The 110,373-nt window shown below is 66.2% G+C and carries 107 protein-coding genes, 4 tRNA genes and 1 pseudogene (1 of these 112 cut by a window edge); 62 read left to right on the forward strand and 50 right to left on the reverse strand.

Going from position 1 to position 110,373, the window contains the following annotated elements:
• The first annotated feature begins 187 nt into the window (after positions 1-187).
• Positions 188-742 (forward strand): EF-hand domain-containing protein, encoded by a 555-nt coding sequence (locus ACZ1I2_RS21605; protein ID WP_465175895.1) that lies wholly within the window; start codon positions 188-190, stop codon positions 740-742.
• A 13-nt stretch (positions 743-755) separates the two neighbouring features.
• Here ACZ1I2_RS21605 and ACZ1I2_RS21610 read toward each other — a convergent pair whose 3' ends face one another.
• Positions 756-2,531, reverse strand: coding sequence for an adenylate/guanylate cyclase domain-containing protein (locus tag ACZ1I2_RS21610; protein WP_465175894.1), 1,776 nt, complete (start codon positions 2,529-2,531; stop codon positions 756-758).
• 290 nt (positions 2,532-2,821) lie between these two features.
• On the opposite strand from ACZ1I2_RS21610, the gene ACZ1I2_RS21615 reads away from it, so the two are divergent.
• Genes ACZ1I2_RS21615 through ACZ1I2_RS21625 form a run of 3 tightly spaced genes read left to right on the forward strand, consistent with a single transcriptional unit; the run spans position 2,822 to position 5,292 of the window.
• Entirely contained in the window at positions 2,822-3,544 is a 723-nt protein-coding gene (locus tag ACZ1I2_RS21615) for an HAD hydrolase-like protein (RefSeq protein WP_465172130.1), read from the forward strand.
• On the forward strand, positions 3,544-4,347 hold the full coding sequence (locus tag ACZ1I2_RS21620; protein ID WP_465175893.1) for a nucleotidyltransferase domain-containing protein: 804 nt from the start codon (positions 3,544-3,546) through the stop codon (positions 4,345-4,347). Before ACZ1I2_RS21615 ends, ACZ1I2_RS21620 begins: the two co-directional genes overlap by 1 nt.
• A gap of 39 nt (positions 4,348-4,386) precedes the next feature.
• Complete coding sequence (locus ACZ1I2_RS21625; protein ID WP_465175892.1) at positions 4,387-5,292, forward strand: bifunctional helix-turn-helix transcriptional regulator/GNAT family N-acetyltransferase; 906 nt, start codon at positions 4,387-4,389, stop codon at positions 5,290-5,292.
• Positions 5,293-5,434: 142 nt separating this feature from the next.
• Here ACZ1I2_RS21625 and ACZ1I2_RS21630 read toward each other — a convergent pair whose 3' ends face one another.
• Positions 5,435-6,127 (reverse strand): hypothetical protein, encoded by a 693-nt coding sequence (locus tag ACZ1I2_RS21630; RefSeq protein WP_465175891.1) that lies wholly within the window; start codon positions 6,125-6,127, stop codon positions 5,435-5,437.
• Positions 6,128-6,200: 73 nt separating this feature from the next.
• Between ACZ1I2_RS21630 and tgt the strand changes: the two genes are divergently transcribed.
• On the forward strand, positions 6,201-7,340 hold the full coding sequence (gene tgt, locus ACZ1I2_RS21635; RefSeq protein WP_465175890.1) for a tRNA guanosine(34) transglycosylase Tgt: 1,140 nt from the start codon (positions 6,201-6,203) through the stop codon (positions 7,338-7,340).
• Position 7,341: 1 nt separating this feature from the next.
• Positions 7,342-7,542, forward strand: coding sequence for a hypothetical protein (locus tag ACZ1I2_RS21640; RefSeq protein WP_465175889.1), 201 nt, complete (start codon positions 7,342-7,344; stop codon positions 7,540-7,542).
• Positions 7,543-7,558: 16 nt separating this feature from the next.
• Here ACZ1I2_RS21640 and ACZ1I2_RS21645 read toward each other — a convergent pair whose 3' ends face one another.
• The 4 genes from ACZ1I2_RS21645 to ACZ1I2_RS21660 form a co-directional block, all read right to left on the reverse strand.
• Positions 7,559-8,380, reverse strand: coding sequence for a TIGR04222 domain-containing membrane protein (locus ACZ1I2_RS21645; protein WP_465175888.1), 822 nt, complete (start codon positions 8,378-8,380; stop codon positions 7,559-7,561).
• A gap of 13 nt (positions 8,381-8,393) precedes the next feature.
• Positions 8,394-8,969 (reverse strand): glycine-rich domain-containing protein, encoded by a 576-nt coding sequence (locus ACZ1I2_RS21650; protein WP_465175887.1) that lies wholly within the window; start codon positions 8,967-8,969, stop codon positions 8,394-8,396.
• Positions 8,970-9,068: 99 nt separating this feature from the next.
• Complete coding sequence (locus tag ACZ1I2_RS21655) at positions 9,069-9,896, reverse strand: alpha/beta fold hydrolase (RefSeq protein ID WP_465175886.1); 828 nt, start codon at positions 9,894-9,896, stop codon at positions 9,069-9,071.
• Between the two features lie 47 nt (positions 9,897-9,943).
• Complete coding sequence (locus tag ACZ1I2_RS21660) at positions 9,944-10,642, reverse strand: pirin family protein (RefSeq protein ID WP_465175885.1); 699 nt, start codon at positions 10,640-10,642, stop codon at positions 9,944-9,946.
• Positions 10,643-10,745: 103 nt separating this feature from the next.
• Here ACZ1I2_RS21660 and ACZ1I2_RS21665 point away from each other — a divergent pair, with 103 nt between their 5' ends.
• The gene (locus ACZ1I2_RS21665; protein WP_465175884.1) at positions 10,746-11,663 is read left to right on the forward strand and encodes a LysR family transcriptional regulator; all 918 of its coding nucleotides are present in this window, start codon (positions 10,746-10,748) and stop codon (positions 11,661-11,663) included.
• A gap of 53 nt (positions 11,664-11,716) precedes the next feature.
• Here the strand turns inward: ACZ1I2_RS21665 and ACZ1I2_RS21670 are convergent, their stop codons facing one another.
• Complete coding sequence (locus tag ACZ1I2_RS21670) at positions 11,717-14,665, reverse strand: TonB-dependent receptor domain-containing protein (RefSeq protein WP_465175883.1); 2,949 nt, start codon at positions 14,663-14,665, stop codon at positions 11,717-11,719.
• Between the two features lie 433 nt (positions 14,666-15,098).
• Between ACZ1I2_RS21670 and ACZ1I2_RS21675 the strand changes: the two genes are divergently transcribed.
• Positions 15,099-15,521: a hypothetical protein gene (locus ACZ1I2_RS21675; RefSeq protein WP_465175882.1), complete on the forward strand. Its 423-nt coding sequence runs from the start codon at positions 15,099-15,101 to the stop codon at positions 15,519-15,521.
• Between the two features lie 100 nt (positions 15,522-15,621).
• Entirely contained in the window at positions 15,622-16,110 is a 489-nt protein-coding gene (locus tag ACZ1I2_RS21680; RefSeq protein ID WP_465175881.1) for an EF-hand domain-containing protein, read from the forward strand.
• On the opposite strand, the gene ACZ1I2_RS21685 is transcribed toward ACZ1I2_RS21680, so the two are convergent.
• The gene (locus ACZ1I2_RS21685) at positions 16,107-16,913 is read right to left on the reverse strand and encodes a hypothetical protein (RefSeq protein WP_465175880.1); all 807 of its coding nucleotides are present in this window, start codon (positions 16,911-16,913) and stop codon (positions 16,107-16,109) included. The genes ACZ1I2_RS21680 and ACZ1I2_RS21685 overlap by 4 nt on opposite strands.
• Positions 16,914-17,086: 173 nt before the next feature.
• On the opposite strand from ACZ1I2_RS21685, the gene ACZ1I2_RS21690 reads away from it, so the two are divergent.
• Together ACZ1I2_RS21690 and ACZ1I2_RS21695 are read left to right on the forward strand one after the other, a co-directional pair.
• Positions 17,087-19,918 (forward strand): M16 family metallopeptidase, encoded by a 2,832-nt coding sequence (locus ACZ1I2_RS21690; protein WP_465175879.1) that lies wholly within the window; start codon positions 17,087-17,089, stop codon positions 19,916-19,918.
• A 185-nt stretch (positions 19,919-20,103) separates the two neighbouring features.
• A complete protein-coding gene (locus ACZ1I2_RS21695) occupies positions 20,104-21,252 on the forward strand; it encodes a Yip1 family protein (protein ID WP_465172115.1) in 1,149 nt (382 codons plus the stop codon).
• A 206-nt stretch (positions 21,253-21,458) separates the two neighbouring features.
• On the opposite strand, the gene ACZ1I2_RS21700 is transcribed toward ACZ1I2_RS21695, so the two are convergent.
• On the reverse strand, positions 21,459-22,451 hold the full coding sequence (locus ACZ1I2_RS21700) for a cupin domain-containing protein (RefSeq protein WP_465175878.1): 993 nt from the start codon (positions 22,449-22,451) through the stop codon (positions 21,459-21,461).
• A gap of 302 nt (positions 22,452-22,753) precedes the next feature.
• On the opposite strand from ACZ1I2_RS21700, the gene ACZ1I2_RS21705 reads away from it, so the two are divergent.
• Genes ACZ1I2_RS21705 through ACZ1I2_RS21715 form a run of 3 tightly spaced genes read left to right on the forward strand, consistent with a single transcriptional unit; the run spans position 22,754 to position 25,682 of the window.
• Positions 22,754-23,650 carry a fatty acid desaturase gene (locus ACZ1I2_RS21705; protein ID WP_465175877.1) on the forward strand — a complete coding sequence of 299 codons (897 nt, stop codon included), beginning with the start codon at positions 22,754-22,756 and terminating at the stop codon, positions 23,648-23,650.
• Positions 23,647-24,456: a phosphate/phosphite/phosphonate ABC transporter substrate-binding protein gene (locus ACZ1I2_RS21710; RefSeq protein WP_465175876.1), complete on the forward strand. Its 810-nt coding sequence runs from the start codon at positions 23,647-23,649 to the stop codon at positions 24,454-24,456. The genes ACZ1I2_RS21705 and ACZ1I2_RS21710 overlap by 4 nt, the downstream gene beginning before the upstream one ends.
• 20 nt (positions 24,457-24,476) lie before the next feature.
• Positions 24,477-25,682 carry a dipeptidase gene (locus ACZ1I2_RS21715; protein ID WP_465175875.1) on the forward strand — a complete coding sequence of 402 codons (1,206 nt, stop codon included), beginning with the start codon at positions 24,477-24,479 and terminating at the stop codon, positions 25,680-25,682.
• A gap of 47 nt (positions 25,683-25,729) precedes the next feature.
• On the opposite strand, the gene ACZ1I2_RS21720 is transcribed toward ACZ1I2_RS21715, so the two are convergent.
• From ACZ1I2_RS21720 to ACZ1I2_RS21740, 5 genes are all read right to left on the reverse strand, one after another.
• The gene (locus ACZ1I2_RS21720) at positions 25,730-26,404 is read right to left on the reverse strand and encodes a transposase (protein ID WP_465175874.1); all 675 of its coding nucleotides are present in this window, start codon (positions 26,402-26,404) and stop codon (positions 25,730-25,732) included.
• A gap of 289 nt (positions 26,405-26,693) precedes the next feature.
• A tRNA-OTHER gene (locus ACZ1I2_RS21725) sits at positions 26,694-26,765 on the reverse strand.
• 198 nt (positions 26,766-26,963) lie between these two features.
• Positions 26,964-27,040 (reverse strand) — tRNA-Pro (locus tag ACZ1I2_RS21730).
• Positions 27,041-27,487: 447 nt separating this feature from the next.
• Complete coding sequence (locus ACZ1I2_RS21735) at positions 27,488-28,159, reverse strand: hypothetical protein (protein WP_465175873.1); 672 nt, start codon at positions 28,157-28,159, stop codon at positions 27,488-27,490.
• 75 nt (positions 28,160-28,234) lie between these two features.
• The gene (locus tag ACZ1I2_RS21740; RefSeq protein WP_465175872.1) at positions 28,235-28,546 is read right to left on the reverse strand and encodes a putative quinol monooxygenase; all 312 of its coding nucleotides are present in this window, start codon (positions 28,544-28,546) and stop codon (positions 28,235-28,237) included.
• Between the two features lie 156 nt (positions 28,547-28,702).
• On the opposite strand from ACZ1I2_RS21740, the gene yajC reads away from it, so the two are divergent.
• From yajC to ACZ1I2_RS21765, 5 genes are read left to right on the forward strand one after another with little or no spacing between them, the layout of a single operon-like run.
• Positions 28,703-29,029, forward strand: coding sequence for a preprotein translocase subunit YajC (yajC, locus tag ACZ1I2_RS21745; protein ID WP_465172104.1), 327 nt, complete (start codon positions 28,703-28,705; stop codon positions 29,027-29,029).
• A 4-nt stretch (positions 29,030-29,033) separates the two neighbouring features.
• On the forward strand, positions 29,034-30,617 hold the full coding sequence (secD, locus tag ACZ1I2_RS21750; protein WP_465175871.1) for a protein translocase subunit SecD: 1,584 nt from the start codon (positions 29,034-29,036) through the stop codon (positions 30,615-30,617).
• A 12-nt stretch (positions 30,618-30,629) separates the two neighbouring features.
• Complete coding sequence (gene secF / locus ACZ1I2_RS21755) at positions 30,630-31,595, forward strand: protein translocase subunit SecF (RefSeq protein ID WP_465172102.1); 966 nt, start codon at positions 30,630-30,632, stop codon at positions 31,593-31,595.
• Between the two features lie 21 nt (positions 31,596-31,616).
• A complete protein-coding gene (locus tag ACZ1I2_RS21760) occupies positions 31,617-31,988 on the forward strand; it encodes an MTH938/NDUFAF3 family protein (RefSeq protein ID WP_465175870.1) in 372 nt (123 codons plus the stop codon).
• A 57-nt stretch (positions 31,989-32,045) separates the two neighbouring features.
• A complete protein-coding gene (locus ACZ1I2_RS21765) occupies positions 32,046-33,233 on the forward strand; it encodes a DUF3089 domain-containing protein (RefSeq protein WP_465175869.1) in 1,188 nt (395 codons plus the stop codon).
• Here ACZ1I2_RS21765 and ACZ1I2_RS21770 read toward each other — a convergent pair whose 3' ends face one another.
• The gene (locus tag ACZ1I2_RS21770) at positions 33,234-34,058 is read right to left on the reverse strand and encodes a class I mannose-6-phosphate isomerase (protein WP_465175868.1); all 825 of its coding nucleotides are present in this window, start codon (positions 34,056-34,058) and stop codon (positions 33,234-33,236) included.
• Positions 34,059-34,171: 113 nt separating this feature from the next.
• On the opposite strand from ACZ1I2_RS21770, the gene ACZ1I2_RS21775 reads away from it, so the two are divergent.
• Together ACZ1I2_RS21775 and recN are read left to right on the forward strand one after the other, a co-directional pair.
• The gene (locus ACZ1I2_RS21775; protein ID WP_465172098.1) at positions 34,172-34,987 is read left to right on the forward strand and encodes an outer membrane protein assembly factor BamD; all 816 of its coding nucleotides are present in this window, start codon (positions 34,172-34,174) and stop codon (positions 34,985-34,987) included.
• Positions 34,988-35,005: 18 nt separating this feature from the next.
• Positions 35,006-36,670: a DNA repair protein RecN gene (recN, locus tag ACZ1I2_RS21780; RefSeq protein WP_465175867.1), complete on the forward strand. Its 1,665-nt coding sequence runs from the start codon at positions 35,006-35,008 to the stop codon at positions 36,668-36,670.
• A 6-nt stretch (positions 36,671-36,676) separates the two neighbouring features.
• Here the strand turns inward: recN and ACZ1I2_RS21785 are convergent, their stop codons facing one another.
• Positions 36,677-36,988 carry a hypothetical protein gene (locus tag ACZ1I2_RS21785; RefSeq protein WP_465175866.1) on the reverse strand — a complete coding sequence of 104 codons (312 nt, stop codon included), beginning with the start codon at positions 36,986-36,988 and terminating at the stop codon, positions 36,677-36,679.
• 348 nt (positions 36,989-37,336) lie between these two features.
• Between ACZ1I2_RS21785 and ACZ1I2_RS21790 the strand changes: the two genes are divergently transcribed.
• From ACZ1I2_RS21790 to ACZ1I2_RS21805, 4 genes are all read left to right on the forward strand, one after another.
• Positions 37,337-37,543, forward strand: coding sequence for a cold-shock protein (locus ACZ1I2_RS21790; protein ID WP_034159288.1), 207 nt, complete (start codon positions 37,337-37,339; stop codon positions 37,541-37,543).
• On the forward strand, positions 37,544-37,816 hold the full coding sequence (locus ACZ1I2_RS21795) for a hypothetical protein (protein ID WP_465172095.1): 273 nt from the start codon (positions 37,544-37,546) through the stop codon (positions 37,814-37,816).
• A gap of 178 nt (positions 37,817-37,994) precedes the next feature.
• Positions 37,995-40,091, forward strand: a complete 2,097-nt coding sequence (gene ligA / locus ACZ1I2_RS21800) for an NAD-dependent DNA ligase LigA (RefSeq protein ID WP_465175865.1) — start codon at positions 37,995-37,997, stop codon at positions 40,089-40,091.
• A gap of 149 nt (positions 40,092-40,240) precedes the next feature.
• Positions 40,241-42,895 carry a TonB-dependent receptor gene (locus tag ACZ1I2_RS21805; protein ID WP_465172093.1) on the forward strand — a complete coding sequence of 885 codons (2,655 nt, stop codon included), beginning with the start codon at positions 40,241-40,243 and terminating at the stop codon, positions 42,893-42,895.
• 96 nt (positions 42,896-42,991) lie between these two features.
• Here the strand turns inward: ACZ1I2_RS21805 and ACZ1I2_RS21810 are convergent, their stop codons facing one another.
• Positions 42,992-43,582, reverse strand: a complete 591-nt coding sequence (locus ACZ1I2_RS21810) for an HD domain-containing protein (RefSeq protein ID WP_465172092.1) — start codon at positions 43,580-43,582, stop codon at positions 42,992-42,994.
• A 286-nt stretch (positions 43,583-43,868) separates the two neighbouring features.
• Here ACZ1I2_RS21810 and ACZ1I2_RS21815 point away from each other — a divergent pair, with 286 nt between their 5' ends.
• From ACZ1I2_RS21815 to ACZ1I2_RS21830, 4 genes are read left to right on the forward strand one after another with little or no spacing between them, the layout of a single operon-like run.
• Entirely contained in the window at positions 43,869-44,975 is a 1,107-nt protein-coding gene (locus ACZ1I2_RS21815) for a sensor histidine kinase (protein ID WP_465172091.1), read from the forward strand.
• Positions 44,972-45,772, forward strand: a complete 801-nt coding sequence (locus tag ACZ1I2_RS21820) for a LytR/AlgR family response regulator transcription factor (RefSeq protein WP_465172090.1) — start codon at positions 44,972-44,974, stop codon at positions 45,770-45,772. Before ACZ1I2_RS21815 ends, ACZ1I2_RS21820 begins: the two co-directional genes overlap by 4 nt.
• 50 nt (positions 45,773-45,822) lie before the next feature.
• Complete coding sequence (locus ACZ1I2_RS21825; RefSeq protein WP_465175864.1) at positions 45,823-46,653, forward strand: class I SAM-dependent methyltransferase; 831 nt, start codon at positions 45,823-45,825, stop codon at positions 46,651-46,653.
• A gap of 27 nt (positions 46,654-46,680) precedes the next feature.
• Positions 46,681-47,508, forward strand: a complete 828-nt coding sequence (locus ACZ1I2_RS21830) for an isocitrate lyase/PEP mutase family protein (RefSeq protein WP_465175863.1) — start codon at positions 46,681-46,683, stop codon at positions 47,506-47,508.
• Here the strand turns inward: ACZ1I2_RS21830 and ACZ1I2_RS21835 are convergent.
• The 3 genes from ACZ1I2_RS21835 to ACZ1I2_RS21845 form a co-directional block, all read right to left on the reverse strand.
• On the reverse strand, positions 47,441-47,710 hold the full coding sequence (locus ACZ1I2_RS21835) for a DUF3297 family protein (protein WP_465175862.1): 270 nt from the start codon (positions 47,708-47,710) through the stop codon (positions 47,441-47,443). The two genes, ACZ1I2_RS21830 and ACZ1I2_RS21835, sit on opposite strands and share 68 nt — an antisense overlap.
• Positions 47,711-47,810: 100 nt before the next feature.
• Positions 47,811-48,185 (reverse strand): hypothetical protein, encoded by a 375-nt coding sequence (locus tag ACZ1I2_RS21840; protein WP_465175861.1) that lies wholly within the window; start codon positions 48,183-48,185, stop codon positions 47,811-47,813.
• A 134-nt stretch (positions 48,186-48,319) separates the two neighbouring features.
• Positions 48,320-48,799 carry a DUF805 domain-containing protein gene (locus ACZ1I2_RS21845; RefSeq protein WP_465175860.1) on the reverse strand — a complete coding sequence of 160 codons (480 nt, stop codon included), beginning with the start codon at positions 48,797-48,799 and terminating at the stop codon, positions 48,320-48,322.
• An 81-nt stretch (positions 48,800-48,880) separates the two neighbouring features.
• Here ACZ1I2_RS21845 and ACZ1I2_RS21850 point away from each other — a divergent pair, with 81 nt between their 5' ends.
• A complete protein-coding gene (locus tag ACZ1I2_RS21850) occupies positions 48,881-49,279 on the forward strand; it encodes an EVE domain-containing protein (RefSeq protein WP_465175859.1) in 399 nt (132 codons plus the stop codon).
• An 11-nt stretch (positions 49,280-49,290) separates the two neighbouring features.
• Here ACZ1I2_RS21850 and ACZ1I2_RS21855 read toward each other — a convergent pair whose 3' ends face one another.
• The 3 genes from ACZ1I2_RS21855 to typA form a co-directional block, all read right to left on the reverse strand.
• A complete protein-coding gene (locus ACZ1I2_RS21855) occupies positions 49,291-49,680 on the reverse strand; it encodes a PIN domain-containing protein (RefSeq protein ID WP_465181530.1) in 390 nt (129 codons plus the stop codon).
• 20 nt (positions 49,681-49,700) lie between these two features.
• Positions 49,701-49,946: a hypothetical protein gene (locus ACZ1I2_RS21860; RefSeq protein ID WP_465172082.1), complete on the reverse strand. Its 246-nt coding sequence runs from the start codon at positions 49,944-49,946 to the stop codon at positions 49,701-49,703.
• An 81-nt stretch (positions 49,947-50,027) separates the two neighbouring features.
• Positions 50,028-51,866, reverse strand: coding sequence for a translational GTPase TypA (gene typA, locus ACZ1I2_RS21865; RefSeq protein WP_465175857.1), 1,839 nt, complete (start codon positions 51,864-51,866; stop codon positions 50,028-50,030).
• A gap of 74 nt (positions 51,867-51,940) precedes the next feature.
• Between typA and ACZ1I2_RS21870 the strand changes: the two genes are divergently transcribed.
• Positions 51,941-52,147 carry a hypothetical protein gene (locus ACZ1I2_RS21870; protein WP_465172080.1) on the forward strand — a complete coding sequence of 69 codons (207 nt, stop codon included), beginning with the start codon at positions 51,941-51,943 and terminating at the stop codon, positions 52,145-52,147.
• Between the two features lie 51 nt (positions 52,148-52,198).
• On the opposite strand, the gene ACZ1I2_RS21875 is transcribed toward ACZ1I2_RS21870, so the two are convergent.
• The gene (locus tag ACZ1I2_RS21875; RefSeq protein ID WP_465175856.1) at positions 52,199-53,434 is read right to left on the reverse strand and encodes a glycoside hydrolase family 27 protein; all 1,236 of its coding nucleotides are present in this window, start codon (positions 53,432-53,434) and stop codon (positions 52,199-52,201) included.
• A gap of 164 nt (positions 53,435-53,598) precedes the next feature.
• Between ACZ1I2_RS21875 and ACZ1I2_RS21880 the strand changes: the two genes are divergently transcribed.
• Together ACZ1I2_RS21880 and ACZ1I2_RS21885 are read left to right on the forward strand one after the other, a co-directional pair.
• Positions 53,599-54,798, forward strand: a complete 1,200-nt coding sequence (locus tag ACZ1I2_RS21880) for a toxic anion resistance protein (RefSeq protein WP_465172078.1) — start codon at positions 53,599-53,601, stop codon at positions 54,796-54,798.
• Complete coding sequence (locus tag ACZ1I2_RS21885) at positions 54,795-55,496, forward strand: hypothetical protein (RefSeq protein ID WP_465172077.1); 702 nt, start codon at positions 54,795-54,797, stop codon at positions 55,494-55,496. Before ACZ1I2_RS21880 ends, ACZ1I2_RS21885 begins: the two co-directional genes overlap by 4 nt.
• Before the next feature lie 15 nt (positions 55,497-55,511).
• On the opposite strand, the gene ACZ1I2_RS21890 is transcribed toward ACZ1I2_RS21885, so the two are convergent.
• The 4 genes from ACZ1I2_RS21890 to ACZ1I2_RS21905 all read right to left on the reverse strand — a co-directional run bounded on the left by ACZ1I2_RS21890 (position 55,512) and on the right by ACZ1I2_RS21905 (position 61,003).
• Positions 55,512-56,783, reverse strand: a complete 1,272-nt coding sequence (locus tag ACZ1I2_RS21890; RefSeq protein ID WP_465175855.1) for an aminotransferase class V-fold PLP-dependent enzyme — start codon at positions 56,781-56,783, stop codon at positions 55,512-55,514.
• Positions 56,783-59,158: a TonB-dependent receptor plug domain-containing protein gene (locus ACZ1I2_RS21895; RefSeq protein WP_465175854.1), complete on the reverse strand. Its 2,376-nt coding sequence runs from the start codon at positions 59,156-59,158 to the stop codon at positions 56,783-56,785. Before ACZ1I2_RS21895 ends, ACZ1I2_RS21890 begins: the two co-directional genes overlap by 1 nt.
• A 173-nt stretch (positions 59,159-59,331) precedes the next feature.
• Complete coding sequence (locus ACZ1I2_RS21900) at positions 59,332-59,865, reverse strand: group III truncated hemoglobin (protein WP_465181531.1); 534 nt, start codon at positions 59,863-59,865, stop codon at positions 59,332-59,334.
• Positions 59,866-59,911: 46 nt separating this feature from the next.
• Positions 59,912-61,003 (reverse strand): glycoside hydrolase family 43 protein, encoded by a 1,092-nt coding sequence (locus ACZ1I2_RS21905; protein ID WP_465172073.1) that lies wholly within the window; start codon positions 61,001-61,003, stop codon positions 59,912-59,914.
• A gap of 137 nt (positions 61,004-61,140) precedes the next feature.
• Here ACZ1I2_RS21905 and ACZ1I2_RS21910 point away from each other — a divergent pair, with 137 nt between their 5' ends.
• Complete coding sequence (locus tag ACZ1I2_RS21910; protein ID WP_465175852.1) at positions 61,141-62,247, forward strand: DNA alkylation repair protein; 1,107 nt, start codon at positions 61,141-61,143, stop codon at positions 62,245-62,247.
• 6 nt (positions 62,248-62,253) lie between these two features.
• Positions 62,254-62,514 (forward strand): hypothetical protein, encoded by a 261-nt coding sequence (locus tag ACZ1I2_RS21915; RefSeq protein WP_465172071.1) that lies wholly within the window; start codon positions 62,254-62,256, stop codon positions 62,512-62,514.
• Positions 62,515-62,570: 56 nt separating this feature from the next.
• Here ACZ1I2_RS21915 and ACZ1I2_RS21920 read toward each other — a convergent pair whose 3' ends face one another.
• From ACZ1I2_RS21920 to ACZ1I2_RS21935, 4 genes are read right to left on the reverse strand one after another with little or no spacing between them, the layout of a single operon-like run.
• Positions 62,571-63,365, reverse strand: a complete 795-nt coding sequence (locus ACZ1I2_RS21920; RefSeq protein ID WP_465172070.1) for a 3'(2'),5'-bisphosphate nucleotidase CysQ — start codon at positions 63,363-63,365, stop codon at positions 62,571-62,573.
• Positions 63,358-64,704, reverse strand: a complete 1,347-nt coding sequence (locus ACZ1I2_RS21925) for a TldD/PmbA family protein (protein WP_465172069.1) — start codon at positions 64,702-64,704, stop codon at positions 63,358-63,360. The genes ACZ1I2_RS21920 and ACZ1I2_RS21925 overlap by 8 nt, the downstream gene beginning before the upstream one ends.
• A gap of 31 nt (positions 64,705-64,735) precedes the next feature.
• Positions 64,736-65,680: a 4-hydroxybenzoate octaprenyltransferase gene (gene ubiA, locus ACZ1I2_RS21930; RefSeq protein ID WP_465175851.1), complete on the reverse strand. Its 945-nt coding sequence runs from the start codon at positions 65,678-65,680 to the stop codon at positions 64,736-64,738.
• 40 nt (positions 65,681-65,720) lie between these two features.
• The gene (locus ACZ1I2_RS21935; RefSeq protein WP_465175850.1) at positions 65,721-66,140 is read right to left on the reverse strand and encodes a hypothetical protein; all 420 of its coding nucleotides are present in this window, start codon (positions 66,138-66,140) and stop codon (positions 65,721-65,723) included.
• Between the two features lie 102 nt (positions 66,141-66,242).
• On the opposite strand from ACZ1I2_RS21935, the gene ACZ1I2_RS21940 reads away from it, so the two are divergent.
• The 7 genes from ACZ1I2_RS21940 to mtnA all read left to right on the forward strand — a co-directional run bounded on the left by ACZ1I2_RS21940 (position 66,243) and on the right by mtnA (position 71,379).
• Positions 66,243-66,992 (forward strand): 16S rRNA (uracil(1498)-N(3))-methyltransferase, encoded by a 750-nt coding sequence (locus ACZ1I2_RS21940; RefSeq protein WP_465177101.1) that lies wholly within the window; start codon positions 66,243-66,245, stop codon positions 66,990-66,992.
• Positions 66,993-67,024: 32 nt separating this feature from the next.
• A complete protein-coding gene (locus tag ACZ1I2_RS21945; RefSeq protein WP_465175849.1) occupies positions 67,025-68,398 on the forward strand; it encodes a glutamate--cysteine ligase in 1,374 nt (457 codons plus the stop codon).
• A gap of 43 nt (positions 68,399-68,441) precedes the next feature.
• Positions 68,442-68,515: transfer RNA gene (locus ACZ1I2_RS21950), tRNA-Gly, on the forward strand.
• Between the two features lie 37 nt (positions 68,516-68,552).
• The gene (gene mtnB / locus ACZ1I2_RS21955; RefSeq protein ID WP_465175848.1) at positions 68,553-69,170 is read left to right on the forward strand and encodes a methylthioribulose 1-phosphate dehydratase; all 618 of its coding nucleotides are present in this window, start codon (positions 68,553-68,555) and stop codon (positions 69,168-69,170) included.
• Entirely contained in the window at positions 69,167-69,709 is a 543-nt protein-coding gene (locus tag ACZ1I2_RS21960) for a 1,2-dihydroxy-3-keto-5-methylthiopentene dioxygenase (protein ID WP_465175847.1), read from the forward strand. Before mtnB ends, ACZ1I2_RS21960 begins: the two co-directional genes overlap by 4 nt.
• The gene (gene mtnC, locus ACZ1I2_RS21965) at positions 69,710-70,345 is read left to right on the forward strand and encodes an acireductone synthase (protein WP_465175846.1); all 636 of its coding nucleotides are present in this window, start codon (positions 69,710-69,712) and stop codon (positions 70,343-70,345) included. It begins immediately after the preceding gene.
• Positions 70,342-71,379 (forward strand): S-methyl-5-thioribose-1-phosphate isomerase, encoded by a 1,038-nt coding sequence (gene mtnA / locus ACZ1I2_RS21970; protein ID WP_465172061.1) that lies wholly within the window; start codon positions 70,342-70,344, stop codon positions 71,377-71,379. The genes mtnC and mtnA overlap by 4 nt, the downstream gene beginning before the upstream one ends.
• Before the next feature lie 136 nt (positions 71,380-71,515).
• On the opposite strand, the gene ACZ1I2_RS21975 is transcribed toward mtnA, so the two are convergent.
• Positions 71,516-72,658 carry an aminotransferase gene (locus tag ACZ1I2_RS21975; protein ID WP_465175845.1) on the reverse strand — a complete coding sequence of 381 codons (1,143 nt, stop codon included), beginning with the start codon at positions 72,656-72,658 and terminating at the stop codon, positions 71,516-71,518.
• A 160-nt stretch (positions 72,659-72,818) separates the two neighbouring features.
• Here ACZ1I2_RS21975 and ACZ1I2_RS21980 point away from each other — a divergent pair, with 160 nt between their 5' ends.
• The 5 genes from ACZ1I2_RS21980 to ACZ1I2_RS22000 all read left to right on the forward strand — a co-directional run bounded on the left by ACZ1I2_RS21980 (position 72,819) and on the right by ACZ1I2_RS22000 (position 75,795).
• On the forward strand, positions 72,819-73,748 hold the full coding sequence (locus tag ACZ1I2_RS21980; protein WP_465175844.1) for an HPr kinase/phosphorylase: 930 nt from the start codon (positions 72,819-72,821) through the stop codon (positions 73,746-73,748).
• The gene (locus ACZ1I2_RS21985) at positions 73,745-74,653 is read left to right on the forward strand and encodes a sulfotransferase domain-containing protein (RefSeq protein WP_465175843.1); all 909 of its coding nucleotides are present in this window, start codon (positions 73,745-73,747) and stop codon (positions 74,651-74,653) included. Before ACZ1I2_RS21980 ends, ACZ1I2_RS21985 begins: the two co-directional genes overlap by 4 nt.
• Positions 74,650-74,913: a PqqD family protein gene (locus tag ACZ1I2_RS21990; RefSeq protein WP_465175842.1), complete on the forward strand. Its 264-nt coding sequence runs from the start codon at positions 74,650-74,652 to the stop codon at positions 74,911-74,913. Before ACZ1I2_RS21985 ends, ACZ1I2_RS21990 begins: the two co-directional genes overlap by 4 nt.
• Positions 74,885-75,361: a lasso peptide biosynthesis B2 protein gene (locus ACZ1I2_RS21995; RefSeq protein WP_465175841.1), complete on the forward strand. Its 477-nt coding sequence runs from the start codon at positions 74,885-74,887 to the stop codon at positions 75,359-75,361. The genes ACZ1I2_RS21990 and ACZ1I2_RS21995 overlap by 29 nt, the downstream gene beginning before the upstream one ends.
• 131 nt (positions 75,362-75,492) lie before the next feature.
• Positions 75,493-75,795, forward strand: a complete 303-nt coding sequence (locus tag ACZ1I2_RS22000; RefSeq protein ID WP_465172055.1) for a DUF6916 family protein — start codon at positions 75,493-75,495, stop codon at positions 75,793-75,795.
• Positions 75,796-75,828: 33 nt separating this feature from the next.
• Here ACZ1I2_RS22000 and ACZ1I2_RS22005 read toward each other — a convergent pair whose 3' ends face one another.
• Genes ACZ1I2_RS22005 through ACZ1I2_RS22020 form a run of 4 tightly spaced genes read right to left on the reverse strand, consistent with a single transcriptional unit; the run spans position 75,829 to position 78,037 of the window.
• Entirely contained in the window at positions 75,829-76,362 is a 534-nt protein-coding gene (locus ACZ1I2_RS22005) for a GNAT family N-acetyltransferase (RefSeq protein ID WP_465175840.1), read from the reverse strand.
• 13 nt (positions 76,363-76,375) lie between these two features.
• Positions 76,376-76,924 carry a phage tail protein gene (locus tag ACZ1I2_RS22010; protein WP_465175839.1) on the reverse strand — a complete coding sequence of 183 codons (549 nt, stop codon included), beginning with the start codon at positions 76,922-76,924 and terminating at the stop codon, positions 76,376-76,378.
• A gap of 14 nt (positions 76,925-76,938) precedes the next feature.
• Positions 76,939-77,475 (reverse strand): phage tail protein, encoded by a 537-nt coding sequence (locus tag ACZ1I2_RS22015; protein ID WP_465175838.1) that lies wholly within the window; start codon positions 77,473-77,475, stop codon positions 76,939-76,941.
• 37 nt (positions 77,476-77,512) lie between these two features.
• Positions 77,513-78,037, reverse strand: coding sequence for a phage tail protein (locus ACZ1I2_RS22020; RefSeq protein WP_465172051.1), 525 nt, complete (start codon positions 78,035-78,037; stop codon positions 77,513-77,515).
• Between the two features lie 335 nt (positions 78,038-78,372).
• Here ACZ1I2_RS22020 and ACZ1I2_RS22025 point away from each other — a divergent pair, with 335 nt between their 5' ends.
• On the forward strand, positions 78,373-78,552 hold the full coding sequence (locus tag ACZ1I2_RS22025; RefSeq protein ID WP_465172050.1) for a hypothetical protein: 180 nt from the start codon (positions 78,373-78,375) through the stop codon (positions 78,550-78,552).
• Between the two features lie 48 nt (positions 78,553-78,600).
• Here the strand turns inward: ACZ1I2_RS22025 and ACZ1I2_RS22030 are convergent, their stop codons facing one another.
• Together ACZ1I2_RS22030 and ACZ1I2_RS22035 are read right to left on the reverse strand one after the other, a co-directional pair.
• Positions 78,601-80,508, reverse strand: a complete 1,908-nt coding sequence (locus ACZ1I2_RS22030) for an asparagine synthase-related protein (RefSeq protein WP_465172049.1) — start codon at positions 80,506-80,508, stop codon at positions 78,601-78,603.
• Positions 80,505-81,716: a hypothetical protein gene (locus ACZ1I2_RS22035; RefSeq protein WP_465172048.1), complete on the reverse strand. Its 1,212-nt coding sequence runs from the start codon at positions 81,714-81,716 to the stop codon at positions 80,505-80,507. The genes ACZ1I2_RS22030 and ACZ1I2_RS22035 overlap by 4 nt, the downstream gene beginning before the upstream one ends.
• Positions 81,717-81,819: 103 nt before the next feature.
• Between ACZ1I2_RS22035 and ACZ1I2_RS22040 the strand changes: the two genes are divergently transcribed.
• Positions 81,820-82,410: an aspartyl/asparaginyl beta-hydroxylase domain-containing protein gene (locus ACZ1I2_RS22040; protein WP_465172047.1), complete on the forward strand. Its 591-nt coding sequence runs from the start codon at positions 81,820-81,822 to the stop codon at positions 82,408-82,410.
• A gap of 11 nt (positions 82,411-82,421) precedes the next feature.
• Here the strand turns inward: ACZ1I2_RS22040 and ACZ1I2_RS22045 are convergent, their stop codons facing one another.
• The 5 genes and pseudogenes from ACZ1I2_RS22045 to ACZ1I2_RS22065 all read right to left on the reverse strand — a co-directional run bounded on the left by ACZ1I2_RS22045 (position 82,422) and on the right by ACZ1I2_RS22065 (position 89,142).
• Positions 82,422-84,431, reverse strand: a complete 2,010-nt coding sequence (locus ACZ1I2_RS22045) for an MGH1-like glycoside hydrolase domain-containing protein (protein WP_465175837.1) — start codon at positions 84,429-84,431, stop codon at positions 82,422-82,424.
• Positions 84,432-84,487: 56 nt separating this feature from the next.
• Positions 84,488-85,516: pseudogene (locus ACZ1I2_RS22050) on the reverse strand (glycoside hydrolase family 43 protein); the annotation flags it as partial.
• A gap of 19 nt (positions 85,517-85,535) precedes the next feature.
• Entirely contained in the window at positions 85,536-85,745 is a 210-nt protein-coding gene (locus ACZ1I2_RS22055) for a hypothetical protein (protein WP_465175836.1), read from the reverse strand.
• A complete protein-coding gene (locus ACZ1I2_RS22060; RefSeq protein WP_465175835.1) occupies positions 85,742-86,542 on the reverse strand; it encodes an arabinan endo-1,5-alpha-L-arabinosidase in 801 nt (266 codons plus the stop codon). Before ACZ1I2_RS22060 ends, ACZ1I2_RS22055 begins: the two co-directional genes overlap by 4 nt.
• Positions 86,543-86,544: 2 nt before the next feature.
• The gene (locus tag ACZ1I2_RS22065) at positions 86,545-89,142 is read right to left on the reverse strand and encodes a TonB-dependent receptor (protein ID WP_465175834.1); all 2,598 of its coding nucleotides are present in this window, start codon (positions 89,140-89,142) and stop codon (positions 86,545-86,547) included.
• On the opposite strand from ACZ1I2_RS22065, the gene ACZ1I2_RS22070 reads away from it, so the two are divergent.
• Positions 89,141-89,374 (forward strand): hypothetical protein, encoded by a 234-nt coding sequence (locus ACZ1I2_RS22070; RefSeq protein WP_465175833.1) that lies wholly within the window; start codon positions 89,141-89,143, stop codon positions 89,372-89,374. The genes ACZ1I2_RS22065 and ACZ1I2_RS22070 overlap by 2 nt on opposite strands.
• Positions 89,375-89,838: 464 nt before the next feature.
• On the opposite strand, the gene ACZ1I2_RS22075 is transcribed toward ACZ1I2_RS22070, so the two are convergent.
• A tRNA-Tyr gene (locus ACZ1I2_RS22075) sits at positions 89,839-89,924 on the reverse strand.
• A 144-nt stretch (positions 89,925-90,068) separates the two neighbouring features.
• On the opposite strand from ACZ1I2_RS22075, the gene ACZ1I2_RS22080 reads away from it, so the two are divergent.
• Genes ACZ1I2_RS22080 through ACZ1I2_RS22090 form a run of 3 tightly spaced genes read left to right on the forward strand, consistent with a single transcriptional unit; the run spans position 90,069 to position 93,234 of the window.
• A complete protein-coding gene (locus ACZ1I2_RS22080) occupies positions 90,069-91,679 on the forward strand; it encodes a M20/M25/M40 family metallo-hydrolase (RefSeq protein WP_465175832.1) in 1,611 nt (536 codons plus the stop codon).
• Positions 91,679-92,425 carry a 23S rRNA (guanosine(2251)-2'-O)-methyltransferase RlmB gene (gene rlmB / locus ACZ1I2_RS22085; protein ID WP_465172041.1) on the forward strand — a complete coding sequence of 249 codons (747 nt, stop codon included), beginning with the start codon at positions 91,679-91,681 and terminating at the stop codon, positions 92,423-92,425. Before ACZ1I2_RS22080 ends, rlmB begins: the two co-directional genes overlap by 1 nt.
• Positions 92,426-92,457: 32 nt before the next feature.
• Positions 92,458-93,234, forward strand: a complete 777-nt coding sequence (locus ACZ1I2_RS22090; protein WP_465175831.1) for a hypothetical protein — start codon at positions 92,458-92,460, stop codon at positions 93,232-93,234.
• A gap of 120 nt (positions 93,235-93,354) precedes the next feature.
• Here the strand turns inward: ACZ1I2_RS22090 and ACZ1I2_RS22095 are convergent, their stop codons facing one another.
• Positions 93,355-93,672: a 2Fe-2S iron-sulfur cluster-binding protein gene (locus ACZ1I2_RS22095; RefSeq protein WP_465172039.1), complete on the reverse strand. Its 318-nt coding sequence runs from the start codon at positions 93,670-93,672 to the stop codon at positions 93,355-93,357.
• A gap of 66 nt (positions 93,673-93,738) precedes the next feature.
• Here ACZ1I2_RS22095 and ACZ1I2_RS22100 point away from each other — a divergent pair, with 66 nt between their 5' ends.
• On the forward strand, positions 93,739-94,362 hold the full coding sequence (locus ACZ1I2_RS22100) for a DNA-3-methyladenine glycosylase family protein (protein WP_465175830.1): 624 nt from the start codon (positions 93,739-93,741) through the stop codon (positions 94,360-94,362).
• A 293-nt stretch (positions 94,363-94,655) separates the two neighbouring features.
• Here the strand turns inward: ACZ1I2_RS22100 and ACZ1I2_RS22105 are convergent, their stop codons facing one another.
• The gene (locus tag ACZ1I2_RS22105) at positions 94,656-95,072 is read right to left on the reverse strand and encodes a DUF2147 domain-containing protein (protein WP_465172037.1); all 417 of its coding nucleotides are present in this window, start codon (positions 95,070-95,072) and stop codon (positions 94,656-94,658) included.
• A 131-nt stretch (positions 95,073-95,203) separates the two neighbouring features.
• Between ACZ1I2_RS22105 and ACZ1I2_RS22110 the strand changes: the two genes are divergently transcribed.
• The 3 genes from ACZ1I2_RS22110 to ACZ1I2_RS22120 all read left to right on the forward strand — a co-directional run bounded on the left by ACZ1I2_RS22110 (position 95,204) and on the right by ACZ1I2_RS22120 (position 97,836).
• Positions 95,204-95,554 carry a hypothetical protein gene (locus tag ACZ1I2_RS22110; RefSeq protein WP_465172036.1) on the forward strand — a complete coding sequence of 117 codons (351 nt, stop codon included), beginning with the start codon at positions 95,204-95,206 and terminating at the stop codon, positions 95,552-95,554.
• Entirely contained in the window at positions 95,551-96,420 is an 870-nt protein-coding gene (locus tag ACZ1I2_RS22115) for an S-methyl-5'-thioadenosine phosphorylase (protein ID WP_465175829.1), read from the forward strand. Before ACZ1I2_RS22110 ends, ACZ1I2_RS22115 begins: the two co-directional genes overlap by 4 nt.
• A gap of 105 nt (positions 96,421-96,525) precedes the next feature.
• Positions 96,526-97,836: an Nramp family divalent metal transporter gene (locus tag ACZ1I2_RS22120; RefSeq protein WP_465181532.1), complete on the forward strand. Its 1,311-nt coding sequence runs from the start codon at positions 96,526-96,528 to the stop codon at positions 97,834-97,836.
• A 118-nt stretch (positions 97,837-97,954) separates the two neighbouring features.
• Here ACZ1I2_RS22120 and ACZ1I2_RS22125 read toward each other — a convergent pair whose 3' ends face one another.
• Positions 97,955-98,794, reverse strand: a complete 840-nt coding sequence (locus ACZ1I2_RS22125) for an HpcH/HpaI aldolase/citrate lyase family protein (RefSeq protein WP_465175827.1) — start codon at positions 98,792-98,794, stop codon at positions 97,955-97,957.
• Positions 98,795-98,933: 139 nt separating this feature from the next.
• Between ACZ1I2_RS22125 and ACZ1I2_RS22130 the strand changes: the two genes are divergently transcribed.
• Positions 98,934-100,628 carry an ATP-binding cassette domain-containing protein gene (locus tag ACZ1I2_RS22130; protein WP_465175826.1) on the forward strand — a complete coding sequence of 565 codons (1,695 nt, stop codon included), beginning with the start codon at positions 98,934-98,936 and terminating at the stop codon, positions 100,626-100,628.
• On the opposite strand, the gene ACZ1I2_RS22135 is transcribed toward ACZ1I2_RS22130, so the two are convergent.
• Together ACZ1I2_RS22135 and ACZ1I2_RS22140 are read right to left on the reverse strand one after the other, a co-directional pair.
• On the reverse strand, positions 100,625-101,452 hold the full coding sequence (locus tag ACZ1I2_RS22135) for an arylamine N-acetyltransferase family protein (protein WP_465177100.1): 828 nt from the start codon (positions 101,450-101,452) through the stop codon (positions 100,625-100,627). The genes ACZ1I2_RS22130 and ACZ1I2_RS22135 overlap by 4 nt on opposite strands.
• A gap of 49 nt (positions 101,453-101,501) precedes the next feature.
• The gene (locus tag ACZ1I2_RS22140; RefSeq protein ID WP_465175825.1) at positions 101,502-103,838 is read right to left on the reverse strand and encodes a GH92 family glycosyl hydrolase; all 2,337 of its coding nucleotides are present in this window, start codon (positions 103,836-103,838) and stop codon (positions 101,502-101,504) included.
• Between the two features lie 201 nt (positions 103,839-104,039).
• Between ACZ1I2_RS22140 and ACZ1I2_RS22145 the strand changes: the two genes are divergently transcribed.
• From ACZ1I2_RS22145 to ACZ1I2_RS22160, 4 genes are all read left to right on the forward strand, one after another.
• Positions 104,040-105,062: a LacI family DNA-binding transcriptional regulator gene (locus tag ACZ1I2_RS22145; RefSeq protein ID WP_465172030.1), complete on the forward strand. Its 1,023-nt coding sequence runs from the start codon at positions 104,040-104,042 to the stop codon at positions 105,060-105,062.
• Between the two features lie 129 nt (positions 105,063-105,191).
• A complete protein-coding gene (locus tag ACZ1I2_RS22150) occupies positions 105,192-107,708 on the forward strand; it encodes a glycoside hydrolase family 3 protein (RefSeq protein ID WP_465175824.1) in 2,517 nt (838 codons plus the stop codon).
• Positions 107,705-108,997, forward strand: a complete 1,293-nt coding sequence (locus tag ACZ1I2_RS22155) for an MFS transporter (RefSeq protein WP_465172028.1) — start codon at positions 107,705-107,707, stop codon at positions 108,995-108,997. Before ACZ1I2_RS22150 ends, ACZ1I2_RS22155 begins: the two co-directional genes overlap by 4 nt.
• A 63-nt stretch (positions 108,998-109,060) precedes the next feature.
• Positions 109,061-110,373, forward strand: partial view of a pyridoxal phosphate-dependent decarboxylase family protein gene (locus tag ACZ1I2_RS22160; RefSeq protein WP_465172027.1) — the 5' portion only. 97 nt of this gene lie beyond the right edge of the window; only the first 1,313 of its 1,410 coding nucleotides appear in the window; it begins with the start codon at positions 109,061-109,063; its stop codon lies beyond the right edge, outside the window.

Consider the following 110,373-nt stretch of genomic DNA (forward strand, 5'->3'; position numbering starts at 1 on the left):
CCGTAAAATATATCATGCAATAACAGTTGTTTAACTACATTCGCCTTCGCGACCATGTCGATTCAACGCAGCGCACTCCGTCCTGAACCGCCACCATGCACACTGCCCATCGCACGACAACCTATCCCCCGCCGCCGGATTCCGGCTATCGGATTCCGCAACTCCGATGAGCGAGCGTGCCGGTCCCGTGAAAACCCCTTCCACAATCCCTCTGTCGATCCTTGCCGGCGCGCTCCTGGCCCTGTTCGCCGCGGCGCCGGCCGCCGCGCAGGTCACCCAGCAAAGGGTGCCGATCACGCTCCCGTCCGGCGGCGGCCCGCCGATCGGTTCGTCGACCGGCCAGCCACCCGCCACGATCGTCGCCGAGCCCGTCGCGCTGATGATCGCCGCCTGCGATGCCAATGGCGACGCGAAGGTGACGCGGACCGAGCTCGACGCGTGCGTGAAGCGCAGCTTCGCCGCGGTGGACACCGGCAATGCCGGATCGATCGGCTATATCGGCTATAGCGACTGGGCGCTGCTGTGGCTCGGCGATCGCAACGCGCTGCCGAGCCCCTTCACCATCGACACCGATGGCGACAACCGCATCACCCTGGCCGAGCTGGAGGCGCAGTTCGTCACGCTGTTCGCACGCTTCGACACCGACAAGGACGGCGTGCTCACCCGCGCCGAGCTGCTGACGATCAAGGCCATGGCGATCGGCGACCGCCCGGACCCACGCGGCAAGAAACCGAAGGGATAAGCTCGGGCGCGCGTCACTTGCCGGCGGTCACCCAGATCCCGGCCCAGTCCCTCCCGGGTGGCGTTTCGCGAAAGAGACGGACGCGTTGTTCGAACAACGATGACGGCGCGTCGCCGGGTGCGATCCGCCGGCACGCGGCGAAGCGGTCCGCCGCCACCGCCCAGTCGCCCGCGCGATAGGCCGCCAGCCCCGCCTCGAACAGGTCGCGCAGCTCCAGCAGACAAGGCTCGGTCCGGCCGGTTTCGCCCAGCACTTCGAAGATCCGTATTGCCTCGCTCTTGCCGACCGCGGCCATGATATCGATCTCGCGCACCTCGATATGCGCGCGCACCCGGTCGATCGTCGTCTCGTCGGCGAGGATGGTCGTGCCGTAGATCTTGTTCGCGCCTTCGAGGCGCGACGCGATATTGACGGGGTCGCCCATGATCGTGAACGACTTGGACCGGGACGACCCGATGCTGCCGACCACGACATCGCCCGTCGCCAGGCCGATGCGGATGTTCACCTCGGGCGCCCCTCGCCGCAGGCCGAGCAGTTCGGGCAGTTCCGCCTGCAACGCGGTCACCTGGCGCCGCTGAGCGAGCGCGGCACGGCAGGCGGCCAGCACAGGATCGCCCTGCGTGAAGGGTTCGCCCCAATAGGCCATCACGGCATCGCCGATATATTTGTCAATCACGCCCTGATTCTCGTGGATCGGCTCGGACGCCAGCGAGAGATAGCGGTTGACCAGCTTGACCAGCGAGGTCGGCGTCAAGGTCTCGGAGATCGCGCTGAACCCCTGAAGGTCGGAGAAGAACACGGTCATGTTCCGCCGCTCGCCCGCTTCGAGCACGGCGCGGTCGTCGCCGAGCAGCCGGTCGACCACGCGCGGATCCATGTAGTTGCCGAAGGTCTGCCGCATCGTCACCTTGCTGCGCAGCTCGCCGACCATGTCCGAAAAGGCGTTGGTCAGCTGCCCGATCTCGTCGCCCCCGGTCACCGGCAGGGTCACGTCGAGATTGCCGCGCCGCACCTCATGCGTGCCGCGGATCAGGCGGTGGACCCTTCCCACCATGTGGCGGGTGAACAGGAAGGACAGCAGGGATCCCGCGAGGAAGGCGATGATCGCCAGGATCAGATTCTCCTTCGATGCCAGCAGCGATCGGGACATGGTCCTGCCCTCGCCCGCTTCGCCCGCAGCGGCCAGCGTGCCGGTCTCGCGGGTCAGGCGCTCCATCGCGCCGATCAGAGCGATTTCCTGTTGCTGCGTATGCCGCTCGAGCAGATCGATCTGGTCGCGCGGGATGCCGGGCGCCGGGGTCAGCAGGGCCTTTACCGAGGCCTGATAGCGTTGATGCTCGCGCTTCACCGCCTGCAGTTCCAGATCCAGCCGGCCCAGCGCCACGGCGATATCGGTGCGCGTCGTCCGGGTTTCATAGGCGGCGATGTGCCGCGCAAGCGTGGCGATGCTCGCACCGACATGATCGGACAGCGCGGCGAAGCGGCTCGCCTGCTCCTTGGCGCGCACCGGATCGTTGATCTGCGGGCCGCCATAACGCAGCGCCCGTTCGACCGAGAGCGCTTCCGCCGACGCGTTCTGCGCGAGATCGTTCAATTCATGGTCGAGCGGCTCGACCACGTCGGTGAGAAGGTGGGTCTCGTCGCTGGCCAGGCTGACCTGGACGAAGGAATAGACCGCCGCCGCCAGCATCAGCAGGAGCAGGGTCACGCTCAAGCCGATATATTTCTGCCCCATGGAGAGGCCGTGCCTCGTCGAAACGGCCTCGTCCGGGCCGGCTTTCTCGGCCATCCTTCGCTCCCCTGGCCCTGGACACCCGTTCCGACGGGGCCGGCGAACAGTATCAGGCGGGAGACCGGGCCGTGCAATGAATATGGTTGGGATATGGTGGGATAATCGCTCCTTCTCCCTGGAGGATCGATTCACCTAAAACCGTGCAACGGCTATCGCCACGCGGTTCGATTGCGCTATCGCTTGTGCGCCCATGGCACCGCCACCCTGCTGACCCGTGAAAAAGGCCTCCGAGATGCGCATGCCGATCCTCACCGCTGCTGCGCTTGCCCCCAGGCCAAGGCAGTAGCGTGAACTACTGCTCCACTCCGGACGGCCACAAAGGCATCACGGCAAGCGCGGAATCGCGCCGCTATCGCCTGGTGATCTTCGATTTCGACGGCACGCTCGCGGACAGCGGAGACTGGTTCCTGTCGATGTCCGACCAGCTGGCGCAACGCTTCAGCTTCCGCCGGGTCACCCCCGAGGAAGTCGAGATGCTGCGCGGCCGCACCAGCCGCGAAGTGATTCGCTATCTCGGCATCCCACGCTGGAAACTGCCCGGGATCGGCCGCTATCTCCATGCGCGGCTTGCCGAACAGACCGACAAGATCGCGCTGTTCGACGGCGTCGAGCCGCTGCTCCGCGACCTGGCCGGGGCGGGGTTCAAGATCGCGCTCGTCACCTCGAATTCCGAGCCGAACGCGCGTGCCATCCTCGGCCCGGCGAACGTCGCGCGGATCAACTGGTTCGAATGCGGGGCCTCGCTTTTCGGCAAGGCCCCGCGTTATCGCAGGGTGCTGCGCCGCGCTTATGTCGAGCCCTATGAGGCGATCGCGATCGGCGACGAAACCCGCGACATTTCCGCCGCGCGCAAGGCCGGGGTCACCGCCGGCGCGGTGCTATGGGGCTATGCCCACCGCGAGGCGCTGGTGAACGCCGCGCCAGACCTGTTCTTCGAGCATCCCGACGAAGTGTCCCGACTGCTGCTCGGCGGCGCCTGTGCGAGCGGCAGCGAGCAGCGGCAGGCCTGATGCGGTCGATTCCCGGTGATTTCGACGCGGCGACCGTCGCGGCGATCGATGGTCGGCTCGAGGCGATCGTGCGCGACGAGCGGGTCTCGATGCCGCTCGCGATCGAAAGCGGCAGCCGCGCGTGGGGCTTCGCCTCGCCCGACAGCGATTATGACTGCCGCTTCCTGTTTGTCCGGCGCCGCCAGGATTATCTGACGCTCTGGCCGCAGCGCGACGTGATCGAGACGCCGCTCGACGGGCTGCTCGACGTCAATGGATGGGATATCGCCAAGGCGCTGCGGCTGATCGTCAAGGGCAATGCCGTCGCGATCGAATGGCTGCGCTCACCGATCGTCTATCGCGGTGATCCCGCCTTCCGCGATGCCCTGCTCGCCTTTGCCGACGCGCATGCGCCGCTGCTGCTGGTCCGGCGTCACTATCTCCATCTCGGCCTGCAGCAATGGAAGCGCGCGAGCGACGGGGACGGAATCGCGATCAAGCGGCTCTTCTACATCCTGCGCCCGGCCGCGGTGCTGCGCTGGATGCGCCATCATCCCGACGCCACGCCGCCGATGCATTTCCCGACCCTGACCGCCGAATGCGAACCGCCGGCGCAGGTCCGGACGATCATCGCCGATCTCATCGCACGCAAGGCGGAAACGCGCGAGCTCGGCCTGGCACCGATGCCCGCCGAGATCGAAGCGTTCGTCGAGGCCGAATATGCCATCGCCGAAGCGGCGCCGAAGGGCGTGATCGACATGGGATCCCAGGCAGCGGCGGACATGATTTTCTACGAGATGCTGGAGCGCTTCGCACCTCCGTGATTACTTGACATCGTCAAGTATCAGTCGCATCAAGGGGACATGGACTCGACCATTCCCGCGCTGCGCGCGTTCAACCGCTTCTATACCAAATTCTCCGGCGCGCTGGATCAGCGCTTCCTCGGCAGCGCCCTGTCGCTCGCCGAAGGGCGGCTGCTCTACGAGATCGCGACCCGCGACCAGCCCGTGGCGACCGACCTGCAGGAGGTTATCGGGCTCGACGCCGGCTATGCCAGCCGGATGCTGCGCAAGTTCGAGGCGAGCGGCTGGATCGAGCGCGGCCGCGGCGAGGACGCCCGGCGCCGCCCGATCTCGCTGACCGCAGCCGGGCGCGAGATGTTCGCCGATCTCGACACGCGCCAGCGCGAGGTGCTGGAACACCGCATCGCGCCGCTGGCCGAGGCGGACCGGCGCGTGCTCGTCACCGCGCTCGACACGGCGCGCGGACTGCTCGGCACCAGCGAGGCGGCGGGCTATGATGTCCGCACCTTCCGTGCCGGCGACATGGGCATGATCACCGCGCGCCAGGCGATCCTTTATGACGAAAGCCATGGCTGGGGCGCCCCGATGGAGGCGCTACTGGGAGACGTGACCTCGGCCTTTCTCCGCGACTATCAGCCCGACCGCGAGCAATGCTGGGTCGCCGAAAGCGGCGGCGTGATGGCCGGCTCGATCTTCGTGGTCGATGTCGGCGACGGCGTGGCCCAGCTTCGCCTGCTCTATGTCGAGCCCTGGGCGCGCGGCATGGGCATCGGCGGCGACCTGGTCGGCCGCTGCGTCACCTTCGCGCGCGACGCAGGCTACAAGACCTTGCGGTTATGGACGCACAGCGTGCTGCTGAGCGCGCGGCGCATCTATGCCGGCGCCGGGTTCCAGATCGTGAAGACCGAGGTGCATCACAGCTTCGGCAAACCCGAGCAGGGCGAGATCTGGGAGCTGGCGCTTTAGACATCTACCTTCCCCGGAGATGTCTGCCTTCCCCGGCGAAGGCCGGGGTCCAGTTGGAAAGGCTGAAGTTAGGACGCGCAACGCCAGCCAAAAAACCTTCCGCCACTGGACCCCGGCCTTCGCCGGGGAAGGCAGAAGGAATTCAGCCGATATGCACCGCCAGCCAAACCGTCGGCGCGCCCTTGGCGGTATAGGTCACCCAATGCCGCTGCCCGCCCGCGATCGTCAGGTGATCGCCGGGCTTCAGCGTCACCGCCACCGAATCCTCGATCCTGATCCCGGCCTCGCCCTGCAACAGCATGACCCATTCGTCCTCTTCCTGCACCATCGGCTCGTCCTCGGGCGTCGCCTGACCGTTCGACACGATCCGCTCGATGCGTACGCCCGGACGGTCGAGCAGCTCGGTAAAGGCCTCGGCACGCTTGGCGGCAGGCAGCTTCGCGAACAGGTTGGCGACCGCGACCTTGAATTTCGGCTTGGGTTTTGCCTTTGGTGCCGGCTTCGGTTTGGGGGCGGCCTTGGGTTGTGGCTCAGGCTCAGGCTCAGGCTCAGGCTCAGGCTCGGGCTCAGGCGGCGGCGCCACCTTCTTCCGCGCCTTTATCGACCCCGCCGAACTCTTCCATGTCGCCCGCTCCACGTCGCGCAGATAGGCCTCGACCTCCTCCGCGCTCGCCTCCAGCCCCTTGTCGCCGATCCCCAGCATCGGCTTGTCCGCCGCATCGACCAGCCCAAAGCGCCCGAAATCGCCGCCCGGCTTGCGCCTGCGCGACGTCTTCAGCTTCAGCCCGCGATGCCGCGCCATCTCGCGCAGCTTTTCCGTCCGTTCGTCGGCCATGACGCGCCAACGTCTAGGCCGGCGAAGCGATGCGTGTCGACAGGCGCCGACTTCCGCCGCTAGAGGGCAGGCCATGTCCCCCCGTTTCGACTTCACCATCCACGCCACCGACGGCAAGGCCCGCACCGGCGAGATCGCGATGCGCCGCGGCACGATCCGCACCCCCGCCTTCATGCCGGTCGGCACCGCCGCGACGGTCAAGGCGGTGAAGCCGGCCGACGTCCGCGCCGCCGGCGCCGACATCATCCTCGGCAACACCTATCACCTCATGCTCCGCCCCGGCGCCGAGCGCGTCGCGCGGCTCGGCGGGCTGCACGGCTTCATGGGCTGGGACCGCCCGATCCTCACCGACAGCGGCGGCTATCAGGTGATGAGCCTCAGCGACCTGACCACCCGGTCCGAGGACGGCGTCACCTTCAAGAGCCATCTCGACGGCACCCGCCACACCCTCTCGCCCGAACGCTCGATCGAGATCCAGCGGCTGCTCGGCTCCGACATCGTCATGGCGTTCGACGAGCTGGTACCGACTACCTCGACCAAAGACGTGCAGGCCGCCGCCATGGCCCGCTCGATGCGCTGGGCGAAGCGCAGTCGCGACGCCTTCGACGGCGGCGGCGCGCACGCCGAGGGCGCGGCGATCTTCGGCATCCAGCAAGGCGCGCTCGACGAGCAGTTGCGCGGCGAGAGTGCGCAGGCGCTGACCGATATCGGCTTCGACGGCTATGCGGTCGGCGGCCTCGCGGTCGGCGAGGGGCAGGCGGCGATGTTCGGCTGCCTCGATTTCGCACCGGGCCAGCTCCCCGCCGACAAGCCGCGCTATCTGATGGGCGTGGGCAAGCCCGACGACATCGTCGGCGCGGTCGAGCGCGGCATCGACATGTTCGACTGCGTCCTGCCTACGCGCTCCGGCCGCACCGGCCAGGCCTTCACCCGCACCGGCCCGATCAACATCCGCAACGCGAAGTTCGCCGAGGACACCGGTCCGCTCGATCCCGCCTGCCCCTGCCCGGTCTGCAACACCTGGAGCCGCGCCTATCTCCATCACCTAGTGCGCGCGGGGGAGATTCTCGGCGCGATGCTGATGACCGAGCATAATCTGTGGTTTTATCAGGTCTTGATGGCCGATCTTCGCGGCGCGATAGCGGACGGGCGGATCACGGCCTTTGCCGATGCGTTCAGACGGGACTATGCTGGCCCGCCCAAGGGAGAGTGACTTGGCTACCGACGACCAGGACGACACCAACGAGATTCTCGCCGAGACCCGCGCCGCCAAGGAGCAGCGCGAAGCCGCGGCAGCGACCGGCGACGCCGCCAAGGCGAAGCGCTGGCCGCTGACGACGATCGGCCTCGGCATCGGCTCCGCCGCCGTCGTCGCCGCCCTGCTCTACGCCAACAGGTCGCGCCAGAAGCGCTGACCCGTGCGGCCGGCGGTCACCCGCCGCAACCGCCGCACCCGCCACCGCCGCACCCTCCGCCGCCGCCATCGCTCGAGCCACCGCCGCTGTCGCCCGAGCTTGCGGTGCGTAGCGTGTGATAGTCGCCCAGGCCCGATCCGATCAGCACGCTGGTCCCGAACAGCGCCACCGCACGGTCGGTCTCGTCAGCGGTCGGCGCGCGCCGCAGCCGTTCGGCATCGTCCCGGGCCCGGTTCAGCACCGCATGCCCGCCCCGGGTCCGTCGATCGACCGCGACCCAGCGGATCACCGCGAAGACCGCGGTCAGGATCAGCAGCAAGGTCAGATACCCCACCGGCCGGTCGCGTTCGACCCCGACCAGCAGCTTGATGCTGCCGAAGACCAGCAGCAGCAGATAGGGCAGTGTCTGCCAGAAGCGCATCTGCAGGGTCAGCCCGTCGTCCATCATCAGGCCCGCCGCGACCAGCTTGCTCCGCACCGGCTGCGCATAGGGTTTCAGCGCCATCTCGATCACCGGCCAGCGCACCTCGCCGGGGATCGCCAGCACGCTGCGGTCGGCGGGCGTGTCGCCCCCGCTGCGCCCCGCGACATGGAAACTCTTCTTGCCGATCAGGACGAGCGCCCGCGCCGCCAGCAGTCGGGTCACCACCGCATCGGCGAAACGGGTCGCACCGCCCGCGAGATAAGCGAGCTGCCGCGTATCGGTGACGCGGGCCGACCGCCCGTCGGGGCGGAGCCAGCGCGGAATGACGAAGCCCGCGACGATCACCGTCGCGAACAGGATCATGTAGAGTTGGAGGAACGGTTCGGCAGTCAGGTCGAAAGGTCCGAGAGACATCATCAATGCTCCTCTACCGTGACACCACAGACGCAAGGACCGCCGCTGCCAGCAGGATCGTGAAAAGGAACAGCAGCGCCGTGCGCCTGGGGATGATGAAGGCGTCGCGCGGGTGGACCCGGCGCGCCCTGGGATCGTCGATCAGCCGCCGCGCCCCGCCCGGCCAGATATCGGCCGGCGGTGCCTCGCCGAAGACGCGTTCGTAGCGCTTCAGCGTTTCGGCATATTGATCGAAGAAGCGGCCCCGCTCGCCCGCGCCGCCCGCGGTCGGGCCATGATGCAGCGGGCGGCCGAGAATCTCGGGGCAGAAGCGCTCCCAATAATCCCGGCTATAGGTCAGGTGCAGGTGCCAGGCCTGGTCGACCGCGTCGGAGGGTGTCACCTCCGTCTCGCCGGTGACCGCCAGGAAGCAGAATTTCTTGTACTCCCCGATCACGCGCCCGGCATAAGCGAGGCTCCAGCCATTCTCGCGCGCCAGCCGCGCCGCGAAGGAGAGCGCCGCATCCTCGGGGCCGATGCTATAGGGGAAAAGCGAGGCCCAGACCGGGTGATCCGGGCAGGTCGTGGGCAGACGATTCGTCTCGCTCATCTAAAATCCTACTAACATGGTAGGCGTTAGGATTCAATGACCGAGTATTGATGACAACAAGGCGCGCGGCGGGGCTTTCGCTCCGCCGCGCGCCATTGTTCAGCCCTGGATGAAAGCGAGCAGGTCGGCGTTGATCACGTCGGCATGTGTGGTCGGCATGCCGTGCGGATAGCCCGGATAGGATTTCAGCACCGCATTCTTGACGATCCCGGCGGACACCTTGCCGGTCGTCGGGAACGGCACGACCTGATCGTCTTCGCCGTGCAGCACCAGGGTAGGCACCGCGATCGCCTTCAGATCCTCGGTGAAGTCGGTCTCGGAGAAGGCGGCGATGCCGGCATAATGTGCCAACGCGCTGCCCATCATACCCTGCCGCCACCAATTGTTGCGGACTGCTTCCTTGATCTCCGCGCCGTCACGGTTGTAGCCGAAAAAGGGCAAGGTGAAGTCGTAGAAGAACTGCGCCCGGTTGGTGGCGGTCTGGTCGCGGACCATGTCGAACACTTCCATCGGCACACCGTCCGGGTTGCTCGCCGTCTTCACCATGATCGGCGCGACCGCGCTGACCAGCACTGCCTTGGCGACCCGGCCGGGCTTGGCTCGGGCAACATAGCGCGCCACTTCGCCGCCGCCGGTCGAATGGCCGATATGGATCGCATTCTTCAGGTCGAGCGCGTCGGTCAGTTCGATCACGTCGGCGACATAGGCGTCCATGTCGTGGCCGGTGGCCGCCTGGGAGGAACGGCCATGGCCGCGGCGGTCATGGGCAATGACGCGGTACCCCTTGGCGAGGAAGAACATCATCTGCCCGTCCCAATCGTCCGAGCTGAGCGGCCAGCCGTGGTGGAACATGATCGGCTGGGCGTCCTTGGGGCCCCAATCCTTGTAGAAGATCTCGGTGCCGTCCTGGGTGGTGATGGTGTTCATGGTCATTCTCCCTTGCTGAGGTCAGTGGTCGTGGTTGGTGGGCAGGTTCAGGCAGCGTCGACGAGGACGATTTCGGCATCCTCGATCGCGGTGACGCGCAGGCTGGTCTCGTCGCTGATCGCGGCGCCGTCGCGGGCATCGATGCGCACGCCGTTGATCTCGACCGCGCCCTTGGCGGGCACGAGATAGGCATGGTGCCCGGCACCAAGCTCATAGTCCGCGGTCTCGCCGGCCTTCAGCGTCGCGCCGAGGATGCGGGCGTCGGTGCGGATCGGCAGGGCGTCGCCATCGCCCTCGAAACCGCTCGCCAGCGTGACGAACCCGCCCGAACGGTCGCCCTTGGGGAAAGGCTTGGCACCCCAGGACGGTGCGGCGCCGCGGGTCTTCGGCTCGATCCAGATCTGGAAGATCCGGGTGGTGCCGGGCTCGCGATTATATTCCGAGTGGCGGACGCCCGACCCGGCGCTCATCACCTGCACGTCGCCCGCTTCGGTGCGGCCGATATTGCCCAGGCTGTCCTGGTGGGTGATCGCCCCGTCGCGGACATAGGTGATGATTTCCATGTCGGCGTGCGGGTGCGGCGGAAAGCCCGTGCCCGGCGCGATCGTGTCGTCGTTCCACACCCGGATCGGGCCCCAGCCCATGCGGGCGGGATCATAATAGCCGGCGAACGAGAAATGATGCTTGGCATCGAGCCAGCCGTGATTGGCACCGCCGAGGCTGGCAAAGGGGCGACGATCGATCATGGTATATCTCCTTGTAAAAGCGGTGGGTTGCTTCGTTGGGGACAAAATGGCGTCAAAGCCGACTTGACGAAATAGAAACGTTGGCATCTTATCATTGCCGAAAATGACACGTCGCCTGCCCGACCTCGAAGCCTGGGCGATCTTCGCCAAGGTCGCCGAACTCGGCTCCTTCGCGCGCGCCGCGCAGGAGCTCGGTCTGTCCAATCCTACGGTGTCCAAGGCGATCGGCCGGCTGGAGGCGCGGCTCGGCATCTCCCTGCTGGCGCGCACCTCGCGACGCCTGTCGCTCACCGAGGGCGGGCGCAGCTCGCTCGAACGCGCGATGCGGATCCTGCGCGAAGGCGAGGCGCTGGAGGACGAAGCGGCCGAGCAACTCGCGATCCCGCGCGGCCGCGTGCGCATCAGCGCCCCGCTTTCCTTCGGCATCGGCTATATGGCGGCCACCCTGCCCGACTTCCTTCAGGCCTATCCGGACGTGATCCTGGATTTCGCGCTCAGCGACCGGCAGGTCGATCTGGTCGCCGAGGGTTTCGACCTGGCGCTGCGTATCGCGCGCCTCGGGGACTCGTCCCTGCTCGCGCGGCGCCTCTGCACCGTTCGGCTACTCCTTGTCGCGTCGCCGGCCTATCTCGACGCGCGGGGCCGCCCGACGCATCCCGCGCAGCTGCGCGACCACCGCGCCCTTGCCTATACCGGCGGTGCGACCCCCGGCTCCTGGCGCTTCGCCCATCCGCAATTCGGCGAGGAGGTCGTCCAGCCGCCGGTCGCGATGTGGACCGACAATGCCGACATGCTCGGCCCGGCGCTGGTCGCCGGCCAGGGCATCGCGATCCAGCCCGAATTCCTCGTCTGGCGCGAGCTCGGCGAAGGCACGCTCGAAATCGCGATGCCCGACTGGACGCCGCCGCCGCTGGCGCTCCACCTGATCATGCCGCCCTCACCGCTGCGGCCGCTGCGCGTGCAGGCCGTGATCGATCATCTTGCAGCGGCGCTGGCCCATGCCCCCTGGGCCTGCGACTGACACAAAGAGGGGCGGCTCCTCGCGGAGCCACCCCCTTCAGGCAAACGAACCGATCAGAAGGAGAAGTTCGCCCCCGCCTTGAAGGTCCGCCCGATCAGGCCGGCATAATGCCAGCTGGTCAGGAAGTTCGGCGCGCTGGCATAGGCGCCGGGTGCGATCGGTGCCCGGGCGTTGAACAGATTGCCGACGTCGACGAACAGGGTGAACTTGTCGTTGACGCGCGCCTGCGCATTCAGGTTCGTGTTGATGAAGCTGTGGATATAGCAGAATTGCGCACCCTTTGCCGTGTCGCCGGTGGCATACTGGTTGTTGAGCGTGCAATCGTCGCCCACGCGTTCGTCATTGGCGATCGATTTGATCCGGCCGACATAATAGGCCGTCGCGGTCAGCGAGAAATTGCCGACCTCCAGCGTGTTCTGCCAGTTGCCGCGCCATTTCGGCGTGCCGTTGCCCGACGAGAGCTCGTACGGCCCTAGCGTCCCGGCGAATTTCTGGACGCCGGTCGCCGTGTGCAGATCATATTGCAGCACGTCGGTCACTTCGAGCCGGCTGGTGAAGCGGATGCCGTCGCTGATCGGGATCCTGGCGGTGGCCGAGAAATCGATGCCCGAGGTGATCGCATAATTGGCGTTCACGAACGGCGCATTGATGATCAGCACGCGCGGCAGCGCGTTGGGGAACAGCGGATCGGGCGCGTCGACGACGTTGACGGAATAGCCCGGCCCGACCGCTGCGACCGCGGCGATCGCCTCGGCCAGGGTCGACTTGCTGTAATAGGCGTTGCGCGCATCGCCGGTGGCCGGACCGGCGACGATCAGGTTCGATTTCTTCACGTTGTAATAATCGACCGTGAAGCTCAGCCAGGACACTGGCTGGAAGATCCCGCCCGCGGTGAAGCTGCGCGAGGTCTCGGGCTCGAGATTGGGATTGCCCACCAGGCCCGAGCCGAGCTGATAGGCCTGGGCATAGGGGTTGGTGTTGCCCTGGACCCCGCCATGCACCGCCAGGAACGATGCCGGCGGCGTGAAGGTGGAGAAGCCGGCAAACTGGCTGAGCGGGTTGCTTTCGGCGAAGGTCGGGGCGCGGAAACCCTGCGAATAGGTGCCGCGGATCGCCAGTTCCTTGATCGGCGTGAACTTGAAGCCGACCTTGGGCGAAAAGTGGCTGAACCCTTCCGAATAATGGTCGTACCGGCCCGAGGCGGTGAGATCGAGGATGTCGAGCACCGGCGCGTCGATTTCGAAATAGCCGGCCGAGACGGTGTGCTTGCCGAACGCCGACGAGGTGGTCAGCGTATAGGTGTCGAGCCGCGCATTCTGGTTGTTGTTGGTCAGCGTCTCGCGCCGGACTTGGCCGCCGATCGCGAGCTGCAGCGCACCGCCCGGCAGTTCGAGCAGCGACTTGGTGATCGACGCGTCGAGCGACACCATCGACGAAGTCGAGGGCGTGGTGACGTTGGGCGAGACGAAGCTGCGGGTCGCCGCGCTGTTCAGCGAGGGGTCGACGAAATTATACGCACCGGTGTTGATCGCATTGAGCAGGTTCGGGATGTTGATGAAGCCATATTGCGTGATGCTCAGATTGTCCTTCGCGCCGACCGCGTCGACGCGCCAGTCCCACCCGCCTTCGAAGCTGCCGCGCAGGCCGGCTGCGCCGCGGATCACCTCGTTGCTGCGGTCGCTGCCCGCCTTGATGTCGCCGAACAGATAATAGATGCGCGCCGCGCCGTTCGCCGGATCATTGGCAAAGGCGGCCGCATAGGGGTTGTTCGGGTTGAGGCGGCGGTCGGCGGCGGTCGCGCAATTGGTGCCCGTGCCGCAGACATAGACCGGCAGCACGATGCCCGGATTGCTCGAGGCGAGCGCGGGGGCCCCGCCGAACGGCTGCGTGGCGCGCAGCGCGCGCGGTGCGTTCAGGATGCTGACGAAGTCATGCGAATAGCTGCCGGTGATATAGGCTTCGATATTGTCGCTCAGCCTTATGCTCAGCCGGCCGTTGAACGCATAGCGTTCCTGCAATGGCTGGAGCTGGAAATATTCGTCGACCAGGTCGTGCTTGCAGCCCGTACCGCGGGCCGCGCCCGTCGCGACGGTATAGCTGCCGCGCGCGCAGTTGAGGTTCAGCGAGGTATAGTTGCTATAGGCCGACCCGTTGGGTTGCAGGCCGCTCGCGAACAGCGCCGTGCCGCCCGCCAGCGGATTGTTCAGGTCGGTCTGGTTGGTGCGCACCACCACGGCGTTCGGTGTCGCGGTGGTCAGCGTGCTGTCGGCGGTGTTGTTGTCGAGGCCACCGATCGAGCTCAGGTCGGTCGTGTTGTACGGGAAACCGCGGCTATGGTTGGTCACCCGGCCGTCGCGCTGATATTCGCCGTTGACGTAGAAATTCCAGCCCTTCTCGGCATAGTCGCCATAGCCGATCGAGAGGTCGGCGCGCTGATGCCCCGCATCGCCTTCCTGCGCCACGCCGGCCGCGACGCTGCCGGAGATGCCGGTGAACTGCTTCTTCAGGATCAGGTTGACCACGCCGCCGATCGCGTCGGCACCGTAGGTCGAGGACGCGCCGTCCTTCAGCACTTCGACCCGCTCGATCAGGCTGAACGGGATCGAGTTGAGGTCGACATAGGCATTGTGCCCATCGTCGTTGATCGGGAAGTTGGTCGACCGCAGGCCGTCGATCAGCACCAGGGTCGAGGACACGCCGAGACCGCGCAGCGAGACCGCGGCGCCGCCGGCCGAGAAGCCGCTCTGGAAACCGGTGCCGATCGAGCCGGCGCTGTCGGCCGAGACCGATCGGATCGCGTCGTTGACGGTGGTGATGCCGGCCTTTTCCAGATTGTCGGCGGTCAGCACGGTGACGGGCGACGGCGTTTCGGTGTCGGTGCGGCGGAACAGCGATCCGGTCACCACGATATCGGGCGCGTCCGCTGCCTCGGCCGACTGGTCGGCGGTGTCGGCAGGCGCAGTCTGCGCAAAGGCCGGCGCCGCCGCCACGGCGATGAGCATAGCAATAGGAGCCGCGCCTGCCCGCAAGCGCGAAAGAGTATTTACTGACATTGGAACAGATTCCCCGAGTTACGCACTTTAGACGTGCAGCCTGTTCGGGGGTGCTATTACACGCCCCGGATGATAATAGGCTGTAACTTGCGGTAACTTTTGTAAAGTGTCCGGGCTGCCCGATTCCATCTTGTGTTGCAGGGTTGCAATACTGATGCGAAATATGGCCGCCGTAGATTTACAAGCCATTTGGGCAGTCCATCGCGGCGCGACGCCGATCGAGGGGCGTTTCCCCAAGAGCGGGAGCGTCACGGCAGACGATTGCCAATCCCCACCGCGTTCAATTTGCCGTCATAGATTTTTCGCAAGCGCGACGCCGCGCCACCACGCGCGCCGGCACGCTCTCGCTTGCGTCGCGGCCATCGCGCCCTACCATCGCGCCATGCAGCAGCTCGCCCCCGCCTATCTCTCGACGCTCGCCACGCAGATCGGCGCGCTGAGCGCGTTTCTCGGCGGGTTCGCCGCGACCTATCTCGCAACCTTCCTCACCGCCGGACAGCGCACCCGTCCCGCGGCAGCGGCGATTGTTGGAGCGGCGGTTTCCGCGGTGGGCTTCATCGTCGCCGTGGTCGGCTCGACCATGTTGATCGCGGCGCTTCATCCCGACGCGCCTGCGCACGCCGCGCACCTGGCCGGCACGGCACAGGTTGGCATGACGCTGAGTTTCATGCTGGCGCTGCTGGCGTTGTTGTTCAGCCTGGGCGCCAGTGGCTGGACCCGGTCTCGCGCGATGGGCTGGACGACAAGTGTCGCCGCGGGCGTCGCCACCCTGATCGTCATCTCTTTCCTCGTGCAGACCGGCTGATTTCCCGGCGCGTTCACGCTGCGGATAGCTTGCCGCGCCTATCGCGTGCCCGAAAATGCCCGTGCGCCGGTCCCACCGGCGCGCCTGTGAAAGGAGTATCATGCGCCCCATCGCTCTCGCCGGAACAGCCGCGCTCGCCGCCATCGCCCTTGCACCGCCGCTTGGCGCCCAGGGGAAGACGACCGGCCCCGTGACGCGCGCGCAGGTCGAGGCACAGGTCAAGGAGGTGTTCGACCGCGCCGATACCGACAAGGACAATTTCATGAGCCGCGCGGAGTTCGGCAAGCGCATGGGCGCGGTGCTGAACCGCACGCCACCAGGCACCCCAGGCGCGCCGACACGGGAAGAGGCGCAGAAGATGCTGAACGCCGCGGCCGCCGCCTTCAACGCGGTCGACGTCAACCATGACGGCAGGCTCAGCCGCAAGGAGGCCGGCGCCCGCGCCCTGGCGGCGTTCGACGGCATGGACACCAATCACGACGGCATCGTGACCCTCGCCGAGAAGCGCGCGGCCAACGACAAGGCAGTGCAGATCGGCCCGAATGGTCCGGGCGCTCCGGCAAGCGCGCGCGCTATTCCGGGTCGTTAAAGCCTCGTCCTGCCGCCGGACAGAGGAAGGGTTCGGGGCTGCGGATCGGGCTCAGGCCGTTCGGGGACGGCCTGGCGATCGGTACTTCCCATCATGCGGGTGATCGTGAAAAGCGCTCGTTGCGGTGTGGCGACGAAGGTGAATTCGGCGCCCTTGATCGCCCCTGCCCCACGCCCGGTTGCATCCATCGGAAAGACGAAATCGTCGCGCTGGAGGCCATGGGTGGAAATGGTTTCCTCACGCACCCGGACCTTGTCCCCGTCGGTACCGAGAAAAAGGAGACGTTCCGCGGGATTTCCATCCGACTCGATCCCACCGACCTCGGACGTCACGGTAGGATCCGTATCCTTTACCCGGCGCGTCCAGATGGTGGTGAAGCCGTTGTGAATCGAGTTATCGACGAACCATTCGCGTTCCCCGGACTTGCTGACTCGCAAACCGACCGTATCACCGGGCGCGATCACTGAACCCAGCAGACCGTGCGACGCGGTGAAAGCATTGTCCCTGGGCGTAAAATAGGTCCAGCGCCCATCCGCGCTCCTGCCCGCGCTCACCAGCACGACACTGTCAATCGAAAAGGCGAAGGGGAAGCCCATCGAGCCTTTCATGCTGCTTTTGAAAGGTCGGGAGAGTCGCAACGCCATCACCGGCACCACCCCGACCTCGACATAAAAAGCTTCGCCCGGGGTGACCGCAGTGATGGACCCGACGGTAGACGAAACGAGGCGACCCGACTGCGGCGCGCCCAGCGCCGATGAGGCTGGTGCCATCGCCAGCACCGTCGCCAAGATGATGATGCGCATGTCCCCCTCCGTTCCTCCCCCTTATGCATCGCACCCCGCAACGAGCGTTTCAATAGATCGGACACAGCTTGTGCCCCTGCCGCCGCGCGCCCGCGCGGTGTCTCACGCAATTGACACAGCTCGACCCCGCAGCGACACCTTGCGGCAATCCTTCCGCCTTACCGGAGTCGTTCATGCGTCTTTATCGTGCCGCCCTTCTGCTCGGCGCCGCCCTGCTCCCGCTTTCGGTACAGGCCCAAAAGGCGCCCGCGCCGGCCGCGGCGGTGAAGCCGATCGACTTCACCGAACGCACTCTCGCCAATGGCCTGAAGGTCTATGCGATCCGCGATACCGGCACCTCCAACGTCTCGGTGCAGGTCTGGTACGATGTCGGGTCGAAGGACGATCCCGCCGGCCGGTCGGGCTTCGCGCACATGTTCGAGCATCTGATGTTCAAGGCGACACGCAACCTCGTCTCGGAGCAGATGGACCGGCTGACCGAGGATGTCGGCGGCTACAACAACGCCTCCACCAATGACGACTATACCAATTATTACGAGGTGGTGCCGGCCAACCATCTGCAGCGGCTGCTGTTCGCCGAGGCCGACCGCATGGCGAGCCTGGTGGTCGAGCCCAAGAGCTTCGCCTCGGAGCGCGACGTGGTGAAGGAGGAACTGCGGCTGCGCACCCTCGCCCAGCCCTATGGCAAGCTCTTCTCGATCTATTTCCCGGAAATCTCCTACACGACGCACCCCTATGCCCGGCCGGGCATCGGCAGCCTGGAAAATCTGGAAAGCGCGACGATCGACGATGTCCGCGCCTTCCATGCGACCTATTACCGGCCCGACAATGCCATTCTCGTCGTCTCCGGCAATTTCGATGCGAAGCAGCTCGATGCCTGGGTCGACCAGTATTTCGCGGGCATCAAGAAGCCGGATCGCCCGATCCCGCGCGTGACGGTGACCGAGCCGGAGCGGACCAGCGCCACGCATGTCACCGTCTATGAACAGAACACGCCGCTGCCCGCGGTGATGATCAGCTATCCGGTGCCGCCCGACAACAATGCCGACATGCCGGCGCTGACCGTGCTGAACGCCGTGCTGTCGCAGGGCGAAAGCTCGCGGCTGTACGAAACGCTCGTCTATCGCGACCAGCTCGCCCAGAGCGCCGAGACCTATCTCGACACCAAGCAGGGTCCCGGCAACCTCGCCGTGTTCGCGATCCTCGCCGGCGGCAAGACCGCCGATGCCGGCGAAGCCGCGCTGCGCCGCGAAGTGGCGCGGCTGCGCGATGCGCCGGTCACCCCCGCCGAGCTGTCCGAAGCGAAGAACGAGATCCTGACCGGCGTGCTCCGCGGCCGCGAGACGGCGGAAGGCAAGGCCTCGGCGCTGGCCGCGTCGGTGATCATCAACGGCGATCCGCGCGCGTCCGACCGCCAGATCGCCGAGATCGCCCAGGTGACGGCCGCCGACCTCCAGCGCGTCGCGAAGAAATATCTGCGCGACGAACGCTCGGCCGCGATCCATTATCTTCCGGCCGAGAGCGCGCCAGCGGGCGCCAAGGGCGATGCGGTGACGGTCGCCTCGACGGTCCAGGTCGCGCCCCTGGTCGCGCCCGCCAATGTTGCGATCGTGACGCCCGCCCCGGATGGCCAGCGCCTGGCGCCGCCCGTGGCGGGCACCCCGATCGCCGCCGCCATCCCCTCGCCGCAGGAGATCAGGCTCGCCAACGGGCTGCGCGTGCTGGTGGTCGAAAAGCATGATCTGCCGCTGATCACCGCCACGCTGGTCGCGCCCGGCGGCGGCGCGGCCGACCCGGCCGACCGCGCCGGCGTCGGCGACCTGACCGCCGATCTGCTGACCAAGGGCACCAGGACTCGCTCCGCCACGCAGATCGCCGCGCAGATCGAGGCGCTCGGCGGATCGATCGGCAGCGATGCGAGCTGGGACGGCTCCTCGATCACGGTCACGGTGAAATCGGACCAGGCCGCGCCCGCGCTGACCATCCTCGCCGATGTCGCGCGGAACCCCGCCTTCGCCGACGAGGAGATCGAGCGGGCCCGCGCCCAGGCGATCGACGGCGTCACCGTCACGCTCAAGGATCCAGCCCAGCTTGCCAGCCTCGTCGCGAGCCGTGCGGTGTACGGCAACCAGGCCTATGGCCATGTCCTGTCCGGGACGCCCGACTCGCTCAAGGCGATCAAGGCCGCCGATATCCGCGCAGCCTATGGCGCGACATGGCAACCCGGCCAGACGACCCTGATCCTGGTCGGGGACATCAGCCCGGCTGCCGCCAGGGCCCTGGCGGAGAAGAACTTTGCCGGCTGGAAGTCCGGCGCTGCCCGGGCCGCCGCCGCACCCGGCGCGCCGCCATCGCCCCAGCCGCGCGTGATCGTGGTCGACATGCCCGGCGCCGGCCAGGCCGGCGTGGTCGTCGCGCGCCCCGGCATCGCGCGGCGCGACCCGGCCTTTTATCCGGCGAGCGTCGCCAACACCGTGCTTGGCGGCGGCTTCTCGTCGCGGCTCAACCAGGAGATCCGGATCAAGCGCGGCCTCGCTTATGGCGCGGGCAGTTCCCTGTCGGCGCGACGCATGCCGGGCTCGATCTCGGCGCGGACTCAGACCAAGAATCCGACCGCGCCCGAAACCGTCGCGATCATGGTCGCCGAGATGAAGCGCCTCGGCACCGAGCCGGTGCCCGCGAACGAGCTCGAGCCGCGCAAGGCAACGCTGATCGGTGATTTCGGCCGCGGCGTGGAGACGACCGACGGCATCGCCGATGTGCTGGGCGACTATGTCGTGCAGGAGGTGCCGCTGAGCGAGCTCAAGGCCTTCACCACGAAAGTCTCGGCAGTCGATCCCGCGGCGGTGCAGGCCGCGGCCGCCACGCTGCTCGATCCGGGCAAGGCGAGCATCGTCGTGGTAGGGGATTCGAAGGATTTCATCGAGGCACTCAGGAAGGACTATCCAAACCTCGAGCTGATCCCGGCCAGCGCCCTCAAACTGGACAGTGCTGCCCTGAAATAACGCCGCCGCATCTCTGCAATGCTCGACGGCCCCGATCCATGCTATGGCCGGATCGGGGCGAAACCGCCGCGCATGTCGCCTTGATCCTATCCTTCGGGACGCCCCGGGCTAGGGTCGCGCAAAGGGGGGAGAGCAACAGGGAGCAGGCAATGGCCACGCAAATTCCAGGCGACCAACCCACAAACATGGTGGAACGGATCAAGCGACTGCTGACCGCACCCGCGCAGGAATGGCCGCGGATCGACGCGGAACCGATGACGATCAAGGGCATCTATACGGGGTGGGTCGTGCCGCTGGCCGCAATCGGCCCGGTTGCCGGGCTGATCGGCACGCTCGTCTTCGGCTACAGCTTTCTCGGCGTCACCTATCGCCCGCCGATCGGAGCCGCGATCGGGACCGCGCTGATCGGCTATGTCATGGCGCTGATCGGCGTCTATCTCCTGTCGCTGATCATCAACGCGCTGGCGCCCAGCTTCGATGGCACCCGGAACCCGGTATCGGCCTTCAAGGTCGCCGCCTTCACCGGGACCGCGGGCTGGCTGGCCGGCATCTTCCAGATCATCCCGTCGCTTGCCTGGCTCAGCCTGCTCGGGCTGTACGGCCTCTATCTGCTCTGGGTCGGCCTGCCGATCCTGATGAAGGTGCCCGAGGGCAAGGCGACGGCCTATATCGTGGTGACGATGCTCGTCGCGATCATCCTGTTCCTGGTCTGCGGCGCGGTCGCGGCGCAGGTCGGTTCCTCACTGGCGCGGCCGATGATCAGCGCCGCCACCGATAGCGGTACGGTCGGCGGATCGCTGAACCTGCCGGGGGTGGGCAAGGTCGATCTCGACAAGGCCAACGCCGCCGTCGCCAACATGAAGGCGGCGACCGAGAAGATGCAGAACGGGACGGCGACGCCGATCCCCGCCGCCACGCTTCAGGCGATGCTGCCGGCGTCGATCGGCGGCTTCACGCGCGGCGATGTGGAATCGCAGAGCGGCGGCGTCGGCGGGATCACCGGCAGCCATGCCGAGGGGCGCTACAGCTCGGGCGATCAGAGCTTCAGCCTGTCGGTCACCGACATGGGCGCCGCCGGCGCGCTCGCTTCGCTGGGCGGCGCGATGAACATGCAGTCGAGCAAGCAGACCGCGACCGGTTATGAGAAGACCGAGATGGTCGGCGGCGCGATGGTGTCCGAGAAATGGAACACTGAATCGAACCATGGCAGCTATGGCACGATGGTCGCGAGCCGCTTCATGGTCTCGGCCGACGGCAATGCGCCGAGCATCGATACGCTGAAACAGGCCGTGGCCTCGGTCGATACGGGAAAGCTCGCCGCCCTGGCGCGCTGAGGCGCCGACATTCCTGACGACCATTCCAGCAGTCCCGTCATGCCGGACTTGTTCCGGCATCCATCGGCCCGCAGGAATGGAGGCTGGTTGCCATGCGGCGCGCGGCCCCGGAGCGAGTCCGCGGTGACGACTGGTGGTGACGTGCCCTCAAAAGAAACCCCGCCCGCTCTCGCGGGCGGGGTGTCCGATAGGATGAATCGACGCCCTTATTGCCGGCCCATCGATTCCGGCGTGTAATTGTGCAGGCCGCGCGGGAACGGGTTGATCGCGACGCGGGTCGCCATCTCGCCGACCGTGCCGCCCCAGCTGGCGCGGTGCCAGCGGCCGACCTCGGCGGTCACCACATCGCCGGGCGACGCGGTGAACACGGGAATGCCCTGGATCTGATAATCGATCTTGCCTTCCATCACGAACCAGAACTCGGAATAGTCGGTATGGAAATGGCCGAGATTGCTCGGCGGCGGCGTGGGCGTGCCCTTGCCGCGGATGTTGTTCACGAACATGTGGTCGCTGGCGATGAACGCGCCCGCGCGGGCACCCCCGGCGACGACATCCTTGTAATAGTCGAGATAGGGCTTGTTGGGCCCGTCATAGACGCCGTCGCCGCCCGACAGGATCGTCTTGGTATAGGTGATGCCCTTCACATCGGCCGGCTTGTCCGGCGTGCTCTCGACCGGATAGATCGGGATGTCGCCCGCCTGATGCACCTCGAGCCAGAGGCCGGGTTCGCTGCCGACCGTCTCGAGCGAATAGGGCAGGCGCAGCGGAATGTTGATCTCGAAGCCCTTGGAGGCGACGAACGGCTCCTGGCCCTTGATGTTGACGCGCACCTGGCCGCTCCACACGATCATCGCGACGCGGTTGTCGGCCGACAGCACCGGAGTCGTCTTGCCGCCCGGCGCGAGCTGATGCCAGTCGGCCATCAGGTCCTTGTTGCGCACGATCGGCTGCGACCAGGTCGCCTGGCCCTTGTGCAGCGCGAGCACGTCGGAGAGCTTCCACCACGGCTTGTTCGGCGCGACATAGGCCTGGACCGGGGTCTTTTTGGGCACCCAGCCGAAGATCGGCGGCGGCGGCGCGGGGCGGGCGCCCGGAGGCGGACCGCCCTGGGGCCCTGCGGTTTGGGCGAAAGCCTGATGCGCCAGCATCGCTGCGGCCCCCATCATCCCGGCACTCATCATGGTCGTCAGAACACGCATCCTCATCTCCCTCCAAAAGGACCGGCGCGCGCCGCCGGATATTCTTCTCTCCGCCGCCCCCTGGCTTTTGCCATGTCGGAGCGTGGAGTCGGCGCAGACCTATATCAAATATATGATATAGGAAAAGTGTTTTACGGGGCCGGTCCAGCCGCGACGGCCGCCAGGCGTGGTGCGCGCGCGTTCATCCCGGAAAAGCAAAACTTCGCCGCACCCAATTCCTCCCTGCGTTGAATATCCCATCAAATTGATGGAGATTTGCCGGGACCTTGGGAAAGGCCCCGCACCGCATGATTTTGTCTCGCATGCCGTTCATCACCCCGACCGTTCGACCTATCGGCTGGCCGACCATCGCCGTCGCTTTGGCGGTCTATGGCGGCTGGATCGCCGCGACGCTCTGGCACGCCTCGATCCCCGCGCCGCTGCTCGTGCTGATCGGCGGGTGGCTGCTCGCCTGGCACGGATCGCTGCAGCATGAGACGATCCATGGCCACCCGACCGGCATCCGCTGGATCGACGGCGCGATCGGCTTCGTACCGCTGTCGCTATGGCTTCCCTATCGGCTCTATCGCAGCAGCCATATCGCCCATCACGCCAGCCCGGCGATCACCGATCCGCGCGAGGACCCCGAATCCCGCTATGTCGCCCGGCGCGGCGGGATCGACTGGGTCGCCGCCAGGCTCCAGTCGACGCTGCCCGGCCACCTGCTGCTCGGCCCGCCGATCGCGATCGCCAAATTCGCGCGCGAGGAAGTCCGTCGCGCCCGGTCGGCGCCGTTGCGGGTCCTGCGCGACTGGGTGCCCCATCTGCTGGCGGTCGCGCTGCTGCTGGTCTGGCTCGACCATGTCGGTCTGGGCATCGGCCGCTACGTGCTGTGCTTCGTCTATCCCGGCATGGCGCTCACCAATCTGCGCTCCTATGCCGAGCACCGCGCCGATCTCGCCACCAGCGGGCGCGCCGCGACGGTCGAGCGGGGCGGCCCGCTGGCCCTGCTGTTCCTCAACAACAACCTCCATGCCGCGCATCACGACCGCCCCGGCCTGCCCTGGTACCGGCTGCCGGCGCATCACCGCGCGCACCGCGCCCGCCTGATCGGCGACGGCACGGTGCGCTATGCCGGCTATGGCGAGATCGTCCGGCGCTTCTCGCGCGACGCGCATGACGTGCAGCTTCACCCCCATCATGGCGATCAGCGGGCATGAGGACCGGCATCGCCTCGCTCGGCATGTACGATCATGGCCGCCAGCGGGCGGCGAACGACCGGCTCTGGGCGGAACTCGCGCGCATCCTGCGCGACCGCGGCATCCCGGGCGTGCCCGACCGGCTCGATCGCACGCGCTCGGTCCAGGATAGCTGGCATGATCCCGACCTGCTGTTCGGGCAGATCTGCGGCTTCCCACTGGTGACTGACGACTCGCTCGCCCTGCGCGTGCTGGCGCTGCCGGTCTATGATGCGCCGGGCTGTAGCGACGCCCTGCACCATAGCCTGCTCGTGACTCGCCAGGGCGATGCGACGACGCTCGACGCCTATCGCGATCGCCGGGCCGCGATCAACGATCGTCACTCCAACACCGGCCTGAACCTGTTCCGCGCCGCCATCGCGCCGCTTGCCACCGATGGCCGCTTCTTCGCCGAGGTTCGCGAGTCCGGGGCGCACCGCCAGAGCCTCAGCGCGATCGTCATGGGGGAGGCCGATATCGCCGCGATCGACGCGGTCAGCTTCGCGGCGATCGCGCGCGCCGAGCCCGAGCTGACCGAATCCCTCCAGACCATCGGCACCACCGCCAGTTCGGCCACGCCCCCGTTCGTGACCTCGCGCAACACCGGCATCGAGACCGTCGCCGCGCTGCGCATCGCGCTGGCGCATGTCGCCGCCGATCCCGGCCTCGCCGACACCCGCGCCGCGCTGTTCCTGGCGGATATCGTCCCCGGCGGCGTCGACCGGTTCGCCCCGCTTCGCACGCTCGAAAGCGACGCCGCCGCCGCCGGCTACCCCGAATTGCGCTAACTCAAGCAAAGGAATTGACCATGCGGTTCATGATATCGGCGCCCATCGCCCTGGTTGCCGCCCTGCTCGCCACCACCCCGCTCGCGGCGCAGAGTATCGTGTTCGATCCCCATATCGATCTTCCCAAATCGGCGGTGACGCCGGGCTGGTCGGGCCTGTCCGATCCGGGTTCGCAATTCGATCTGGTCCGTGCCCGCAAGGGCGGACTGACCACCGCGGCCATCGCGCTGTTCGTGCCGCAGGGCGCCCGCGATCCCGCCACCCTCGCGGAAGCGCAAAAAGCCTTTGTCGTCCGCGACGCGGCGATCCACGCCATCGCCGATCTTAATCCCACCCTTGCCGGCTTCGCGCGCAGCCCGGCCGATGTCCGCCGCATCGTCGCGAGCGGCAAGGTCGCGGTGGTCGAGAGCCTGTTGAACGCCTGGCCGCTCGGCGACGACCTGAACGCGTTCGACCGCTGGCACGCGCGGGGCGTCAGCATCCTCGGCTTCGTCCATGCCGGGCACAATCAGTTCGCCGATTCCTCGCGCCCCGCGCTGCAGCTGGGCGACCGGCCCGCCGAACATCAGGGCCTGTCGCCGCTCGGTCGCCAGGCGGTGAAGCGCCTCAACGATCTCGGCGTGCTGATCGACGTCTCGCAATTGTCGGATCAGGCGTTCGACCAGGTGCTGGCGCTCAGCCGCGCGCCCGTCATCGCCACCCATAGCGACGTCCGCGCCCTGGTCGACACGACACGCAACCTGAGCGACGCGCAGCTCGACGCGCTGAAGGCGAAGGGCGGCGTGATCGGCATCAATGCGTTCAGCGCCTATCTGCGCGCGCGGAGCCCGGCCACCCTGAAGGCGGTCGCTGCCCTTCAGGCCGAATTCGGCCTGTCCCCGGCCGGCGGCACGCGCCTCTCGCCCGATCGCCAGGCCGACTATGACCGGCGCTACCACGACATTGTCGGCAAGGAGCCGGTCGCGACGGTGTCGAACCTGGTCGATGCGGTCGACTATGCCGTGAAGCGGATCGGCATCGACCATGTCGCGCTCTCGTCCGACTTCAACCATGGCGGCGGCGTCACCGGCTGGGCGGATGTCGGCGAAACCGCCAACGTCACGGCCGAGCTGAAACGCCGCGGCTATGCGCCGGAACAGATCGACAAGCTGTGGGGCGGCAACGTCCTCAGGGTCTGGCAGGCCGCGATCGACGCGCGCGACGCCGCCTACCGGCCGGGTGGCTGATCCGGATCAGTCGCTGCGATCAATTACGGTGACACGTGCAATAACCCCTAAACTCCATCTCCACCCTTCGCTACGGGCCCACGCTTGCGCGGCGCGAGAGTCATGCCAGTACGGGCCTCCATATCGGCGAGCCACGCCTTCGACCCAACCGGACGGCCGACACTTTCCGCGCGGCGCAGAGCTGCATAGCTCAGCGCCTCGTCGAACTCCTCACCCAGTAAAGCGGCGAAATCACCCACGCGATCGAGCCCCGGCACCACATCGACGAAGCGGTCGCTCGCGCCGGCGATGTGCGCTGCCGTGCTGGACCATCGCCAGTCCTCCGGCCGCTCGACCAAGCGCGCCCGGACCGGATTGAGCGCGACATAGCGCAACGCCCCGACCAGATGCGCTTCGTCCATCGCGACCGAACTGAACCGCCCCTGCCACAAATGCCCCGTCACCCGCATCCGCGCATTGATATAGCCGGTATAGTGGCGGTGGACGTGGCGAAAGGTACGGCGCAGTCCGTCCTCATCACCCGGCACGGCGATGATGTGCACGTGATTGGGCATCAGGCAATAGCCCCAGATCGCTACCTGCGATCGCCCCGCCGCTTCGGACAGAAGATCGAGGTAGAGTTCATAATCGCCATCCTCGAAGAACACCGGCTCGCGACGGTTTCCCCGCTGCGTCACATGATGCGGAAGGCCAGGAAGCACGATGCGGGGAAGTCGGGCCATTTGCCGAGGCTAGCAAACCGCTTGGTAGAGTAAAGGGATTGTTGCACGTGTCACCGTAATTACTCGTACTGCCCTCAGCGCCTTGGACAAGAGAATGGAGCAACTCAGTGACGCGCCAGAGCGGATAGCGAAAGTCCGCATGCTCCGTGGTGCCTTGAAAGCCAATATAGTGTGAAGGCCCCGCGCTGAGAGCAGCCATCGGACAGCGGCGACACGTACAACAACCCTTTACTGCTTGTGGCAGGTTACTTGTGGGGTCGTCGCACCGCATGAATATTCGATACTGAGTCGCAGCGAGTGGGACTTGAACCGCACATACTCCCAGCGAAGCTGGCGCACTCTCCAGTTGTGCTACCGCTGCGACAAACTCACTAGCTCGTCGAACGGCAGGCAACCACGACTTTCATGCATGGTGCAGCGTTTCGCGCCATCGGATGCGCTGCATTTCTGTAAGGGAGGCGATTCCCCGGCACTTCTTACGCCGCGGTTGCATGGCAAGCGCACAAGATACGGGCACCTCCCGATGCCCGCGCAACAATCGAAAAGGTGTGAAAAATCTTGGTCGGGGCGACAGGATTCGAACCTGCGACCCCCACACCCCCAGTGTGATGCGCTACCAGGCTGCGCTACGCCCCGACCGAGGGTGGGGCACATATGCGGGTGACGCGCCGGATGCAAGCGCGGAAGCCGCCCCGGTAATCGCACGTGGAAATCGCCCTGCCGGCCGCGGATCGATTCAACCCGCGCGAAGATCGTGCCACAGCGCGGGTGGCGGGTGCAGTCTGCATGTCCGCCTGCTGTTTCTCATGACCGCGACCCTGTTGGACGATGTCCGGTCCCCGCCCCGAAGAAGATTCTCGCTGTTATCGGAGGACCCGGTCCCTGTTATGCGCGGCCCGTTCGCTGTTATGCAGGAACAGGGGTAATCCCACCAATATACTGATATATAAAGATAATATATCCAACAAAGCGGGAGAAAAACAGGGAAAGAAAATATCTTCCCTGTTCCTTCGCTGTTATCGCTCGATAACAGCGAAGGGTCGCCGGCCACGCTGTTGGACGAAACGGCGCGGCGCGAGCGCGCTAGTCCCTGATCTGCCCCAGCGGCAGCAGGCGCTTGGCCAGCGCCTTGACCAGGCGGACGTCGCCGCCCTTGAGCGCGTTGACCATTTCGACCGCGCGGCGCTGCATCATCCGGTCGAGCAGCGTGGGGGTCGTGCCGCGCGTGGCGGCCTCGGCCAGCACCGCGCCGCGCGCATCGGCCGGATCGATCGACAGCCGCAGCAGCGCGGCGAGTCCGGTGAACAGCGCCCGATCCCCGCCCAGCGCGACGGCGCGGTCGGTCGCCTCATAGCCCGTCGCCTTGCGCGCGCCGAGCACGGCGCGGGCGGTCAGCCCGCCCAGCGCCTCGACCGCGTCGATATGCCAGCCGCCCAATGCTGCCTGCGCCTCGGGGTCGCGCGGGTTGCGGGCGACCAGCGCCTCGAACTGCGCGCGCGACGCCAGGGCGTCGCTCCGGCTCTTGGTCAGCTTGGCGCGGTATCCGATCGCCATCGCCCGGGTAAGCAGCGCGTCGCCGTCCCCCGGCGCCCGGGCCAGGATCGCATTGGCATCGTCCACCACGGCGGCGAGTTGCGCCAGGACAGCCGCCTTGTCGCGCACGGTGAAGACGGTCTGGGTCAGCGCATCGCGCGCCGGGGCGGAGGTCGCCGCGGCGGGCGCGAGCAGGAGAAGGGCGATCGCGGCTTTCAACATGGTCCCGTTGGTAAGCTGCCGCCGGAACGACCGGCAAGCCCGATTCGGCTCGTTCGCCCCCTCAGTCCCCCAATGTCATTCCCCAATCAGCGTCTTCCAGAACTGGCCGTCCCAGGCCTTCACGCTGATCTCCCTGATGTCGAAGCCGCCCAGGCTCTTGCCGAACGCCTTCTGGTGATCCGCGACGCCATGCGCGGCGATCGCTTCGGCCGAGGCCCAGCGTTCGGAGATGCGGATCAGGTCGGGGTCGCCAGCATCGTACGCGAAATTGTAGAATTCGCAGCCGTCCTCGGCACTGGTCGTCGCCATATGCTCGACGAGCAGCGCGCGAAGCTTCTCGCCTTCCCCGCTGCCGGTCCGGATATGTCCCAATACGATGATGGTCATGGCGCCGCCCTCCCTTTGTGCCGTCAATGCCGGGCCCGCCCGCGCGGGCAACCCATGTTGCGTGACCACCGGACAAGTGATAGCGCGCGGCGCTTATAGAGTGGGTCTTTTCCCTTTCGATACCCCAGCCATTTCGGCCAAGCCATTCAGGATGCCATGTTCGCAACCCCAGCCTATGCCGCCACCGGCGCCGCCTCGAGCGGCGGTTCCTTCCTGGTGCTCATTCCGTACCTGCTGCTCATCCCGGTCTTCTATTTCCTGGTGCTGCGCCCGCAGCAGCAAAAGGCCAAGGCGCACCGCGCCACGCTGGACGCAGTGAAGAAGAATGATTCGGTCGTGACCGCGGGCGGCTTGGTCGGCAAGGTGACCAAGGTCGACGAGCGTTTCGTCGAGGTCGAGATCGCGCCCACCGTCAAGGTGCGCGTGGTCAAGGCGATGCTGGCGGAGGTCACTCCGTTCGGTACCAAGCCGGCGAACGACTGATCCGATGCTTGATTTCCCGCGCTGGAAGGTCACCTCGATCCTGGTGCTGCTCGCCGCGCTGATGGCGCTGGCGATCCCCAGCTTCGTCCCGGAAAACTATACGAAGAGCTGGATGCCCCGGATCAACCTGGGCCTCGATCTCGCCGGCGGCAGTCATTTGTTGCTGGAGGCGGATACCGACGCGTTCCTCGCATCGCGGCTCGACAATATGAGCCAGCAGATCTCGAGCACGCTCAAGCGAAGCCCGCGCATCGAGATCGGCGACATCTCGTCGAAGGACGGCAAGCTCAGCTTCTTCGTCCGCGACGTCACCCAGATCGACGCCGCACGCGAACGCCTGTTGCCGCTCGCCGGCAGCGGCGCCGGCTTCACCGGCCAGCGCGTCTGGGACATCAGCGTGGTCGACGGGACCCGCTTCGTGGTCACGCCGAGCAAGGCGGGCAGCGATCAGGCCATCAACCAGGCGATGGACGACACGACGGAGAATATCCGCCGCCGTATCGACTCGCTCGGCACCAAGGAGCCGACGATCGTCCGCCAGGGCGGCAACCGTATCCTGGTCCAGGTGCCCGGCCTGCAGAATCCGCAGCAGCTGAAGGACCTGATCGGCAAGACCGCCAAGCTCGAATTCAAGATGGTCGACGATTCGGTCGGCAACGGGCCGATCACCAAGGATACCGTGGCGCCGATCGGCAGCCAGGTCCTCCCCTATCCCGAAGGCGGCGGCTACATCGTCGTGAAGCGCCAGGTGATCCTGACCGGCGGACAATTGACCGAGGCCAGCCAGGGCTTCGACCAGCAGAGCAATGCGCCGATCGTCAACTTCAAGTTCAACAGCGAAGGCGGCAACAAGTTCGCGCGGATCACGCAGCAATTCACCGGGCAGCGCTTCGCGGTGGTGGTCGACGACAATGTGATTTCCGCGCCGCGGATCAACACGCCGATCCTCGGCGGCAGCGGCTATATCGAAGGCAGTTTCACCGTCGCCTCGGCGAACGAACTGGCGATCGCGCTGAAATCCGGTCAGCTCGCGGTGGGCGTGAAGGTCGTCGAGGAACGCACCGTCGGCCCCGATCTCGGCAAGGAATCGATCCATGCCGGCATCCTGGCATCGGCGATCGCCGCCGCCGCCGTGATCATCTTCATGTTCGTGACCTATGGCCGCTTCGGCGCCTATGCCAACCTCGCGGTCATCATCAACGTGTTCGTGATCCTCGGCGTCATGGCGGTGTTCGGCAGCACCTTGACCCTGCCCGGCATCGCCGGCTTCGTGCTCACGATCGGCACGGCGGTCGACGCCAACGTGCTGATCAACGAGCGTATCCGCGAAGAGCGGCGGCGCGGCCGCACCGTCATCCAGGCGGTCGAGCTCGGCTACAAGGAAGCCAGCCGCACCATCTTCGAGGCGAACATGACGCACGCCATTTCGGGCGTCATCATGCTGGCTTTGGGGTCCGGGCCGGTGAAGGGTTTCGCCGTCGTGCTGCTGATCGGCATCTGCACCTCGGTGTTCACCGCCGTCACCTTCACCCGCATGCTCGTCGTGCTCTGGGTCCGCCGCACGCGCCCCAGCGACATCCACATCTGATCGGGCAGCATCATGCGTCTCCTCAAACTCGTCCCCGACAACACCAACCTCCCCTTCGTCTCGCTGCGCGCCTGGGCGTTCGGCCTGACGATCGCGCTGTCACTCGCCTCGATCGCGCTGGTCTTCGTCAACAAGCTCAATTTCGGCGTCGATTTCATCGGCGGCCTGATGATCGAGGAGAAGTTCCAGACGGACCCGAACCTCGACAAGCTGCGCTCGACGATCGAGCGGCTGCAGGTCGGCGAGGTCCGTCTCCAGCCGATCGGCGACAACAAGACCATCTCGATCCGCGTGCCCCTGCCCAAGAGCGATGATCCGGGCGCGACCAACGCCGTCGTCCAGCAGGTCCAGGCCGCGGTGGTCAAGGACTTCCCCGATGCCCGCTTCTCGCGCCAGGATACGGTCAGCGGCAAGGTATCGGACGAATTGCTGTGGAAGGGCGGCCTGGCCGTCGCCCTCGCCATCCTCGGCATCGGCCTGTTCGCGATCTTCCGCTTCGAATGGCAGTTCGGCGTTTCGACCGTGGTCGCGATCGTCCACGATCTGCTGATGACCCTGGGCTTCTTCGCGCTCACCCAGTTCGAGGTCGACCTGAACATCGTCGCCGCCGTGCTCACCATCATCGGCTATTCGATCAACGACAAGATCGTCATCGACGACCGCATCCGCGAGAATATGCGCCGCTATCGCAAGATGGACATGCCGCACATCATCGATCTGTCGGTCAACGAGACGCTGCCGCGCACGGTGATGACCTCGGTCACCATCCTGCTCGCGCTGTTCGCGATGCTGATCTTCGGCGGCCATGTGCTGCGCGGCTTCACCGCGGCGATGATCCTCGGCATCTTCGTCGGCACCTATTCGTCGATCTATGTCTCGTCCTCGCTGCTCATCTCGCTCGGCCTGCGCGCCGAGCCGAAGGCGGACGATACGCCAGGGTCGAAGCCGGAACGGGTCGCCTACAAGGACATGCCCTGACGTCTGTCGGGGGTACCCGTCATGCGCATGGATAAGGGCCAGCAGACCGACGGGCCGATCATCTCGGCCTTTTCGAGCGGCGGCTTCAAGGTCGATGACGGCGTCTATCGCGCGCTGCTGATCTCGCCGGTGCGCGCCGATGGCTGGGCGCCGCCGCCGCTGGCGGCGTTGCGCGCGGACGATGTCGCGCCGTTGCTCGCGCTCGATCCCTTCCCCGAATTCCTGCTGCTCGGCACCGGCCCGGCGCTGGTGCGCCCGCCGCTCGCCTTCGTCCGCGCGATCGAGGCACGCGGGCTCGGCATCGAGGCGATGGACAGCCGCGCCGCGGCCCGCGCCTGGGCGGTGCTGCGCGGCGAAGGCCGATGGATCGCGGGCGCGCTCTACCCGCTTTGACCGCCGCGGGGCGTCAGGATATCATGCCCCAAGCTTGAAGCTGGGGGGAGAGATCGCATGAAGCTGCTTGCCGGACTGGCGCTGCTCGCCATATCTTTGTTCACCGTCACCGCCGCCGCGCAGACGGCGCCCGCGCCACCCCCCGCCCCCGCACCGGATTATACCCAGGACTCGGCATGGCTCTGCCGGCCGGGCCGCGCCGATGCGTGCGCGGTCAATCAGGACGTCACCGTCATCCAGGCCAATGGCAAGAGGAAGATCGAGAAGTTCAAGCCGGCGCCCGCGCCGCAGTTCGACTGTTTCTACGTCTACCCGACCGTCTCCAACGATGCGACGCCCAACAGCGACATGACGCCGGGGCCGGAGGAACTCGCCGTGGCGGCGGCACAGGCGGCACGCTTCGCGTCGGAATGCCGGGTGTTCGCGCCGCTCTATCGCCAGGTCACGCTGACGGCGCTGCGCGCCTTCATCACCGGCCAGCCCGTGACGATGGACCGCGACATGCCGGTCAGCGACGTGACGGCGGCGTGGAACGACTATCTGGCCCGCGACAACAAGGGCCGCGGCGTGGTGCTGATCGGCCACAGCCAGGGCTCGCTCGTGCTGAAGACGCTGATCGCCAGGACGATCGAGACGTCTCCGGTCCGCCGCAACATCATCTCGGCGATGCTGCTCGGCGCCAATGTCGCGGTGCCGCCGGGCAAGGATGTCGGTGGCGACTTCAAGCGGCTGCCTTTGTGCCGCAAGGACGACCAGTTCAACTGCGTGATCAGCTACGCCAGCTTCCGCGCCGACTCGCCGCCGCCGGCGAACAGCCGTTTCGGCAAGGTGCCCGATGCCGGCATGGTCGCCGCCTGCACCAACCCTGCCGCGCTCGGCGGCGGCAAGGTGGTGACCGACGCGATCCTCGGCACCAAGGGAGCCGGCACCGGCAGCGCGCCGATGGGCCCATGGACCAACGACAACCTGCCGGTCACCACGGCGTTCGTGAAAGTGCCGGACCTGATCTCGGCCGAATGCGTGTCGAAGGACGGGTTCGACTATCTCGCCGTCACGGTGAACGCCAACCCGGCCGACCCGCGCACCGACACGATCGTCGGCGACGTCTCGGTCGGCGGGGTCATCCTGAAGGACTGGGGCCTGCACCTGATCGACATGCCGGTGGAGATGGGCAATCTCGTCGACCTCGCCGACCGCCAGGCAGCGGCGTGGCGGGGCACGCCCTACAAGCCCAGGCGGCGCTGATCAGAGGCGCTTGTCGCCGGGATAGGCGAACAGCAGGTCGCTGCCCGGCGACGCCGCGATCTCGCAGCGTCCCGCGAAGATCAGGCATTCGCCGGCCTTCCACGCCACGCCGTCAGCCACGCCCTCGCCGGCGATCGGCACGAACCAGCCCGTCACGCCGTCAGGCAGGGTCACCACGCGGTGGCCGGCGGGCCAGCGTTCGAGGACGAATTTCGGTCCTTCGGCCAGGATGATGCGGTCGTCCGGCGCCGGCGCCGGCGCAGGCAGCGGCACGAAGGGCACCGGATCGGAGACCGCGACGCCCGCATCCAGATGGAGCTCCCGATCGCTGCCATAATCATAGAGGCGATAGGTCAGATCGACATTCTGCTGGACTTCGATCAGCGTGATGCCGGCGCCGATGGCATGAACGGTGCCGGCCTCGGAATAGATGAAGTCCCCCGCCTTGACCGGTTTCCAGTCGAGCAGATGCTCGATCGAGCCGTCGAGCGAGGCAGCGCGAAGCGCGTCCTTCGTCATCGGCGCCCTGGTGCCGAGCGCGATCGTCGCGTCGGGCTCGGCCGCGAGGATCACCCAGGCTTCGTCCTTGCCGCGCGGATAGCCCGCCGCGCGCGCCGATGCGTCGTCCGGATGGACCTGGACCGACAGCTTCTGGCTGGTGAAGAGATACTTGATCAGCAGCTCGGGCTCGCCGGCATGCGGCGTCTGGAACCACACTTCACCGATCGGGTCGGCGCCCGGCGCGGGATCGGGAAAGCCCGGCCACAGGTCGTGCCGCCCCCATGGTTTCTCAACGCGCTTGGTGGCGAGCAAAGTGGCGGTCATGCATGTCCCCTGGGAATGATGTTCGATAGCACCAACGTATCTCGCTCGCCATCCGATCCCGCCGCGCGAAAAACGTTGTTCGGGCGGGAGGGCTTGGGCTAAGGATCGCTGTGATGCGTATCCCCCTGTCCCGCTCGATCGCGCTTGCGCTTGTTGCCGCTTCGGCGTTCACCGTTTCCGGCTGTGCCGGCAAAGGCGCGAAAAGCGACATTCCTTATGTCGCCCGCGATGTGGGCACGCTCTACACGACGGGCAAGAACCGCCTCGACCGCAAGCAGTACAAGCTTGCCGCGGCGCTGTTCGACGAAGTCGAGCGCCAGCATCCCTATTCGATCTGGGCGCGCCGCGCGCAGCTGATGAGCGCCTTCTCCTATTATCTCGACCGTGACTACACCAACTCGATCCAGTCGGCGCAGCGCTTCATCTCGGTCCATCCGGGCAACCGCGATGCGCCCTATGCCTATTACCTGATCGCGCTCGGCTATTACGAGCAGATCAGCGATGTGACCCGCGACCAGAAGATCACCCAGCAGGCACTCGATTCGCTCGGCGAACTGACCCGGCGCTATCCCAACAGCCGCTATGCCGCCGATGCGCGGCTGAAGATCGATCTCGTGCGCGACCATCTCGCCGGCAAGGAGATGGAGATCGGCCGCTTCTACGAGACGCGCGGCCAGTGGCTGTCGGCGACGATGCGCTTCCGCCGCGTGGTCGACGATTACCAGACGACGACTCATGTGCCCGAGGCGCTGATGCGGCTGACCGAAACCTATCTCGCGCTCGGGGTGCCCGAGGAAGCGCAGAAGGCAGCGGCCGTGCTCGGCGCCAACTATCCGGGTACCGACTGGTATCAGCGCGCCTACAAGCTGATGCAGGAACATCCGGTGAAGGCAGCCTCCGCCGCCGTGCCGGCCAAGACGGGCGCCTGACGCGGCGCTTATGCCGCAATGCTGACATCCCTGTCGATCCGCGACGTCGTGCTGATCGAGGCGTTGGACCTCGATTTCGGCGACGGCCTGGGCGTGCTGACCGGTGAGACCGGCGCGGGCAAGTCGATCCTGCTCGATGCCCTGGGCCTTGCGCTCGGCGCACGCGGAGAGAGCGGACTGGTGCGGCAGGGCGCGTCCCAGGCCGTGGTCAGCGCGAGCTTCGACACGCCGCATGCCGATGGCCCGATCGCCTCGCTGCTCGCCCAGAACGGCCTCGACATCGACCCGGGCGAACCGCTGATCATCCGCCGCATCGTCAAGTCCGATGGCGGCAGCCGCGCGTTCGTCAACGACCAGCCCGCCTCTGCCGGGTTGCTCCGCGAACTGGCGGTGCATCTGGTCGAGATCCACGGCCAGCATGACGATCGCGGCCTGCTCAACCCGCGCGGGCATCGCGCGCTGCTCGATGCATTCGGGCGGATCGACCCCGGCCCCGCCGCCCGCGCGCACCGCGCCTGGCGCGAGGCGGAGGACGCGCTGGCGGTGGCCCGGGCAGAGCTCGACACCGTCGCACGCGACCAGGAATGGCTCGAACATGCGGTGGCCGAACTGACCGGGTTCGAGCCCGAGCCCGGCGAGGAAGAGATCCTCGCGACCCGACGCGCCGGCATGCAACGCGGCGAGAAGATCGCAGGCGACCTGCAGGCGATCGCCGACCTGCTCGAAGGATCGGAGGGCGGGCTTGCCCGGCTGCGCCAGGCGGCGCGGGTGCTCGAGCGGGTGTCCGGGGATCATGACGCGCTGGGCGAAGCGCTGGCGGCGATCGACCGCGCGCTGGTCGAGGGCGGGCTCGCGCAGGAGAAAGTCGATGAGGCAGCCGAAGCGCTCGCCTTCGACCCATCGCAGCTCGAAGCCGACGAAACCCGGCTGTTCGAGCTGCGCGCGCTGGCCCGCAAGCACCGGGTACAGCCCGACGACCTCGCCGCGCTCGCCGCCGACCTGGCCGGCAAGCTGGAGCGGATCGAAAGCGGCGGCGCGGGGATTGCGGCACTGGAGCGTGTCGTCACCGAGGCCGCGCGCGCCTATGAGGCGGAGGCTGACGCCATCACCGCTGCCCGCACCGAGGCCGCCGCCCGGCTCAATGCCGCGGTCAAGGGCGAACTGGCGCCGCTCAAGCTCGATGCCGCACGCTTCCGTACCATGGTCGCGCCGCTCGGCAACGATCAGTGGAGCGCCTCGGGCAAGGACCGGGTCGAGTTCGAGATCTCGACCAATCCGGGTGCGCCGTTCGGCGCATTGGCCAAGATCGCCAGCGGCGGCGAGCTGTCGCGCTTCATCCTCGCCCTCAAGGTCGCATTGGCCGAGCAGGGCAGCGCCGCGACGATGATCTTCGACGAGATCGACCGCGGCGTCGGCGGCGCGGTGGCGAGCGCGATCGGCGAGCGGCTCGCCCGGCTCGCAGCGAACACCCAGTTGCTGGTGGTGACTCACAGCCCGCAGGTCGCGGCGCGCGGGCGCCATCACCTCCTGATCGCCAAGAGCCATGACGGCTTGGTCACCCGCACCGGGGTGGTGCAACTCGACGACAGCGCCCGGCGCGAGGAGATCGCCCGGATGCTGTCGGGCGCGACGATCACCGACGAAGCGCGGGCCCAGGCCGAACGATTGCTGGAGGCCGCCTGACCCCGCTCAGAACGGGAATTTCAGCGTCACCATGATGCGCTTGTCGGGCTTGCCGTCGGGGCCCTGAGTCCCTTGCGCATAGATGTTGCCCTGGCCTCCCCCGATCCGGAAGCCGGTGCCGGGCCCTCCGACGGGATCATAGCGATGGCTGAGCGGACGCAGGCGGAACTGTTCCTGCGGCTCGGGGCGGCCGCAGACGACGATGTCGCCGTCCTCTTCGGCGCGTTCGGGGCAGCGGGTCGGATTGCGGCGCGGGGCGGGCGGGTCCGCAACGGGGCCAGCGGCGGCCTGGAGCATCGCCAATAGTGCCGCGATCATGGCTGCCCCTTCAACCGAGAGGCCGAACAACATCATGATAAAAGGGCCGGAACATGGCCGCTTCATTACGATGCGACTTTTCCGCAAAGCTGTGCTATAGCGCTGTCATCTCGCGATTCCGCCCACAAGCATCGCGTGACTGAGAGACCTTCGCGCTCCCGCTTGCCAAGCCGTTGGATCGCTCTTCTGGTTCTCTCTCCAATCTCCATTCGCACCGCTTCCGTGTTCACGGAGTAGCGCGCTCGTCCTCGGATGCGCCGGCCGGGGCCGGACGGTGCTCCGCTCTCTCTTCTCGGCCCCAAACCGGTGCAAGGCGATGCCACCACCGGGCTACCCAAGGAAATACTTATGCCGATCGGCACCGTAAAATTCTTCAACGCCGACAAGGGCTATGGCTTCATCGCGCCGGAAGGCGGCGGGAACGACGCCTTTGTGCACATCAGCGCCGTTGAAGCGGCCGGCATGCGCACGCTCGATAAGGAGCAGCGCGTGTCGTACGAGCTCGAGCAGGACCGTCGCGGCAAGATGTCCGCGGTCAACCTCGCCAGCGCGTAAGTGACGGGCGGGCGCCGGCCATGGCCGGCGCCCCTTCCCGCCTCCCCCGACCTGCGGAGAAGTCATACGAATACCACCGCCCTGTTCTATCGCGATCGTGCCCGTCAGGCGGAAGCCGATGCGAATGCCGCAACCCTGGACAATGTCCGCTCGCGCTGGCTGCGTGCCGCAAAAGCCTGGGACGAGATGGCCAGCCGTGCCGAGAAGACGGCCGAGCGCCGCTCCGTCAACGAAGAAGCCAAGATGGTCGCGGAGATGATGGAGGACGATTGATCGTCCCCTCCAACAGCGACTCGCATTACCGCCGTTGCCGGCGTCTTATTTTCTTCCTCCGTTAAGGTGGATTTCGGGGCCGGAATCAGGCACCCTTTCAGTGGCGACCTGGCCCGGTGCCGCCGCCACACCGATGCGGATCGTTGAATCGCCCTGCCGCCTCCGCTAGCGCTTGGCCATGAGCACGACCCCGTCCGCCCCGCTCCCCGACACCGACGAGGACGCCGCTGCCGAGCTGAAACGGCTCGCCGGTGAGATCGCCCATCACAACAGGCTCTATCATACCGACGACGCGCCGGAGATTTCGGACGCCGATTATGACGCGCTGGTCCGGCGCAACAATGCGATCGAGGCGGCCTTTCCCGGCCTGATCCGCACCGATTCGCCCAATGCCCAGATCGGCGCCGCCCCATCCAGCCATCTCGCCAAGGTGGCGCATGCCAGGCCGATGATGAGCCTGGACAATGGCTTTGCCGATGAGGACGCGACCGAATTCGTCGCGCGTGTGCGGCGGTTCCTGAGCCTGGCGGAAGACACGCCCGTAGCGCTCACCGCCGAGCCCAAGATCGACGGCCTGTCCTGCTCGCTGCGCTATGAGCGCGGCAGGCTGGTGCAGGCGCTGACCCGCGGGGACGGACAGGTCGGCGAGGACGTGACCGCGAATGTGCGCACCATCGACGACATTCCGGACAAGCTGCGTGGCGACGCGCCCGACATTTTCGAGATCCGCGGCGAGGTCTATATGGCCAAGGCGGATTTCACGGCGCTCAACGCGCGGCTGCTCGCCGAGGCCGAGGCGGCGGGCGACGCCAGCAGGGCGCGCCAGTTCGCCAACCCCCGCAATGCTGCAGCGGGATCGCTGCGGCAAAAGGATGCCATTGTCACCGCGAGCCGCCCCTTGCGCTTCCTTGCCCATGGCTGGGGCGAAGTGTCGGCGGTACCCGGCGAGACGCAATATGACGTGATCCGGGCGATCGAGGCCTGGGGCCTCCCGGTCAGCGACATGTTCGTGCGGGTTGAGGGCATCACCGAAGCGCTGGCGCAATATCGCAAGATCGAGGCGGCGCGCGCCGATCTGCCGTTCGATATCGACGGCGTGGTCTACAAGATCGACCGGCTCGACTGGCAGGCACGGCTGGGCGCGGTCGGCAGGGCGCCGCGCTGGGCATTGGCGCACAAATTCCCCGCCGAGCGTGCCCAGACCACGCTGGAGCGGATCGACATCCAGGTCGGTCGCACCGGCAAGCTGACCCCGGTGGCACGGCTGACGCCGGTCACGGTGGGCGGCGTGGTCGTGACCAACGCGACGCTGCACAACGAGCATGAGATCGCGCGGCTGAACGTATGGCCGGGCGACCGCGTGGTGCTGCAGCGCGCCGGCGACGTGATCCCGCAGATCGTCGAGAATCTGTCGCGCGACGAGAGCCGGGGCAGCTGGCCGTTTCCGACGCTATGCCCCGAATGCCAGTCCGACGCCGTGCGCGAGGAAGGCGAAGTCGATGTGCGCTGCACCGGCGGGCTGATCTGCCCGGCGCAGCGCGTCGAGCGACTGCGGCATTTCGCGAGCCGGGGTGCGCTGGATATCGAAGGGCTCGGCGCGACCAGCATCGAATCCTTCTTCCATGACGGCCTGCTCCATGCGCCCGCCGATATTTTCCGACTGAAGGACAAGCGTGAGGAACTGATCGGGCGCGAGCGCTGGGCGGAGACATCGGTCGACAATCTGCTGGCGGCGATCGAGGCGAAGCGCAGCCCTGACCCCGCGCGCTTCCTGTTCGGGCTGGGCATCCGCCATGTCGGTAGCGTCACCGCGCGCGACCTGGTCAAGGCGTTCGGCACGGTGGAAACCGTTGCTGATGTCGCGACCCGCGCGGCGTCCGATGAAGAGGCGCGCGCCGAACTGACCGCGGTGGAGGGAATCGGTCCGGTCGTCGCCGAGGCGCTGGTCGACTTCTTCGCCGAAGAGCATAACCGCGAGGCTTGGGCCGATCTGCTGAGCGAAGTCAGCCCCGCCGCCTATGTCTCCAATGTCCGCGCGTCCGAAGTGAGCGGCATGACATTGGTCTTCACGGGATCGCTGGAGACGCTGAGCCGGGACGAGGCAAAGGCCCAGGCCGAGGCTTTGGGCGCCCGGGTATCCGGCTCCGTCTCGGCCAAAACGGACCTTGTCATCGCCGGTCCGGGTGCGGGATCGAAGCTGAAAAAGGCGGCCGAACACGGGGTTAGGGTGATCGACGAAGCAGCCTGGGGTGAGATCGTCACCGCCGCCAAGTGATGCCTTTTTGCAACGCAGCATGACCGAATGCTGCACCCCCACTTGAAGAATCCCCCGTGTCATTTATCCGAAATATTCGAGTCGCATGGGGCCAGCGACGGCGAAACCGCCGAGCGATTCTTGCGACTGACGCCTCAAAGGGGAAAATCATGCGAAATAAACTTTTTATGGGCGTTGCGTTCGCAGCGCTGATGCTGCCGGGCGCCGCGTTCGCTCAATCCGCCGGTACGGTGGATTTCGAGGGTGGTGACATCGTCGTCACCGGCGCCCGCACCGACCGTGGCGTCGCCGGCGTGCAGATTCCCGATACGAGCAAGGCCAAGGGCGTCCTGACGCAGGAATTCATCAGCAAGCAGACCCCGGGCAACACGATCCTCGATACGATCAACCAGCTCCCGGGCGTCAGCTTCCAGAACAACGATCCGTTCGGCTCCGCCGGCGGCACCCTGACGATCCGCGGCTTCGATGCGAGCCGTATCTCGCTGACGTTCGACGGCGTTCCGCTGAACGACACCGGCAACTACGCGCTGTATGCGAACCAGCAGCTCGACCCCGAGCTGATCGACCAGGTCAATGTCAGCTTCGGCTCGACGGATGTCGACAGCCCCACGGCGGCCGCTTCGGGTTCCACCGTCAACTATCGCACGATCATGCCCACCGACGAGTTCGGTGCGCGCCTGCAGGGCTCGGTTGGCGACTATAATTTCTTCCGCGTCTTCGGCCTGGTCAACACGGGCGAATTCACCTCTTTCGGCACCAAGGCCTGGCTCTCCGCCAGCCACGCCGAGAACAATGTGGTGTTCAACAATTTCGGGCGGATCGACAAGGCGCAGTATAACGGCCGCGTCTATCAGCCGATCGGCAGCAATGGCGATTTCATCTCGGTCGCGGCGAACTACAACGTCAACCGCAACAACTTCTTCGGTTCGGCCCCGCTGCGGCTCGATTCGAACGTCTACACCTCCTCCATCGTAGGCGGCGTTCCGACACTGGTCCCCGGCGCGGTCCGCACCCCGGGCACCGGCTCGAGCAATCGCTTCCCGATCAGCCGCGACGAACTGCCGTACAATGTTCCGCGCTGCCAGGTCGATACGCCTCAGGCGGGTGTCCAGGACGCCACCAATACCTGCGGCACGACGTTCGACGAGCGCTACAATCCGTCGAACACCGGCAATATCCGCGTCAGCTCGCGCTTCACCCTCACGCCTGGCCTCGTCCTCACGGTCGAGCCGAGCTTCCAGTATGTGAAGGCCAATGGCGGCGGCACCGTGACCGGGCGTGAAGGCGTTCGCACGATCGGTGGCGTTTCCTACCAGGGCTTTGTCGGCGGCAATTATTATCTCGGCCGCGATCTCAATGGCGACGGGGACGTCCTCGACACCTGCACCCCGGCCGGCGCATCGTGCAGCGGCTTCACGGGCGTGACTTTCCTTGCGCCGAGCCAGACCGTCACGCATCGGTACGGCCTGATCTCGTCGCTGCGCTACGAGATCAACGACGATCACTCGGTCCGTATCAGCTATTCGCACGATTATGGCCGCCATCGTCAGACCGGCGAGCTTGCGCCGCTCCAGCAGAACGGCTTCCCGACAGACGTCTTCCCGATCAACAGCCCGGTCCGAAGCGCCAATGGCCGCATCGTCGAAAAGCGCGATCGCCTGTCGTTCGCGATCCTCGACCAGGTCGCCGGCGAATATCGCGGCACCTTCGGCATGCTGACGGTCAATGTCGGCGTCCGCGCACCGTTCTTCAAGCGCAACCTCAACAACTTCTGCTTTACCACTGCAGCGAACGGCAATGTCGACTGCCTTGGCCGCGGCAACAGCGCGGACAATGCGACCTACGCGACCGCCAATCCCGGGTTCGCGGCGCCGCAGAAGCGCACCTACACCTATAACCGCGTGCTGCCGAACGTCGGCGCGACCGTTAAGTTCGCCGATCACTTCACCGCTTATATCAATTATTCGAAGGGCTTGCAGGTTCCCGGCACGGACAACCTGTATCAGAGCTTCTTCTATGCGCTGAGCAATCCCGCAGCGCATCCGACGCCGGAGACCAGCGACAATTTCGACGCCGGCGTCCGTTACACGTCGAGCAAGATCCAGGCGACGATCAGCCCCTGGTTCACGCGGTTCACCAATCGCCTGGCGAGCGCGTTTGACGTGCTCACCGACCAGACGATCTATCGCAACCTCGGTCGCGTGGACAAATACGGCATCGACGGCAGCTTCGCCTATCGTCCGATCCCGGAAGTCTCGCTGTACGCCTTCGGTTCGTACCTGAAGTCGGAAATCAAGAACAACGTGGTGATCGGCGAATGCACGGTCGTCACCGCGGCCTGCACCGCGATCGGTAACCCGATCTACGCCCTGACCCAGGGCAAGCGTGAGTCCGGTGCGCCGGTCTACACCTTCGGCGGCCGCATCCAGGGCAATCTGGGACCGGTCGAACTGGGCGTACAGGCGAAGCGGACCGGTTCGCGTTACCTGAACGACCAGAATCTGCCGAACCTCCAGTGCACGGCCTCGCTCGTCAACCAGGCGTGCCCGACGGCAACGGCGGTGGCTTATCAGGTCTATCCCGCCAAGACCCCGGCCTACACCCAGGTCGACCTGCAGGGTCGCCTGTCGATGGGCTGGGCCGGCCTCAACGACAAGACCTTCGTGCAGGTCAACGTGCAGAACCTGTTCAACACCTATTATGTCGGCGGCTTCACCGGCGGTTCGACGGTGCAGTACAATGTTCCGTTCGTTCAGATCGGCAGCCCGCGCGCTTTCATCCTGACGCTGAACACTCAGTTCTGATCGTCACGGGCTTCTAAAAAATCGGCCGCCGTCCCAATCGGGACGGCGGCCTTTTTTTGTCCGAAGATAGTCGTCGGAGCGATACGGCCGGCCGCGTCAGGCGACGTCGGTTGCCACCGCATAGACCGAGTTGATCGGCCGCGAGAACACGCGCCCGACCATCGGCTCGAAGAAGCTCAGCGGTGCGCTTTCATAGGCCGGGTCGAAGGCCGACTGATCGTATTTCTCGCAGAATTCGGCGCAGGCCTCGAAATGCGCATGGCCGCGGTAATTCTCGCGCAGATCCCGGTCCATCCCGAGATAGTGGAAGAAATAATAGCCCTGGAACACGCCGTGCGTGTTGGCGATCCAGTGCAGCTCCTCCGACACGAAGGGCCGGAGCATCGCCGCGCCGATCTCCGGATGGTTGAAGGTGCCGAGCGTGTCGCCGATGTCGTGGAGCAGCGCCATCACGACATAGGCCTCGTCCCGGCCGTCCTGGTGCGCGCGGGTCGCGGTCTGGCGCGAATGTTCGAGCCGGTCGACCGGGAAGCCGCCGAAATCGCCGTCGAGCAGCTTGAGATGGGTGAGCACGCGAGCCGGCAAGTCACGCGCATAATCACGGAAATGGCCGCCGATGATGTTCCAGTCCTGCTGGGTGCCCCCGCTCATCGCGGTGAATTGCGCGCGGTCCTGATGCTGGTTCATGCTTCTCTCTCTCCTTCGAGCTGAAGGGTTATTCGCATCCCGTTCGCACCTCCCTCCCTTCTCCCCCTGTGGGAGAAGGTGGCCCGAAGGGCCGGATGAGGGGGAGTGAGGTTCGGAACCGCAACGGCGCGTGTCCCCCTCACCCTTCCCATCGCTTCGCGATGGGCCCCTTCCCTCTCCCACAAGGGGAGAGGGAGAAGAATGCGTCGCGATATCCTATCCGACAGCCTCGCGGCACCCTACTCCACTTTGCGCATCGGTCCCAGTCGGGTTAAGACCCCCGCCCATGCCGTTGTTCACCAAGCCCGCGATCTTCTCGCGGCCCTTTTTCGAAGACAAGAGCCGTGCCTTCTGGCGGCTCCAGGCGGCGGGCTGGACCGGCTATCTGATCCTGCGCAGCGTCTCCAGCATCTCCAACGGGCTCGACCTGACCGCGACCCTGCTGGTCATCGTCGAATCGATCGTCGGCTATTGCATCACGCTGCTGCTCTCGACGCTCTACCATTATTACCGGCACCAGCCGCGCATCGCGGCGGTGATCCTGACGATCCTGACCCTGGGCGCGGCGACCGTGTTGTACGCGGTGCTCGACGCCTTTTCCTTCTCGTTCATCAAGATGGCCAATCCGGGCCTGAATTTCAGCCTGGTGCTGGGCACCGTGTTCCTGAACTTCACCGTGCTGGCCGGCTGGTCCGCGCTCTATTTCGGGATCAATTTCTACCTGATCGTCGAGGAGCAGATCGACCAGCTCGAGGCACTGGGCAATCAGGCGAGCTCGGCGCAGCTGGCGATGCTGCGCTATCAGCTCAACCCGCATTTCCTGTTCAACACGCTCAATTCGATCTCGACCCTGGTGCTGCTCAAGCAGACCGAACGCGCCAATGCGATGCTGAGCCGTCTGTCGTCCTTCCTGCGCTACACCCTGGCCAACGAGCCGACCGCGCATGTGACGATCGCGCAGGAGGTGGAGACGCTGAAGCTGTATCTCGAGATCGAGAAGATGCGCTTCGAGGACCGGCTGCGCCCGAATTTCGATGTGGATCCACGCGTCGCCAAGGCGCGTTTACCCTCTTTGCTGCTGCAGCCGCTGGTCGAAAATGCGATCAAATATGCCGTCACCCCCAAGGAGGAAGGCGCCGAAATCGCGGTCACGGCGCGGCTCGCCGGGGATCGGGTGCAGATCGCCGTATCCGACACCGGGCCGGGCTTGAATGAAATGAAAGCACGTCCAAGCCTTTCAACCGGGGTTGGGCTCGCCAATATAAGGGAGCGGCTTGCTCAAGCTTATGGGCCTGACCACCGCTTCGAGACCCGCTCCATCCCCGGCGGCGGTTTCGGGGTCGAGATCGAGATTCCGTTCCAGCTTCAGGAACCGGTTAGAGAGGTAGCATGACGATCCGTACGATATTGGTGGACGACGAACCCCTGGCGATCCAGGGGCTCGAACTTCGCCTCCAGGCGCACGAGGATGTCGAGATCATCGACAAATGCCAGAATGGCCGCGAAGCCATTCGCAGCATCAAGACTCACAAGCCCGACCTCGTCTTCCTCGACATCCAGATGCCCGGTTTCGACGGCTTCTCGGTCGTCCAGGGCCTGATGGAGGTCGAACCCCCTTTGTTCGTGTTCGTCACCGCCTATTCGGACCATGCGCTGAAGGCGTTCGAGGCCCAGGCGGTCGATTATCTGATGAAGCCGGTCGAGGAATCGCGCCTGGCCGACACGCTCGACCGGGTGCGCCAGCGCCTCGCCGAGAAGCGCGGCATCGAGGAAGTCGACCGGCTGAAGGAAGTGCTGGCCGAAGTGGCGCCGGAATCGGTCGAGAACCTGGCCGATGGCGGCGAACAGGTCTCGGCCAATCGCTTCGAGAAGCTGATCAACATCAAGGACCGCGGGCAGATTTTCCGCGTCGATGTCGACACGATCGAACGGATCGACGCGGCCGGCGATTACATGTGCATCTATACCGGCGATAATACGCTGATCCTGCGCGAGACGATGAAGGACCTGGAGAAACGGCTCGACCCGCGCCGCTTCCAGCGCGTGCACCGCTCCACCATCGTCAACCTCGATCTGGTGAAGGAAGTGAAGCCGCATACCAATGGCGAATGCTTCCTGGTGCTCGGATCGGGCGCGCAGGTGAAGGTGTCGCGTTCCTATCGTGACGTGGTCGCGCGCTTCGTGCATTGATTCCGCGGGGCCGCGCCGTCGCGCGGTAACGACGCGGGGGACGTGGCGGGATGGCGACAGCGGAAGAGCTTGGCGCGGAGATCAGGCGACTGGGGCCGTGGCATCACAATGTCGAGATCGCGCCGGGGGTGTGGACCGGGGATCCGGCCTTTCAGCCCGAACCCGATCCGGTGATCGGTACGCCCACGCTGCTTGATCCCTATCGCGGTTTCGCCAGGGCGGTCGGGCATCTTTTTCCCGACGGGCTGGCGGGCCGGTCCTTTCTCGACTGCGCCTGCAACGCCGGCGGCTTTCTCTTCGCCGCGCGGCGGCTCGGTGCCGGGCGCTGCTTCGGTTTCGACGTGCGCGAACACTGGATCAGGCAGGCGCGGTTCCTGGCCGAGCATCTGCCGAGCGAGGATATCGATACGGGCACATGCAGCCTCGAGGATCTGCCGCAGATCGGCCTGAAGCCGTTCGACGTGACCTTGTTCAGCGGCATCCTCTATCACCTGCCCGATCCGGTGGCGGGGCTGAAGATCGCGGCCGACCTGACCAGGGAGCTGATCATCGTCAACACCGCGACCTTGCCGGGCAAGCGCGAGGGGTTCGTGCTCAATCCCGAAAGCCGTACGCTGGTGATGTCGGGGGTCGACCGGCTGGCCTGGTATCCGACCAGCGACAAGGTGATCCGCGAGATGCTGGCATGGTGTGGTTTCCCGCATGCCCGGCTGCGGTTCGATCGCGTGACGGAGGGTGGCCGGCACCGGGTCGAGCTATGGGCGGCGCGGGACCTATCCGCGTTCGCGCATTTCGACGCCACTCATCCCAAGGGCGAGCCGGCGGAGCCGAGGCTCGGGCCGCTTGACCGATTGACCCACCGCCTGCGCCGCCGCAAATAGGGCCAAACAGAACCGGGTCGAGGCGTGATGGAAAAATTCAGGGCTTTCGCGGCGTTGCACGTGCCGGGCAATCCGGTGATCCTCTACAATGCCTGGGACGCGGGCAGCGCGCGCGCCGTGGCGAGCGCGGGGGCGAAGGCGATCGCGACCGGCAGTTGGTCAGTCGCCGCGGCGCAGGCTTATGGCGACGGCGAAGGACTGCCGCTGGAGATCGCGCTGGCAGGCGCGACGCGGATCGCCGGCGCGGTCGACCTGCCGGTATCGATCGATTTCGAGGGCGGCTATGCCATCGCACCCAAGGACATCGCGGCCAACGCGACACGGCTCGCGGCGACCGGCGCGATCGGATGCAATTTCGAGGACCAGGTGGTGGGCGGCGAAGGGCTGCACCCGAGCGACGTCCAGGTCGCACGGATCGCGGCGATGCGGGGCGCGACGGGCGTGCCCTTCTTCATCAACGCGCGCACCGACATCTTCCTGCAGAACGGGCCCGACACGCATGACGACGCGAAGGTCGACGCGGCGATTGAACGCGGCCTGGCCTATGCGGCGGCGGGCGCCAGCGGCTTTTTCGTGCCCGGGTTGGTCGACCTGGACCTGCTGGGCAGGATCTGTCGCGACGTACCGTTGCCGGTCAATTTCATGGCGTTCCCGGGCGCGCCCGGCGCGCGCGAGGTCGCTGCTGTCGGCGTTTCGCGGATCAGTCATGGGCCGAACCCCTATCGCACCGCGATGGCCGCGCTGACCGCGGCCGCGCAGGCGGCGTTCGACTGGAACCAGGCGGAGGTTATTCCTCCGGCTCGTCCGCGGCGCCGGGGGCTGGATTCTCGAACCAGGCCTCGACAGGTCCGCTGAGCTTCAGGGTCAGCGGCTGGCCGTGGCGATCGACCTTCTTGCCGAGGGCGACGCGGATCCAGCCTTCGGAGATCGAATATTCCTCCACGTCGCGGCGTTCCGCGCCCTTGAAGCGGATGCCGATCCCGCGGGAGAGCTTCTCCTCGTCGAAAAAGGGGCTGCGCGGGTTGGAGGACAGGCGGTCTGGCGGTGTGTCGGTCATGGGGCGGGCTCATGACGCAAAATCGCGCGCGATGCCAGAGCATGGATACGAAAACGGCGCGGAGCGAGTCCGCGCCGTCTCGTTCAGCCGAGGGTCGCGATCAGTTGCAGACGCGGACCCGGACGCTGCGGCCATAATAGCGGTCGTAGCGGCGCTCGACCCAGCAGCGGTTATAGTTCTGACGGTAGCGATAGGCGTAATAGCCGTCGTTCGGATAATAGCCGTGGCTGCGATAATAGCCGTCGTCATAATAGGGATCATAGCCGCGCTGGCGGTAATAACGGTCGCGGTCATTGCTGCTCGACGCAATGGCGGCGCCGATCGCGAGGCCGGCAATGCCGGCGACGATCGCGGTGCCGGTGCCGTCGTCACGGTGGTAGCGGCGATAGCGCTGCGCGTCCGCCGGCAGCGCCGTGGTCAGCGCCGTCGCGGCGAGCGCCACGCCGAGGCCGGCCTTCTTCACTAGAATGTTCATCTCAACCTCCTCTACTCAGCAAGCCCGTTTCCGCATCGGGGGTATAACGCGGAAGCCGTGCAGCTTGTTGCAACCTTGTGGCAGGGTCGGTCTGAACCCGTGCGGAATGGGGTGTTTAGCGAGGGTTCAGCGGATCAGTCGCCGAGCGTGGGGCGCTGGACGACACGCGCCGCATCGACCGGCGCATCGCGCCAGTCCTGGCGGTGGACGGTGTCGCGGCGCTTGGGATCGGGGCCGAAGCGGTTGGCGCCGGACGTGCCGTCGAAACACATCAGGGCGATCAGCGGGAACTGGCCGAACGGCACCGCGCCGAGCAGGATCCACCAGCCCGTCCGGTCCTGATCGTGCAGCCGCCGCACCTGGACCGCGAGGAAGGGAATCACCAGCGCGAGGAACGCCGCCAGGCCGATGATCTGCACCATATCGCCGGCGCCGCCCTGGAGCGTGAAGGGTGCGTCGAGCAGCTTCTGCGCGTCGCCGCCGAGCATCACGAAGACCACCCCGACCGGCAGGAGGAGCAGCCACTGCAACAGGACGAACAGCCAATATTCCTTGCGCTGCGACCGGCCGCGGAAATCGGCATAGCGGCGCAGCGGCAGCAGCATATCGTCCATGGTTGCGCTTCCCCTCTCCGGCCATGGACGTTGAAACGCCTGTCGGCCAAAGTAAAGTTGGGTTCATCCAAGGAGGCGATGATGGCGTACTGGCTGCTAAAATCCGAACCGGAAAGCTATAGCTGGGACGACCTGATCCGCGAGGGCACGACGGAATGGACCGGGGTGCGCAATCCGGCGGCGGCGCTTCACCTGAAGGCGATGGCGGTGGGCGATCGCGGGCTCTTCTATCATAGCGGCAAGGAAAAGGCGGCCGTCGGCGTAATGGAGATCGCCCGCACCGCGCAGCAGGACGGCGACGAACCGCGCTGGGTGTCGGTTGCGGTCAAGCCGGTCGAGGCGCTGGCCAAACCCGTCACCCTGGCGGCGATGAAGGCCGAGCCGAAGCTCGCGGGCATGGAGATGCTGCGCCAGTCGCGATTGTCGGTCAGCCCCGTCAGCGACGCCCAATGGGCGGTACTGACGGGGATGGGCGCCTGATCCCGACCTGGTCAATCCTTCCAGGGATCGATCAGCGCCAGTTCGGTGACGATGAAATCGGAGCCGTTGCGGGTCGCAAGCGCGCAGCCATGCTCGCTTGCGATGGCTGCGATCTGCGCGTCCGGGACCGACATCGGCCGGCCGTTTCGCCGCGCCTTGCCGAGGATATCGCCATAGACCAGCGCCGTCGTCATGGCGAAGGCGTGGCTGCGCCCCGCGAAATGGAAACGCCACTCCGCAATCTGTTCGGCGAGACGCGCCTTGCGCGAACCGTCGTTGAGCCTGGCGACGCCATACGCCAGTTCGCCGATCGCAACCGATGCCAGGACACACTCGGATTCGTTCAGCAGAAACCATCGCTCGACGGCAGGATCGGGGTTAGCCTTCATCAATTCCGACATCACATTCGTGTCGAGAAGGATCAAAGCGTGATGCCCTCATGCGGCACGCGATTCTCCGCGATCAGCGCATCGAGATCCGCGTCCTCCACCGCCAGGCTCTTCAAACGCTTGAGGAAGGCGGCTGCGCTGGGTTCCGGATGGCGCCGGGCATATTCCAGCAGCGCATCCTCGACGATCGCATGAATTGGCCGCCGCTCCTGCCGCGAGAGCTTATGCGCCAGATCGCGCGCCCGCGCGGAGCGAACCGAAAGCTGCGGTGCGTTCATGATGGCGCGATAGCATTTTGATGGCATGATGGCAACGCACCGGGGTGCGCTGCCCTTCCGCTCTTCGCGTTCGCGTCAGGCTCAGGCGGCCTGCTTGGCGCGCGATGCCTTTTTCCGCTCGTGCGGATCGAGGTAGCGCTTGCGCAGGCGGATCGACTTTGGCGTCACCTCGACCATTTCGTCGTCGTCGATATAGGCGATGGCCTGTTCCAGCGTCATCTTCTTCGGCGGGGTGAGGCGGATCGCGTCGTCCTTGCCGCCCGAGGCGCGGAAGTTGGTGAGCTGCTTCGCCTTCATCGGATTGACTTCGAGGTCATCGTTCTTGGCGTTCTCGCCGACGATCATGCCCTCGTACAGCGCCTCGCCATGCCCGACGAACAGGATGCCGCGCTCCTCGAGCGGGCCGAGCGCATAGCTGTTGGCCTCGCCCGAACCGTTCGAGATCAGCACGCCGTTCTTGCGGCCTTCGATCTGGCCCTTGTGCGGACCGTATTTCTCGAACAGCCGGTTCATGATGCCGGTGCCGCGCGTGTCCGACAGGAACTCGCCATGATAGCCGATCATGCCGCGCGACGGCGCGGAGAAGGTGATGCGGGTCTTGCCGCCGCCCGAGGGACGCATGTCGGTCATCTCGGCCTTGCGCAGGTTCATCTTCTCGACGACCGTGCCCGAATATTCCTCGTCGACGTCGATGATCACGGTCTCGTACGGCTCGGTCCGGCCGCCATTCTCGTCCTCGCCGAACAGCACGCGCGGGCGGCTGATGCCGAGCTCGAACCCTTCGCGGCGCATCGTCTCGATCAGCACGCCGAGCTGAAGCTCGCCGCGACCGGCGACTTCATAGCTGTCGCGATCGGCGGCTTCGGTCACCTTGACCGCGACGTTCGATTCGGCCTCGCGGAACAGGCGGTCGCGGATCATGCGCGACGTCACCTTGGTGCCTTCGCGGCCGGCCATCGGCGAATCGTTCACCGCGAAACGCATCGACAGGGTCGGCGGATCGATCGGCTGGGCATGGAGCGGCTCGCTGACCGAGATGTCGGCGATGGTGTCGGACACGGTCGCGACGGTCAGGCCGGCGAGCGAGATGATGTCGCCTGCCTTGGCCTCTTCGGCCGGCACGCGCTCGAGCCCGCGGAAGGTCATTATCTTCGACGCGCGGCCGGCCTCGACGATCTTGCCGTCATTGTTCAGCGCGTGGATCGGCTGGTTGAGCTTCACCGTGCCGGAATTGACGCGGCCGGTGAGGATGCGGCCGAGGAAATTGTCGCGGTCGAGCAGCGTCACCAGGAAGGTGAAGGGCGCATCGACATCGACCTCCGGTGCCGGGATATGGCTGACGATCGTCTCGAACATCGGGGTCAGCGTGCCCTCGCGCGCATTCTCGTCGGTCGAGGCATAGCCGTTGCGGCCCGAGGCGTAGAGCACCGGGAAATCGAGCTGCTCGTCGGTCGCCTCGAGCGACACGAACAGGTCGAACACTTCGTCGAGCACTTCCTGGATGCGCGCGTCGCTGCGGTCGACCTTGTTGACCACGACGATTGGCCGAAGGCCAAGAGCAAGGGCTTTTCCGGTGACGAACTTGGTCTGCGGCATCGCGCCTTCGGCCGAATCGACCAGCAGGATCACGCCGTCGACCATCGAGAGGATGCGCTCCACCTCGCCGCCGAAATCGGCGTGGCCGGGCGTGTCGACGATGTTGATGCGGGTCGCGACGCCGGCGCCGTCGATCCATTCGATCGAGGTCGGCTTGGCGAGGATGGTGATGCCGCGCTCTTTTTCGAGGTCGTTCGAATCCATCGCGCGCTCTTCGACGCGCTGGTTGTCGCGGAAGGTGCCGGACTGGCGGAAGAGCTGGTCGACCAGGGTTGTCTTGCCGTGATCGACATGGGCGATGATCGCCACGTTGCGGAGGCTCATTGGGTCACTCGATATTTTGCAGGGAAAAGGTTGCGGGGGCCGATAGCGCAATTGCTGCGTCGCGGAAAGGGTGGATGTCACAGGAAGCGGCAGAGGCCGATTCCGGCCCGCGCGCCGCCCATGCCGAAACCGGCCTCATTCCGTCGCGCCATAGCGCGCAGGGCAGCGGGCTGAATGGGTGGAACCGACCTTCGCGGTCGGCTCGGCGCGCTGATCCGGTTCTCGATACCGAGGGCAATGACATCGGCGCGATGCAATATGTGACGGTACCGCATACCTGAGCGCCCCACCCGTTACCTTCCCCGGCCTCCGCCGGGGACGCGCAAGTGGGGTCAGGGCAGCAGCCGCACCATCACCACGCCGTGCGGCTCGACCGTCGCGGAGAAACTGCCGGCCATGCGCCCGAGCGATTTGTGGGCCCACAGGTCGCGCACTTCCGCCTTCAGGCCGAGCGGATAGCCGAGTTCGGTCCAGTCGGCCCTGATCCTTGCTGGCGTCGCCCCGCGGTTGAACAGGATCACCGCGCGGCCGCCATCCGCCAGGGGCCTCGCCCAGACCTCGGTATCGCCGTCGTCGCGAACGCGATGCCCCTGGATGCCGAGCGGATCCTGGTCGATCGCGATCACATCCTTGTTGAGCAGGATCGCGCTGGTCGCCGAGTTCATCGCGGCGATGTCGTTGCCCGCCATCAGCGGCGCGGCCATCAGCGCCCAGAGGCTGAAATGGCTGCGATATTCGGTATCGGTCATGCCGCCATTGCCGATCTCCAGCATATCGGGATCGTTCCAGTGGCCGGGCCCCGCAAAGGGCCAGAGCGGCTCGTTGCGGTCGATGATGTCGAGCAGGCTGTGCGTCCACCAATGTTGCTTGTCCTCACCGGAGAAGCGGTCGCCGATATCACCGGTCGTGCGCCACAGATTGCCGATCTTCGCGCCCCATCGCCACGGATCGTTCTGGCCCCATTCGCAGATGCTGAGCACGATCTCCCGGCCGCTCGCCTTCAGCGCGTCGGCCATCAGCGCATAGGCTTCCTCGGCGTTGCGCGTGCCGGTGGAGCACCAGTCGTACTTCAGATAGTCGACGCCCCAGCGCGCATAGGTCAGCGCATCCTGATATTCATGGCCCTGGCTGCCCGGCCGGCCGCCGCAGGTCTTCATGCCGGCGTCGGAATAGATGCCGAACTTCAGCCCCCTGGCATGGACGTAATCGGCGAGCGGCCTGATGCCCGAGGGGAATTTGACCGGATCGGCGGTGATGAATCCGTCCTTGTCGCGCGCGCCGTGCCAGCAATCGTCGATCACGACATAATGATAGCCGGCATCGCGCATGCCGCTCGACACCATCGCGTCGACGACCGCGCGGACGGTCTTTTCGCTGATGTCGCAGCCGAACTTGTTCCAGCTGTTCCAGCCCATCGGCGGGGTCCGGGCGAGGCCGTTGGCGACCCGCGCCGGATCGCGCGAGGGTGGGATACGGTTGGGATCGATCGTTTCCTGTGCGCTCGCCGCCGTGGCGAGCATCAGCACCATGACAAATGCAGCCGCCATCCGGCGCAGCCCGTGCAGCATCGACTTCTCCCCTGTCTAACGTTGGTCATTTGACGTCGCGGAGATCGCTTGCGCAACATTTTTCCGCTATCCTGCCGATACGTGACAAGTGTTATAGTTGAATGATACACTTGAAGCGCGTTCGAATCGCCGTCATCTAGGGCGGCGACTGCGTGGAGAGAGTGATGGCGACCCAGACTGACACCGCGACCACCGATCTGGTCCTTACCCCGCCCGATCCCGTGCCCGTGGTCGCGCCGGAAAAGGCCGTCGGCCTCGTGCCGGTGGACGATTCGAAGCGCAGCCAGCTGCAGCAGCGGGTCGAGACCTTCGTCGAGGATCTGGTCGCGCAGGACGTGAACTCGCCCGAATTCGGCAAGCGCGTCGATGCGATCAGCGCGATGGGCCAGAAGGAGATTCGCGAGGCGGCCGGTCAGTCGAACCGCTTCCTCGACCGGCCGGTCAAGGCGATGAACCAGGAATCGGGCGTGGGCGCCGACCTGGCCGAACTGCGCCGCACGATCGAGGACCTCGATCCGGGCAAGCAGGGCAATCTGCTTGCGCCGAAGAAGCTGTTCGGGGTCATCCCGTTCGGCAACAAGATGCGCAATTATTTCGACGGCTATAAGAGCTCGCAGACTCACATCGCCTCGATCCTGAAGAGCCTGGGCAGCGGCAAGGACGAGCTGCTGATGGACAATGCGGCGATCGACGTCGAACGCGCGAACCTGTGGAACGCGATGGGGCGGCTCGAGCAGATGATCGTGCTGTCCAAGACGATGGACGAGAAGCTGGAGGACAAGGCCAACGAGCTCGACCATACCGATCCGGCCAAGGCCAAGGCGATCCGCGAGAGCGCGCTTTTCTATGTGCGCCAGCGCACCCAGGACCTGCTGACCCAGATGGCGGTGACGGTGCAGGGCTATCTCGCGCTCGACCTGGTCAAGAAGAACAATGTCGAGCTGGTGAAGGGCGTCGACCGCGCCTCCACCACCACGGTTTCCGCGCTGCGCACCGCAGTGACGGTGGCGCAGGCGCTGACCAACCAGAAGCTGGTGCTGGAGCAGATCACCGCGCTCAACACCACGACTGCCAACATCATCGATTCGACCGGCAAGCTGCTCAAGAGCCAGACCGCGACGATCCATGAGCAGGCGGCGAGTGCGACCATCCCGATCGAGACGCTGCAGCGTGCCTTCCAGAACATCTATGACACGATGGACGCGATCGACACCTTCAAGCTGAAGGCGCTCGATTCGATGAAGACCACGGTCAATGTGCTGGGCAACGAGGTCGAGAAGTCGAAGGGCTATATCGCCCGGGCCGAGGGCGCGGCGCAGAATTCGGGCAGCGGGGGCGAAACCTTCAAGCTGGAAGCCTTATGACCGATGTCGATCGCCAGATCGCCAGATCGACGCAGTTCCTCAACGAACGGCGCGAACAAGCGCTGCTGCAGCGCAAGCGGCGGCGGCGCGGCACCGGCCTGGCCAAGCGCGCCGGGCTGATCGTCACCGCCGACCTGGCGATCATCGTCGCGACGATCATCTTCGGCTGGTTCTCGCCGATCGGCATGGGCGGGGCGCTGCTGGTCTTCGCCGCGCTGATCCTGGTGACGTTCCTGATCGCCTTCGTCTCGCTGGAGGCGCCGGTGGCGCCCGAGAAGCTGGTCGAAGTGCCGCTGAAGGCGCTGCCGCTCAAGACCGAGCAGTGGCTCGAGCAGCAGCGCCCGGCCCTGCCCGCCCCGGCCCAGACCCTGGTCGACGGGATCGGGGTGCAACTCGACACGCTCGCGCCGCAGCTTGCCGCGCTGGACGAGCGTGAGCCTGCGGCGGCGGAGATCCGCAAGCTGGTCGGCGAGCAGCTGCCCGAGCTGATTCGCGACTATGCCAAGGTGCCGCAGCCGCTGCGCGGCGTCGAGCGCAATGGCAAGACCCCCGATACGCAACTGGCCGAAGGGCTGAAGGTGATCGAGCAGGAGATCGGCCAGATGTCGGCGCAGCTGGCCGAGGGCGATCTCAACCTGCTGGCAACGCGCGGGCGCTTCCTGGAGATCAAGTACCGGGACGATGGGCTGGAGTCGTAATAGCCGACGGGCGGGTCACCCGTCCCGGGCGGCCGCCACGACGCCGGGCAGCGCCCCGGCAAGGCGATCCACTTCTTCCATACTGGTGAACAGCGCCGGCGTGACGCGCACGCACGCCCCGGCGGCGATCCCGTCGCGGTGAACCGTGAAGATGCGGTGCCGTTCGAGCAGATGCCGCGCGATGCGCATATTGCCCGCCGTGTCGGTCACGCCCTTGACTCGAAAGGAAGTGATCGCCCCGTGCAGCGCGGGATCGTCGGGCGTCAGGACCTCGATGCCTGGCACGGTGCGCGCGCGGGCAACCCAGCGATTGCGTAACGCGCTCAGGCGATCGGCGCGGCGCTTGCCGCCGATCCTGGCCTGGAAAGCAAGCGCGGCGGGAACGGTGAGGCCGGCCGCGAAATCATAGGTGCCGAGATGGACCCGGCTGAAAAGATCGTCCTGTCCTTGTGCCGGATTCGCCGGATGGCGATCGATCCGGCCCAGCGCGCTTTCCCGGACATGCAGGAAAGCGACCCCGAGCGGCGCGCCGAGCCATTTGTGCCCGTTGATGCCGACAAAATCGCAATCGAGATCGGCAAGGCTGAAATCGAGCTGGCCCCAGCTGTGCGCGGCGTCGACGATCACGTCGATACCGCGCGATCGGGCAAGCGCCGCGATCTCCCGGACCGGCAGCACAAGGCCGGTGCGGTGGCTGAGATGCGTGAGCAGAATCAGCCTCAGCCGGGGATGCGCGGCCATTGCCTGCGCATAGGCATCGACCAGCGACGCGCGCGTCGCCGGTTCGGGCAGCGCTATACGCGCGACCTTGGCGCCGCGGCGCGCAGCCAGGCTTTCCATGCAGGCCTGCATGCTGTCGTAATCGAGATCGGCGTAGAGCACCGCATCGCCCGGCTGGAGACGGTTATAGCCGAGAATGAGCGTCTCCAGCGCCTCGGTCGCGTTGCGGGTGAAGACGAGTTCCTGTGGCTTCACCCCCATTGCGGCAGCGGCCTGATCCCGCGCCGCCATCATGTCGCGCGTCATTCCGCGCCGGGCATAATAGCTGGTATCCCGGTTCACCCGTGCGACCGTCTCCTGATAGGCCTGGAGCACCGGCCGCGCCATCATGCCCCAATTGCCGTTCTCGAGCTGGATCACATCCCTGGGCGGATCATATTCGGCGGCGATCGATCGCCAGAACGCGTCATCGTCCATGTCGGGCGGCACGGCGGCGCGGCCGGCGGCGACGACCGCGGGCAGCACGAGGCCACCCGCGATCACGGACCGGCGACGAATGCCGCCCATCAGAAACGCAGCCCGACCCGGGCATAATATTGCCCGCCATCCGTGTCATAGGGGGCGTTGCGCGAATAGATCAGGCCACGATTGGCCTGGTTGGTGGCTTCATCCGGATAGGTGTCGAAAATGTTCTCCGCCCCCACACGCAGCGATATGTTCCGGGTCATCTTGAACGAGATCGCGGCGTCGAACAACGCAGTCGAACCGAAGCGCTGGAACAGCTCGCCCGTGGCGTTGCCCGTGACGTCCGTCCAGGCACCGTAATAACGCCCGCGCACCATCAGCCCGACCGGGCCGATCGTATAGTTCAGCGTGCCGGTGGCGTTGTGCTGCGGCAGCCGCTCCTGAAAGATGCGCCGTTGCGTCTCGTTGGGGATCGAGGCGCTGGTGCCGCCGCGCACGCGCGTCTGATTGTAGTTGTAGGCAAGCGCCACATTGACCCGGCCGGGCCCAATATCCCGGATATAGCCCAGGACCACGTCGATGCCGCGGGTGCGCGTATCGAAATCATTGGTGAAATAGCTGACTGAAGTGAAGCGATCCGGGTTCGGGAAGGACGCCGGCACGGCAAAGGTCGCGGACTGGCCGAAGCGATCGTCCAGCTCGATCTGATAGAGGTCGATACTGGCGCTGAGACCGCCGGTCTGCGCCGTCAGGCCTGCGGTCAGCGTGCGCGATTTTTCCGGCGTGAGCGGTTTTGCCCCGAGTGCGAGCGCCAGCGGATCGTTGGGCGAAAGGCGGCCCTGGTTGAACACCTGCAGCGTGCGCGTGTCGAGCCCCTGAGTCACCTGGCGGGTGTTGAGCTGCGCCGGGGTCGGCGCGCGGAAGCCAGTCGAATAGGTGATGCGCGCCGCGAGCCCGTGCATCGGCTCGATCCGCCCGGCGAGCTTGTAAGTGAAGGTATCCCCGAACGCCGAGAAGTCCTCGTAACGGCCGGCTGCGCCGAGCGTCACCATCTCGACCGGCTTCCATTCGAGATCGAGATAGCCGGCATAGCTGCGCTGGCTCCATGCGCCCGACTGAGTCGGGCTGAAACCGGGAAAGCCGTTCGAGTTGGGGGCAAGCCCGGTCTGGGCGCCCGGGCCGACGGCATAGGACGCGGGATCGCCCGGCGACACCCGATATGTCTCCACGCGGCGTTCGCCGCCAAAGGCGATATTGACCGGATCGTCCGTGCCGACGGGCAGGCGATAGACGAAGTCGGCGTTGAGGTTTACCTCGCGCTGCTGGAGACGGCCGAGATAGAAGCCGGTCGGGCTGTTCGGCCCAAGCGAGGCATTCAGGCTCTCGTTGAGCGTATAGTCGATGCGGCTGCGGCCCAGCGAGGCACTCAGATCATAATGGAAGCGATCGCTCGCGTCGCCGCGAAGGCCGGCGACCGACTGATAGTCGCTATAATCGGTGCCGAAGCGCGGGGTGAAACCGGTCGGATAGATCGTGTTGAACGAAAAGCCGGGAAAGGCGGAGCTCGCGCCATAGACGCTGGCGGTGCCGACCGGGTTGCGCCAGTTGAAATCGGTCACGCCCTCGCCCTGCTGGGCGGTGCCGAAGACATAGAAGGTCGCGCCCTCGGCAAGGTCGTAATGGCCATTGACCGCCCCGCTGATCCGCTCCTGTTGCGGCTGGCCCCAGCGCTGTACCGGGTTGGGCACGTGAAGCTGGGGATTGGCTGCCTGAAAGGCGATCGCATCCGGCCGCTGGCGCGTGCGCGAGGTGGGTTCCTGCCGGTCGAACTGACCGGTGAAGGCGATGGCGCCACGATCGCCGAGCGCGATCCCGGCGTGGATGCCCCACTGATATTCATTCCCGTCCCCGGCATAATAGCGCGAGACCTGCCCGTACGCGTCCATCCCGGGGGCTTCGTCGAGGATGATGTTGATGACGCCGGCAATGGCATCCGACCCATATTGCGCCGATGCGCCATCGCGCAGCACCTCGATCCGGCCGATGCCCGCGCTGGGGATGCTGGCGAGATCGGGCGACTGAGCGCCGCGCGTGCCGAGCAGCGCGGAGCGATGATAGCGTTTGCCGTTGACCAGCACGAGCGTCTGGTCGGCGGAAAGGCCGCGCAGCGTCGCGGGACGGACAAAGGCCTGGCCATCGGCGGCGGGCAGGCGCTGGACGTTGAACGAGGGAAGCAGCTGCGCGAGCGTGTCGTTCAGATCGCCCGACACGCTTGATTCGACCGTCGCGCGGGACAGGACATCGACCGGCGCAAGGGTCGAAAACTGGCTGCGCGCGCGATCGCGCGTGCCGGTGACGACGACCTGATCCGCCTCGGCCGGGGTGTCGGCCGCCGCCGTATCGACGGATTGGGCCAGGGCGACAGGCGCGCAGACGACGTGCAGCGCGATCACCGCGCTGCCGAGCAGAAGCTTCATCAATATCCCTTTTGTTTTTTCAGCGACCCGATTGTGCCGGTGGCTGCGCCGCTAGGCGCTGGCGATGACCCGGGCGTTGCGGATCGAGGTCATGCCGATGACAGCGCAACGTCGCTTTGCAGTCATGGCGTAGGCGCGAGGGTCGTCGAGAAGACGGAGCGTAGTGCGACGCGTTACGACGCGGACGGTGCGGAGATCGCGGCCAGCCCGCCCTGTTGGATGCGGATTCCCATCAGCAGGCTTTCGCCGATCCGCCACGCCGCTTCGCGAAACCGTTCGGCGACCGCCAGGCTGGGCGCGAGGCCGTCAAGCGTTTCGCCCCAGAGCGCCTGCCAGCGCGCGAAATGCATCTCGTCGAGCCCGGCGATGGCGATGTGCTTGCGCATCGGATTGCCGCTGTAGCGCCCGGATTCGAGCATGATCGAGGCCCAGAAATCCTTCATGCGCGCGAGATGGTGGGGCCAGTCGGCGATCCGTTCGGCGAAGATCGGGCCGAGCAAGGCGTCCTCGCGGATGGCGTCATAGAAATTCTCGACCAGGCGCGAAATGAAGAGGTCGTCGATCCCGGACCGCAGCGCATCGGCCATCTTTCGCGCCCGCACCTGCTCGGCGTGGTTGGTCGTCATATCATGCGGTCCGAATTCGATGTAGTCACCAATGCGATGTAAGTGCGCCGGCGCCCCGATCCAGCATCTGACCGGAATCAAATGCCGGATCTCCTGCTGCCTTCACGAGCCGCGCTACGCGCCCTGCTCACTTCACAAACGGATCGATCGTCCTGATCGTCCCGTCGTCATTATAGTGAAGCTCGGTCACCTTGACGTTGCGCAGTCGGGTGTCGCCGCCGGACAGCTGGCTGTCGGCATAGAAGAGCCACCAGCGGCCGTCCTTTTCGACGATCGAGTGATGAGTCGTCCAGCCGAGCACCGGCTCCAGGATGCGCCCCTGATAGGTGAAGGGGCCATAGGGCGAATCGCCGATGGCATAGACCAAATAGTGGGTGTTCCCGGTCGAATAGCTGAAATAATATTTGCCCTTGTACCTGTGCATCCACGACGCCTCGAAGAAGCGGCGGTCATGGTCGCCACCGAGCAGCGGCTTGCCCTGCTGGTCGAGGATCACGACGTCGCGCGGCGCCTCGGCGAACTCCGTCATGCCCGGCGCGAGCTTCGCGATCCGGGGGCTGAGCGCCGGCTTGTCGGGGGTGCCGGCATCGGTCTTCGAGCCGTTCGGATCATAGGTGCCGGTGGTGTTGCGCTGAAGCTGGCCGCCCCAGATACCGCCGAAATACATATAGCTCTGGCCGTCATCATCGGTGAACACGGCCGGATCGATCGAGAAACTGCCCTTGATCGGCTGCGGGTTGGCCTTGAACGGGCCGGCCGGCGATTTCGAGGTCGCGACACCGATGCGGAACGCGCCGGCTTTGTCCTTGGCCGGGAAATAGAGATAATAGGTGCCGTCCTTGTACGCCGCGTCGGGCGCCCACATCTGCTTGTCGGCCCATGGCACGTCCTTCACGTCGAGCGCGACCGGATGCACCGTCACCGGGCCGCCGACCCGGTCCATGCTCAGCACGCGATAGTCGCGCATCTCGAAATGGCTGCCGAGATCGTCCTGCGGCGTCGGGCCGTTGATGTCGTGGCTGGGATAGACATAGATCCTGCCGTTCCACACATGCGCCGACGGATCGGCGGTGTAGATGTCGCGCACCAGGGGCTGGGACAGGAAATGGCGCCCGTCCGGAGCCCTGGGCGCCTCGGGCGACTCCTGCGCCGCTGCGACCGAGCCGGTGGTGCCGGCGATCAGCAATGCTGACAAAAGGGCGTTGATCGGCAGTCCCATGGTCGTTCCTCTCCCGAAGCCGGTATCGGCGTTACCGCTAACACTAGATCGGGAGAGACGCCTCTGGCAATTCTCCAACCGCTGGTGGTCGAGCGCTGGCGCGCCTATGGGGCAAGCATGATGGAGAGCGTAGGGGCATGACCAGCGAGACGGCGACGCCCGCGCTGCTGAAGGACATTCTCGGACCCCGGGCGCTGACCGTGATCGCCGACGCCGGTGCGCAGGTTTCCCCGCGCTTCGATCGTGCGGCCTTTCTCGACGCGGCGTCGACGGGGCTGGATGCGCTGTCGATCATGGAACGGGTGCGCCATGTCGCCGATGCCCTGCGGATCGCCCTGCCGGCCGACTATGCCGAAGCGGTGACGATCGTCCGCGCCATGGCACCCCGGCTGACTCATGGGTTCCAGGCGGTCGCGGTGACCGAGTTCGTCGCGCGGCACGGGCTCGGCGATGTCGCGCCTTCAATGGAAGCGCTGGCCGACCTGACCCGTTTCGGCACCGCCGAATTCGCGATTCGGCCATTCCTGGCGCAGGACAGCGCCGGGACGCTTGCCGTGATGCTGGCGTGGAGCGGCCATCAAGACGAGCATGTCCGGCGGCTCGCCAGTGAAGGCAGCCGGCCGAGGCTGCCCTGGGCGGGGCGGGTGCCGGCGCTGAAGGCCGATCCGACACTGGCCGCGCCCATTCTCGAGGCGCTGAAGCGCGATCCCAGCGCCTATGTGCGCAAGTCGGTCGCCAACCATCTGAACGACATCGCCAAGGATCGGCCGGACTGGCTGGTCGACCGGCTGGCGACATGGCCGGCGGACGACGCCCGCACCATTTGGATCATCCGCCATGCGCTGCGGACCCTGATCAAGCAGGGCGATCCGCGCGCGCTGGCGCTGATCGGGGTGGGGCATGGTGCCGCAGTCGACGTGTCGGGCTTTGCGGTTGCGCCGGGGACGGTGCGGCTTGGCGACGCGGTCACCATCGCTGCCGATGTGAGGTCGATGGCTGCCGAGGCGCAGCGGCTGGTGGTGGATTACCGCCTGCATTACGCCCGGGCGGGTGGGAAGAGCGCCGCCAAGGTGTTCAAGCTTCGCACGTTCGACCTTGGCGCCGGCGAGACGGTCGCCCTGAGCATTCGGCAGACGATCAAGGATTTCAGCACGCGGCGGCATCATCCGGGCACGCATGAGGTCGAGCTGATCGTCAACGGACGGACCATGGCACGTACGGCGTTCGAGCTGCTGGCGGGCTGAGCACAGGTGGCGAAGAAGAAATATCTGCTGACCGCGACCCTGCCCGACGGCTACGTCAAGACGATCGGGCCGACCGCGACCGAATTCACCCATTATTGGCGGATCGTCGCACGTCTGGGCAACGGCAAGACCGAGGTTTTCTGGGGCCATAGCAAGTCATTGGCCGAGGCGAAGAAGACGCGCGCCCTTGCGGCCGAGGCAGGCGCCAGTCGCGGCTGGGTGAGCCATGATGTCGACATCGTCGAGCTGGTGCGGACGCCGGGATAGCGGCGTTCGGAGCGTTTCGATTTAGGCAGCGCCATTCCACCTCCCCTGCTGGGGGATTATTTGATGGCCAGCGTCTTCGCTCGATCGGCCAGGCGGTCGACCGCGGCGGCATGGATGCCCGGAGTCGTCGCCAGCACGCCGAACGCCTGCGCGCTGGGAGTATTGAAAAACAGCGGCTTGCCGAACGCGTCGCTGACCGTGGCCCCCGCCTCGGCCGCGATCAGCACGGCGGCGGCGACATCCCATTCATAGCCCCAGCGCAAGGTCGCCACGAGATCCGCCTCGCCCGCCGCGACCATCGCGATGCGGAGCGCGATCGAATTGGGCTTGGCCACCGCGACCAGATCGCTGTCGACCTTGGGCAAGGTATCGGTCGGCACACGCGCGCCGGAGAAGACCGCCCGGTTGCCGGCGCGGATCGGGAAACCGTTGAGCGTCGCGCCCTTGCCTGCCTCGGCCCGCCAGATCTCGCCCCGCGCTGGCGCGTCGAGCACGCCGATCAGCGGCTGGCCATCCTCGACCAGCGCGATCGAGACGGCCCAGCCTTCCCGCCCGCGCACATAATCGCGGGTGCCGTCGATCGGATCGACCACCCACAGGCGCGACTGGGACAGGCGATCGGCATTGTCGACCGTCTCCTCCGACAGCCAGCCGGCATCGGGCACCAGCGCCGAGAGGCGTTGGTGCAGCAGCGCGTCGACCTCCAGATCGACCTCGCACACCGGATTGCCCGGGCTCTTTTCCCATTGCCGGAATTCGGTGCGCCACTTGGCCAGCGCCACCGCGCCGGCTTCGGCAGCGATTGCCGCAATGGCGTCGGCCAGATCCCCGGTGCCGGGGCGATCAGCCACTCGCCACCGTCATGCCCTCGATGCGCAGAGTCGGCACGTTGGTGCCGTAGCGGAATTCGAGATCATTTGCGGGGGTGAGGTTGAGGAACATGTCCTTCAGATTGCCCGCGATGGTGAATTCGGCGACGGGCGTCGTGATCTCGCCGTCCTCGATCAGGAAACCGGCCGCGCCGCGGCTGTAGTCGCCGGTCACGCCATTGACGCCCATGCCGATCAACTCCGTCACGAACACGCCGCGTTTGATGTCGGCGATCAGCGTCTCGGGCGGCATCGCGCCGGCGCACATATGCATGTTGCTGGTCGACACGCCCGGGCTGCCGCCGGCACCGCGACTGGCATGGCCGGTCGGCTCCAGCCCGAGCTGGCGGGCGGAGGCGCTGTCGAGCAGCCAGGTTTCGAGCATGCCGTGCGAGACGAACTCGACGGGCGACACGGGGAGGCCCTCGCCGTCGAACGGGCGCGAGCGCAGGCCCTGCGGCCGGTGCGGGTCGTCGCAGATGGTGACGCCGCTCGAAAATATCTGGGTGCCGAGCGCGTCGAGCAGAAAGCTGGTCTTGCGCGAGATCGCCTGCCCGGAGATCGCGCCGACCAGATGGCCGAGCATGCTCGATCCGACGCGCGGATCGAACACCACCGGCATCGCGCCGCTGGCGAGCCGGCCGGGGTTGAGCCGGGCGACCGCACGCTCGCCGGCGCGCGTGCCGATCGACAGCGCGTCCTCCAGCTTGTGCCGATGGCGGGCGGAATGATGGGCATAGTCGCGGACCATGTCGCCGCCCGATCCGGCAAGCACGCTGGCCGACAGGCCATAGCCGGTCGCGGCATAGGCGCCGGCGAATCCGTGGCTGGTGGCGAGCGCCCAGACCGAACGCGACGCGCTGGCGCCGCCGCCTTCGCTGTTCGACACGCCCGCGACGGCACGCGCCGCATCCTCGGCGGCGAGCGCGGCTTCCTTCAGCGCCTCGGGCGAGACAATACCGCCATCGTCGAGATCGAGCTGCGGCGGGGCGCCGTGCAGCAGGCGATTCTCCGGCGCGAGGCCGGCCCAGGCATCCTCGGGCGCCTCGCGCGCCATGGCGACGGCGCGTTCGGCGAGCGTGGTGATCGCGGCGGACGACAGGTCCGAGGTGGAGACGCTGGCCGAACGGCGGCCGACGAACACGCGCAGCCCAAGCTCGGCATTTTCGGAACGGCCGACATCCTCGAGCGCGCCGAGGCGGATCGACACGTCGAGCGAGGTATCGTCGACGAACACGGCATCGGCGGCGTCGGCTCCGGCGGCCTTGGCGCGGGCGACGATGTCCTGAGCGCGGTCTCGCGCCTGATCTGGAGTAAGCATCGAGCGGACTTAGGGAGGACCGCCGCGAAGGTCAAAGCGCTGACGATACGCCCACGACAAAACAGGCGGCAAAGACGAGGAAACCGGCGAATCGGTTCGAGCGGAATCGCGCCAATGCGTTGTCGCCGTCATTCGCGCTGAGCGTCGCGACCTGCCAGGCGAAATGGAGCGCGACCGGGAGCAGGGCGAGCAGCGCGATCGGATCGGGCCGGACCTGCCAGAAGGACGCCGCCCAGAAACCGAGCGCGAGCAGATAGAGGATCGCCACGCCTTCGCGCACCCGGCTGCCCATGCGGCGCGCGGACGAGCGGATGCCGACCAGCGCATCGTCTTCCTTGTCCTGGATCGCATAGATGGTGTCATAGCCGACCACCCAGGCGATGGTGCCGGCATAGAGCAGCACCATCGCGGCGACGAGATTCCACCAGTGCATCTCGAACATCGTCGGTTCGGCCGCCGCGAAGCCGACCACCGCGCCCGAGCCGAACACCAGCCCGAGCCAGAGCTGCGGCCACCAGGTGATCCGTTTCATGAAGGGATAGATTGCGACGATCGGCAGGGTCAGCAGCGCCAGCCCCTTGGCGTAGAGGTTGATATGCCACCACACCGCGAAACCGATCGCGACAAGCACCAGCAGCCAGATCCACGCCGCGCGCACCGACACGCGGCCGCTCGGTAACGGGCGGTTGCGGGTGCGCTCGACGCTCGCGTCCAGCTCGCGGTCCGTGATGTCGTTATAGACGCAGCCCGCGCCGCGCATCGCGATCGCGCCGATCAGCAGCCACAGCAGCAGCCACCAGTCGCCCAGCCGGTTGCCCGACAGCGCCACGCCCCAGGCACAGGGCCAGTAGAGCAGCCACCAGCCGATCGGCCGGTCGAACCGGGCGAGCAGCGCATAGGGACGGGCCATGGGCGGCAGGAGCCCGACAAAGCCGTGATGCTCGGTGTCGGGGACGATCTCGGGCGCAAGGGTCATGGCCCGTCTGTAGCCCCGCGCGCGCGGGCGGCAATCCGTCTTAGCGTGATGGCGCCTCGTCGGTTTCGGCCGGAGCTGCCTCGTTCGACGCGGACGCGGGGCGATCGACGGTCTTTTCCGGGGCATGTTCGACGACGGAAATGGGCGCAGCCTGCGACTTGCCAAGTTGTCGAGTCCAGGGATTCATGCCGATGCAATATCCCGACATATTGCCACACTGGCGGAGTTCGCCGGTGTTGCTGTCGACGATCACGATGACGATCTGATCGTCCGAGACGGTCGCGGTCGCCTTGTCGGCAGGTTTGTCCGCCGCGCTCATCTTGGTCCAGGTGCGGTCGGCAGGATAAAGGCCGACGCCCGAGTATCGGCCAGACGGCGCGTGCGTGGTCCCATCGACTCGAGGCCCGCAACCGCCAAGAGCCATAACAGTGACGAGCACGGCAAACGACGACGCCTTCATGCATTCTCTCCCGCCCATTACTGAAAGCATATCATGATAGGGGATATTACAGAACACGCCCCGGGGTGACGGAAGAAGCGACGGGGGCTAGTGATGCCCATCATGCCCGCAACCCCCGCCTGGCCGCCGCAATCGACTCCGCGACTCTTCGTCGAGACGCCGCTTCGCGAGGGCGCGCAGCTGCGCGTCGAGGGTGCGCAGGCACATTATCTGCTGTCGGTGATGCGCACGAAACCGGGCGACCCGGTCAAGCTGTTCGACGGCGAGAGCGGCGAATGGCTGGGCATTGCCGCGACCGTCAGCAAGCGCGACCTGCTGCTCGAGGTGACCGCGCATCTGCGCGAGCGCGAGCCAGTGCCCGATCTGTGGCTGTGCGTCGCGCCGCTGAAGAAAGGGCGGATCGACTGGATGGCGGAAAAGGCCTGCGAGCTGGGCACGGCGCGGCTGGTGCCGGTGCTGACCCGCCGCACGGTGGTCGACCGGCTCAACCTCGACCGGCTGCGCGCGCATATGATCGAGGCGGCCGAGCAATGCGGGCGAACCGCGGTCCCGGACCTGGCCGAGACGGTGAAGTTGCCGGCTTTGCTGCGCGACTGGCCGGCGGGGCGGGCGCTGTTCTTTGCCGACGAGACCGGCGGCGTGCCCGCGCTGGAAGCGATGCGGGCGCACCAGGGGCCGGCGGCGATCCTGATCGGGCCCGAGGGCGGGTTCGACAGCGACGAGCGCGAGGCGATTCGGTCCTTGCCCGAGGCGGTCGGCATCGGGCTGGGGCCGCGCATCCTGCGGGCCGATACCGCGGCGGCGGCGGCGGTGAGCCTGTGGATGGCGGCGGCGGGGGACTGGTCCCTCTAGCGTCGGACCGTCGCCCTCGCTAAAGCGCCGCCATGAGCACGAAGACCGTTTCAAAGAGCAACGCAGCGGTCATCGAACACCGCGACCAGCTGGTCCAGAGCTTCGCCCGGGGCGAGAAGCCGGTCGATCGCTGGCGGATCGGCACCGAGCACGAGAAGTTCGTCTATTCCCTCTCCGACCATCACGCGCCGAGCTATGACGAGCCCGGCGGCATCCGCGATCTGCTCGACGGCCTGACCGAGTTTGGCTGGCGTCCGGTCGAGGAAGGCGGCAAGGTCATCGCGCTCGCCGGGCCCGACGGCGCGATCAGCCTGGAGCCCGCTGGCCAGTTCGAGCTCTCCGGCGCGCCGCTCGACAATCTGCACGAGACCTGCGCCGAGACCGGCCGCCACCTGGAACAGGTCAAGGCGATCGGCGACAAGTTCGGCATCGGCTTCCTCGGCATGGGCATGTGGCCGGACAAGACCCGCGCCGAGCTGCCGATCATGCCCAAGGGCCGCTACGCGATCATGCTGCGGCACATGCCGCGCGTCGGCACGATGGGCCTCGACATGATGCTCAGGACCTGCACCATCCAGGTCAATCTCGATTACGAAACCGAAGCCGACATGGCGAAGAAGTTCCGGGTCGGCCTCGCGCTGCAGCCGCTGGCGACGGCGTTGTTCGCCAACTCGCCCTTCACCGAGGGCAAGCCCAACGGCATGCTCTCGTACCGCAGCCATATCTGGTCGGACACCGATCCCGCGCGAACCGGCATGCTGCCCTTCGTGTTCGAGGACGGGTTCGGTTACGATCGCTACACCGAGTACGCGCTCGATGTGCCGATGTACTTTGTCTACCGCGACGGCCGGTACATCGACGCGGCGGGGCTGAGCTTCCGCGATTTCCTGAAGGGCGAGCTGTCGGTGCTGCCGGGCGAGCTGCCCTCGCTCGACGACTGGAACGATCATCTCTCCACCGCCTTTCCCGAGGTGCGGCTGAAGACCTTTCTCGAGATGCGCGGCGCGGACGGCGGGCCGTGGGGCCGGATCTGCGCCCTGCCCGCTCTGTGGGTCGGGCTGCTCTATGACGGCACGGCGCTCGATGCGGCGTGGGACGTGGTGAAAAACTGGACGATCGAGGAGCGCCAGGCGCTGCGCGATGCGGTGCCGAAGCTGGCGCTCGACGCGCCGATCCCCGGGGGCGGCAAGCTGCGCGATATCGCCGGCGAAGTGCTCGACATCGCCAATGGCGGCCTTGCGGCGCGCGCGCGCTTCGACGCCTCGGGCAGCAACGAGACGGGCTTCCTCGATCCGCTGCGCGAGATCGTACGCTCGGGCAAGGTGCCGGCGCAGGTGCTGCTCGACAAATATCACGGGGCCTGGGGCGGCGACGTCTCGAAGGTCTATGACGAGATGCGCTTTTAGGGCGCTTGCGCCCGCCGGCCCTTGCCGGTAATTCGCCCTCAGCGCGGGTATAGCACAATGGTAGTGCAGCAGCCTTCCAAGCTGAATACGCGGGTTCGATTCCCGCTACCCGCTCCATTTTTTCCTTGAGGGACGCGCGTCCATGGCGGTCAGCATGCTTGACGCAAGGGCTGCGATCGTCGCGGTCGGGCGCTGGCTCGACGGCAAGGGCTGGGCCCCCGCGACCGCGGGCAATTATTCGATGCGGCTGGACGATGGCAGCTTCGCGGTGACCGTGTCGGGCCGGCACAAGGGGCGGCTGACCGAGGACGATGTAATGCGCGTCGACGCGGCCGGCGCGTCGCTCGACGGCAAGAAGCCATCGGCCGAAACCGCGCTGCACCTCGCGCTCTATCGCGACTTTCCCGATGCGGGCGCCGTGCTGCACAGCCATTCGCCTGCCGCGGTCGGGCTGAGCCGTGCCTTTCCCGATCTCCACGGCTACACCCTCGCCGGACATGAGATGCTGAAGGCGCTGCCCGGCATCCTGACGCACGAGGCGAACATCACCCTGCCGATCGTCGACAACAGCCAGGACATGGCGGTGATCGACGCCGCGATGGCGCCGCGCCTGCTGGCGCCGGGCGCGGTGCCGGCCTATCTTATCCGCAGCCACGGCCTGTACGGCTGGGGCCGCGACATGGCCGAGGCGGAGCGGGTGATCGAGGCGGTCGAATGGATGATCGCCGCCGAGCTGGCCGAGGCGGGTTTCCGCAGAGGGAGCGAAGCATGAGCCATTTGCAGATATTCGACGAGCAGGACGGCACCGCCCCGCTGCTCGACACATCGGACGGCGAGACGATCGCCGCCGAGCTGGCGACGATCGGCGTACGGTTCGAGCGCTGGCCGACGCGTCCCCTGCCCGATGCAGCGGCGATCCTCGAGGTCTATGCGCCGGAGATCGAGACGCTGAAGGCCGAGGCCGGTTACCAGTCGGTGGATGTGGTGGCGCTCGCGCCGGACCATCCCGAGCGCGCAACGCTGCGCGGGAAATTCCTGTCGGAACATACGCATGGTGAGGACGAGGTACGCTTCTTCGTCGATGGCGAGGGGCTGTTCACGCTGCATGAGGGCGGGCGGGTGTTCAACATGCTGTGCACCAAAGGCGATCTGATCTCGGTGCCTGCCGGCATGAAGCACTGGTTCGACATGGGCCCTGCCCCGCGCTTCACCGCGATCCGGCTGTTCGTCAATCCGGACGGCTGGGTCGCGAGCTTCACCGGCGACAGCATCGCCGATCGCTTTCCGCGCCACGAACCTGCACTCGCCTGAATGCCGCAGGCGATCCTGACGGATATCGAGGGCACGACCTCGAGCATCGCCTTCGTGGCGGAAACGCTGTTCCCCTATGCGCGCGAGCGGTTGCCGGCGTTCGTCGCGGCGCATCCCGATGCGGTCGCGCCGATCCTCGCCGAGGTGGCGGCGGCGGAACCGGGCGATCCGATCGCGACCCTGACGCGCTGGATCGACGAGGACCGCAAGGCCACCCCGCTCAAGACGTTGCAGGGCCTGATCTGGGAGGACGGGTATCGTGAGGGCGCGTTCACCGGCCATATCTATGCCGATGCGGTCGCGGCGCTGCGCCGCTGGCACGCGGCGGGGATCGCGCTCCACGTCTTCTCCTCGGGGTCGGTCGCGGCGCAGAAACTGCTGTTCGGGCATAGCGATGCGGGCGACTTGACCCCGCTTTTCTCGGGTTATTTCGACACGACCACCGGGCCGAAGCGCGAAGCAGCGTCCTATGCCGTGATCGCCGGCGCGATCGGGCTCGAACCGGGCGACATATTGTTCCTGTCGGATACGCCGCAGGAAATCGCCGCCGCGCGCGCGGCCGGCATGCAGGCTCTGCTGATCGATCGCGACGGCGGCATGGGCGACATCGCCAATTTCGGGGATATCACGGCATGAAGCTCGATGGCGCGCATCAGCGATCGATCCGGCGCACCGGGGACGGGCGCGGCGCCTGCATCATGGATCAGCGCGAACTACCGTGGAAGATCGTCTGGGTCGAGCTGCGCAGCGCCGCGGAAGCCGAACGCGCGATCCGCGAGATGTGGACGCGCGGGGCGCCGCTGATCGGGGCGACCGCGGCCTATGGCCTGGCGATGGCACTGGCCGAGGATGGATCGGACGCGGCGCTCGATAAGGCCTATGCGACCCTGCTCGCCGCGCGGCCGACCGCGGTCAATCTGCGCTGGGCGCTCGACAAACTGGTCGAGACGGTGCGCCCCCTGCCCCCGGCCGAGCGCGCCGCCGCTGCCTTCGCCCGCGCCGACGCGATCTGCGACGAGGATGTCGAGCTCAACCGCGCGATCGGGGAGCATGGGCTCGACCTGTTCCGTGCGCTGCACGCAAAGAATCCGGATCGTCCGCTCAACATCCTGACGCATTGCAATGCCGGCTGGCTGGCGACGGTCGATTACGGCACCGCGACCGCGCCGATCTACCTTGCGCACGATGCCGGCATCCCGGTGCATGTCTGGGTCGACGAGACGCGCCCGCGCAACCAAGGCGCCCTGCTCACTGCGTTCGAGCTGGCCGGGCACGGCGTGCCGCATACGGTGATCGCCGACAATGCGGGCGGGCATCTGATGATGCAGGGTCAGGTCGATGCCGTGATCGTCGGTACCGACCGGGTCACCGCCAATGGCGATGTGTGCAACAAGATCGGGACGTATCTGAAGGCGCTGGCGGCGAAGGACAATGACGTGCCCTTCTATGTGGCGCTGCCCTATACGACCTTCGATGCGGGGACGGCCACCGGCGCCGACATCCCGATCGAGGAACGCAGCGCCGACGAGGTGACTCATGTCACGGGCGAAGGCGGCAGCATCCGCGTGACGGCGTCAGGCGCAGCCAATCCAGCCTTCGACGTGACGCCGGCGCGGCTGGTCACCGGCTACCTCACCGAGCGTGGTCTGTTGGAAAAAGTGGACGATTAATGTCACTCTTTCCAACAGAAGGCCGATTTCCGCATCTCAGGTAATAAACTGATAAATAAGTATTTATTTATAATCGTCACATCATGTCGGTGCGCAAAATGCGATAGGGGCATGACAAAAGTCCGCGCCGAAATGCTCACGGTCGCCTGACCATCCGCTCCAGCGCAGCATCCAGCGTCGCATCCTGCTTGGCGAAGCACAGCCGCACCACGCTCGTCACCGCATCCTTCGCGTAAAAGGCCGAGAACGGCACCGACACCACCCCGGCCTCCTCGATCAGCCAGTTGCAGAAGGTGACATCATCCATGTTCACGCCCGAGCGCGGCAGGTCGATCGCGAGGAAATAGGTCGCGGCGCTGGGCAGCACGGCATAGCCCAGTTTCTCCAGGCCAGAGGCGAGGCGATCGCGCGAGCGTTGATAGCCGGCGCGCATCTCCGTGAAATAGGCGGGATCCTTGCCCAGCCCATAGGCCGCGCCGGCCTGGAGGTTGGGCGGCGTGGTGAAGGTGAGGAACTGATGCGCCTTGGCCAGCACCTGGGCGATCGGCGGGGCGGCGCACATCCAGCCGACCTTCCAGCCGGTCAGCGAGAAGATCTTGCCGGCCGACCCGATCTTGACCGTCCGCTCGCGCATGCCCGGATAGGCGATCAGCGGGCGGTGCGCGGCGCCGTCGAACACGACATGCTCCCACACCTCGTCGCAGATCGCGATCGCATCATGGCTCACGCAGAACTCGGCGAGCAGCGACAACTCCGCCTCCGTCATCATCGTGGCAGTGGGGTTGAGCGGATTGTTGAGGATCAGCAGTTTCGTGCGCGGACCTGAAACGGCCGCCAGCGCCTCGGCGGTGATGCGCCATGCGGGCGGCTCGAGCCGGACCAGCTTCGCCACGCCGCCCGCACGTTCGACCAGCGGGAGATAGGCGTCGTAGAGCGGCTGGAACATCACCACTTCGTCGCCCGGCGTGATCAGCGCGAGGATCGCCGCCGCCAGCGCCTCAGTCGCGCCCGAGGTGACGATCACTTCCTGGGGTGCGAGATCAAGGCCCTGATGCACGGCATAATGATCCGCGACCGCCTGGCGCAGCGCCGCGGTGCCGGGCATCGGCGGATACTGGTTCGACTCCTCGAGCAGCGCCCGGGCCGCCTCGGTAAGCACATCCTCCGGCCCGCGACCATCCGGGAAACCCTGGCCGAGATTGATCGCGCCGGTCTCCCGCGCGCGGGCCGACATGGCCTCGAAGATGGTGGTGCCGAGCGACGCGTAGATCGGGTTCATCGCGCCTCCATGCCGCAGCACGCGGCGGCGCGCCAGTATTTGCCCGGCGCGACTCGGCGAAATCACTGTCCAATGGTTGCGGCACGGGCAGCTATCGATCAGAACGCGTGCAGTGTCGCTGCGGCCATTGTCCCGCCGACGAGATGTCAGGGGTGCGCTTTTGTTTTCCTATCTGGTTTCGGGGCTTAACGTCGCCAGCGAGCTCGCTCTGCCGGGCCTGATCGCGCTGGAACCGGACACCCTCCAGGGTGCCGACGTTACGATCCGCGCCGGTGATGTGCCCTCGGCGCTCGCCGATGCCGAGACCAGCGGGGTGAACTGGCAGATCTCCGGGGACCGGTTCCTGTTCGACATTCCGGGCGTGGTGCGGATCCTGCTGACCGGCGGACGCGAGATTCTGTTCGCGCTGGCGGACGGCAGCTCGATCGAAGAAGCCACGATCTTCATCAGCAGTACGGGATTCGGCATCCTGCTGCACCAGCGCGGTCGCATCGTGCTGCATGCGAGCGCGGTGCGTGTGCGCGATTCCGCGGTGCTGTTCTGCGGCCCCTCCGGCGCGGGCAAATCGACTCTCGCGGCCGCCCTTGTCGATGCCGGATACGATCTGGTCACCGATGATTTCTGCGGCATCGCGACCGATGCCGGCGGCACGCCCTGGGTCGAGCCGGACGGGCGGCAGCTGAAGCTGTGGCAGAATTCGATCGACCGGCTCTCGCTGAGCGCGCGCCGCGCCGCGCCGGTGCGCCCGGCGATCCAGAAATATTATGTCGAGCCGCGCGCCGCGACCGCCGCCGCGCTGCCGCTATCGGCCATCTATGTGCTGCGCGAGGCGCGCCCGCCGCACGTGCCCGGAATCGCGCGGCCCAACATCGTCGATGGCGGGCTGATGGTGCGCAACAATGCCTATCGCCCCGCGATGGTCCGGCGCATGGCGCAGGCCGATCTCTATTTCCAGGCAGCGGCAACCATCTCGCAACGCGCGGGCGTGTTCACGCTGACGCGCGAGATGGACTTCACTCAGATGCCGGTGGTGATGGACTGGCTCGAGGCACATTGGCGCGAGCTCGGCCTGCTGGAGCGCGCCGCTTGAAGAAGAATTTCTGGCTCGCCTCCTATCCGAAATCGGGCAACACGTGGTTCCGGTTGCTGGTCGCGAACCTGCGGCAGGACGTGCCGGTCGATATCAACGACCTGCCCCATCAGGGCGGCATCGCCAGCGCGCGCGCCTGGTTCGACAATGCGATGCTGTTCCCTTCGGGCCTGCTGACCCACGAAGAATGCGACCGGTTGCGGCCGCGCGTCTATGCGTCGATCGCACAGGGCGGCGAGGAACAAGCTGAGGACCGGGAAGCGACGATCGGCGGCGTCCGCTTCATGAAGACCCATGATGCCTGGACCTATACCAGCGATGGCGAGCCGCTGCTGGGTGGACTGAAAGGGGCTGACGGCGCGATCCTGATCGTGCGCGATCCACGCGATGTCGCGCCGAGCCTGGCGAATCATGGCACGAAGTCGATCGACGACTCGATCCAGTTCATGAGCAAGGCCGACGCCAGTTTCGGCGGCGAGCGTGATCGGCAGCCCAGCCAGCTTCGCCAGCAATTGCCGGGCTGGAGCGGTTATAATCACAGCTGGCTCGCCCAGGCCGACTTGCCGGTCCATCTCGTCCGCTACGAGGATCTCCAGGCCGATGCGGGCGGCATCTTCCGCACGGCGCTCGCCTTTGCCGGTGTCGACGTATCGGCGGAGGAGGCAGCCCAGGCGGCGCGCTTCGCCGATTTCGACGAACTCAGGAAGCAGGAACTCGAACGCGGATTCCGGGAGGCGCCGCGTGCGCGACCGGGTGGCGGTTTCTTCCGGCGCGGCGTATCAGGCGCATGGCATGATGAACTCACGCCGGATCAGGTCGCCCGGATCGAGACGGACCATGCGGCGATGATGAAACGGTTGGGTTATCCATTGTCGAGTGCGGGTGAAGAAAGGATCGCGAGTTGATCGAGCGGAAGGGAGACTGGCTCAGCGCGCGCGTGGGCGACGAGATCATGATGATGAGCCCCGAGCACGGCAAATATATCGGCATGAACGAAGTCGGCGCGCGCATCTGGGAGCTGATCGAGACGCCCGCCGACATCGCCACGGTCTGTGCGGCGCTGGTGCGCGAGTTCGAGGTGTCGCCCGAGGATTGCGAGGCCGAGGTGGGCAGTTTTCTGGCGGAGATGGAGAAGCATGGCGCCGTCGCGATCGATCGCGCATAAGTTCCGCACCGCGCTGACGCTCGGACCGCGGCGCCAACTGCTGGTGGCCGAAGCGTCGGCGAGCATGCTCGCGGCGCGCGTGACGCTGGCGATCTTTCCGTTCCGACGCATCGCCAGGGGGCTCGGTGCCTTTGTGCCGCCGAACGATCCGCGCGTCGCGATTCAGGCCCAGGGTGTTGGCGAGGAACAGGCGCGCATCGCCAAGGAGGTCGGCTGGGCGGTGCGGGCCAGCGCGCCGTGGATGCCGTTCCGGTCCGTCTGCCTGCAACAGGCGATGGCCGCGCATGCGATGCTGCGCCGGCGCGGCATTGCCAGCGTGATGCATTTCGGCGCGGGCAAGAGCGACGCGAAGCCGATCGACGCTCATGCCTGGCTCGATGCCGCGGGGGTGAAGGTCACCGGCTATCCGGTGGCGCCGCATTTCGCCGAATTGGGCTGCTTCGTCTGATTCTGCCAGCACAGCCGAAACGGTTGTATCGCACGTTGGGGCCGATTGCCGCCCGCTTGATTGTACTGGGCGCTTGGGGCACTCAATCATCATCACACGGCGGGGGATCGCCGGATCGAGCGGAGTGCCAGATGGCGGACATGGTTGTCGAAACGAAGGAATTTGAGGATTTCGAGCCGCATGTCGGCACGAATTTTTCGATCGTGGCAGAGGGCCTGCCGCCGCTCGAGCTCGTGCTGGAAGAGGCCAAGGCGCTGAAGGCCAGTGCGCAGGACAGCCGCCCTCCGTTTCAGCTCATGTTCCGTCGCGCCGGCGAGGTCTTGCCGCAAGGCATGTACCAGTTCCGCCATGACGACATGGGGGATCTCGTCATCTTCATCGTGCCGACGGGCGAGAACGAGACCGGCGTGGAGTATTGCGCAACATTCAACTGAGCGACGCTCGCCGGTCGTCACCGCGACCGGCGTTCACGCGACCGGTGCGTCGGCGCTCCAGCGCATTTCCAGATAGACTTCCATATCCTCGAACTCCCTGAAGCCGAGGCGGCGATACCAGGCAAGGGCGGGATTGAACTTCTCGACGAAGATATCGATGTCCTTGCCCGCGGCGCGGGCAGTGTCCATCAGCGCTTCGAGGATTGCCGTCCCGACGCCCTTGCCGCGCCATTCGGGCATCATCACGATGTCGATGATGCGGAACTGACCAGAGACTTCCTGGAGGTACAACCTGCCCGCAGGTATGCCGTTCTGTTCGATCACATCGAACCATGTATCGGCGTAATGGGTGCGATAATGCAGCCGCTGCAGCTCGAACTGCTGCGCAACGAACGCCCATTTCTGGTCCGCGGTCCACGGCGTCTGCTCGAGCTCAGCCATGCGTGTGGTAGCGAAGAGCTGAATCAGGAAGGCGGTGTCGTCTTCCGTCTCCGGACGCAGACGATAGCCTTCTGCAAGCAGGGCCGCCGGCAGGACGAATGCCAACGGCCCCTTGTCCTGTGTCACCGAATCAGTCCGATCAGTTGCGCGGCGGGAAAATGCCTCGCAGCGCGACGCAGTAATTCAGCGTCAAATAGGGCTGCCGGTTTTCGTGCGGCTGACCGCCGCCGTTGAAACCGATCGCCGTTGGCGCGAAGTTCACCAGCGTCCCGGGCGTTATCGGAGGAGCCGTATAGGCGAAGCCAGGTCCCGAAGCCGAAAGGAAGGCGTTGCTCGCCGGAGTCCCCACTGTCTGCGCCTGGTTCGAAGGATTAGGCGAGGCGAACGTCACGCCATGATTGTGGGCCGGCATCTCGGTCGTCAGGAGCGTTTCCGTCGTCGTGCCGGCGACTTCGCCCAGTACATAGGGAGAGAGCCCCGGGCCGTTACCCTGGCCGACCGGCGCGATACCGATCATGTTCGGCAAGGCGAAGTTCGACGTGCCATTGCCGCCATAGGTAGTGCCAAGGAGGGAAAACAAGGCAGTGTTCTGCTGGATAGGGAGGATCTGCCCCGCCGCGAATGCCCAGCCCACCGGTGGGAAGTTGAAAGCAAAGATCCTGATCTCGCCAATATATGGTGCCGTCACGGTCTCTCTCCGAATTAGTTGCGGCTGGGGAAAACGCCTTCCAGCGCAATGATAAAGTTGATGGCCATGATCGGCATCAAATTATTGTGCGGCTGGCTGCCACCTGTCGCGCTGATGCTGTTGGGGTTCAACGCACCCTGCTTGAGCGGATTCGCCCCGGGGATCGCGTAAATCTCGGCGGTGCCGACGAGCGTGGCCGGGAACGACGTGTTGGTGGGTGCGGGCTGATTTGCCGTCGCGGTCGTCGCAGAAAGCGAGTGGCTGTGGGCGGGCATCTGCGTCACCGCCAGTGTAACGGTTTCGGTTCCCGCCATCTGACCGATGACATAGTTTGAAAGGCCTGGCCCCTGGCCCTGGTTGATCGGCAGGCGCCCGCGCATGTCGGGAAGGCCGAAGGTAGTGACGCCATCGCCGCCATAAGTCGTTCCGAGCAAGGCATAGAGCGCATCGTTCTGCGCGATAGGCAGCAGTTGCCCCGCGCAGAAAGCCCAGCCGCGCGGGTTGAAATTGCCCGCAAACATTCTGATTTCACCAAGAAAGGGATTGCTCATTTCGTCCTCCGTGCCGTTCTGCCGCGCTTCACAAACCTCAATTCCGTGACGGGAACCGCCCCTGGAGCGCGATGGAGGCATTCAGCGTGGTATAGGGCTGCAAATTGCTGTGCGGCTGACTGCCGCCCGCTGTCGCGACCGAAGCAGGATCAAGCGGTACTGGCGTGCCGCCGGACGCATAGAAATCGACGGTGTCGGACGTATCCGCGCCCAGGGTACGCCCGATCGGCGGCCGGTGCGTGGCGGTCATCGTGGTACCCACCAGGAAATGATTGTGCTGCGGAATCTGCGTTATGAGCAGGGTCACATTCTCCTGGCCGGAGATCTGACCTAGAGCATAGCTCCCAAACGGGCCGTTATTGCCCACGCCGATCGGGGTCCTGGAGCGCAGATCGGGAAGCTGGAAGGTCTGGACGCCGTTGCCGCCATACGTGGTGCCGAGCAACGAGAACAGCGCCTGGTTTTGCTGGATCGAAAGAAGCTGTCCGGCGCAGCTTGCCCATCCACGCGGCGGAAAATTGAACCCAAAGAACCTGATCTCGCCGATAAATGGTTGCGTCATGGCAGCCCCTCACGCGTTCTTCAGAGGGCGCAGCGTCAAGCAGCACCAGGCCCCCCGAGTGTTGACCCGGCGGTTGTAACCGTGCCTCCCAAAGACTCAATAGCAAATAGCAGCCAAAGTCGGCTCTGCTTCTTGTCGGCCGAAGAGTGGCTGCTAACCGCATGATCAAGCACAAGTATATATTTAGGATATCGCGACTACGCCCGAATCGGACCTTAGAATCGCACAATAGGCACGACAGCTTGGGTCCGCCCTGTTGCGCGATATTTTCGGTTCTGTCATAGTCGGATGATTAGCTGTACGGTGCAAATGCGCCATGGGGGGTATCTTTCGTCATGACGTCAATCACGCCTATCGACCTGTCGGAAGCCTCGATGGATGTTATCGAGACGGAGTCGCGCAAGCCCTGGTCGACGCCGCGCGTCATCGTATCGGTGGCCCAGAACGCCGAGGCTCATGTGGGTGATAATCCGCCGGACGGCAGCACGACCTTTTCAGGCCCCTACGGATCCTGATCTTCAGGCCATAATTCTCGGCGCGAACCGGCCGCGCGGCCTCTCCCGTCATCGGTTGCTCGAGTCAAACCAGGCGATGAAGCGCGCAAGGGCTGTCGCCCGAGCTGCAGTGTATACCGCCGCGTGTCCCGGCTTCCGAGCCTCGTCCGCCTGGGACAGCATCGTTTCGATCCTGTCGAGATCAAGATAGCGGGATATCCTCCCGTCGCGATCCAGCCGCCGCGCCTCGGCGAGCGCGGCGGGCGCGCTCTCCTTCGCCATGCGAAACATGTCGGGGTCCTCGGCATCATTGCCGGGCCCGCGCGCCACCAGTTGCGCCGGCAGGATGTCGGCGAAAACGCGGCGCGCCAGATGGCGTTCAAGGCCGTCCCGGAACTCCAGTGACTCCGGGATGGCCAGGCCAAGTTCCACCACACGCCTGTCGTGGAAGGGACGCGAGAAATCCAGACCATGCGCCGCCGCCAGGGTCGGGTGAGTCGGCTGCATCGCGGCCACCTTGCGCAGATGGTGCAGGCAGAAGGCACGCCAACGATAATGTGGTACCCGGTCATTGCGTAAGCGCGCCGGGTTGATGGCGCCGGCCGCGAACATTGCCCTGGCGAAAGTCGGATTGACCGGGCGGATACGCCAGGCCGGCGTCGGCCGGTACAGGAGTTGTCCTAAGCGAGATGCCGGTGAAAGGCGGAACGCCGGCAGGACATCGTGACGCACGACCTGCTGCCAGGTGCGCCCCGCCACCCGGACGCGCAGGCGAAACTCCTGCACGAAGCGCCCCAGCTTGCCGCGGCGCAGGATTCGCCCGAGCATCGCCTTGCCATTCGTGTTGACGGTATAGTCGCCACCATGCCCGTCGAGCACAAGCCGAGCGCCCGCGGAGGCCGCGATGCGGAGCAGACCGCGCCGGACATAGGGCGTTCCGGCATTCTCGTCGGTCATCGCGAAGCTGGTCTCGATGTCGCTGAACACCCCCTCTTCCCCCCGGACATAATAATGGAGATCGAGATAGGGATAGGGTCGGAAGGCCTCGACCGCGGCGCGGGCGTCGCTGACCAGCCGGCGCTCGCCCTGGTCCAGAACCGAAGCAATCGCGACAATGCGGCGACCCTGCGCCGCAACGATCGGGCCGGCAATCGCCGCGATGCTGCCGCTGTCGAACCCGCCGCTGAAGCAGAGCCCGGGCGCGTGAGCCAGCCGGCGGACGCGGCACGCCACTGCCTCGGTCACCACGTCTCGATACGCGTCGACATAATATGCCTCGTCGCGGCCGAGATGTTCCGGCGCGGCATGGGGTTCCCAATAACGGCGCGTCGACACGGTCCCGTCCGGGTTAAGGCGCAATGAAGTGCCCCCGCCGACGATACTGATCGATTCGTAGATCGTGCTGCCCGGGTTAGGATCGAGCGGCCCGAGCACGCGCTGGGCAATGCCCAGGTCCGAAAGTCGGCGCGGCACGCCTTCCACCGCCCAAAGCGCTTTCACTTCGCTGGCAAAGGCGAAGAAGCCCTCGCCATGGTGGAAGTACAGGCCGCGCTGACCCATCGGGTCGCGGCCGATCAACAGCGAACGCGCCCGCGCGTCCCAGATCGCGAAGACGAAGTCGCCGAGCAGGTGTTCAACGCATGCCTCGCCCCAACGCCGATAGGCGGCGAGCAGCACCTCGCTGTCGGGCATATCGCGCAGCATGTCGGCGGCGATGCCGATGCGTTCCGCCAGCACTTCGCGATTGTCGAGCCGTAAATCGGCGACGAGGGTCAGTCCGCCGTCCTGGATGGGCTGGGCCTCGGACCAGTCCTCACGGTTCACGCGAAGCAGGCAATGGCCCAGCCCGGCAGCGCCGTCGACCACCGCGCGTCTGCCGTCGGGGCCGCGATGGGCGAGGATTTTGCCCATCCGATCGAGTTCGCGCGCGGATGCGGACTCACCGTCGAAGCGGACGATGCCGAAGATCGCGCTCATTTTTCGCCGGCGTGGCGAAGCCCTTCGAGAAGGCGATAGGGCTCGTCCATATGGAGCACCGCATTGGCGCGAAGCGCGTCGTTCGCCGCCTGCTGCTTCTTGTCGCTGTCCCGCGCGAACCGTTCGGACGGCGCCTTGGCATTGCGCGTGGACGCCGCCGCCAGTGCGGCCCGTGCCTGCTCGTCGGGGACAATGCCGAAATGCGGGAGGATCCGTGTCTCGACGGCATCGGGCAGTTCGGCATAGTTGACCAGCATGCCGCCGCCCAGGCCGAGATGCTCGATCACCGCCGCGGCGGTCCGCCCGAGTGCCCGGGCGGCGTAATCGTCCGGCAGCATCTCCGCCGCGTTCTCAATGCCATAGGGTTCGAAGGGCATCGCGCCGGGGACGGTCTGCGCCCCGGCCATATGCGCGTGCGACACCAGGATCTCGACCGGATCGCGATACAGGAAGATCCAGGGCGTATCGGGAAAGGCGAGCCGGAACAGCGGCAGCGCCAACGTGTGCCAGCTGTCGAGCTTGACGACATACTGCCCGCCGCCGTCCAGCCGGTCCCGGCCGAGCGTGCCGACGATCATGCGCAGCAGGGCAACGCGCTGCTCGGTCGGCACATCGGTCCGCGCCGCCGCGAGTTGCACGATCGAATCGATCGCCGCCGCCTCCGATATGACGACGTTGCGGGGATCGGCCGCGAGCATCTGCGCGACCAGGGTCGATCCGCAGCGCGACTGGTGGAAAACGAAGCCCGCCGGCGCCCGCAGGTCCACGCCGTCCGGCGCGCCAAGCGTCTGAAGCGGCGTGCGAGGACGCACGAGCCGGTTGAGCGGAAGATAGCGCGCCCGGCGCAGCGAATCCTCGAAGAAGGAATCCGACAGCGGACGTCCGGCGAAATGGACCCAGTCCACCGCCAGCGTACCGCCGCTCGGTACGATCGCGACCGGCAACCAGTCGCCGTCGGGCGCCGTCTGGCTGGTGACCGGCGCGCCGCTGAAGCGCCAGATGCCGAGCGGATCTGGTTTCAGCGCCGCATGGGCCTCGTCCCGTTGGATCGCAATGCCCAGATCCGCAGCGGCGGCGACCAGCGCGTCGACGAACAGATTCTGGTCGCTGATCGCGCTCAGTCGTTGCTGGAGCGCGGGATCGGCCATCAACAGGGCGCGAAAGCGGTCGATCGGTGCGGCCGCGTCGAGAAGGCTGGTGTCTGTCATGAAGGACCGCGAACGACTTCTTTCCAACCGCCCCCGCGGCCGATAGGCTGATCCGGAAACGGGCGTCGCGCCCGCGCTGGATGATTTGCCTATCATGCTAATAATGCAGAGCCAATCGCCCTTGATCTACGCCGATCGGGTGCGCCTGCCCGTCACCTTCGACGGCGATCGGCTGGCCGAGGATTTGCAGCGGATCGCCGGGGCGACCTGGGTCGATCATTTCGTGACGCAGAATTACGAGGGCGACTGGAGCGTGCTGCCGCTGCGCTACTCGGCGAGCGCCACGCATCCGATCCTCCAGGCGTATTCGGACCCCTCCGTCACGGACTATGCCTATAGCCCATTGCTCGATGCGGCACCCGCCATCCGTGCCGCGATCGACTGGTTCCAGTGCGGTCTCCAGACGGTGCGATTGATGCGGCTCACCCCGGGATCGATCATCAAGGAGCATTTCGACTACGACCTGGCCGCCGAATGGGGCACCGCGCGCATCCATGTCCCGATCACCACCAACCCGCAGGTCGAATTCATGGTCAACCGGGTGCCCGTCGTGATGGAGCCGGGCAGCGCCTGGTATCTGCGCCTGTCGGACCCGCACAGCGTCGCCAATCGCGGTACGACCGACCGGGTCCATCTGGTGATCGACTGTATCACCAACGACTGGCTGGAGGAGCAGCTCGGCGCCGGAGCCTGATCCGGGCAGGCCTAGAATATCTTCAGCTCGACCAGCCGCATCGCTTCGTTCCGCGGCACCCGGAAAGAAACCCTGATCCTGTCGGTTGCAACGGACGGCCAGGCGACATGCGTCACGCCGTTCCCGCGCGGCGCCTGCTTGTCTGCGTCCAGGGCCCGCCATCCCGTTCCGGTCCACCGTTCGACGGTGTAATCAAGCGGCGCGACAACGCCATTTCCCGCGGCGAAGGCCAGTTCGGCGCGCGACACCTCCAGCGCCTTCCCGAAGTCGATAGTGAACCACGGCGTTGCGCTGTCTTTCGGCGACGTCCAGCCGTTCGGCATTTCGGGGAAATACCAGATGCGGCCATCGACCGCGTCATGAAGCGACTCCGCATCCATGTTCCCGGACGCGCCTGGCTTGGGAAACGCGCCCCTGACCAGTTGTACCGCCCGGTTGACTGGCCGATCGATCCGCGGCGGCGCCAGCCGCGCCACGGGTAGCGTGATGCGCCCGAGCGTCGGCCGGACGGCGACCTCCCGGCCGTCGACCGCGACGCGCAAGCCCGGCCCTCCGGCAAAATGCGCGCCGTCCGCATCCCAGGTCACTGACACCAGATGGCCATGATAGGGTATCCTCTCCGCGCGAAACCAGCGCAGCGCCTGGGGGTCACCGGTCGCCGGCAGCAGCGGATTGATCTCGAGCATGTCGTCGGCGCGCGGCCTGATGCCCACCACGCCGGTCAGGATCAGATCGTTGAAGCCTGAATGGAAATAATGATGGCTCCGCGCCAGCCCGACGATCGGCTTGCCCGTCGCGGGATCATAATCCTCCTCGAGATCCAGTCTGCCGTCCTGATAGTGAAGCGCGGCATATTGCCTGAGCAGGCGCAGGAAATCGCCCCGCGTCACGACCGACTGGTGATAATGATCGAGCAGATTGATCATGCCCGCGAGCACCTGCGTGGTCTGGAACGGCCAGACCGGCCCGTTCCACTGGCATTCGGGACGCGCGCCCTCGTAGCGATATTGCCGCATATAATAGTCGTAACTGGGTTCTACCGTGCGCAGGCCCGCGGGGCCGCCGAGTTCCTGCGGCGAGAGAAGGTGTCGCCATGCCGCGGCATAAGCGACATCGTCATCGGGCAGGTCGAACGCCCAGGGGACATAGCCGACCAGCTCGCGCCCACGGATGGGCTGCCAATATTTCACATACTCGTTGTCGACCTTGAAGCGATCGATGAAATGCGTGAGCGCGGGGCTCCACAGATCTTCCTGAACGCGCGTCTTGATCGCCACCGCGCGCGCGGCATAGTCGACCGAGACATCGGGGTCTCCAGCCAGCGCGGTGAGCCGCGAAAGGGCGCGGGCATTGGCGAACATATAGCTGTTGATCGAGGGGCGGAACGCATTGCCCCCGGTAAAGCCGTCCTTGCCGCCTGACGCCTCGATCGAGGCGATGGTGTATTCCGTCGCATCGAGCAGCGGCTCGATCCAGTACAGCCCCTTGCTCCGGTCGAGCCGGTCGCTCCACTGGCCATAGAGCAACCGCATCGCGCCGAGATGGCGGAGTGCCTCGGTCCGATCGCCATCGACGAGATAGCGGCTCCACACGGCGTCCGCCATATAGTCCGAAAAGTGACGGTCGTTGCCGTCCTGATACATGTAATCGATATAGTCCGCGGCAAAGCGCCGGTCGCGCAGCCACCGGCCTTCCGCCAGGTGGAAGCCGGTCGCGTCATTCAGGCTCGCATAGGGCTCGCGCTGCCAGCCGACATCATCCAGGAACTCGGTCGTGATATAGCCCGGTGCGCCGAGATCGCGCTGATGGGCGCGAAACACCGACCAGCGATAATAATAGACCGCATCGAGCATCGGGTCGGAGGTTTCGAGAAACGGAATGCGTTCCTCATACCAGGACGCATCGTTACCGAACCGCTCGACCGCGATGCGGTGCGCGTCAAGTATCGGTGCGGGTTGGGCCGGGGCCTGTATGGGCGCCATGGCGATCGCGACGGCGGCCAGCAGGGCGGCCCATTTCATGCAGCGGGACGCAACCGGTACAGTTCGGCACCGTGCGGTGCGGTCGATCATCGGCGCAACGGCCCGTTCGCGCGCGGCTGGCCGAAATCGGGCGTGCCGTCGGCGCGATAGGCGATCGGCTGGACGCGCGTATGGCGATTGGGGTCGAACAACGGGTCGCCGACGATCTTGTCGTAATCGCGCGCATGATAGACCAGCATGTCACGCCCCTGCTCATCGACAGTGAAGCTGTTGTGCCCCGGACCGTAAATATGATGTTCGGGCGAGGTGGCGAAGACCGGCACCTGGGATTTGGTCCAGGAGTCCGCGCGCATCAGGTCTGCCTTGGCGTCGGCGGTGAGCATGCCCATGCAATAGCGCGAATCCGTGGCGCTCGCCGAATAGGTCAGGAACACCCGGCCGTTGCGCGCGAGCATCGCCGGCGCTTCGTTGACCTTGAAGCCCCGGATTTCCCAGTCGAGCGTGGGCACCGACAGCCGCACGGGGGGCGCCGCCAGTGTCAGCGGGGTTTTGAGCGGTGCGAGATAGAGGTTCGAATTGGTCTCGATTCCCGGTTCGCGTTGCGCCCAGCACAGGTAGCGCGTGCCGCGATGGACGAAACTCGTCGAATCGAGATTGAAGCTGTCCCACGGCGTCTGGAGCTGGCCAATCACCGCCCAGCCGCCTGTCATCGGGTCCTTGTCGTTACAGGCGACCGCATAGGTGCGGATACGGAACACGTCCTCGCCGCCGCCGCTTGGGCCCGCGGCGAGATACATGATCCATTGCCCCCCGATCAGGTGGAGCTCGGGCGCCCAGATGAAGCCGGACATCGGCCCATTGGCGAGATGCCGCCAGAGCACTCTTTCCGGAGCCGTGGCGAGTCCGGCAAGCGTTCGCGACCGGCGCAGAACGAGGCGGTCATATTCGGGTACCGAGCCGGTCATGTAATAGAAGCCGTCGGTATGGCGGAAAACCTGCGCGTCGGCGCGATTGCGCACCAGTGGGTTGGTGATCACGCTTCGCGCGGGTCGCCGCGCGAACGCTGTGCCCGCGATCGGTGCGGCTGCGGCGGCGGCCAGGAGAGTGCGGCGGGTGAGCTTCACGACCGGGTCCTTCCATCAGTCATTGGCGAACGACGGGCCAGCCATCGGCCGTCCAGGCGATCGGCGCGATGCGTAACGTCGGCACGCCCTTCTTCGTCGCATCATAGGCATGCCATGCGATCAGGTCGCGCCCGCCTTCGCGAAGAATCGAAACGCCACCGGGGCCGCGCCAGCGCTTCGTCGCGTCGAGCTGGCCGTGCAGCACGATCTGCCCGAAGCCCCTGGTCATCGGCTTGTCGTTCGCGTCGACATAAGGGCCGTCACGTCCTTCGACCGACCGACGACGGTGTAATAGCTGCTGGCCGCGCCGCGGCAGCAAAAGTCGTAGCTGGCGAAGAGATAATAATAGCCGCCATGGTCGATCAGGAACGGCGCTTCGACCGCACCGGGCGACGGGCGCCGTGCAAGGTCGTGGACGATCCTGTCCTCCGCCGACGGTTTGCCCGTCGCGGAGTCGAGGCGGATCATCTTGAGCCCGGTCCAGAAGCTGCCGAACGCGAGCCACGCCTTGCCGTCGCGATCGACGAACGCGGCGGGATCGATGGCGTTGTAGTCGTCCCGGAGAGTCGAGACGAGCACCGCGCCGCGATCCTTCCAGCCATAATCCGGCCTGGCCGGATCGAGCGTCGGGCTCGTCGCGAGACCGATCGCCGAATGATTCTCGCCAAAGGACGAGATCGCATAATAGAGCCGGTATTCGCCGTTCGCGAACCGCACGTCGGGCGCCCACACGCCCCTGGCCTTGGGCACCTCTCGCTTCGCCCAGTCCGGGATCGCATCGAACACCGCGCCCGCGCGAGTCCAGGTGACGAGATCCTTCGAGGTGCGGATATGGATCAGCCCGGGCGGCTCGCCTTCCTGGCTGGTGCTGAACACATAGAAGCTGTCCCCGTCGCTGATGATCGCGGGATCGTGGACCGGGGCAAGGTCGCCCTGCATCCGGTCCGCGAACAATGCCGGTTGCTGCGCCTGCCCGGCGGCGGACATCAATGCCGCCGCGAGTAGCGACAGGAGCAGGTTGCGCACGATCAGAACTTGAAGCGGACGCCGCCGCCGAAGGTGCGATCATATTGGCGCGTATCGCGCGGTTCGTATGCCGTGGTGCCGAAATTGTCGCGATAGGTGGCGTTGGTCAGGTTGGTGGCGTCCAGGGTCAGCGTTATCGCATCGTTCACGGCATAGCTTGCCGACAGATCGAGGAAGCCGATCGGCTTCACCCTGATCTTGCCGCCCGCGAGAACCTGCGAATAGCTGTCGGTATAGCTGCTGCGCCAATTATAGGCGAGGCGCACCGAAAGCCCGTATTTCTCGTAGATGCCGATCAGATTGTAGGAATATTTGGACACCGGCGTGATGTCCTGCTTTTGCCCGGGGTTGAACGGATCGTCGACCTTCCCTTCCGACAGGGTCCCGCTGACCTGCGCGCCAAAGCCCGACAGCGCGCCCGGCAGGAAATCGGCAAAGGCGGTGGCCGCGACCTCGACCCCCTTCAGATCGCCGTTCGACGTGTTGCGCGGGCGGGTGACGAGGAAATTCTGCAGCGTGCCGTTCGCCGCCGTGAGTTGCTCGATCCCGGCATAGGTCTGAATATAGCCCTCGAGCTTCTTGTAGAAACCCGAGACGGTGATCGATCCGGTGTTGGCGAAATACCATTCGGCGGTCGCGTCGAAATTCCAGGCCCGCACATTCTCCAGATCGGCATTGCCGCCCGATCCCGTTCCGAACGTACTGGACCCCCCGGTTTGTCCGCTCTGGGTGAGGCTGATCGCGGGATTCAGCGCGGAGAATTGCGGGCGCAGGATTGCGCGGCCCGCGACCAGACGCAGCACGACATCGTCCCTCGGCCGGAATTTCAGCGACAGGCTGGGCAGCAAATCGACGACGTTGCGTTTGCCGACGATCGGCGAAAGCACCGTGCCGGTCGGGGTGTTGGTCACCTGAACCGCATTCAGGTCGGTCACGGTGTTGACGATCCGCATGCCGATCAAGCCATCGAACGGCAGCCCGCCGTCCGCCCCGAAAGCGACCTGGCCATAGGTGGCATAGACCGCTTCCCTGAGCCGGAAGACCTGCGCCGGATCGAACGCCGGCACGCCCGCCGGACGTCCGGCGAGCCCGCGCAGCACATCGATATTGTCGCGGAGCCAGCCGGTGTCGGTGAGCGCGAAATTATCGACGCCGAGCGCGCCGTCGATGATGCCGTCAGGCGCATTGGTGCCGGCACCCGCATAGCCGTTGATCGACACGAACGGGATCGGATAGCCCTGCGGATTGGTGGCAGCCGATGACCCGGTCCGCCGGGCGTACCGCGCACCGACCTTGAAGTTCTTCAGGAAGCCGCCGTCGAACGTATAAAGAAGGTCGCCATGCGCGGCATATTGGCGGCTCTTCTGGACATTGTAATTGTCGAACAGAGTCAGGAAATTGAGGTTGCTCTGCTTGGTGAAGTCAAACCCGTTGAAGTTCAGATTCGGCGTGCCGCCCTTGTCGAAATCATAATCGATGCGCGGCACGACGAATGCGGTATCGACGACATATTGGCGATTGGTCACGGTGCTGTCGTTATAGGTGAATTCGCCTGACAAAACCGCGCGGCCCGCGGTGTAGCGCCCACCGAAATTGGCCTGATAGCCATCGGTCTTCTGGTGAAAGGTCTGCTTGCTGGTAATGGTGAAATTGTCGCGGGTGGTGATCGTCTTGGCGACCGGGCGGTTTCCGGTTTCGGACGACTGGGCGGATCCCGGCTGTACCGACGTGACCGTCACCGCCCCCGCCTTGGGCAGGCCGACAAAGAAATCGACGTCATAATCCTGGCGATAGCCAGTGAAGATGCCGTCCGCGTAAAACTCGAGATCGGGTGTCGGCTTCCACTGCAGCGAGACGTTGAACGCCGGGCGGCTGCGGTCGCCATCGGTGACGAGCCCGCCGACCGTGTCCGGGATCTGGGTCGGATCGGTGGCCGACAGCGAATTGAACCCGAAATTGAACGCGGTCTGATCCTGATATTTGCGCTTGTTGTAGGAGGCGCCGACCAGCAGGCCGATTTCACCAATCCCCGTTTCCCAGCGATTGCTGATCAGGCCGCTGGCGATGTAGCTCGCCTTGTCGCGCTGTTCGGAATAGATGCCACGCGCACTGCCGGCGATCTGGAAACCGGCGAAATCGAACGGCCGGCGCAAGCGAATGTCGATCGTGCCGGAAACGCTGCCTTCGATCTGTTCGGGCAGGTTGGTCTTGTAGACGTCGACGCCCGCGACGAGCTCGGCCGGGATATCCTGCAGGGCGACACCGCGGCCAGTGCCGGTGAACACCTCGCGACCGTTGATCAGCGTCTCGATATCGGGAAGGCCGCGCACCAGCACGGTGCCAACCTCGCCCGCCGAGCGCGACACCTGGATGCCGGTCACGCGCTGCAGCGCGTCGGATACCGTATTGTCGGGAAGCTTGCCGATATCCTCGGCGACGATCGAGTCGACGACCGCGGTGGCGTTGCGCTTGATCGATTGCGCACCCTGGATGCTGGCGCGGACGCCGGTAACGACGATGTCGTCGCTCACCGTCGCGTCGTCCGGTGTGGTCGTCTGGGCCTGCACGCCTTCATCGGCGGCGGCCGCTTCAGCCGGCATGGGGACCGGCGCCCGCGGCGCCCCGCGCGCGATCGACGGTGAAGCTAACGAGATGGCCAGAACGCCGGCCGACATCATCAAAGAAGAACGCGCGATTCGCTGGCTCATGGCCCTCTCCCCTTCAAACATGGCCGCACCCATGGCGTCGGCCTTTTGTCGGAGTTATCTATATGTCGGAGTTATTCCGGTGAAAAGGGGTATTTTGACTGTTGCAACCGATTTTGATCGATGAACCCGTATGGCGATGCTGACGTTCGCATTCCCGTCTCGTCGGGTCACCAGCAACGGCGGCGGATGCGTGATTCAATCTGCCGCGGGATTGGGACACACAGATGCCGCGGCTTCCTCCCGGGCGTGGCCTACTCTTTCCTGGCTCCGATAAGGCGAAGGAATTGATGCCGGCCCAGCCTGTGTCTCAGGCTTGCCTCCCGATAACGCCAGCAACGTTCCGGGACAGCATATCTCCTCGGCGTCGCACGAAGGGCGAGCACCATGGCCCGCTCCTGCCTGCCGATATGGCCGTAAGTGACGATGCTCTATTTTCTTTTGTCCTACTTAAAATGCCAAGGACATGCCTTTTTGGCGCGCACATGGACATGTCTTTCGGCACGCGCAACGCGCCCGAGAAGGCGCGGGGTCTGCGGGATCGGACTCGATCCCGACAATCGACGGTTGGCGGAAACCCCGGGCGGGGAGTGGTGGACAGGGCTGGATTCGAACCAGCGTACGCTTGCACGGGCAGATTTACAGTCTGCTGCCTTTAACCACTCGGCCACCTGTCCACTGGGCCGCTCAAAAGCGAGGCGGTCCCATGCCGACCCAAACCCATGCTGTCAACGCCCGAAAGACCTTTGGGCGGGGCCTTGCGCGGGGCGGCGGCGGCGAATACGCCTCGCAACAATCTTTCAACGTCTCTGGGGGTTCCAATGCGTCGTTCGCTCCTGCTCGCCACCGCCATGCTCGCCATCGCCTCCCCCGCCTTTCCCCAGGCGGTCGATCGTACCCAGGTCAATCGCATCGTCGACGAAGGCACGACTCGCAGCCAGGTGATGCTGACCGCCGAGCATCTGTCGGACGTGATCGGCGCGCGCCTGACCAATTCGCCGTCGATGCGCCAGGCCGAGGCCTGGACTCAGGCGAAGTTCAGCGAATGGGGCCTGAAGAACGTCCATAAGGAAGGCTATGAGTTCGGCCGGGGCTGGTGGATCAACAGCTCGAGCGTGCGCATGGTCGCGCCGCGCCCGATCGTGCTGACCGCGATCCCGATCGCCTGGACGCCTTCGACCAACGGCACGATCAGCGCGCCGGTGTTCGTCGCGCCGATGTCGAAGGAGCGCGATTTCGACAAATGGCGCGGCAAGCTGAAGGGCAAGATCGTCATGGTCACCCTGCCCAACACCGGCAGCGAACCGAGCGAGCCGGCGTTCAAGCGCTACACCGCCGAGGAACTGGCCAAGCTCGATCAATATCAGCAGCCGACCTATGACCCCGATACCGCCGACCGCCGGCTCAAGCGGCTCGATTATGCCAAGAAGCTCGATGCCTTTCTGAAGGCCGAGGGCGCCGTCGCCTATGCCACCATGTCGCGGCTCGACTACAAGCTGGTGCACGGCGAAGGCTATCTGTTCGGCGTCGGCGAGACTCAGGCGGTGCCGGGCGTCGAAATCGCCGCCGAGGATTATCGCCGCCTCGCCCGCCTCGCGAAGCTCGGCACCGCGCCCACCGTCGAGATCAACAGCGATGTCCGCTTCGACGACAGCGACAGCAAGGCCTACAACATCATCGCCGAAATCCCCGGCACTGACCCCAAGGCGGGCTATGTGATGGCCGGCGCGCATCTCGATTCCTGGGTCGCGGGCGACGGCGCCGCCGACAATGGCGCGGGCACGGCGATGGTCATGGAGGCCGCGCGCATCCTCTCCGCCAGCGGGATCCGGCCGAAACGCACGATCCGCTTCGCGCTGTGGACGGGCGAGGAGCAGGGCCTGCTGGGCAGCCTTGCCTATATCGAGCAGCACCTCGTCACGCGCGGCAAGCCGAGCGATCCGGTCCAGACGGGCCTTGCCCGCTATTATGGCTGGGACCGCCGCTGGCCGATCACGCCAAAGCCCGGCTGGGGCGATCTCGCCGCCTATTTCAACCTCGACAATGGCTCGGGCAAGGTCCGCGGCATCTATGTCGAGAACAACCAGGCGGTCGCGCCGATCTTCCGCGACTGGCTCGCGCCTTTCTCGGGCATGGGGGCGAAGGACGTGGTGATCCGCAAGACCGGCGGCACCGATCACGTGTTCATGCAGGCGGTCGGCCTGCCCGGCTTCCAGTTCATCCAGGACCCGCTCGATTATGGCAGCCGCGTACACCACACCAGTATCGACACCTTCGATCATCTGAAGGGCGACGACATGCGCCAGGGCTCGATCGTGCTTGCCTCCTTCCTCGCCAACGCCGCCAATGCCGACAAGGCATTGCCGCGGCGGCCGCTGCCGACCGAACCGGTCGTCACCGATCCCTTCGCTTACACCGTGGACGACGACTGATGGCCCGCAAAGGACACCGCCCCTCCCAGGCCCCTGCCGGCCGCCCCCGTTTCTGGGGGCGGCATGCGGTGACCGCCGCGCTCGCCAATCCCGAGCGGACCGTGCGCAAGCTATGGGCGACGCGCGAGGCGCTCGCCTCGCTCGACATCCCGCCGGTGATCCCGATCGTCTTCGCCGACGTCGCCGATCTGGCGCGGCTGGTGCCGGGCGACGCGCCCCACCAGGGCCTGGTCGCGGAAGTCGATCCGCTGGAGGATATCTGGCTGGGCGACCTGCTTCAGCAGGGTGCCGACGACAAACGGCCTTTGGTCGTGCTCGACCAGGTGACCGATCCGCACAATGTCGGCGCGATCCTGCGCTCGGCGGCGGCGTTCGATGCGCTCGGCATCGTCACGCCCGACCGCCACGCCCCGCCCGAATCGGGGACGATCGCGCGCTCGGCCTCGGGCGCGCTGGAGATCGTGCCCTGGGTGCGCGTGGTGAATCTCGCCCGCGCGCTGGAGGAGATCGCCGAGGCCGGTTTCTGGCGGGTCGGCCTGACCGGCGAGGCGACCCAGACGCTGGCCGAGGCAATGGGCGAAACCCGCGTCGCGCTGGTGCTCGGCGCCGAGGGCGAAGGCATGCGCCAGAACACCGCGGCGCATTGCGACGAGCTTGCGCGCCTGCCGATCTCGCCTAAGGTCGAAAGCCTGAACGTGTCCAACGCCGCGGCGATCGCCCTTTACGCGGTGACGACACGGGGCTGACGTCAGCAGACCAAACCGGGGACGATATCATGATGGCTCGACTTTCACGGCTGATGCTCGTGTTGCTGATGCCCTTCGCGCTGACGAGCTGCGTGCTGACGCCGGGCAAATTCGTCTCGACCCTGCGCATCGACACCGACCGGCATTTCACCTTCACCTATGTCGGCGAAGTGCTCGCGCTCGATATCGGCGAGGATATGATGAAGGGCCTGGGTGACGGTTCGTCGGAGACGTCGACCGACCCGACCGCCGGAGACGGCGAGGCGGTGCTGCAGAAACTCGCCTTCCAGGACAAGGGCAAGGACGGGGACAAGGACGGGGACGCAAAGGACTCAGCCGCCAAGAAAGCCGCGGCCGACGCCAAGAACCGGACGATCGCGGAGACGCTGTCGAAGGAGGCCGGATACCGCAAGGTGACCTATCTCGGTAACGGCAAGTTCAGCATCGACTATGCCATCTCGGGCACGCTCGATCACGCCTTCATGTGGCCGTACAATGTCGACGCGGAGGTGATGTTCCCCTTCATCGCGATCGAACTGCGCGCCAACGGCACGGTGCGGATGAAAGCGCCCGCCTTCGCCAATGACAGCAGCAAGGCCACCAGCAGCATGGGCGTGCCGGGCATGGACAAGACGTCGAGCCAGCTCGACGGCGTCTTCACGCTCGACACCAATGCCGAGATCGTCAGCCAGAACAACGAGGAAGGCGCCGTCCCGGCCGCGGGCGGGCGCAAGACGGTGACGTGGAAGGCGACCCCGCTGACCAAGGACGCGCCGAGCGCCGTGCTGCGGCTGGCGGCGGCGAAATGACCTTCAATCCCCCTCCCGCTTGCGGGAGGGGTTAGGGGAGGGCCTGTACTGGCCATTTTCGGGACGCTCGGGGAGGACAGGCCCTCCCCCGACCCCTCCCGCAAGCGGGAGGGGAGATACTCAATCCTCCGCCGCGATCGTCACCTTCAGGCCACCCAGCGCATCGGTCAGCTCGATCTGGCACGACAGGCGCGAATTCGCGTCGCGATCCGAGGTGGAATCGAGCAGGTCGTCCTCGTCGGGGCTCATCTTCGGCAGTTTGGCAGCAAATTCCGGGTCGACATGGACATGGCAGGTGGCGCAGCTGCAGCAGCCGCCGCACAGCGCCAGGATCTCGTCGATCCCGGCGTCGCGAATCGCCTCCATCACCGAAAGCCCGGTTTCGCCCATGATCTCGCGTTCTTCCCCCTCACGGGTCACGACGATAAGCTTGGGCATCCATTCCTCCTCAGGGGTTCGGCGCCGCCATGCCGCCCCCGGCGCTGCTAATCAAGGGACGAGACCATGGGCCTGAGCGCCGAACAGCTGCGCGCCGCGCTCGACATCCTGGCCGCGAGCGAGCCCGGCTTCGCCGCCGCGATCGACCGTGCCGGCTATCCCCCACCGCGAATCCGCGCGCGCGGCTATGCCACCTTGCTGCGCACGATCATCGGACAGCAGGTCAGCACCAAGGCGGCCGAATCGGTCTGGCGCAAGCTGGAGGGGATCGTCGGCAGCCTGGACGATCCGGGCAATATCGTGCGCGCGAGCGACGAGCAGCTGCGTGAGGCCGGGCTGTCGCGGCAAAAGGCGAGCTATGCGCGCAGCCTGGCCGACGAAGTGACGAGCGGCCGGCTCGATCTCGACAACCTCCCCGCCGACGATGAGGAAGCGGTCGCCGCGCTCGTCAGCATCAAGGGCATCGGCCGCTGGTCGGCCGAAGTCTATCTGTTGTTCGCCGAAGGGCGTCCCGACATCTGGCCTGCCGGCGACCTGGCGGTGCAGATCGAGATCGGCCGAATCCTCGGCCATGCCGAACGGCCAAGCGAGAAGCTGACCCGTGACGTGGCGGAGGTCTGGCGCCCGCATCGCGGTGCCGCGGCGATCTTCGCCTGGCACCATTATGCCGCCGGCATGAAGGTGATCTGAGCGGTCGATTCAACGAAAGATACAGTTGCGGCACTATGCCGGGGCTTGTGTTCCGCGCTCTTTCTCATGACCGAAGATGATGACGACCGGGTCGCTTGCCTGGCCCTGCCGGTCGCTGTTACGGGGCAGGTCGTTCCCTGTTATGCGATGACCGGTCCCTGTTATTCGATAACAGGGAAACCAGCTTTAACATTCTGATATTGAGCGACGATTCCGAGATAAACGACCCCGAAATCGTCAAAATAAAAAATTTTCCCTGTTTTTCGCTGTTATGGCGCGGGGAACAGCGAAAATCAGTTCGCCGCGGGCCATTTCACGGTGCGGCAGATCACCAGCCAGCAGCCCTGGACCTTCAGGCTCCGGTCGGTATCGCGGCTGATGTACGCGCGGTAGGTCTTGCCCTGGAACGGGTAATAGATCCTGCCCTGCCACTTCCCGTCGCTCTGCGCGGTGAAGTCGAACAGCACCTTCACGCCGACCAGCGAGCGCGTGCGCAGCGCCGGATCGGGATTGTTGCTGTCCGTCGTCGGGCCTTCGACCCGCGCCTTTTCGGTCAGACGGCTGATATGGCCGCACAGCGCCTTGCCGCACGGCGCGATGGTGACGACGCCCTTGCCGTCCTGCGACACCCAGTCGCCCGTGATCTGGTCGGCGGCCTGAGCGGTCGCAGGAAACGCAAAGGCAAGCAGAAGGACTAAGACAAAACGCATGTACGGCTCCCGGGCGGGAACCAATGTCCCACATCGCATCGATAAGGCGTGCATTCCGAAGGGCAAGATGATTCAGCCCGGCGCCCTCTGCGCGGTTGACGCACGCCCGATCCTATCTAGGGGAAGTCGCGATGGCCAAAGCCGACCGCCTTGCCCGCCTCGATGAGCGGCGCACCGAGACCGAAGCGGCGTATCGCGCGGCGCTGATTGCGGCCTTGCGGCTGACCGCCGGCGGGCGCTGGGGGCTGTTCGGCCACACCCAGGACAAGGCGGCCCGCGCCAGGGCAGCGCCGGTGATCGACGAGCTTGTCGAACTGGGCGACGAGATCGACGACCTGCGCGCGCAATTGTCGATCGAGCCCTTCGCCCTCCATCAGGAATTCCTTGGCGCGTGCGGCCCGGTAAAGGCGCATGCGGTCGGCGAACCGAAACAGGCCCAGGCATGGCTCGACCGCCTGGAAAAAGAGGGAAGTACCGCATGAGCGGCAAGTGGAAGATCGGGATCATCGGCGGCTCCGGCCTCTACGCGATCGACGCGCTGCAGAATCCGGAATGGGGCCGGGTCTCCACGCCATGGGGCGACCCGTCGGACGATCTGCTGTTCGGCACGATCGGCGATGTCGAGCTGGTCTTCCTGCCGCGCCACGGCCGCGGCCACCGCATCCCGCCGTCCGAGCTCAACTTCCGCGCCAACGTGGACGCGCTGAAGCGCTGCGGCTGCACCGACATCCTCGCCATCTCCTCGATCGGGTCGTTGCGCGAGGAATTGCCGCCGGGGCATTTCGTGGTGGTCGACCAGTTCATCGACCGCACCGTCGCGCGCACCTCGAGCTTCTTCGGCACCGGCATGGTCGCCCATGTCTCGATGGCCGAGCCGGTCTGCCCGCGCCTTTCAGCTTTCGCCGCCGAAGCCGTCCATGCGGCCGGCGGATCGATCGCCAAGGGCGCGACCTATCTCGCGATGGAGGGGCCGCAATTCTCCAGCCGCGCCGAAAGCCTGCTCTACCGCCAATGGGGCGCCGACGTGATCGGCATGACCGCGATGCCCGAGGCCAAGCTCGCCCGCGAGGCGGAACTGCCCTATGCGCTGATCGGCATGGTCACCGACTATGATTGCTGGCGCGAGGAAGCCGCCTTTGTCGAAGTGAGCGACGTGATCAGGCAGATGTCGGCCAACGGCACCATCGCGCGCAAGGCCGTGCTGGAATTCGTCGCCGCGCTGCCGGCCGAGCGTACGCCCTCCCCGCTCGATACTGTGCTCGACCATGCGCTGATCACGTCGCCCGAAGCGCGCGACCCGGCGATGCTGGCGAAACTCGATGCTGTCGCGGGCCGAGTCCTCCGCTAAGGCTCGATCGAATGCGGCTCCGGCAATTGACGGCATGGCGCGCACAGGAGAGGATATCGCATGTCGCCGCCGCCTTCAGCCACCACTGCGTCCGGATATGACGGCATGAACGACATGCGCCCGCAGCGCCCGTCGCTCTCCGAAAGCTACCGCACCATCGCGGTGCCGCTCGGCAAGGGCGGTTTCTGGCGCAAGACCGCGGCGTTCGCCGGGCCGGGCTATATGGTCGCGGTCGGCTATATGGATCCGGGCAACTGGGCGACCGACCTCGCGGGCGGATCGGCCTTCGGCTATACCCTGCTCTCGGTCATCCTCCTGTCGAACATCATGGCGATGGTGCTCCAGTCGCTCTCGGCCAAGCTCGGCATCGTCACCGGGCACGATCTCGCCCAGGCGTGCCGCGCCAATTACAACCCGGTGGTCAATGTCGGCCTGTGGGTGCTGTGCGAGCTGGCGATCATCGCCTGCGACCTGGCCGAAGTGCTCGGCACCGCGATCGCGCTGCAATTGCTGTTCGGCCTGCCGCTGGTCGCGGGCGTGTGTCTGACCGCGTTCGACGTGCTGCTGATCCTGGCGCTGCAGCGCTTCGGCTTCCGCAAGCTGGAGGCGTTCATCGTCGCGCTGCTGGTCGTGATCGCGGGCTGCTTCGCCTATGAGCTGGCGGTGGCGCAGCCGAGCGTCGCGGCGATCATGGGCGGGCTGATCCCTTCGACCCAGATCGTCACCAACCCGGCGATGCTCTATATCGCCATCGGCATCCTCGGCGCGACGGTGATGCCGCACAATCTCTACCTGCACAGCTCGATCGTGCAGACCCGCCGCTTCGGGCAGGACGAAGCCGGCAAGCGCGACGCGGTAAAGCATGCGACGATCGACAGTTCGGTCGCGCTGACGCTCGCGCTGTTCATCAACGCCTCGATCCTGATTCTCGCCGCCGCGGCCTTCCACACCGCCGGACGCACTGACGTGGCCGAGATCGGCGAGGCCTATAAGCTGCTCTCGCCGATGCTGGGCGCGGGCGCGGCGAGCGTGCTGTTCGCGGTGGCGCTGCTTGCCTCGGGGCAGAATTCGACGGTGACGGGCACGCTTGCCGGGCAGATCGTCGCGGAGGGCTTTCTCGACCTGAAGCTGCCGATCTGGCTGCGACGCATGGTGACGCGGCTGCTGGCGATCGTGCCGGCGGTGATCGTGGTCGGCATCGCCGGCGATTCGGGCGCGACCAAGCTCCTGGTGTTGAGCCAGGTGGTGCTGAGCCTGCAGCTTCCCTTCGCCATCGTGCCGCTGGTCGCCTTCACCAGCGACAAGCGCCAGATGGGCGCGCTGGCCAATCCGCTCTGGCTGAAGATCGCCGCCTGGGTGATCGCCGCGACGGTGATCGGCCTCAACGTGAAACTGCTGAGCAGCTTTTTCTTTTAACCCCACCGTTCGCCCTGAGCTTGTCGAAGGGCTGCTCTTCTACCTGGGAAGAAAAGAACGAGGCTTCGACAAGCTCAGCCCGAACGGGATGGGGTGATTCCAGCCAATCGAGGTTGCTCTAGCGTCCGGCCATCGCCGCGATGCGCTGTGCCTGTTCGAGGTGCAGCAGCTCGACCATCTCGCCATCGACGCGGATGACACCCTTGCCGGCATTCTCGGGCAGCGCGAAGGCAGCGATGATGCGGTCGGCCCATGCGATAGCCTCCGCCGTTGGGCCATAAGCGCGGTTGGCGGCGGCGATCTGGGCGGGGTGGATCAGCGACTTGCCGTCGAAGCCGAACATCGCCCCCTGCGCGCACTCAGCGGCGAGCACCGGGCCGTCCTCGATCACGTTGCACACCCCGTCCAGCGCGACGAGACCCGCGGCCCGCGCGGCGGTGACGATCATCGCGAGATGGCCGAGCAGCGGGGTGCGCTCGGGCCCGGGGGTGCAGCGCATCTCCTTGGCGAGATCGTTGGTGCCGACGAGCAGGCCCTCCAGCTTCGTCGCCGATGCCGAGGCGACGATCGCCGGCAGATCGAGCATGCCGGCGCAGGTTTCGATCATCGCCCACAGCGGCAGCCCGTCGAGCAGCGCGCTCGCGGCTTCGAGATCGGCCGGACTCGAAACCTTGGGCAGCACCACCGCCTCGAACCCGGCTCCCACCACCGCGCGGCAATCGTCGGCGCCCCAGGGCGTATCGAGCGCATTGACCCGGACGAACAGCGACCGGTCGCCAAAACCGCCCGCCGCCGCCGCGGCAATCGCCTGATCGCGCGCCGCCGCCTTCAGCTCGGGCGCGACCGAATCCTCGAGGTCGAGAATCACCACGTCGCAATCGAGGCTGCGTGCCTTTTCCACCGCGCGCGCATTGGAGGCGGGCATGAACAAGGCGCTGCGGCGCGGGCGGACGATCATTGGCGGCTCCTGCGAACGGGTCGTCCGCTTACAGGAAGTTCGTGCGCGGCGCGCAAGCCCTAACCGCCCGCCAAATGCACGCGCCTTCTCGACGGCGGCGCGCGCGCGTGGGAAAGGGGCCGCGATGACAGTCGCGTCCATGACATCCCTCTGGCGGCAGGCCGGCCTTTTCCTCGGCGCCTTTGCGCGTTTCGCCGGCATGCGTGGCTGGATCGCCGCCGGGCTGGTCGGCTTGTCGGCGATCCTCGACGGCATGGGGCTGGTCCTGCTGATCCCGATCGTCGAAGCGGTGGTCAGCCCAAATGGCGGCTATATGCCGACGCGTGCCGTCTTCGAGACGCTCGGCGTGCAAAGCCCGTTGGGCAGGCTCGCGGTGCTGATCGCGGCCTTTGTCGCGCTGTCCCTGCTACGCGCGCTGGTGCTCTATGCGCGCGATATGCAGCTCGGCCGGCTGCAGGGCGATTTCGCCCAGCACGAGCGCAATCGCATCATCCGTTCGCTCGCCGCCGCGCCGTGGAGCCGCATCGCGGCGCTCAGCCATGCCCGCGTCACCAGCCTGGTCAGCGTCGAGGTCAACCGGATCGGGGCAGGCGCGCAGTTCCTGATCCAGGGTGGTATCGCAATGGTGATGCTGGTGGTGCAGGGCGCGCTCGCCTTTGCGCTGGCGCCGGGACTCGCGCTTACCATCGGTGCGATCTTTCTGGTCGGCGGCGGTGTGGTCCTGCTGGCGCAGGAGAATATCCGCACGCTGGGGACCGGGCTGGTCGATGCCAATCACCGGATGATGGGCAGCGCGGCGGGTTTTCTCGGCGGGCTCAAGGCAGCGACCGCGCAGAATGCACAGCATGGTTTCGCCGAGGAGTTCGCGACGATCCAGCACGCGGTCCGGGCGCGACAACTGGAATTCATCCAGCGCCAGGCGCGCAGCCGCCAGCTCTTTGCGATCGGCTCCGCCCTGATGGGCGCGGTGGCCGTGCTGACCGGCTATGCCGCCGCGATTCCACCCGCCATCCTGATCACGCTGGTGCTGATCTTCGCGCGGATGAGCGCCCCGGCGATGGTGATCCAGCAATCGGTGCAGAATTTCTTCTTCGGCCTCCCTGCCTTCGAGGCGATCCGCAAGCTCGAGAAGGAACTCGACGCGAGCGTGGCGCCCGCTCCGGTCCCGGTCATGCCGCCGCCCGGCGCGATCGAGATGCGGGGCGTGTCCTTCCTCCATCCGGGCGGCGGCGGGCTCCATCCGGCCGACCTCAGGATCGAGCATGGATCGTTCGTCGGGATCAGTGGGCCATCGGGCGCGGGCAAGACCACTCTGGTCGAGCTGCTCACCACCTTGCAGCAACCGCAGACCGGACAGATGCTGATCGGCGGCGAGCCGCTCGACGCGGCGCGGCAGGCGGGATGGCGCGAGAGCCTTGCCTATGTTCCGCAGGAAGGTTTCCTGTTCAACGACACCGTGCGCCGCAACCTCACCTGGGGCGCGGCGGGGATCGACGATGCCCGGCTATGGGATGCGTTGCGCCTCGCCGGTGCCGCGGAGATCGTCGCGCGGCTGCCGGACGGCCTCGAGTCGATGGTCGGCGAGCGCGGCATCGCGCTGTCGGGCGGCGAGCGCCAGCGGCTGGCGATCGCCCGCGCCCTGTTGCGCGAACCGCGCCTGCTGGTGCTCGACGAGGCCACGAACGCGATCGATGCCGCGAGCGAGGCGGCGTTGCTGGAGCGGCTCGCCGCACTCGATCCGCGGCCGACCATCGTGATGATCTCGCACCGTGCCGAGAGCCTGGTGCGATGCGATCGGGTGCTCACGGTCGAGCTGGGGCAGCTCTCGGGCTAGGCTGCGCCGAACAGGCCCAGCGCGGCGACTTCCTGCGCCGTGAACTCGATCCCGAACATCAGGCTCAGCCTCGTGCGATAGACGCGCGGATCGACGATTTCCTCGATCGTCTCCTCGTCACCGTCGCGGCGGCGGTTCATGCGATCAGTCAGGCCGGCGAGACCGCGCGGCAGCACGATGCTGACGACGCGGACGTGCATGAAGCGGCTTTCCGGCGCGGCCGAGGTCCAGCGGTTGCTGAGTTCCAGATCGGCATCCCAGACCTGGCCGAGGGTGAAGCTGTATTGCGGCTGGAACCCCTCGCCGGTGCCGCGCCCGTCGGTGCTGCCGGGATGGCCGTCGCGCAGCAGCATCCAGCCGTGGAGCACGTCGCGTTCGAGCCGGAAGCGTGCGCCGTCCGGGGCATCCGCCGTCGCGCCTTCGACCAGCGGCATGATCGGGGTATAGCTGCCGCCGAAACCGGGATCGGCGATCCAGTCCTGGTCGTCGATCGTCACCAGGCTGAAGGTGTGGGTGAGCGGCGGCGTATCGGTCGCGGCGAGCCAGACCCGCGCGAGCAACGGCCGCGCCGCGAAACCAAGCGCTGTCAGCGCGTCGAGGAACAGCCGGTTATGCTCGAAGCAATAGCCGCCGCGCCGGGCGGTCACCAGCTTGGCGAAGACCGACGCGCTGTCGATGCGGATGCCCCGGCCGAGGATGACGTCGAGATTCTCGAACGGAATGGCGAGACGGTGAGCGCGCTGGAGCGCAGCCAGGCCCTGGGCGTCGGCGAGCGGCGCTTCCTTCAGGGCGATGCGGGCGAGATAGGCGTCGAGATCGAACATGGCGCGCCGCTTACTCATTTTCTCCCCTCCCTGAAAGGAGGGGAGAGCGTCACTTCGAATAGCCCGTCATCGAATAGGGCCGGTCCTTTTCCGCTATCGCCCAGGTGGCGTTGGGCGTCGCCTGCATCACGAAATGGAGATCGCCGCCGGCGATGATCTCGCTGTGGCGGATGAAGCCGCGGGGCAGCGCTTTGCCGTTGAGCAGGACCTGGCCGACATAGCGGTTCGTATCCGACAATCCGTCGGCGCGGATGGTGAAGCGTTTGCCATTGGGCAGGTTGAGCATCGCGCGGTCCACGAAAGGCCGGCCGATGACATATTCGCCCGTGCCCGGCGCGACCGGATAGAAACCGAGCGACGTGAAGACGAGCCAGGCCGACATCTGGCCGAGATCGTCATTGCCCGACAGTCCGTCCGGGGTCGGCTTGTACTGGCTGTCGACGATCTGCTTCAGCCGCTCCTGGGTGCGCCATGGGCTGCCGGCATAGCTGTAGAGATAGGCGACGTGATGGCTCGGCTCATTGCCATGGATATATTGGCCGATCAGCCCGGCAATGTCCTCGGCATGGCTGTAATCGACCTTCGAATTGTCGAAGTCGAACATCGCGTCGAGCTTCTTCACGGTCGCCGCATCGCCGCCGAGCATGCGGATCAGGCCGCCCTGGTCCTGCGGCGCGAACCATGAATATTGCCAGGCATTCCCTTCGGTATAATCGCTGCCATAGTTGATCGCGGTCGGGTCGAACGGCTCGCGGTAGCTGCCATCGGCCTTGCGGGCACGCAGGAAGCCGGTCTTCGCATCGAAGCTGTTGCGCCAGTTGAGCGCGCGCTTGTCGAAGCGGTCGGCCAGGTCCTTGCGCCCCATCGCCCGCGCCATCCGGGCGATCGTCCAGTCGTCATAGGCATATTCGACCGTCTTGGAGGCGGCCTCGGGCTCGCGATCGATCGGCACGTAACCGAGCTTCATATAGTCGCCGAGGCCGCCATAGGGCGCATAGTCCGCGCTTGCGACCATCGCATCGAGCGCGGCCTTCGCATCGAAACCCCTGATGCCCTTCAGATAGGCATCGGCGATGACCGGCACCGCGTGATAGCCGATCATCGTCCAGGTCTCGCGCCCGTTGAACTGCCAGACGGGGAGGATGCCGAACGGGCTGTCCTGCCGGCTGGCGATCAGCGAATTGACGAAGTCGGCGTTGCGCTTCTCCGGCTGGATCAGCGTCAGCAGCGGATGCTCGGCGCGGAACGTGTCCCAGAGCGAGAAGGTCGAATGATAGGTGAAGCCGGTCGCCTGATGGACCTGATCGTCGGGCCCGCGATAGCGGCCGTCCGCATCGCCATAGACGCTGGGCGCGACCAGCGTGTGGTAGAGTGCGGTGTAGACCGTCTTCCTCATCGGCGCCGGTGCGTCGATGACCACGGCACCGAGCGCCTTTTCCCACGCGACGCGAGTCTGCGCGCGGATCGTATCGAAGCTGCCGGGCTCGCTGGCGAGATTGGCGAGCGCGCCGGCTTCGTCGACGCCGGAGATGGCGACATGGACTTCGAGCGGCCTGGTCAGCGCCCCGAAATCGAGCCGGGCAACGAGCGCGCGTCCAGCCAGTTGCTCGACGGAATCGTCACCGCGACCAGGGCCCTGGAAGCCCTTGTACGGCACCTCCTCCTCGCGGTTGACGAACGCATGCCCGGTCAGCGGCGCGGAGAAGCGCATGGCGAAGAACAGCTTGCGCGCCGGCGCCCAGCCGCGCGTCTCGCGCATGCCGGTGATCGTGCCGTCGGGCCGCACGCGCACCGACGACCAGAGGATCTTGCCGGGATAATTATAGATGCTCGACCGCAGGTCGACGAGCAGATGCGCGGGCTTGCCGGTGGGAAAGCCGTAGCGATGCACGCCGACCCTGGTACCGGCGGTCAGTTCGGCGCGGACGCCGGGATCGTCGAGCGTCACCGCATAATAGCCGGGCGTCGCTATCTCGCTCGCATGGCTGAAGCGCGAGCGGTAGCCGGAGCCTGGTTTCGCCGGGTCACCGGGTTCCAGCGACACCGTGTCGCCGACGACTGGGCTGACCAGGATATCGCCGAGATCGCTGTGCCCCGCCCCGGAAAAATGCGTGTGCGAGAAGCCGAGGATCGACGAGTCCTCATGACGATAGCCCGCCGCCCATTTGTAGCTCTGCTTGAACGGCCTGATCTCCGTATCCGGGCTGAGCTGGACCATGCCGAACGGCGCCACCGCACCGGGGAAGGTATGCCCCTCCCCACCGGTCCCGATAAAGGGATCGACCGAATCGACCGGCGCGGGGGACGAAACCGGCGGCGTTTGCGCGGTGGCGAGGCTGGCTGCGGTGCCGAGGCACAGGGCGGCGATGACCGTGAGGCGATTCATCGGGCCGTTAGACCACAGGAGACGGGACCGGTGAAGCATGCCCGGCGCCGGAAATTGATACTAACGTTGTCATAGTTGCTGCATCTCGCAGAAAAACCCTTGTTTCGTTGCCGTTTCGGAAGGCAGTATCACGCCCGCCCGCTGTACTGCGCCTGTGGCGCAGGCTACCGCGGCCGTCATTCCCATGCTAGCGGGGCAGATATGGACCTGGGGCGTCGCGCAACCATTATCGATGTAGCCCGCGAGGCGGACGTATCGATCAAGACCGTTTCGCGCGTGTTCAACGATGCGCCCAATGTGACGCCCAAGACCCGCGACCGCGTGATGAAGGTCGCGACCGCGCTGCATTACCACCCCAATGTCGTCGCCCAGGGCCTGGTCGGACGGCGATCCTATCTGCTCGGCCTGCTCTACGAGAACCCCAGCCCCAACTATGTCGTCGAGCTGCAGCAGGGCGCGCTCGACCGGTTGCAGGGCGAGAAATACCGGCTGGTCGTGCTGCCGGTGGGCACGGTCTCGGCCATTGCCGACAAGATCGTCTCGCTCGTGCGGTCGGCTGCGCTCGACGGCGTCGTGCTGACGCCGCCCGCCTCCGACCATCCCGTGGTGCTGGAGCAACTCAAGGCGGCGCGCTTCCCGTTCGTCCGCATCGCGCCGACCCGCTCGCCCGAGCTCGGTCCCCGCACCCTGACCGACGATGTCGGCGCGGCGCGGATGATGACCGAATATCTCATCTCGCTCGGCCACAAGCGGATCGGCATGATCAAGGGCGACCCGAGCCATCCGGCAAGCGAGGCCCGCCTGCTGGGCTATTCCAATGCGCTCGCCGCAGCCGGACTGAAGATGCGGCTCGACGATATCGAGCAGGGCATGTTCAACTTCGAATCCGGGCTCCAGGCCGGCGCGCGCCTGCTCGGCCGCCGCGACCGACCGACCGCGATCTTCGCGCAGAATGACGACATGGCCGCCGGGGCGATCATGGCGGCGCACGATCTCGGCATCGACGTGCCGCGCGACCTGTCGGTTGCGGGGTTCGACGACAGCGCGATCGCGCAGATCGTCTGGCCGCGCCTGACCACCATTCACCAGCCGGTGTTCGACATGGCGCGCGACGCCACGACGATGCTCGTCGCGATGCTCGAGAAGAAGCCGCATGAGGACCTGATCGAGCATCCGGTCGCTTTGGTTCACCGTCAATCCACCGGGCCAGCGCCGGGCGCCTGACCCGATCCCGGACGATCGCGCTACAATCGCGGCCGATTGGAATTGACAACGTAGGTCATGAAATGATGTAACGGCGTTCATGACCCGATTGATCGGGCGTGTGAACCGATCGGTGGGGAGAGTGGTGTAATGCTCGGCAGGCGCAGGCTGAAGATGGCGTTCGGGGTCGCAAGCCTCGTGGCCATCGCGACAGCAACGGGAATCGGCGCGGCGCAGACGCCGACTGCCGCCTGGCCGCATGTCGGGTCGCCCTTGCCGGCCGATCCCGCGATGGAAAAGCGGATCGATTCGCTGCTCGCCAGAATGAGCGTCGAGGACAAGGTGGCGCAGGTCGTGCAGCCCGACATCGGCAGCCTGACGATGGACGAAATCCGCCAGTATAAATTCGGATCGATCCTGGCCGGCGGCAGTTCCGGCCCGAATCTCGACGACAAGGCTCCCGCCCCTGCCTGGCTGGCTTATGCCGATGCGGCGTGGGAGGCCGTGACCAGGCGCGACGACGGCCGCCCGGTGATCCCGCCAATCTGGGGCATCGACGCGGTGCATGGCCATGCCAACGTCATCGGCGCGACGATCTTTCCGCAGAATATCGGCCTGGGCGCGATGCGCGACCGCGACCTGATCCGGAAGATCGGCGAAGTGACCGCAAAGGAGATGGCGGTAACCGGAATCGACTGGGATTTCTCGCCGACGCTGGCGGTGGTGCGCGACGACCGCTGGGGCCGCAGCTATGAGGGCTTTTCCGAAGATCCGTCGGTGGTGCGCGACTATGCCGGCGCGATGATCGAGGGGCTGCAGGGCAAGGCGGGCTCGAAGGAATTCCTGCGCGACGGCAAGGTGATCGCGACCGCCAAGCACTTCGTCGGCGACGGCGGCACCGCCAATGGCATCGACCAGGGCGACAATCCCGGAACCCCCGAGCAGATCCGCGACATCCACGGCGCGGGTTATCCCCCGGCGATCGCCGCGGGCGTGCAGGCGGTGATGGCGAGCTTCTCCAGCGTGCGCGGCACCAAGCTGAGCGCGGACAAGGATTTGCTGACCGGCGCGCTGCGCGACCAGATGGGCTTTGACGGGCTGACCGTCGGCGACTGGAACGCGCATGGCCAGGTGCCGGGCTGCACCAACACCTCCTGCGCCGCCGCGATCAACGCGGGCATGGACATGGTGATGGCGCCGGACAGCTGGAAAGGCTTTTACGCCAGCACGCTCGCCCAGGTGAAATCGGGCGAGATATCGAAGGGGCGGCTCGACGAAGCGGTGCGGCGCATCCTGCGGGTGAAGATCCGCGCCGGCATGTTCGAGAAGGGCAAGCCTTCGTCGCGCCCGTTCGCCGGCAAGTTCGAGCTGCTCGGATCGCCCGAACACCGCGCGGTCGCGCGGCAGGCGGTGCGGGAGTCGCTCGTGCTGCTCAAGAACCAGGGCCATGTGCTGCCCTTGTCGCCGAGGCTCGACCTGCTGGTGGCGGGCGACGGCGCCGACAATATCCCCAAGCAGAGCGGCGGCTGGACGATCAGCTGGCAGGGCACCGGCATGACCAATGCCGACTTCCCGCACGCCCAGTCGATCTATGCCGGCATCGCCGAGGCAGCCAAGGCGGCGGGCGGCAGCGCCACGCTGAGCGTCGACGGCAGCTTCACCAAGAAGCCGGGCGCCGCGATCGTCGTGTTCGGGGAGGACCCCTATGCCGAGTTCGCGGGCGACCGGCCGACGGTCGAATATCGCCCGGGCGACAGCCGCGACCTCGACCTGCTGAAGAAACTGAAGGCGCAGGGTATCCCCGTCGTCGCGGTGTTCCTGTCGGGCCGGCCCTTGTGGGTGAACCCCGAGCTGAACGTGGCCGACGCGTTCGTCGCGGCCTTCCTGCCCGGCGGCGAGGGTGGCGGCGTGGCCGATGTGCTGCTGGCCGGCGCGGACGGCAAGCCGCGCCACGATTTCCGCGGCAAGCTCTCCTTCTCCTGGCCGAAGCGGACCGACCAGACGCCGCTCAACAAGGGCGACGCCGTGTACGACCCGCTGTTCGCGTTCGGCTACGGGCTGACCTATGCCGATAAGGGCGACCTCCCGGCACTGTCCGAGGATCGGCCCGCAGCCGCGACGCGGCCCGACGGCACGGTGTTCGCGCGCGGCACCCTGCCGGCCGGCTGGCGCTTCGACCTGGCAGAGCCGGGTGGGGTCGCCGAGCCGGTGACCGGCAATGCCGGCGCGACAGGGGCCGGCGGGGTTCGCCTGTCGAGCGTCGACCGGCGCGCGCAGGAAGATGCCCGCAGGATCGTCTGGGGAACCGCCGGTGGCACGGCGCGGATCACCGCCGAAAAGCCGATCGACATCAGCCGAGAATCCAATGCGCAATATAATATGGTCATCGAATATCGCGTCGATGCAGCGCCCAGCGGCACCGTAAGGCTCGGAATGCAGTGCGGCGCCAATTGCGCGGGCGCGGTGCCGATCACCGGGGTGCTGCGCGCCGCGCCGATCGGGCAATGGGCGACTCTCACCCTGCCGCTCAACTGCCTCGCCACCGCCGGGCTCGATCCGCGGCGGGTGAGCGCGCCGCTCACCCTGGCGAGCGACGGGGCCGCGACGCTGTCGATCTCCGACATCCGCTTCGTCAGCGCGAACGGTGTCGCCGGGTGCCCGCAATGACCGCAACCGAGGGCGGCAAGGCCGCTGCCGGTGCCGGGGCCGCCTTTGCGGTGGTGACGTGCCTGTTCTTCGCCTGGGGCTTCGTCACGTCGAACACCGATCCGCTGATCGCAGCGATGCGCGGCATCTACACGCTCAACGTGGCGGAAGGCATGCTGACTCAGTTCGCCTTCTTCCTCGCCTATTTCGTGGTGTCGCTGCCGGCTGCCGCCTTGCTCGCGCGGCTCGGGCACAGCCGGACGATCATCACGGCACTGATGGTGATGATCGGCGCGTGCGGGCTGATGCTCGTCGCCTCGCACATGCAGGCCTACACCATGGTGCTGGTCGCATTGTTCGTGATGGCGGGCGGCATCACCGTGCTGCAGGTCGCGGCCAACCCCCTGGCGGCGTCGCTCGGCGCGCCCGAGCGGAGCCATTTCCGCCTCACCTTCGCCCAGGCGTTCAACTCGCTCGGCGTGGTGCTGGGCGTCAGCATCGGATCGAAGCTGATGCTGCGGCCCGACGTATTCGGGAAGGGCGGGCATATCCTGCCGCACATCCCGCGCAGCACGGCGCTGGGCGCGATCGACCATGCCTTTGTGCTGATCGCCATCGCGGTCGCGGCGCTCGCGCTGCTGATCTTCGTCTTCCGCAAGCGCATCAATGCATCGGCTGCCGACATCACCATCCAGGGCGCTTCGCCGCTCAAGGCGCTGCGCTCCGGCTGGGCAGTGTTCGGCGCAATCGCGATCTTCCTCTATGTCGGCGCGGAGGTGACCATCGCCAGCGTGATGATCAACTTCCTCAACCGGCCCGACGTACTCGGCCTGACGCTCGAAGCGGCGGGCGGGGTGCTGGCTTATTATTACTGGGGCGGTGCGCTGGCCGGACGGTTCGTCGGCAGCGTGGTGCTGACCAGGGTACGGGCGAGCTGGTTGCTCACCGGCGCCGCCGCGATCGCGGCGTGCCTGACCGCGGCGGCATTCGTGTTGCACGGCCCCGCGGCGGCGTATGCGGCACTGGGCGTGGGCTTCTTCAATTCGATCATGTTCCCGACGATCTTCAGCATCACCATGGAACGGTCCAGGACGTCGAGCGCCTCGGTGTCGGGCCTGCTCTGCATGGCGATCGTGGGCGGGGCGTTGCTGCCCTTGTTCTCCGGCTGGATCGCGGACGCGACGTCGATCGGCATGACCTTCGTGCTGCCCGCCATCGCCTATGTGGTGATCGCGCTGTTCGGCGGGCTGGGCCCCAAATCTCGGCTTTCCGGCGAGGACGCGGTGGAGGCGGCGCCCGCTTTCCACTGAGGCGACACTTTGAAGGCCAGAAGCGGATGGCGCGTGCCCTGCCCGTTGTGACATGGTCGCGCGATGGAACCGGACGATATCGATAACGGCCATGCCGCCATGGCCGACGCCGCGAAGCACGCCATCGCCTATCGGCGCGACGTCGCGACGGCGGAGAATACGCCTGTCGCGAGCTATGCCGAGATGCTCGCCGCCTTCGCCGCGCCGACGCCCGAACGAGGTGCCGACCCACGGGCGATCATCGAGGAACTCGCGACCCTGGCCACGCCGGGCATCCGCGCCTCGACGGGCCCGCGCTTCTTCGGCTGGGTGATCGGCAATTCGCATCCGACGGGTGTCGCGGCGGATTGGCTGGCTGCCGCCTGGGGGCAGAATGCCGCCAACCTCCACGCGGCGCCCGCTGCCTCGGCGATCGAGGCCGTTACGGCAGGCTGGCTGCTCGATCTGCTTGGGCTGCCGGCGGGCGCTTCGGTCGGTTTCGTCACGGGCGCGACGGTCGCCAATTTCGTGTGTCTCGCCGCCGCGCGGAGCGAGGTGCTGCGGCGCGTCGGCTGGGATGTCGAGGCCGACGGGCTGTGCGGCGCGCCGCCGATCACCGTGCTGATCGGCGACGATGCGCATGCGACGGTCTATTCTGGAATCAAGTATCTCGGACTCGGCGCCCAGCGGGTGCGGCGGATCGCTTGCGATGCGAGCGGGCGGATGCTGGCCGACGAGTTCGCGCGAGCGTTGGGCGAGACCACCGGGCCAGTGATCGCGATCGCTCAGGCGGGGCAGATCAACACCGGCGCGTGCGACCCGTTCGCCGAGATCGCGCCGATGGCGCGGGAGGCCGATGCCTGGCTGCATGTCGATGGCGCGTTCGGGTTGTGGGCGCAGGCGAGCCCGGACCAGGCGCACCTGGCCGCCGGGGTCGAGCTGGCCGACAGCTGGGCGACCGACGGGCACAAATGGCTGCAGACGCCCTATGACAGCGGCTTTGCGATCGTGCGCGATGCGGAGGCGCATCGGCGGGCGATGGCGATCACCGCGAGCTATCTGCCGCCGGCCGAAGGCGCCGAGCGCGACCCTTCCGCCTATGTTCCCGAGCTGTCGCGGCGCGCGCGGGGCTTCGCCGCCTGGGCGATGATCCGGCAGCTCGGGCGCGAGGGGATCGCGGCGATGGTCGCGGAACATTGCGCCATCGCGACGCACATGGCGGAGCGGCTGGCGGCGTTGCCGGGGGTCGATCTGGTCTGCCCGGTCGAGCTCAACCAGTTCATGGTGCGCTTCGGGGGCGATGATGCGCTGACGCTCGCGACCGTCCGGCAGGTGCAGGAGGATGCGGTGGCGTTCATCGGATCGGCGCTGTGGCGCGGGCACTGGGTGATGCGGGT

This window comes from Sphingomonas sp. BL-S-29, from assembly GCF_055521495.1.

Coding starts and splice junctions, on each gene's coding strand:
- ACZ1I2_RS21610 (WP_465175894.1), bottom strand. CDS start 2,531: ATGGCCGAGAAAGCCGGCCCGGACGAGGCCGTTTCGACGAGGCACGGC.
- ACZ1I2_RS21620 (WP_465175893.1), top strand. CDS start 3,544: ATGCGGTCGATTCCCGGTGATTTCGACGCGGCGACCGTCGCGGCGATC.
- ACZ1I2_RS21625 (WP_465175892.1), top strand. CDS start 4,387: ATGGACTCGACCATTCCCGCGCTGCGCGCGTTCAACCGCTTCTATACC.
- ACZ1I2_RS21630 (WP_465175891.1), bottom strand. CDS start 6,127: ATGGCCGACGAACGGACGGAAAAGCTGCGCGAGATGGCGCGGCATCGC.
- tgt (WP_465175890.1), top strand. CDS start 6,201: ATGTCCCCCCGTTTCGACTTCACCATCCACGCCACCGACGGCAAGGCC.
- ACZ1I2_RS21645 (WP_465175888.1), bottom strand. CDS start 8,380: ATGTCTCTCGGACCTTTCGACCTGACTGCCGAACCGTTCCTCCAACTC.
- ACZ1I2_RS21650 (WP_465175887.1), bottom strand. CDS start 8,969: ATGAGCGAGACGAATCGTCTGCCCACGACCTGCCCGGATCACCCGGTC.
- ACZ1I2_RS21655 (WP_465175886.1), bottom strand. CDS start 9,896: ATGAACACCATCACCACCCAGGACGGCACCGAGATCTTCTACAAGGAT.
- ACZ1I2_RS21660 (WP_465175885.1), bottom strand. CDS start 10,642: ATGATCGATCGTCGCCCCTTTGCCAGCCTCGGCGGTGCCAATCACGGC.
- ACZ1I2_RS21665 (WP_465175884.1), top strand. CDS start 10,746: ATGACACGTCGCCTGCCCGACCTCGAAGCCTGGGCGATCTTCGCCAAG.
- ACZ1I2_RS21670 (WP_465175883.1), bottom strand. CDS start 14,665: ATGCTCATCGCCGTGGCGGCGGCGCCGGCCTTTGCGCAGACTGCGCCT.
- ACZ1I2_RS21675 (WP_465175882.1), top strand. CDS start 15,099: ATGCAGCAGCTCGCCCCCGCCTATCTCTCGACGCTCGCCACGCAGATC.
- ACZ1I2_RS21680 (WP_465175881.1), top strand. CDS start 15,622: ATGCGCCCCATCGCTCTCGCCGGAACAGCCGCGCTCGCCGCCATCGCC.
- ACZ1I2_RS21685 (WP_465175880.1), bottom strand. CDS start 16,913: ATGCGCATCATCATCTTGGCGACGGTGCTGGCGATGGCACCAGCCTCA.
- ACZ1I2_RS21690 (WP_465175879.1), top strand. CDS start 17,087: ATGCGTCTTTATCGTGCCGCCCTTCTGCTCGGCGCCGCCCTGCTCCCG.
- ACZ1I2_RS21695 (WP_465172115.1), top strand. CDS start 20,104: ATGGTGGAACGGATCAAGCGACTGCTGACCGCACCCGCGCAGGAATGG.
- ACZ1I2_RS21700 (WP_465175878.1), bottom strand. CDS start 22,451: ATGCGTGTTCTGACGACCATGATGAGTGCCGGGATGATGGGGGCCGCA.
- ACZ1I2_RS21705 (WP_465175877.1), top strand. CDS start 22,754: ATGCCGTTCATCACCCCGACCGTTCGACCTATCGGCTGGCCGACCATC.
- ACZ1I2_RS21710 (WP_465175876.1), top strand. CDS start 23,647: ATGAGGACCGGCATCGCCTCGCTCGGCATGTACGATCATGGCCGCCAG.
- ACZ1I2_RS21715 (WP_465175875.1), top strand. CDS start 24,477: ATGCGGTTCATGATATCGGCGCCCATCGCCCTGGTTGCCGCCCTGCTC.
- ACZ1I2_RS21720 (WP_465175874.1), bottom strand. CDS start 26,404: ATGGCCCGACTTCCCCGCATCGTGCTTCCTGGCCTTCCGCATCATGTG.
- ACZ1I2_RS21735 (WP_465175873.1), bottom strand. CDS start 28,159: ATGTTGAAAGCCGCGATCGCCCTTCTCCTGCTCGCGCCCGCCGCGGCG.
- ACZ1I2_RS21740 (WP_465175872.1), bottom strand. CDS start 28,546: ATGACCATCATCGTATTGGGACATATCCGGACCGGCAGCGGGGAAGGC.
- yajC (WP_465172104.1), top strand. CDS start 28,703: ATGTTCGCAACCCCAGCCTATGCCGCCACCGGCGCCGCCTCGAGCGGC.
- secD (WP_465175871.1), top strand. CDS start 29,034: ATGCTTGATTTCCCGCGCTGGAAGGTCACCTCGATCCTGGTGCTGCTC.
- secF (WP_465172102.1), top strand. CDS start 30,630: ATGCGTCTCCTCAAACTCGTCCCCGACAACACCAACCTCCCCTTCGTC.
- ACZ1I2_RS21760 (WP_465175870.1), top strand. CDS start 31,617: ATGCGCATGGATAAGGGCCAGCAGACCGACGGGCCGATCATCTCGGCC.
- ACZ1I2_RS21765 (WP_465175869.1), top strand. CDS start 32,046: ATGAAGCTGCTTGCCGGACTGGCGCTGCTCGCCATATCTTTGTTCACC.
- ACZ1I2_RS21770 (WP_465175868.1), bottom strand. CDS start 34,058: ATGACCGCCACTTTGCTCGCCACCAAGCGCGTTGAGAAACCATGGGGG.
- ACZ1I2_RS21775 (WP_465172098.1), top strand. CDS start 34,172: ATGCGTATCCCCCTGTCCCGCTCGATCGCGCTTGCGCTTGTTGCCGCT.
- recN (WP_465175867.1), top strand. CDS start 35,006: ATGCTGACATCCCTGTCGATCCGCGACGTCGTGCTGATCGAGGCGTTG.
- ACZ1I2_RS21785 (WP_465175866.1), bottom strand. CDS start 36,988: ATGATCGCGGCACTATTGGCGATGCTCCAGGCCGCCGCTGGCCCCGTT.
- ACZ1I2_RS21790 (WP_034159288.1), top strand. CDS start 37,337: ATGCCGATCGGCACCGTAAAATTCTTCAACGCCGACAAGGGCTATGGC.
- ligA (WP_465175865.1), top strand. CDS start 37,995: ATGAGCACGACCCCGTCCGCCCCGCTCCCCGACACCGACGAGGACGCC.
- ACZ1I2_RS21805 (WP_465172093.1), top strand. CDS start 40,241: ATGCGAAATAAACTTTTTATGGGCGTTGCGTTCGCAGCGCTGATGCTG.
- ACZ1I2_RS21810 (WP_465172092.1), bottom strand. CDS start 43,582: ATGAACCAGCATCAGGACCGCGCGCAATTCACCGCGATGAGCGGGGGC.
- ACZ1I2_RS21815 (WP_465172091.1), top strand. CDS start 43,869: ATGCCGTTGTTCACCAAGCCCGCGATCTTCTCGCGGCCCTTTTTCGAA.
- ACZ1I2_RS21820 (WP_465172090.1), top strand. CDS start 44,972: ATGACGATCCGTACGATATTGGTGGACGACGAACCCCTGGCGATCCAG.
- ACZ1I2_RS21825 (WP_465175864.1), top strand. CDS start 45,823: ATGGCGACAGCGGAAGAGCTTGGCGCGGAGATCAGGCGACTGGGGCCG.
- ACZ1I2_RS21830 (WP_465175863.1), top strand. CDS start 46,681: ATGGAAAAATTCAGGGCTTTCGCGGCGTTGCACGTGCCGGGCAATCCG.
- ACZ1I2_RS21835 (WP_465175862.1), bottom strand. CDS start 47,710: ATGACCGACACACCGCCAGACCGCCTGTCCTCCAACCCGCGCAGCCCC.
- ACZ1I2_RS21840 (WP_465175861.1), bottom strand. CDS start 48,185: ATGAACATTCTAGTGAAGAAGGCCGGCCTCGGCGTGGCGCTCGCCGCG.
- ACZ1I2_RS21845 (WP_465175860.1), bottom strand. CDS start 48,799: ATGGACGATATGCTGCTGCCGCTGCGCCGCTATGCCGATTTCCGCGGC.
- ACZ1I2_RS21850 (WP_465175859.1), top strand. CDS start 48,881: ATGGCGTACTGGCTGCTAAAATCCGAACCGGAAAGCTATAGCTGGGAC.
- ACZ1I2_RS21855 (WP_465181530.1), bottom strand. CDS start 49,680: ATGTCGGAATTGATGAAGGCTAACCCCGATCCTGCCGTCGAGCGATGG.
- ACZ1I2_RS21860 (WP_465172082.1), bottom strand. CDS start 49,946: ATGAACGCACCGCAGCTTTCGGTTCGCTCCGCGCGGGCGCGCGATCTG.
- typA (WP_465175857.1), bottom strand. CDS start 51,866: ATGAGCCTCCGCAACGTGGCGATCATCGCCCATGTCGATCACGGCAAG.
- ACZ1I2_RS21870 (WP_465172080.1), top strand. CDS start 51,941: ATGTCACAGGAAGCGGCAGAGGCCGATTCCGGCCCGCGCGCCGCCCAT.
- ACZ1I2_RS21875 (WP_465175856.1), bottom strand. CDS start 53,434: ATGCTGCACGGGCTGCGCCGGATGGCGGCTGCATTTGTCATGGTGCTG.
- ACZ1I2_RS21880 (WP_465172078.1), top strand. CDS start 53,599: ATGGCGACCCAGACTGACACCGCGACCACCGATCTGGTCCTTACCCCG.
- ACZ1I2_RS21885 (WP_465172077.1), top strand. CDS start 54,795: ATGACCGATGTCGATCGCCAGATCGCCAGATCGACGCAGTTCCTCAAC.
- ACZ1I2_RS21890 (WP_465175855.1), bottom strand. CDS start 56,783: ATGGGCGGCATTCGTCGCCGGTCCGTGATCGCGGGTGGCCTCGTGCTG.
- ACZ1I2_RS21895 (WP_465175854.1), bottom strand. CDS start 59,158: ATGAAGCTTCTGCTCGGCAGCGCGGTGATCGCGCTGCACGTCGTCTGC.
- ACZ1I2_RS21905 (WP_465172073.1), bottom strand. CDS start 61,003: ATGGGACTGCCGATCAACGCCCTTTTGTCAGCATTGCTGATCGCCGGC.
- ACZ1I2_RS21910 (WP_465175852.1), top strand. CDS start 61,141: ATGACCAGCGAGACGGCGACGCCCGCGCTGCTGAAGGACATTCTCGGA.
- ACZ1I2_RS21925 (WP_465172069.1), bottom strand. CDS start 64,704: ATGCTTACTCCAGATCAGGCGCGAGACCGCGCTCAGGACATCGTCGCC.
- ubiA (WP_465175851.1), bottom strand. CDS start 65,680: ATGACCCTTGCGCCCGAGATCGTCCCCGACACCGAGCATCACGGCTTT.
- ACZ1I2_RS21935 (WP_465175850.1), bottom strand. CDS start 66,140: ATGAAGGCGTCGTCGTTTGCCGTGCTCGTCACTGTTATGGCTCTTGGC.
- ACZ1I2_RS21940 (WP_465177101.1), top strand. CDS start 66,243: ATGCCCGCAACCCCCGCCTGGCCGCCGCAATCGACTCCGCGACTCTTC.
- ACZ1I2_RS21945 (WP_465175849.1), top strand. CDS start 67,025: ATGAGCACGAAGACCGTTTCAAAGAGCAACGCAGCGGTCATCGAACAC.
- mtnB (WP_465175848.1), top strand. CDS start 68,553: ATGCTTGACGCAAGGGCTGCGATCGTCGCGGTCGGGCGCTGGCTCGAC.
- ACZ1I2_RS21960 (WP_465175847.1), top strand. CDS start 69,167: ATGAGCCATTTGCAGATATTCGACGAGCAGGACGGCACCGCCCCGCTG.
- mtnC (WP_465175846.1), top strand. CDS start 69,710: ATGCCGCAGGCGATCCTGACGGATATCGAGGGCACGACCTCGAGCATC.
- mtnA (WP_465172061.1), top strand. CDS start 70,342: ATGAAGCTCGATGGCGCGCATCAGCGATCGATCCGGCGCACCGGGGAC.
- ACZ1I2_RS21975 (WP_465175845.1), bottom strand. CDS start 72,658: ATGAACCCGATCTACGCGTCGCTCGGCACCACCATCTTCGAGGCCATG.
- ACZ1I2_RS21995 (WP_465175841.1), top strand. CDS start 74,885: ATGGCGCCGTCGCGATCGATCGCGCATAAGTTCCGCACCGCGCTGACG.
- ACZ1I2_RS22000 (WP_465172055.1), top strand. CDS start 75,493: ATGGCGGACATGGTTGTCGAAACGAAGGAATTTGAGGATTTCGAGCCG.
- ACZ1I2_RS22015 (WP_465175838.1), bottom strand. CDS start 77,475: ATGAGCAATCCCTTTCTTGGTGAAATCAGAATGTTTGCGGGCAATTTC.
- ACZ1I2_RS22020 (WP_465172051.1), bottom strand. CDS start 78,037: ATGACGCAACCATTTATCGGCGAGATCAGGTTCTTTGGGTTCAATTTT.
- ACZ1I2_RS22025 (WP_465172050.1), top strand. CDS start 78,373: ATGACGTCAATCACGCCTATCGACCTGTCGGAAGCCTCGATGGATGTT.
- ACZ1I2_RS22030 (WP_465172049.1), bottom strand. CDS start 80,508: ATGAGCGCGATCTTCGGCATCGTCCGCTTCGACGGTGAGTCCGCATCC.
- ACZ1I2_RS22035 (WP_465172048.1), bottom strand. CDS start 81,716: ATGACAGACACCAGCCTTCTCGACGCGGCCGCACCGATCGACCGCTTT.
- ACZ1I2_RS22040 (WP_465172047.1), top strand. CDS start 81,820: ATGCAGAGCCAATCGCCCTTGATCTACGCCGATCGGGTGCGCCTGCCC.
- ACZ1I2_RS22045 (WP_465175837.1), bottom strand. CDS start 84,431: ATGAAATGGGCCGCCCTGCTGGCCGCCGTCGCGATCGCCATGGCGCCC.
- ACZ1I2_RS22055 (WP_465175836.1), bottom strand. CDS start 85,745: ATGACCAGGGGCTTCGGGCAGATCGTGCTGCACGGCCAGCTCGACGCG.
- ACZ1I2_RS22070 (WP_465175833.1), top strand. CDS start 89,141: ATGGGGACCGGCGCCCGCGGCGCCCCGCGCGCGATCGACGGTGAAGCT.
- ACZ1I2_RS22065 (WP_465175834.1), bottom strand. CDS start 89,142: ATGCCGGCTGAAGCGGCCGCCGCCGATGAAGGCGTGCAGGCCCAGACG.
- ACZ1I2_RS22080 (WP_465175832.1), top strand. CDS start 90,069: ATGCGTCGTTCGCTCCTGCTCGCCACCGCCATGCTCGCCATCGCCTCC.
- rlmB (WP_465172041.1), top strand. CDS start 91,679: ATGGCCCGCAAAGGACACCGCCCCTCCCAGGCCCCTGCCGGCCGCCCC.
- ACZ1I2_RS22090 (WP_465175831.1), top strand. CDS start 92,458: ATGGCTCGACTTTCACGGCTGATGCTCGTGTTGCTGATGCCCTTCGCG.
- ACZ1I2_RS22095 (WP_465172039.1), bottom strand. CDS start 93,672: ATGCCCAAGCTTATCGTCGTGACCCGTGAGGGGGAAGAACGCGAGATC.
- ACZ1I2_RS22100 (WP_465175830.1), top strand. CDS start 93,739: ATGGGCCTGAGCGCCGAACAGCTGCGCGCCGCGCTCGACATCCTGGCC.
- ACZ1I2_RS22105 (WP_465172037.1), bottom strand. CDS start 95,072: ATGCGTTTTGTCTTAGTCCTTCTGCTTGCCTTTGCGTTTCCTGCGACC.
- ACZ1I2_RS22110 (WP_465172036.1), top strand. CDS start 95,204: ATGGCCAAAGCCGACCGCCTTGCCCGCCTCGATGAGCGGCGCACCGAG.
- ACZ1I2_RS22115 (WP_465175829.1), top strand. CDS start 95,551: ATGAGCGGCAAGTGGAAGATCGGGATCATCGGCGGCTCCGGCCTCTAC.
- ACZ1I2_RS22120 (WP_465181532.1), top strand. CDS start 96,526: ATGAACGACATGCGCCCGCAGCGCCCGTCGCTCTCCGAAAGCTACCGC.
- ACZ1I2_RS22125 (WP_465175827.1), bottom strand. CDS start 98,794: ATGATCGTCCGCCCGCGCCGCAGCGCCTTGTTCATGCCCGCCTCCAAT.
- ACZ1I2_RS22130 (WP_465175826.1), top strand. CDS start 98,934: ATGACATCCCTCTGGCGGCAGGCCGGCCTTTTCCTCGGCGCCTTTGCG.
- ACZ1I2_RS22135 (WP_465177100.1), bottom strand. CDS start 101,452: ATGTTCGATCTCGACGCCTATCTCGCCCGCATCGCCCTGAAGGAAGCG.
- ACZ1I2_RS22140 (WP_465175825.1), bottom strand. CDS start 103,838: ATGAATCGCCTCACGGTCATCGCCGCCCTGTGCCTCGGCACCGCAGCC.
- ACZ1I2_RS22145 (WP_465172030.1), top strand. CDS start 104,040: ATGGACCTGGGGCGTCGCGCAACCATTATCGATGTAGCCCGCGAGGCG.
- ACZ1I2_RS22150 (WP_465175824.1), top strand. CDS start 105,192: ATGCTCGGCAGGCGCAGGCTGAAGATGGCGTTCGGGGTCGCAAGCCTC.
- ACZ1I2_RS22155 (WP_465172028.1), top strand. CDS start 107,705: ATGACCGCAACCGAGGGCGGCAAGGCCGCTGCCGGTGCCGGGGCCGCC.